The sequence below is a fragment of the Curtobacterium sp. TC1 genome, from assembly GCF_019844075.1.
Lineage (GTDB): Bacteria > Actinomycetota > Actinomycetes > Actinomycetales > Microbacteriaceae > Curtobacterium.
This window is the reverse complement of sequence record NZ_CP081962.1, coordinates 57,672-163,762: the sequence shown is the minus strand read 5'-3', so window position 1 is coordinate 163,762 and position 106,091 is coordinate 57,672. Positions and strand designations below refer to the sequence as shown.

Below are 106,091 nucleotides of genomic sequence, written 5' to 3'. Positions count from 1 at the left end.
CTGCTGCTCCGCTGCCTACGAGGGGCACTCCCCCGCTGAATGGTGACGCTGGTGTGACTGGTGAAGCCAGGTTGCGCAACTACCTGCGCATGTCCGTGCGAACGCAGCATACCTGCTTCACTGGTGAAGCCAGTCACAAGGGCGTAAATGTTGCGAGCTGCCCGGTCTCACCAGTCACACCAGTGTTCCCAGGAAGCGTTGACCGGTAGGGCCGGCGTCACCAGCCGTGACCAGTGTGACTGGCTGCGCCAGGCTTACTGGTGACACCAGTGAGCGCAACCAGGATCACCAGCGTCACCAGTGTGTGGGAATCGCCCGAGATCGGACGAACGGCTCCTTCCGTGGGTGATTGCCTCAGATCGGGGGTCTCGTCGCTCAGAGAGGCATACAGGACCTCTCGCTACGGCCTGCGCCTCGAGAGTCGTTCTGACTACCGTCGCAGGTCATCCCAGTGTGACCAGCCGTACCAGCCTCACTGGTGACACTGGTCAAACCTGTAGACCATGTGTTCGATGGGTTTGCCAGCCTGACTGGTGTCACCAGTCACACTTTTGATTCGTGGCCGGCGTCGCCAGACTCCCCAGTCGTTTGCTGCATAGGAGATGACGGGACCTCGAAGACAGCGGCCACATCATCCGGGGGAGTACTACGAACGAGCAAGAACACGACACCCTCCGCGAGCTCGGCGAGGGCTTCGCGTTCGTCGGCCGGCAGGTGCACGTCGACGTCGACGGCGACGACTTCGACGTCGACCTGCTCTTCTTCCAAGTCGAGCAGCTCCGGTACGTCGTGATCGAACTCAAGACCGGGAAGTTCAAGCCGGAGTACCTCGGCCAGCTCGGCTTCTACGTCGCCCTCGTCGACGACAAGCTCCGCCGCCCCCAGCACGCGAACACGGTTGGACTGCTGCTGGTCGCGGACAAGAACGACGCCGTCGTCCGGTACTCCCTCGCGGGGCAGCAGCACCCGATCGGTGTCGCCAGCTACGACCTCCTCCCACCAGCGGTCCGCGCTGCCCTGCCCTCGGAATCTGACCTCGCAGCCGCCCTGACGACGCAGACCGAATCGGATCCCCGAGCAGGTGAATAGGGATCACTCGCCCAGGAAGACGCGGTGGCGGTCGGTTCGCACGGCAGAGCGCCTTCGCGTTCTGATTGCGGAGCTCGAGGGTGTCACCGGGGCGCCGCGCTGTGTCTCACCGAGGGCCCGGTTGCCGCACACATCAACGGGCGGGTCTGTTGCGACACCGAGATCCCCGGATCCTCACGGGCACCCGAAACCGCCGCACGTGTGCGGTAGCCGATTGACCTCCGAGCGTGGTGGTCGAGTTCATGCCTGACCTCCGAGCCTGGACCCTCAAGTCGATCTGGAAGTAACGCAACGAACGAAGTGCGCCTGCCCCGTGATGCGGTGCAGGCGCACTTCGTCGATGCTGGCGCTAGCGAGTACTGACCGTCAGACGGTCAAGAGTGAACACGCCGTCCTGCACGAAGACACCGACGCGCCCCGCGGGGCGATCGTAGAGGCGCGCGCTCAACGCGACGGCCCCGTCGACGACGGCGACACAGACGTCCCCGTCCAAGTGCACCTCGAGGTGATGCGCGCCGGCCGCAAGCTTTACAGGGCGCTCGAGCTCGACGGCGTGCGGAACGTCGCCGAGGATCTGCCACTGCTCCCCACCGGTGCTGCCGCGCGGCCAACGGTCCAACACGAGCCGGTTCCGATCCGGCTCGAGGCGGAGTGCGTACCCCTGTTCGCCATCGTCGCTGGTGCGCAGGAGCACCCCAACCGACCTGGTGTCCGCGTCGAGCGTGAGGTCCACGGTCACCAGCGCCTCGGACGGGAGTTCCGGCCCGATCCAAGCCGCGTATCGGGTCCTTGCGCCAGCACCCACCGCTGCGGCAGGATCGTTGACCGGTTCGAGGCGCGCCGTGATGTCGACCTCGTTCGTGTACGCGGCTTTAATGCCCTCTGGAAGGTCGAACCGCAACGTCCCGTCGGCGCGCTGGTGGGCCTGCAGCGTCGCCATGGTGCCGGCCCACTGCCACGCGCCGCCATCACGCCGGTCCTCCTTCGACGCGATCCACCCGACAAAGTACCGGCGGTCGCCGAGCGCGACGGTCTTCGCGGCGTAGAAGGCTCGGCCGTCGACGGTGTCATCAGCTGGCGCGAACCATGGGCCGTCCGGTGACTTCGCGATGCGGTAGCGGGTGCAGAATGCGTCGGAGAACTCCGAGTACACCAGGTACCACCACTCACCCCACTGGAATACGTCAGGGCACTCCTGCGTGATGAAGCGGTGCGGTTCCCAGATCGGCTCGGCATCCCGCCACGTGACGAGGTCATCGGACTCGAGCCGTGCCACGACGCCGGAACGCCGATACGGCTCGTCCGGTCGCCGAGTGGCGAGGAGCATCTGCCAGGGCCGGTCGGCATTGGGACGGAAGACGAAAGGGTCTCGCCAGTCTTCGGGGGAGTAGCCAGCGAGTGCGGGGAAGTCCCACTCGGGATGCTTGGTCCAGTCGGTCAGATCACCGGATGACGTCGCGTGCGCGACAACCTGCGCGTCCTTGAAGCCGCCATCGGGTCCGGTCTTGATACGGGGATTGTGCCCCGTGTAGAACAAGTGCAGCGTTGCCTCCTCATCACGAACAACGCTGCCGGTGTAGCAGTCAAAGTCGCTCGCGTCGGGGCCACCGGAGGGCAGTACGACGCCCTTGTCGGTGAAGGTGACGAAGTCGGTTGTGGTCACGACCGCCCAGGGCATGCCCGTTGCTCGCTTGAGCGGCGGAGCGTCCGGCCGTTCGTCGAGCAGGTAGAACAACCACGCGGTGCCTTCGTGTTCAAACGGGATGACGTCGCCGACGTAGCCGTTCGGGGGCTGGAAATGGGTGCTGGACGGGAGCGTCATTCAAGTTCCTTCGGGTCGTGGGGCCGCAAGCGAGCTGCGGGCGACGTATTCGCAGGGCACGAGGTGTCGGCCGGGCTGTTCCGCCTCCGCTAGCAGCAGAGTTCCGGCTTCAAAGCCCATCTGCTGGTGCGGCAGCGCGACGGTGGTGAGCGGTGGGTGCATCTGGTCGGCGAGGTCGGGTTGGTCGTCGAAGCCGACGATGCTGATGTCCTCCGGGCATCGCATTCCCAGTGCCTGAGCCGCCATCAGCGCGCCGACCGCCATGCGGTCGTTGCCGCAGATGATCGCCGTCGGACGGATGGCCACGTCGTCGAGGGCCTCTACCGCGAGGTCATAGCCGGATCCCACCTGGAAGGTGCCGAACGTGATGCTGATCTGTGTCGACGGGATGCCCGCGTCGGCGGCGGCGCGGTCGAGTCCGCGCTTTCGTTCTTGGCAGGCGTAGTCGTCCTCAGGGCCGCCGAGGAAGGCGACGGTGGTGTGGCCGGCTGCGAAGACGGCGGCGGCGGCGTCGTACCCGCCCTGGTACTCGTCGGCGAGCACGGTGACTGCGGGTGCGTCCTCGGGTGGGAAGCAGTTGACGAAGACCGTTGGGACCGCGTCGAGTCCGGCAACCGGGGTGACGTACTCGGGCCCGGGCGCTGCGTAGACCAGGCCGGCGACTCCTTGCTGGACGAGGTTCTCGACGGCCGCTTTGCCTCCGTCGGACGTCTGCGCGGTCTCGACCACGAAGCACACGTACCCGGCCTCCTGCACGGCCTGCTGCACGCCGAGCACGATGTGACCCGCGTAGGGCTGGGAGACAAGCCGGTCGGCGATCACACCAACTGTGTAGGACCGATTCGATCGCAGCGACTGCGCCGCCCGGTTGGGCTGGAAGTTCAGCTCCTTCGCGGCCTCGAGGACACGAGTGCGCGTCTCAGCAGCGATTGAAACGTCCCGGCGATCGTTAAGGACGAACGACACCGTCGGCTGGGACACGCCAGCGTGGCGCGCGACGTCCTTCATGGTGACGCGCTGTGACTGCGTTGTGCGCTTGCGGTTCGCCATTGAGCCTCCTCCGTTGCCATCATCATGCCAGAAGCAAATACGTATTGCGTCCGCTCTGCATGCTGTGTACGCTCGCCGTGCAAATACGTATTGGCCCCGACCTAGCGGGGTCACGATCGTTCAGAGAGGAGCGACCCATGGCGAACGGATTCAGCACCCCGATCGACCGGCGCACGCTGTTCAAGTTCGGTGGCGCAGGCCTCGCGCTGGCCGGCATCGGATCGCTGGCTGCTTGCTCAACCACCGGCGGCGGAGGCAGCACCTCCGGCACGGTGAAGATGCTCTACTTCGGTGAGCAGAGCGCAGCGACGGCCCTGCAGAAAGCCATCGAGCCGAAGATCAAACAGCTCGACAAGAAGGCGAGCCTGCAGGTCACGGCGATTAACGGGACTGACTGGAACGACTTCCTCGCGAAGGTCCTCACGCAGATCGCCTCGGGTGACGTGCCAGACATCGTCAGCGTGGCAACCGAGGGGCAGCAGCTGCTGGCGTCGAAGAACCTCCTCACCCCGCTCGACGACTACGTCACGAAGAACCTCTCGGACCTGCACACCTACTTCACCGGGGCCCACCCGGCGCTGCTCGAGTCGACGATGTACCAGGGGCACCTCTACACGCTGCCCGACAGCTTCAACGCGGGCAGCATGTTCTACTCCACCGACCTGTTCGACAAGGCCGGCCTGTCCCGCCCGACGAGCAAGTGGTCGATGGACGACTTCCACTCCTCGGCTGAGAGCATCGCAAAGGTCGGCGGCGGCACCTACGCCTTCGACTGGGTCGTTCGCCTCTGGGGCAGCTGGACCTCGTTCCTCTACGCCAACGACGGGAACCTGCTCGAGGAGGGTAAGTACTCCGGCGGCGACTGGCTGTGGAACAGCAAGGCCTTCTCCGACAACCCGATCGGTGTCTCCGGACGCAAGGGCGGCTGGAAGTGGGGCGACCCCACGGCGAACTCGGATGCCGCCATCGAGGCGCTGCAGTACGTCATCGACCTGCAGAAGTCCGGTGCGTCCCCGTCGCCCGACGTTGGCGGTGGCGCCACGCTGCAGGGTCTGATGGCATCCGGACGGATCGGTATGACCATTGGTGGCGGCTTCTGGGCCGGTGGCCTCCACAACGCCGGGATGAAGAACGGCAGCTTCGATGTCGTCGAGTTCCCCACGTGGAAGAGCAACAAGTCGCTCTTCGGCGCCGGCGGCTACGGCATCTTCAACTCTTCCAAGAACAAGGAACTCGCGTTCGAGGTCATCAAGGTCATGGTGCAGCCGGAGAGCTTCGACGCCCTTTGGCCCGGCAACGTCACTACACCGGCACAGAAGTCGCTGATGACCGCCGAGCGGTACAAGACAACCGGGCCGGAGCACTGGTCGGTGTTCTACGACCAGCTCGACAACTCGGTGCCCATCTCCGCACCGCCGTACTACAACGCCCTCGCGACCGCCCTCAACCAGCGCGCCACCCAGGCGATCTCGTCCGGGAACGCCAAGAAGGCGCTCGACGGCCTCCAGGCAGACATCGAGAAGGCAGCCTCGCAGGCTTCGTGATGACAGCAGCAACAGAAACACCCATCCGGCGGGCGGCCAAGGTCGCAGCCCGCCGGCCGGCGGCCAAGCGTGCCCGCCGACGTGAGTCCACGTTCGGTTTCCTGATGATCGGGCTCGCGGTGATCTTCGTCGCCGTGTTCACCTTCATCCCCATCCTCGCTTCCCTCGGGCTCTCGTTCACCTCGTGGGACGTCATCAGCAGCCCCAAGTGGGTCGGGTTCGACAACTACAAGCGGCTCTTCACCGACGGGCCGGTCCTAGCGTCGTTCGGTGTGACCGTCGCCCTCGCGATCGCCATCGTCGTGCTGCAGATCTCGCTCGGCCTGCTCCTGGCGGTGCTGGCGAACAACCGGAAGCGCAACGCCACCCGCGTGTTCTTCCGCACGTCGTTCTACCTGCCGCTGTTGGCTTCAACCGCCGCCGTGTCGATCTTCATGGGCTACATCTTCGACACCAAGTTCGGCCTCATCAACTACTACCTCAACGAGATTGGGCTGCCCGGCGCGCACTGGCTGAACGACCCGTTCTGGGCGAAGGTCACGGTCGTGATGGTGGTGGTCTGGCAGCAGGTCGGCTTCACGTTCGTGCTCTTCGTCGCTGCACTCCTCGCGGTGCCGGTCGACGTGCAGGAAGCCGCAGCGATCGACGGCGCCGGCCCCTGGCGGACTCTGTTCCGAATCAAGATTCCGCTCATCAGCCCGACGATCCTGTTCGCCACCGTGATCGCGATGATCAACGCGATGCAGCTGTTCGATCAGCCGTTCATCATGACCAAGGGTGGACCGGGCACCGCAACGACGACCGCGACCATCTCCATGTACCAGGCCGGCTTCCAGAACCTGGAGTTCGGGTTTGCCTCGGCCATCGCGATTTTGCTGCTGGTCATCATCGGCATCATCACCGGGATCCAGTTCATCGCCGCCCGAAAGCTGGTGTTTTACCAATGACGACCACGGACACCCTCAACCCGTTGCACGCCCCGGAAACCGTCGCGCAGCCGGCCGTAAGCCACATCGTTCGGCGCCGCAAGCCCGTCGCCAAGGTGGGAAGCATCCTGGGGATGATCATCCTGATCATCGCCGCCGTGTTCGCCCTTGGGCCACTGCTCTGGACGCTGACCACCTCGCTGCGCACCCCGGCGGAGTCGTTCCAGAACCCGCCGCAGTGGATCCCGCTCTCGTGGGACTTCGGCAACTACGCGGCGGTGTTCAACCAGATCCCGATCGGGCAGTTCTTCGTCAACAGCGTTCTCGTGACGTTGCTCATCGTCGTCGGTCAGACCATCACCTGCACGCTCTCGGGGTATGCGTTCGCGATGATCAGCTTCCCGGGGAAGAACACGATCTTCGGTATCTTCCTCGCGACGATGATGGTCCCGATCCAGACGATCATCATCCCGGTGTTCGTCATCCTGAAGGACATGGGGCTGACCGGCTCCATCGCGTCCCTGATCGTCCCCGCGCTCGGCAGCGCGTTCGGGACGTTCCTCATGCGGCAGTACTTCATGCAGATGCCGAAGGAGCTTGGCGAGGCCGCCCGCATCGACGGCGCGAGCCAGTTCGGGGTGTTCTGGCACGTGTACTCGCGGATGGCCAGCCCCGCGATCGCGACCCTGGCGATCCTGAACTTCTCCGGCTTCTGGGCCGAGTACTACCGGCCGCTGATCTTCCTCAACCAGCAGGACACCTTCACGCTGCCGCTCGGGCTTGTCGGCCTGCAGGGGAACCTCGGCACCGGATCGATCTCAGTCGTCCTCGCCGGCGTCGTGCTGACCATGATTCCGAGCGTGCTGCTGTTCATCTTCGCGCAGCGGTACTTCATCGAAGGCGTCACCGCGGGGTCGTCCCGATGACCGACCTCCACGCCCTGCCACCAGCACCCCAGGAAGCCGCACCCGCCGTGACCGCAGCAGACCACCACCTTCCGCAGTTCCACGTCCGACTCCCTCGTGGGTACGTCAACGACCCGAACGGCCCCATCGACATCGGCGGGCAGGCGCACCTGTACTTCCAGTCCCGGCCGCGGGTGGACCTCGAGATCCCCGTCGAGTGGGGCCACGCCACCAGCGACGACCTCGTGCACTGGACGCTCCACCGGCCGGCGATCGTCCCCGTCCCCGGTGGCGCCGACTCCGGCGGCGCATGGTCTGGTAACACGGTCCTGCACAACGGCACCGTCCGCGCCTACTACTCCGGCAAAGTCGATCACAGTCCGTTCCAGTCGGTCCTCCTCGCGGAATCCACCGACGGTGGGATAACGTTCGGCCCTCCCGTGCAGGTCGTCGCCGACCCGTCTGCTGACGAGGCGATCACCATGTTCCGCGACCCATTCGTCTGGCAAACGGATGACGGATGGTCGATGGCGGTCGGCGCGGCGGCCAGGAATCACACCGCGTCTGTCCGCCACTACCGATCCGTCGACGGCATCAGCTGGAGCCACGCGGGCGATCTGGTGTCGATGGCACGCGACACGGTCAACGGCATCGATACCGGCGAAGGGTGGGAGTGCCCACAGATTCTCACCGTCGACGGCATCGACATCGCGATCGTGGCGTCCTGGTCCCACGCCGCCGGCCCGGGCGAGGTGGTCGCCATCCCGCTGGCCGTGTCTCCTTCGCCGTTCAAAGTCGATGAAGGGCAGCACTTCTACGCAGCTTCCGTGATGCGGACCAGCTCGTGGGGGCCGGTGCTCTTCGGATGGGTCACCGAAGGCCGAACCGAGCAGTGGACCGAGCAAGCAGGCTGGTCCGGCGCGATCTCTCTACCGCGCCGGGCGTGGATCACGAACGGTCGACTCGGCACCGAACCCCACCCCGCAATCGACGCCCTTCGCGTCGGCAGCTCGCAGGCTGCAAACGGTGCTCGCATCGGCGCGCAAGCCGAAATCGTGCTGCCCGTCGCCATCACTGGCTGCATCCGGCTGCGCTTCTCCGATGCCGAATACCTCGACATCACGGTCGACGTCGATGCAGACACCCTCACCGTCGACCGGGCGCACGCCAGCACGGATCACCGCGCTGACCCGAGCCCCGCGGTGATTCGTGCTCCCTTCGACCGGACCGCGGACCGACCCGCAGTCCGAGTGCTGCTGGACGGTTCGGTTCTCGAACTGTTCACCAGCGCAGGACGTTCCGTCACCACGCGCGTCTACCCGACGCAGGCGCCGCCGTGGAGCGTGGAAGCCCCAAACCAGGCGCTGGCGTGGCATCTCAAGCCGAGCGTCACAACTGTTTCAGCTCCCGCCGCCGACGCCACGGCTGGATCCGCCTCGATCTAGCGGAGCGGCGCCGACAGGTTCGCCGACACCACCTCGTTCCCAATCATCGAAGGAGATGACTGTGCATCGAATCACCGTTGCGGGAGAAGCGCTCGTCGACATCGTCCACGACGACGCCACACGGGAGATCCCCGGCGGAAGCCCCGCGAACGTCGCCCTCGGTCTCGGACGGCTCGGCGCGCCAGTCGAATTCGCCACGTGGCTCGGGAACGACGCTCGCGGCAACCAGGTCGCAGATCACCTCGAGGCATCAGGGGTCGAGCTGGTGCCAGGCGTCTTCGGTGCCACGAAAACCTCCGCGGCGACAGTCCGGCTTGCTCCGGACGGTCAGCCTACCTACGAGTTCGGCATCGAATGGGACCTGCCGCACCTGCAGGACACGCCTCGATGGCTGCACATCGGATCGATCGGCGCATTCCTGCAGCCCGGAGCGGGCAAAGTGCGAGAGCTCGTTCGACGCACCGCAACCGCCGGTGGCATCGTCTCGTTCGATCCGAACATCCGACCCGCGCTCCTCGGAGATGCGGTAGCAGAACGGGTTCGGTTCGAGCAGCTCGCTGCGGACACCACTGTGCTGAAACTCTCCGACGAGGACGCCGCCTGGCTCTACCCAGGCGACAGCGCCGACGTCGTCCTCGACCGGCTCCTCGAGCTCGGCGTCACGCTGGCCGCCATCACCACCGGTGCCGCCGGCGCAACGCTCACCACCGCACGAGAGCGGATCGCCGTGCCCAGCGAACGCGTCGACGTTGTCGACACGGTCGGGGCCGGCGACACGTACATGGCCACCCTCATCTGGCAACTCCAGGACACCACCATCACGCTCGACGCCCTGGACTCCAGCACTCTGACAAGACTCGGGCAGGTCAGCGCCACCGCCGCGGCGATCACCGTGAGCCGTCGTGGTGCGGACCTACCAACCGCTGATAACGTGCTCGCAGCGCGGGGAGCGCCCACCAGATGAGCGCCCCGTCCATTTCCGGAGGGACGACGCGGCAGGAGCGCCCCGCCGCCGGAACGATGTCACTCGGCCGGCACCTCAACGAGCTCCGAAAGCGGCTCTTCCGCGCGGTGCTCGCCATCGCAGTCTGCGCGGTCATCGGCTGGTTCCTCACACCGTTCGTGCTCGATCAACTCCGCGCACCCGTCACCGAGCTCGCAAACGCCGGCGGCGGTCACACCGCGGAACTGAACTTCCCCGCGATCAGCGGCGCCTTCGACCTGCGCCTCCAAATCACGATCACCATCGCGGTCGTCATCGCCAGCCCCGTCTGGCTGTACCAAGTCTGGGCGTTCGTCGTTCCTGCCCTGGTGCGGAAGGAAAAGCTCTACGCCGTCGGGTTCCTCGGATCCGCGATTCCCCTGTTCCTCGGCGGATGCTGGTTCGGCTGGTACGTCCTGCCGCACATCGTGCAGATCCTCGGCAGCTTCGTCGCCCACCAGGACACCTCGATCGTCGACGCGAAGGCGTACTACGACTTCGCCGTGAAGCTCGTCCTCGCCGTCGGTATCGCGTTCGTCCTGCCGGTGTTCCTGGTCCTGCTCAACTTCGTCGGGGTCCTCACCGCGAAAGCGATCCTCGGCGCATGGCGCATCGCCGTGCTGTGCATCCTCATCTTCACTGCACTCGTCACACCGTCCGCTGACATCGCGTCGATGTTCTTGCTCGCCATCCCGATGGGCGTGCTCTACCTCGCAGCGTGCGCGGTCGCCTGGCTACACGACCGCCGTCTCGCCCGGCGCCTCTCGGCGGCTTCCTCAACCACCACCCCGTGACGTAGCGTCCGCTGCGCCGCCTGCACACGAAGGACTCATCATGCTCGGCAACCTCACCGGCATCCACCTGCTCATCATCCTCGGCATCGTCGTACTCCTCTTCGGCGCCACCAAGCTGCCCGCCCTGGCAAAGGGGCTGGGACAGTCGCTCAACATCTTCCGCAGCGAGATCCACGCCGGCGACAACAAGAAGAGCGCAGACCCGGCCAGCACCCCGGTCACACACGACGGCACCGTGCCGTCCCACGAGTGAGTTGCTCCCCGGCGGGCTGACGAAAGGAAAGCACCGTGGACCTCGAGAAGCTGCTCGTCATCGCCGCCATCGCCGGGTTATGTCTGGGACCGGCTCGGCTAGCCGCCCACACCAAGCAGCTCACCGCTCTCTTGCGTCAACTCCGGGGATGGGCTGACACGACTAAAGCGCAGATCGAAGAGCAGACCGGGGTCGACATCGACTGGTCCGAACTCGATCCGCGCCGCTACGACCCGCGCCGCATCATCCGCGACGCTCTCACGCAACCCCAGACACCACACGAACCGGCCGTCCAACCAACGGCGCTCACCAACACCGCAGGACCAACCAACCCTCGAACCGGAGTCAACGATGACCTCTGAAATTCACCGCCGAGCCCTCTTCCAGGGCGCCGGAATCGGCGCCCTGGCGCTGTTCGCCACCGCGGCACCCGCTGAGGCCGCCCAGGCCGCCACCGCCGGATCCGCTTCAACGTCAGCCACCGCAGCGACATCATTCCGCGCGAAGTACCACATGACCCCGCCGGCTGGATGGCTGTCCGACCCGCAGCGCCCGGTGTTCACCCGGGGCGCATACCAGCTCTACTACCTGCACTCCGATGTCGACAACGGGGACGGTGGGTGGGACCACGTCTCCACCCCCGACGGCATCAACTTCACCTTCCAGGGCACCGTCATCCCCCTGCAGACCAACCTGCCCACCTGGACCGGCTGCACCCTGATCGACACGAACAACACCGCCGGCTACGGCGCCGGCGCCGTCATCGCGCTAGCTACCCGCCCCACCGGAGGCGTTCGGAAGTATCAGGAGCAGTACCTCTTCTACTCCACCGACGGCGGCTTCACCTTCACCGCCCGACCGAACCCCGTCATCGTCAACACCGACGGACGCGTCGCAACCACCGACGCGCAGATCTCCAACGCCGAGTGGTTCCGCGACCCCAAGGTTGCCTGGGACGACGCCCGCAAGGAATGGGTCTGCGTCATTGGACGGCAGCGCTACGCCGCGTTTTACACATCGAAGAACCTCATCGACTGGACGCTGCAGCACAACTTCGACTACCCGGACCACAACCTCGGTGGCATCGAGTGCCCCGACCTCTTCCAGATCACAGCAGATGACGGCACCAAACACTGGGTCCTCGCCGGCAGCATGGACGCCTACAACGAGGGGCTGCCCTGCACGTACGCGTACTGGACCGGCTCCTGGAACGGCACCACGTACACGGCGGACAACCTCACCCCGCAATGGCTCGACTGGGGGTGGGACTGGTACGCGGCAGTTACCTGGCCTGCCAACGAAGCGCCGACAACGAAGCGGTACGGCCTCGGCTGGATGAACAACTGGAAGTACGCGAACCGGCAGGTGCCCACCGACGCGTCCGATGGGTACAACGGCCAGAACTCGATCGTCCGCGAGATCACGCTGCAGAAGCAGACCGATGGTCGCTACACCCTCCTCAGTGCACCGATCGCGGCGCTCAAGGGCACCGCGAAGCGGACCGTGCCGATCGCGAACCAGACCGTGAACGGTTCGGTGGTGTTGCCCTACAACGGCCGCGCGTACGAGATCGAGCTCGACGTCACGTGGACCAATGCCACCAACGTCGGCGTTTCCGTCGGACGCTCGACGGACGGGGCGCGACACACCAACATCGGTAAGTACGGGAGCGACCTGTACGTCGACCGCGCGCCGTCCGACCGTGCAGGATTCGCGTTGGCGCCCTACACGCGGGCTGCAGCACCCATCGATCCGGCCGCCCGCGCCGTGCACCTCCGCATCCTCGTCGACACGCAAAGCGTCGAGGTGTTCGTCAACGCCGGCTACACGGTCCTGTCCAACCAGGTGAACTTCGACGCCGGCGACACAGGTATCTCGCTGTACTCCGACGGCGGTCCCGCCACCTTCTCCAACATCACCATCCGCGAATACGGAAGCTAGCACGCGCAGGGCGAAAGGCAGCAGCTGCCTTTCGCCCTGCGGCGGCTTCTGCGCTGCCCGCCAGCCGGTCGCTCACCGGACGCGTTCGAGACCGCGGGGGAGTGGATCAAGGATCCAGGAAACGCCTAGGTTCCCGAGTCTCAACAGCCTGTCCCGCGAAACTGCCCGGCGAAGGTGCGGCTGACAGTACAGTTGCCGTCGTGCTCATCGGATACGCCCGCGTCTCGACCTCCGGACAGGACCTCGCGGCGCAACGCGACGGTTTACAGGCGCTTGGGGTCGCGGATCAAGACGTTCACGTCGACCACGGAATGTCCGGCACCACTCGAGAACGCCCCGGTCTCAGATCTGCCCTCGCGGCAGTCCGAGCCGGCGACACCCTCGTCGTGACGAAGCTCGACCGACTCGCGCGATCGCTCCGTGACGCGACCGACATCGCCGACGAGCTCACCAAGAAGGGCGTCGCACTGAATCTCGGGGGATCGGTGTACGACCCCACGGACCCAGTTGGCCGGCTCCTCTTCAACGTCCTCGGCATGGTCGCCGAGTTCGAAGCCGACCTGATCCGGGCCCGCACCCGCGAGGGCATGGCGATCGCGAAGGCCGCTGGCAAACTCCGCGGCGGCAAGCCCAAGCTCAACGAGGCGCAGGAGAAGCATCTGGTTGAGCTACACCGCGCGGGTACCCACACCACTAGCGACCTCGCCGAGCTGTGCGGCGTCGCACGAGCCACCGTCTATCGAGCCGTTCACCGGGCCGATCCGAAGTGAGCACGGGCCTGATTCTCGGGTAGCCATCGGCTATCGGACAGGCTGAGATCGAACTCTCGACGTCTGGCGCTGGCTAGCGTGGTCGCATGAAGAAGGCAAGGTTCTCCGGGGGACCCCGATGCTCAGGTTGTGCGCAGCGTCGGGGCGTCAGCGCTCCGCGAACGCCTCGCTCCCCGTCCTCGTGTTCGCCGTGACCGACGGCACCTGCAGCGTGGACGCGAGCCCGGTGCCGAGGTGGACGAGGGCGGTGCCGGGCTCGATGCGGTTGGAGATCGACGAGCGCGAGATCCGGACGCCGATGAGGTCGCCGGCAAGCGTGTCCTGCGGGGAGAGCAGGGCACCGCGACGGTTCTTCTTGGCGTCGACCTGCCAGCCGCCGAAGCCGGCTGCGAGGCCGGTGGTGTTCCCGCCGAGCAGGAGCCCCTGCCGGTTGTCCGCGGCGGCTCGACCCCACTCGCGCAGCCACTTCGCGGCGGTGCAGTCGATGAGGAGCTCGCCGTCGTCGACGACGAGGACCGTTGGTCTCCCAGACGCCGTGAGGACGGGGGCCAGGTCCTCCGCGGTCACGTCGTCGCCGGAGAACACTGCGCGGACCCCGGGCAACCCGTCGAGGTCGCGGACTGCACCCTGGCGTGGCGCCAGGACCACGAGTTCCGTCCCGCCTGCGAGCAGCGACCGCGCCATCGACGCGAGCATCGTCGACCGCCCGGACCGCGACGGGCCCGCGACGATGAAGGTCCCGCCACCGGTCGACAGGTCGACGATCTGCAGCTCCATGTCGTCGCCGCCGATCCCGGTCACCGCGACCATCGGCGACAGCGACGGCGCCGACTCGAGCGCGAGTGCCCCGTCGAGGTCCAGGTCCTTCGGCAGGGCGTCGACGCGGATCGGTCGCGGAGACGGCGGCACGGCGGTACCGGCACGCAACGATGACGCGAGGTCTCGGACGGCGGCGGTCTGTCCCGCTCCGGACACGTCTGATCCGAGCGAGGCGAACTGCACCTCGATGCCGGAGTCCGCCCGGAAGCCGCGTCCCGCCGGGATCGTCGCCGGGAGCTTGCGGTGGTTGATGCCACCGAGCGAGTAGTCGAGCCGGTCGGTCAGGCGCAGCACGATCTTGTCGTCGGTGAGCGTCGACATGCGGGACGACAGGAGCGTCCGGTCGCCGGAAACGACGACGTGGATGCCGGCCGCCGCGCCGTCACGCAGCAACGCCTGCAGCGCGTCGGTGAGGGCACCGCCGTCGACCTCGCCGAGCGACGTCGTGAAGTTCTCCCACCGGTCGACGAGCACCAGCACGTGCGGCAGGCGTTCGCCCGGCTCGGCGAGGAGCCGCTGCTCGGTGATGTCCGAGGCACTCGCGGCGGCGATGACGTCGTGCCGACGGGCGGTCTCGCGGCTGAGCCGGTCGATGAGCCGCGTCGCACGCTCGACCTGCGTGCGCTGGACGACCGCGCCGCAGTGCGGCAGCGCCTGCAGTGACGCGAGCGCGCCGTTGCCGCAGTCGATCGCGTAGAGGTGCAGGTCGGTGGAGGGGATGGAGGACGCGGCGGACGCGGCGATCGTCCGGAGCGCCAGGGACCGGCCGGAACCAGGAGCTCCGACGATGAACAGGTGGTTGAAGCGGTCGAGGTCGATCTCTGCTGCGCGCTGCTCCTGGGTGTCCGGCAGGTCCTCGGTGCCGAAGGGGAAGCGGAGCGCTCCGTTGACCGCGGCGTGGGTCCGTCCGGCCCCGACGGCTGTCGTGCCGACGTCGTCGAGCGGGAGTAGTTCGGGCAGCGGCGGCAGCCACGGACTGTGCAGGTGGCCGATGCCGAGCCGGTCGCGGGCGTCGGTCATAGCGCCGACGAGGACCGATAGGTCGGTAGCGGCGGTCGCGCGGTCGCTTCGGACGGGGCGGGCGGGTGGTGCGGTCGCGAAGTCGCGCCAGTCGAGTACACGGACGAACGGGAGGCTTGTGGCTGGGTCCTCGTCGCCGGCCCACTTCCCGCCCACGCGCGCCGACTGGAACGGCACCACGGAGGAGTGCCCGAGACGCGCGAAAGCGCGCCCTGGCACGCTCTTGGGGATGCGTGCGGCGTCGGCGATGTCGATGACGTCGGTGCTCTCGCCCGAGTCCGTCATGCGGAGCGCGACACGGAGGTTCGTGTTCGCGCGGATGTCCGGCCCGACCACGCCGCCGGGGCGCTGCGTCGCGAGGATGAGGTGCACGCCGAGGGACCGACCGCGCTGCGCTATCCCGATCAGGCCGGGCACGAAGTCGGGCAGCTCGGTGACCATCGCGGCGAACTCGTCGATGACGAGCACGAGCCGGGGCATCGCCTCGCCCGGACCACCGCGTTCCAGGTGCGCCTCGTGGTCCTCGATGTCCTTGGCGCCGGACGCGGCGAGGATGTGTTCGCGGCGGGTGAGTTCGGCGCGGAGCGACCGGAGCGCGCGCTCGACGAGGTGCTGGTCGAGGTCGGTGACGAGCCCGACGGTGTGAGGCAGGTCGGACGCCACGCTGAAAGCAGCGCCACCCTTGTAGTCGACGAGCACGAAGGTCATCTGGTCCGGATGGTTCGCGAGCGCGAGCGACGCGACGAGGGTCTGCAGGAACTCGGACTTGCCCGAACCGGTCGTTCCTGCGACGAGACCGTGCGGGCCGTCCTTCACGAGGTCGAGCGCGAACGCCCCGTCGATCCCCACGCCCACAACCGCCGAGGTCGTCGCTGCGCCGCGCTGCCACCGCTCCGCGACGATCGCCCCGGACGGCTGCGGCAGGTCGACCACGTCGAGCAGCCGCGCAGCGTCGGGCACCAGGCCGTCCCCGTCCGAGCCGCTCGTGTCCCGCAGCGGGGACACGGCACGGGCGACGTCGTCGAACCAGTCGTCCTCGACGCGGTCGGCGAGCACGAGCTCCACGGGCGCGGAGAGCTGCCGCCGCAGGACCAGCTCGGTCTCGGTCCGGTGCGTGACGGTCGCGACGCACTCCTCGGGGAGCTGCCACTCCTCCTCGTCGATGCACACCAGTCGGATGCCACACGCCGGCCCGTCGCGGAGCAGTCCCACGACGCCGGGCATCGCACGCAGCCGACGGGCGCCGTCGAGCACGACGACGATCTCCGGCAAGAAGCGCGCGCGCATCGAGCCGTTCTTGGTCCGCTCGGCCCGGCGCTCGGCGAGCACCTGAGTCAACTCGGCCAGTCGACGACCGATGGTCTCGCCGTCCGCGCCGATGAGGGCGAGAGCGTCCTGCCCGCCGGTCGGCCGCAGGTGCGGGAGCCAGAGCGTCCATGCCCACTGCGGAACGTGCTGCTGCGCGGTGAGCACGACAAACTGCACCTCGCGCGGACTCTGCGTCACGGCGAGCTGCCCGAGCACCCACCGGCCGAGTTCGCGCGGCGACGCTCCGGCCCCGGCGATGCCGAGCACGCCGACCTCGGCGAGTGGCACGGTTACTGGGACGCCCCTGGTGATCCGGTCCTCGTGCGCGAGGCCGTCGAGGTCGCGGTCGTCCTGCACGGTGACCGTCGAGGGCAGGTCGCCGATGCCGATCCGGACGTGCAGGTGGTCGGCGTCCGAGGGACGCCGCTCCCAGAGTCGACGCCCCGGGGTCGTCGCGACGACCCGCAGCGACCCGGCGTCGGACGATGACGACCTGCGCTCGTCCCGCTCGGCGAGCACCGCGGCGTCGATTGCACGCTCGAGCGCCGAGACCCGCTCCCGGTGCTCTGCGGTCTGCTTCCGGTGGCTCTTCTTGCCCGTCCGTCGGGCGGTGACGGTCTGCCCGACGACCATGATCGGCGTCATCGCGGCGAACAGCAGGTAGAACGGCGAGTGGAACACCGTCGCCATGACGATGCCGAACATCGCGGGGACGAACACCATGATCCACGGGATCGCGGACCGCTGCGGCGGCACGGGCGGCTTTGGGATCCGGAACTGCGTCGTCAGGTACGGGGGCAGTAACCGGGGAGGCCGGTTGAAGTCCAGCTGTCCCGAGTCCGGCGGCCTGAGCAGCATGCGATCCACGACCTCGACCGGGCGCACCGTGAGCACGGTCGAACCGAGGCGCACGAGCGCGTCAGGGACCCATGCTACCCACTCGTCGCCGATCTCGTCCTGCTCGATCGTGACCGAACCGGCTGAACCGATTACCGGCTCGTCCGTCGGTGCCTGCCGGACCGTCACGCTCCCGTCGAAGGCGATCCGGGCCTCCAGTCCGGGGTGGTCCGCAGCGTCCGCGCCGACCGTCGGCGACCCGTCGTCAGCGACTCCGATCCGGAACGTGCCCGGCGAGAGCCGACGCGTCCGGCCTGCGTCGACACCACCGACGACCAGCAGGTGGACGACCCCTCGCTCCGTCTCGGGGCGGTCCGCGCCGCCGACGTGCAGCATTGCACCGTCGACCAACCCGCTCCTGGCGAAGGGGACGTCGCCGTCGGGTGCGTCCTGCGGCATCGCCGCGCCGCCGGTGCGGCGAGCGAGCGCGTCGACCACACTGCGCATTGGGGTCTGGCCCGGTGCATCGACGAGCACGTCGGAAGAATCGCCTGTGACGTCGTCGACGACGGTGACGACGACGCGCATCAGGCGTCCGCCTCCATCGGGAGCACTGTCGGATCGGGCTGCGTGGATGCCGACTGCGTTGATGCCGCAAGGGGCATGGACAGGCCGACGTCCATCCACCGGACCGTCCCGAGGACGTCCGAGACGTGTGTTCCGTCGCGGCGTGCCTCGACCGTCCACCGGGCGAGCGGGTGCGGCGCGGCCGCGACACAGGCCCACCGGCCACCCGGCCGCTCGAGGAGCCGGGCGAGCTCGCGACCGTCCTCCCCGGACGGCACCTTCGCCACGACCAGGAGGCCCGGGGTCGCGTCCGCCGCGACGGCCGCGATCGCGTCGCGCACCGACACGGCCACACCGAATGCGGAGCTGGTACCCACGCTGAGCACAGCGGTCCCCGTGGCCCACGGAGCGGTGCGGACCTGGTCGACCATGCGGCGGAGCACCGCGTCCCGTGCGGCCTGCTCACCCCGGAGCGCGACGATCCCGCGCACACGACGCAGGTCGACGAGGACGTTCTCGTCACCATCGGTGCCTAGGGAGACCACCGTGGCGAATTCGCTCGGGGCCGGTGCGGTGAGCGGCACGGCCTGCAGCGCCCACATCGGGGCCGACCACGAACGGCCGTCCGGGGTCGCGGCCCACGGCTGCGGCGGTGCGATAGTCGGGGAAGCGAGGTCGAGTCGCACGGTCGTGCCGACCAGGATGCGGACCGCGCCGGGGAAGACGACCGCGGCGGCTGCGCACGAGGCGTTCACCGCGCGGAGGACCCGGTCGATGCCCCACGGCGCGGCCGGGTCACGGCGGACCTGATCGGCCCACGCGAGCGCGTCGGTCGCAGTGCGCCGACGGACGGCGATGATCGTCGGGATCACGAAGGCCAGGGTCCCGAGGAACAGCACGACCGACATCGTCAGGAGCAGGTGCGACTCGGGGTGGGCGAAGGACCAGGTCACGCGGCTCCTCCGAGCTCGGCCAGACGGCGTTCGAGGGTGGTCGGTTCGGCTCCGGGGACGTCGGTCCACCGGAACGTGGTCATGATCGCGTCGAAGAGCGAGACGAGCGCATCGGTGAGCCGCTCGTCGGTGCCCGGGAGGCTGATCGCCGAGAAGGACATCACGACCCATCGGCCGGGCCGATGCGGGACCGGGATCGTGTAGACGACCTGGCGGTCGTCCACGACGGGCAGGTCCTCGCCGATGCTGGGGAGCTCGGCGCCGGGGTCGGCGCGACGGACCACCGTCTCCGTGCGAGCGGCGATGCCGCCGTCCACCTCGCGGATGCCGGGGTCGTCCTGCTCCCGACGGTCGGGCAGGGCATCGGCGAGGATCTGCGCGATCACCTGCTCCGGGGCCTCGTCGGACTCGTCGTCCACCTCGGTCTCGATGACGGACACCGGGGGCGTGAAGCTGTCGACGGGCTGCACGGGTAGGTACACCGCCGTCGCGCCGTTGTCGCCGGCCTCGACCACGGTCGCGGTCAGGCGCTTCCGCATCTCCTGCCGCAGCGGTTCGGCACGGTCGCGGGGCAGGCCGTCCGGGAGTGCGTTGGCGATCACCTGCCGGACGATCGCACCGAGTTCTTCGCGATGGGGCACGTCTGCGGGGAGCCGAGCCCACCCCGGCGGGACGACCATGAAGAAGGACGCGGTCGGTTCGGTCATGCGGCCACCTCGTTCCGGATCGCAGCGAGCAGGTCGACGACCTCTGGTCCGAACACCGGGACGACGTCGAGGTCCCTGGTGCGCCAGAGGACGCGGGTGTCGACGGCGGGGCCGTCTCTACCGCCTTCCCGCCGGACCGCACACACCGTCGCCCAGATCGCGCCGTCGTCGTCGAGGTCGTACCGGGTGACGACCGGCCCCTCGCCCCCGACGTGCTCGGGGAGCTCGTCGACCGCGGGCTGCTCCACCGGGAGCCCACCATCGGCACCGGCGAGCTCGAGGAGCGCGCGGGTGCCGCGTGCGTCGTCTCCGTCGGTGACCCCGACCGAGACCACGATGGGGAGCGGCCACCGGTTCGGGACACCGAGACCCGCGACGAGCCGGTCGCCGCCGTCGAGCGAAGCGCGGAACTCGAGCAGGGTGTCGAGTGCCGTCTGCGGGTCGACCTCCCGCCCGTCGTCGAAGATCCGCTGCTCGCCCTCGGCCTCGCGGTCCACGTGCACGATCGCCTCGAACAACCGGAGCACCTCGGCACGCCACTCGGGGGTCGCGTCGGCGACGTCCGGGATGACGAGCCACTGCGGGGACTCGACGTCGATGCTCGACGTGACGGCGGGTGCTGCTGTGGTCATTGCGCTGCTCTCAGACGGCGATCGGGTGCTTGATCGCGTTCCAGTCGTCGGTCCACGGACGCTTCTTGTCCGCGCCGTCGCCGATCGGGTTGATGACGAGCCCGGCGATGGAGTAGTTCTTGCCCCACACGGCCATCCCGCCGTTGACGTAGGTATGCCACTTCGGGGCGTTCCCGACCAGCGTGCCGAGCCCGTTGGCGCCGCCGAATTTGCCGAGGTCGTTCCGCAGTAGCTGGAAGTCGACGCCGCCGATCCGTTCCGCCCAGCTCGTGAAGCCCTGCCTGGTGAACCGGTCGGCACCGAACTGTTTCGAGATCGTGGCCCAGTCGTTCTTGATCGTCGTGCCGACCTTCGGGATGTTCCACCAGTTCGGGTTGTCCTTGAACTTGCCGGCGAAGTCGTCCAGCTTGCTCAACCCGTTCGTCCTGACCTCGTTGCCCAGCTGGTTGGCGTACCGCACCTTGGTTGCCGACCCAGCGGACGTCCAGTCCTTGATGGCGGCGTCCCGGATCTTCGAGATCTTCCCGAGGTCGACCTTCGTGGCGTTCTGGATCGCGGTCTTGCCGGCGGTGACGCCCTTGCCGACCGCCATGGAGGTGGCCTTCGTGATCCCGGCACCGACCCCGAGCGTGACCACGCCGACGACCGCCATGACCAGGTCGAACACGTTCCCCTCACCGAGCGCGGTCAACCCGATCTGCGCGACGAGGCTGACCCCGGCCGCGACGGCGCCCATGATGGCCAGCACACCGACGCCGGGGATCAGGATCGCCAGAGCGGCCAGGGCTATGCCGATGTACGTGAAGATCTTGACGATCAGCTTCAGCAGCTTCGAGAAGAACGCCTTGATCTTGTCGCCTAGGGTGTCGTGCAGGCCGTCGTCCCATGCCGCCCGGATCGTCGACGCCGCCGCCTTGCCCGCACCGTCGAGTGCCGACAACGCGTTCCGCAACTTGGTCTTCGCCGCGTCCATCGCGTCGTTCGCCCTGGTCGTCGCCGCGTGCTTCGCGTCGATCTGCCCCTGCTCGTCGTCGGTGAGCGGGGGAGCGTCGTCGGCGCGGTTCTCGGACGGGTCCGGCATCGCCGACGCACTCGCACCCGACTGCTGTGCGGTCTCCGCTGCCTGCAGTGCTGCGGCCGACTCGCTGAGCCCGTCCTCGAGCGCCGGCAGGTACCCCGTCAAGGCATCCCGGATGGCGTCGTACCGGCCGGACATCTTCTGCAGGGACTCGGCGACCTCCTTGCTCTTCTTCCGGACGGCGTCAGCGGTCTCGCCCTTGAACTTGCTGTCGTCGCCGTCGCCGATGCTCTTCAGGACCGCTGCCTCGGAGGTGATCTCCGACGCCATGTCCTTGTAGTAGGTGATGAGCTCCTGCATCACGCCGGTGTCCGCGATCACCGGGTCGGTGGATTCGCCGAGCAACCCCCAGTTGCCCTCGCGCACCGGCATCAGGCGTTCCCCGCGTCCGTCGTCTCGGTGGTGAGCTTGTCGCTGAGGTCGTGCTCGAGGTCGGTCCAGTTCTGGGTGACCTTCTGCATCTTGTCCCGCAGATCGGCGATGGCGCCCTTCATCTTGTTGCGGTGGATCTTCCAGTCGCCGGAGAAGTCGTTCATGGCCTTGTACACGTCGTGCTGGCCGTAGACCTGGTCGAGCGCGCGGTCGTCGGACTTCTGGTGCTCCAGCTCGTCCGAGATGTGCTGCAGCTTGGTGGTCGAGTCTTCGAGGACTTCCTTCGTGATGATGAGGTCTGCCATGACTGCTCCTGGTCGGTGAACGGGATCGGAACCGGATCGGCCCCGGTGCTCGTCGTCATGACGAGGACCGGGACCGATTCGCGGTCGCTACTTGATGGCGTTCGCGAGTTCCTGGTCGGTCTGCTGGAGCGCCTCGGCCGCCTTGTTCAGGTACATCGACATGCCCTCGAGGCCCTCGATCGTCTTCGTCGCACCGTCGTTGAACTCCTGGTAGGAGCTGCCGAAGGCAACCGACGACTGGTCCGTGACGTAGCCGCCCGAGATGAGGGAGTCGACGAGCGACTTCAGCTCACGCAGCTTCGAGGTGATGTCCTGCTCACCGTTCACGAGTCGGGTCGCGGCGTCCTGCATCTCGCCGTAGGTCACGTTCAAGTTGGGCATTGCCTGCTCCTGTCGTTCGTCTGCACCCCCGATCGAGGGACAGATCAGAGGTTATTTCACGATGGAACCGGTTGCCGGGGTACGTTTTCCGACGTGTTGCGGAATGCACTTCTTCACACGATTGTGCAGATTCCAGTACATCGCCGCCGGCACACGGTCGATGCCGAGCGGTATTCGTATGTCACCCGTCATGAAATTCTGGGCCATCCGGCGTGTCGGGACGCGCCGAGCGGACGTCCGGTCCCCCGATAGGAGGACTCAGAAACTGTGCACCAATGCGCCGGACGCTTCCTTGTCGCCGGGGACCCGCTCCTGGTCCGAGCCCCACCCGGTCGGTTTGACGCCCTGGCCGTAGATGAACGGGTTCGTCCAGCTGGCGACGACGCGGCCGCCGGCGACGTACTTGTGCCACGCGGGGAGCGCGGCGATGTCCGCGCCGTAGTCGCGCTTCATGGTGACTTTCATCGCGTCCATCTCGATCTGCCGGGCGGGGGAGTGGCAGTGCCGGCTCGTTGACCTTGTCTCGACCGATAGCCCTGTACACGGTGGCGCGGGCGACGTCGAACAGCTCAGCGAGCTCGCCGGTCGTGTAGTCACCGGACCGGTGCATCGACACCAGGAGCGCCTCGCGTTTGGGCGAGAGCTTGGGCTTGCCCCCCTTCAGCCGGCCCTTCGCTCGAGCGGTGGCCATGCCTTCCCGGGTACGGGCGCTGACCAGGTTCGCTTCGAACTCCGCGAACACGGACAGCATGCCGAAGATCATGCGCCCCGTTGGGTCGAGAGGGTCGTACACGGAGCCGTTGAAGCTGAGACGGACGTCCTTTGTTGCGATCTCAGCGGCGATCGTGCTGGCGTCAACGGCGGAGCGAGCGAGTCGGTCGAGCTTGGTGACGACGAGGGTGTCGCCGGCCCAGCATGCGGCGATCGCCTGTTCGAGGCCGGGGCGGGCTTGGTTCGTGCCGGAACGGCCGTGGTCGACGTAGATGCGTTCGGTCGCGACGCCGGCAGTGATCAGTGCTTCACGTTGCTCGCGGACGCCGCCGCTGCAATTTGCGGGATGCAGTACCACCAGGCTGTCATTGACGCGGCGAAGCCGCTGCGGCGGAACCTGCTTGGCCTTCCGAGTACGGCAGCGGAGGTAGCACGCATGCCTCTGGAGAGTCCGAACAAGACGCCGATGCCGACACTACGGGCGAAGTGGAGGACATCCGCCCGGCGACTTAACAGGCCAGGACCCGCCGCCTCGTGCTTAACGGCACCTAGGACGTGATCTGAGTCAAGCTCCGTTGCGGGGCCGCATCTTCGGGCGCGTCATGACGCCGATGGCGAGAGTAGCCAGCAGAAGGGCAACCGAAAGCGTTGCAGTCACCCATGCCACGGTGTGTGCGGTGTTCGCCGCCTCCCATTGACTCTTCGTCGCAACGTACGACCGGACGGGTGAATCACCGAGACCGAACACCGGCTTGGATGCACCCCGACAGCATCGCAAGCAGCGGGCCTGCTCACGCCGTGTCCGAGTAGCTCCCAGAATTGCGCCTCTCGGGCGCGCTGCTCCAGCCTGGATCCCATCTGCAACACTCCAAATCACGGTGGTGTTGCAACGACCAGCTGAACCCAAGGATCTTTCATCGGACGCTGAGCCCTGCCCGACGCTCTTGCGTTCCGCGCTGAACCTCTATCGCAGTGGGTTGTGGGACAGGCGCACGCTGGTATCCCCGCCGGTCTCGATGCCGGCGAGGAAGATGTTCAGGCCGTTGATGAACTGCTCACGGTCGTCATGCTCCACGAGGGCCGCGGCAGTCTGCTCAGAGACGGCATCAGAGTCGCTGCGGGTCAGCTCGGCCGCGAATGCCTCCAGGTATGCTTGCCTGTCGCTGTCGGAGAGCAAGTGGTGAGAGGCGGCTGCGCTCTGCGCCGCCGCTCCGAGCAGGTAGTTCATGAGCGCCGCTCCCGCATCAGCGCTGGCGCTGCCGGACACTCCCAAGCGCCCGAGGCCGGCTCCGATGCCCTTCCAAATGCGGAGGACGGCAGGCTGTCGTGGCTCCCGCGCCAGTTGCTTCCCTACCCAGTGGTGCTCAGTGAGGGCATCAAACACGGCTAGGGCGAGGTGCCGGAGCGATTCGCGAGGGCCTAGAACGTTCGCGGGGCTCTCGAGCGCCGCGCTGATGATGCCGTCCGTTGCGGCCTCGAGGAGCTCCTCCTTGCCCGTGACGTAGTGGTAGATCGCACCACGGCCGGTCGAGAGATGCTCGGTGAGCGCCCGGACGGTCAGCGCGCTCTCACCGGATGAGTCGAGCAGCCGGATCGTCGCCTGCACGATCTGCTCGCGGGAGAGGGCGTCGACGCGCTTGTGGATGCGGGGCGCCGGGTTCGTCATGTGCCCATCTTGACACAAGTGGACCGTCGGTCCACACTTCGGTTGGACCAACGGTCCAACTTCGAAGAAAGGCACACCATGACTCCTTCAGTCAGCATCGTCGGCGCCGGGCTCGGCGGCCTCACCCTTGCCCGGGTCCTGCACCTGCACGGCATCGACGTCACTGTGTTCGAGGCAGACGCCGACGCCGGCGCCCGCTCCCAGGGCGGCCAGCTGGACCTGCACGAGCACAACGGGCAGCTCGCCCTCCAGGAGGCCGGCTTGATGAACGAATACCGGTCGATCATCCATGTCGGCGGCGCAGGACAACGCGTCCTCGATCGGAACGCCACGCTTTTGGCCGACCTGCCCGACGACGGGTCGATGGCAAGTCCCGAGGCGCGACGGGGCGACATCCGCCGGATCCTCCTCGAGTCCCTCCCGGATGGCACGGTGCAGTGGGGCAAGAAGCTCCGCGATGTCGCCCCTCTCGGCGACGGCCGCCACGAGCTGACCTTCACGGACGGCTCCACCGCCCACAGCGACGTGCTCGTCGGCGCCGAGGGGACGTGGTCGAAGGTGCGAGCGTTGGTCTCCGTCGAGAAGCCGGTGTACGCGGGCATGAGCTACATCGACACGTTCCTCCACGACGTCGACGAACGGCACAGCACGACGTCCCTGGTTGCTGGCGACGGCGCCATGTACGCCCTCATCCCAGGCAAAGGATTCCTTACGCATCGCGAGGCGGGAGAGATCATCCACACTTACGTGATCTTGAGCAGACCCCTCAGCTGGTTCGACGACATCGACTTCTCCGACGCGGCAAGCACCAAGGCGCGCATCGCCGCGGAGTTCGACGGCTGGGCGCCCGAGCTCGTCGCGCTGATTGCAGATGCCGATACGCCTCCCGTGCTGCGGAGCATCTACAAGCTCCCCGACGACCACCGGTGGCCGCACACCCCAGGCGTGACCCTCATCGGCGATGCAGCGCACGTCACACTCCCCGGTGGCGAAGGCGCGAACACCGCGATGCTCGACGGCGCCGAGCTCGCCGAGGCGATCGTTGCCCACCCGGACGACATCGACGCCGCGCTCACCGCCTACGAGGAGGTCATGTTCGCCCGCGCCGAGGAAGAAGCCATCGCCGCACACGAGACCATCGACCTCATCTTCGGCGCCCGCGCACCCGAGGGACTCGCGAACCTGCTGAACGGGACCGCGGAGGACGCCGCGAGCTGACGCAACGTCTGTCTCGTAAGCCGGTCGTCCACCGGACGATCGCCGGCCACGACCGCTCCCCCCTGAGTGTGGGCTTTATCGCTTGTTGGTGGCGTTTTGTGATCGCTCAGCGGCGGGTGCGGCTCGCAAGGTGGCCTCATCGCCGAGTCTCACACGACGCGAGCGGCGGCAACGTCGCCCGACTAGCACTGATGAACATGCGAAAAAGCCGGGACATCTCGCTTCTGGCGTATACGTCTGCGACCGTGCACCCATGACACCCCCCCCGGCACGGTTGTTCTCCGCGCTCAGGGCCCCGAGGCACGGTCGCTCAGGTGGCGGTCACAACGCGTTGGCGATCTACGGGTGACGCCATGTCGGGGTGGAGGTGGACTTCGAGGGTCGAGGCGATGTTGCGCAGCTGTGCCAGCTGCTCCGCGGAAAGGGCGTCGACGAGGAATTCTCGAACGAGCCGGTCGTGACGAGGCGTGGCTGCCTTCAAGACGTCTTCGCCCTTAGGTGTCAAAGTGACGATGACAGCTCGGCCATCGGTCTTGCAGGTGGATCTCGTGATGAGCGCGTCCGCCTCGAGCCGCGCCACGATGCGGGAGGCGCGAGGCAGGGAACGCACGTCAGCACCTCGTGGCGGTGCTGACCCGAACGGGCCCGCCAACTCCACAGCGCACCGGTTACCCGATTGCTCCGTGATGCGTCTCGGCATGGCGCGATACAGCGGGTACCGGTTGATCTCGCGTGGCCGCGGGGCGTAGGGACGGTAGGTCAGCCGGAGGGATTGTCGACCGGGCGGTCGTTTTCGTCGGTGCCGTCGATTGGGTCGACGTCCTTCGGGTTGGCGACGTCGTCGGCAGGCTTGTCGTGATCGGGGTGTGCGGGGTCGATCATGATGCGTCCTGTTCCGGGGAGGTGGGTTCTCCGCCCGAGTTGGTGTCGCTGTCCTGGTTGGGATCTTCTGTGGCGTTTCCGGTAGGGGAGCCGTCGGGCAGATCGGCGGTGCGGTCCCGGTCGGCATCGGAAACGTTCGTCGAGCCATCCGGTGTTGGGGGGTTCTCGGTCATGGCTGGCAACGTACGCGGATGCGCCGGCATCCCTCATCAGGCGGCTTCACTCGCGGCCTCGAAGGGTGCCGCATCGGGTCTCTTCGCGGGATCAGGGCGGTGCGTCGCGGTGTTCCCGGATTTCCTGAGAGGTTGGGGTGTGCTGTTGACGTATGGTCGGTTTTGTTGCCCTGCGGACCCTAGCCGCGGGAGCCCGACCCCCTGTTACCGGGCTGGCCTCGTCAAGACCATCGCGTTGAACCTGACGGCGTCGTAGCGCGAGGGCGTCTGTCCCAGCCCCGAACCAGTGGCAGACGTCCTCGCAGCACCACGGCGATGGGTAAGCTGCTCGGTTCCTGTCTGGTCGTGTTGTCAGGCAATAGCGCTCGATGATGTTGCGGTGGGCCGGGAAGCGGCCCGGCCCGCGCTCACCCGAAGAGCAGCGGGACGGGCCGCCCTGACCCGTCTTGCGTGGAGCATTCGAAGCCGAGTCGTTGTCGGGTTGGTGCCCCGCACGTCCCAGGTCCGCACGTTGCGGGGCGGGACCGTTGGTGGTCGTGAACGATCAGGCACTCGAGGAAGGAAGCTCTGTCTCACGCGGGCCTGGTTCTCGTGCAGCCCACGGGATCGAAACTCCTCACGAGCGCGTGTGGTGGTTCTAGGTTTGTACCGTGTGTCTGCGGTGGGAGAGGTGCCGGCACCGTTGGGGGGACCGGTGCCGACACCTCGGTGGCGGTCCCGACCCGAACAGGCTCGCCACGACGTCTACTGTGCACCGGTTGACCAGTTCGTGGGTCATTGTTGCGGCATGGCGTCGAACTGTTGGACGACACGTGATGGCGAGCGGAGTGCCCGCGGCGCGGCGTAGGCGACAGTGCGGGACTACCTTGACTGGTGGCGCTGCTGGCCTATCGGGCCGCGCGTCCGGGCGTGCCTCACCATGTGCGCCTGGGGGCTGCCGCTCCCATCCGATCAGGGTAACCAGGGTGGTTGATGCGGCGGCCCCACCCTTCCTGTTCCCGAGCTGATGACGCCCCGATACCGCTCGTAGCGGGCACTGCGTTGCGGGGGAGTCGTGTCCGTGGCGGGTTAGAGGCGGGTGCCGTGGAGTCGCTGGAGAGCGTGCTGGCTGAGTCCAAGAGTGCGCACAAGTGCTGAGTTTTCCCGGAGTGCGCGGTCCTTCGAAGGGTTCCCCGTCAGCTGCTCTCGCTGCTGGAGCGGGTCGTGCTCACCGGGCACCGATGTCACAGCGCTGTCGATTTTCATGGGGTCCTGGACATCGTCCGGTGGGGGCGCTGTGGTTATGCCTGGCCGCCGACGGCGGGTTCGTTGTCGCTGGTGAGGGTGGTGGCGATGGTGTTGAGGTGGCGGGCGAGGAGCGCGTTGTCTGCCGGGGGAAGCTGGTCGAGGGCTTCGACGAGGACTTGGTGGAACCGGGTGTAGGCCTGGTCGATCTTCGCCGCGCTGCCGTCGATGGGGTGGAGGAGCATGGCTCGGCGGTCGGTGGGGTGGGGCTCGCGGCGGAGCTCACCTTTCCGGACGAGGTTGTCGACAATCTTGGTCACGGACGCGTTCGAGACGTTCAGCATGACTGCGAGGTCTTTCGGGCTGATCTGCCGGCCGTCGCGTTCTGCTTGCACGAGGTACCGGATCGCGGCGAACTCGTTCTTCGTCAACCCGCTGGCCCGTCGAGCGTGCTCAACTTCCTGTTCCTCGGCGCGGTGAAGGCGCAGGAGCGCGTTGACCGCGTCTTTCGCTTCCCGAGTGCGGGGTTCCCGAGCGTAGAGGTGCGTGGCTTCGTGACGGACAACAGTCAACGGCATCGGGTCAGGTGCTCTCTCGAAACGTGCGGGCGGGGTCCAGATTACTGCGCGGGTTCTGTGAAGAAGTCCGCGTATCGGGGCCCGGCCGGGCTCGCGAGCAGGGTGGGGTCGTCGATCCGGCGGATCACGTAGGAGGCGATCACGGCGGAGTCGGTCAGCCCGATGGGGAGGTGCGTGGTCACGGCGTCGGGGGAATAGGGCGGCTGGTAGGTGGTGATCATCAGTGCTGGCCTGTCTGTTCCAGGATCGGACGCATATCGATCGGCTCCGTCGCCGGCAATGCTGTTTCGATCGCATCGAACGGGTCGTCGTGAGAGCTGGGAGTCACCGTGTGAACGCGATGGCCGCAGCACCGGTTGCTGCCAGGGCGGCAGTGCCGGTGACAGTCCCTGCGATCATGAGGGCACGTGCGTGTGCTGCTTCGCGGACTTCGGTGAACTGGCTGAACAGCCTCGTGGTGCTCGGGTTAGGGGTGAGTGGCATCGCCCGCTCCCTTCCATCTGGTGTGGTGGCCCGGTTCCCCGGGGATGCGTCGACCGTCCCATACTCCCGATGGTTCGCGCAAGAAACTATCCGCAGAGTGTACTTTTCCCGCGGTGAACAATCGCGAGCATCGAGCGAAGTCCTGCATGAGCTGGCGCTGTGACGCTGATCCGCGATGTTTTGGATGCCATGAGGGGCGTCATGGGTTGGCGTCCCCATCCTGCTGGCTCAGCCGCGTCGGCCTCGGCTGGTAAATAGGAGGAGGGTCCGGGCCGGATGGCGTCGATGCTGATGGTGTGCAGTGTCAGGGTGAGTCAATGGATCAGGATATCTCCACGCAGCAGCGGATGAAGGTCGGGGCGGTGGGCCTTGGCCGGATGGGTGCTCCGATTGCGCAGGCGCTTCGGGACGCGCATCCGGTTTCGGTCTACGACGTTCACGGAGAACGGATTCGCGAAGCAGGGTTTGATGATGCACGAGTGTCTTCGCTTGAAGAGCTCGCTGGTGCTTGCGATGTCCTCGTGACGGTGCTTCCCGGAGTTGAGGAGCTCGCCAGCGTGATGCGGTCAGCGTTGCCGGTGCTCCCGTCCGGTGCCCTGTGGATTGATCTCACGTCGGGGGATCCGCGCACAACGCGTGTTCTCGGTGCTGACGCGCATCGCTACGGCATCGACGTCGTGACCGCACCGATGGGTGGGTCGGTCCCGGAAGCGATCGCGGGTGAGCTGGTGTTCTTCGTGAGCGGGACCGATGCCGCCATTGAACGAGCCACACCCGTGCTCGGTCTCTTGGCGGCCGATGATGGGATCCGGTGGTGCGGCCGCCGCGCGGAGGATGGTCAGATCGTGAAGCTCCTCGCTAATGCCTTGTGGTTCGCTCACACTCTCGCGGGTTCCGAAGCGATGCTCGTTGGCAGTGCGCATGGATTGCCGACCGAGCACCTGCATCGCCTCCTTCGCGGGAGCGCCGGTGGAAGCCGATTTCTGGACCGTGACCTCGACCGACTGTTGGATGGGAACTACCTCAAGACGTTCGCTATCGACCGGGTTGCCGAGGAGCTCGACACCGTCGCGGCCATCGGCACTGTGGCCGGCGTCGCCATGCCTGTGCTCGACGCGTCAGCGGCACTCCACCGCGACGCAAGTGACCGATTCGGCCCTGCGCTTGGGGAACTCCTCGGTGCCCGGCTCATCGAGGAACAGTCGGGCCGGCAGCTGCGCAGGTAGAGCCTGGTTTGGGACACCTCCGTCGCGGGTTCTGCGCTCTCGGACCGGAGAACGCGTGGGCTGCACCGTTGCCGGAGCGTTGGTGCCCTGTTTGTGGGTCTAGTTCGCCGCGCCTGTTCGTCATACGATCGTCTTGCAACTGTGGCACATCAGGCCATGGACGCTTCCCTCGTGTCGCCGGCGTATTCGGGTTTCGGCGGCGGCACGAGTTCCTCATGTAGAAGCCGTCCCGCATTCTCGCTCTGCGGCTCGTCAACCATCGATCATCGCCCCGCTCTCACGTCGGGAGGTTCCGTTGAACACCGCACTCCGTGCACACCGTTCGCCACACGTGGAAACGTTCCGCTCTCTGCGGACGGGCGAACCGATCCGGGTGCCCTGCGACTGCTCCGTGGCCGCAGATCACAACACCAATCCAGGCCGGGCCCGACCCGGACCGCTTCCTAGAAAGAGACCTACACCGTGAACAAGCGCATCATCGCCGCGACAGCTGCAGCAGCTGCCGTCATCGTCGGCGTCGGCATCGCCGCGCAACCCGCAACCGCCGCAACCACGCAAGACACCACGGTGACCGCAGAGGTCGCCGCTGGCGATCTCTCGATCAGCGCCCCCACCGCGCTTGATCTCGGAGCGATCACTCCCGGCTCCGCCGGTACCGCGACGCTGTCCGGGATTCAGGTCACCGACGCCCGCGCAGGAACAGCTGGCTGGGTCGCATCCGCAACCGCAACCGACGTGACATCGGCAGCTCTCGGCACGACGATCAGCGCGAGCAACATCGCCGTGACCGCAGCGGACGCCGCGGTCACCGGCACCGCCACAGTCACCGCATCCACCACGGTCGGCGGTGCAGCCAACGCAGCCGTACAGACCGCGAGCGGGGTCTCCGGCAACAACACGGCAACATGGGACGAGACAATCAGCCTCACCGTTCCGGGCGACGCTCTCGCCGCGGGCGACTACGCCACCACCATCACCCACTCCGTGCTCTAGTGCGCACCGGTGCCCGCTGGGCGGTGAAAGCCTCCGCCATGACGATCCTGACCATCACCGGCCTCCTCGCCGCAGCGCCGGCCTTCGCCGCCCAGCAGGCCACCACCCCCACACCAGCAGCGGGACTTGGAATCCGGCTCCTGGACTTTCCCGCCGAGCAAGCAAGCGACCCGCGAGCACGGGAGTACATCGTGCAAACCGCCGAGCCCGGGACAACAATCACTCGGCGCCTGCAGATCACCAACACCACCGGGAAGACGCAGCGGGTACAGATCGCCGCGACGGCCGCATCCATCCGCCACGGCCGGTTCACTGCCAACGGCGCCACACAGAACGAGCTCGCCCGCTGGATCGTCCCCAGCACCGCCGTGGTCACCATCCCCAACGGCGACCACGCGACGATCACCACGACCACCAAGATCCCCACGACGGCCACCGCCGGAGAGCGCTACGCCGCAATATGGGCACAGATGCGATCCACAAACGCGAGTTCTCACGGACGCATCGCGGTCGTCAACCGTGTCGGCATCCGCGCCTACATCAACGTCGCAACGAGGAACAGCCCCCCGGACTTCACGATCAGCAAGCTGTCCGCGACCAGAACGGACGATGGCAAACCAACCCTGACCGCGGTGGTGAAGAACACCGGCAACACGGCCGTGGACATCACCGGACAGGCCACGCTGACCGACGGCCCGGGACACACGAGCGCCGGCCCCTTCATGACCAACGCCGCCACAACTCTCGCCCCAGCACAGAGCAGCCGGATCCGCATCCCAACCGCATCGGCGATCACCCGTGGCCCCTGGACGGCAACCATCACCCTCCGCAGCGGCAACCTCACCCGCAGCAACACCACCCGGATCACCTTCCCCGCCGAGACCACTCGGAACCAGGACGCGAGCTCACCAGTGCTCATCGCCCTCATCTCGGGTGTGGTTCTCCTCGCCGTCACCGGTGGTGTTGTCGTCATCCTCCGCCGCCGACACACCAGACGACACCCATGACGGGGGCCGATGAGCACGGCCGCGTCACCGACGCTACGGTCACGGCGTTCTACAACATGCAGGTCGGGCATGCACACCTCATGCAGCACTTCGCGGCGGCGCACGACCTCAACCCGGTCGATCTCCGAGCGCTGAAGTTCCTCGGTGCGATCGACGAAGTCCGCACGCCGAAGGCGCTCGCCACATTCCTCGCGAGAGGGAGTGGGGCAGTCACCGCGCTCCTCGACCGGCTCGCCCAACGAGGGCTCCTCGAGCGACTCGGGAACCCCGAGGACCGCCGGAGCGTGCGGATCGCACTCACCGCGAATGGCTTCGCCTTGGTTGATTCCCTTCGAGCGGCCTACCGCGACGCGTTGCAACAGTCCGCTCCAGCTGAGCACATCGACGTCTTCGTCCAGCTCACCAACCACGTCGCTTGGGTGTTCCGACAAACGAACGCTGGATAGGTTGTTGTTCACCGGTCCCCGCTGAAGGCTCGAACTCGCTCACGGCATCCGTGGTGCGCTCCTCGGTCGGCGACACATGTTGGACTCCCAGATGGGGAGAGGCACGCTCCCATAGTTTGATGTCGTGGTGAACCGGCGTCAGGAACACAAGGCGGAGACTCGCAAGGCGATCCTCGCTGCCGCCGCGACAGAGTTCGCAACGAGAGGCTACGGCGGGACGAGTATCGCGAGTATCGCTGCGGCGATGGGACGGCCGAAGTCGGCAGTGGGACACCATCAGTTCGCATCGAAGCAGGACATCGCCCTCGCGGTGACTGAGCAGCAGTACGACGAGTGGCGGCTGCTGTTACAGCACGCCGAACAGGTTCCGGCTGGGCTCGTGCGCCTCTTCAGCGTCATGCTGACCATCGTCCTCGATGCCGAAGCCAATCCGTTCGCTGCTGCGACGGTCCGGTTGCTGACTGATGCTGAAGCGGTGAACCTCACGCTTCCCCGATCGGTGTTCTCCTGGCGTACCTACGGAACCGCGCAGATCCAACTGACCCTCGATGATCTTCCTGGCATCGTGGTGAGTGCCGACGAAGTGATGGACCGGATCCTCATATCCACCCTTGGCGTATGGTCTGCTGGGGTCCACGGCATCAAAGAGGTCCCAACGACTCGCCGACTCATGACAGCTTGGGGAGACACGGTCGCCGGACTCGGACTTCCCAGCTCGGACGCGATGCTCGACGAGGTGACGCAAATCCCGCGGCCCAGCACAAACTGAACTGGGTTGCTCGGTCAACATGACGGCGAGTCGGCGCGGTACACCTTCGGAACGGTAAGCGCCTGACGGGCAGACGATTACGAGTTCGTCGTACCGGGGAGCCAGGCCCCAAGAGACCCCGTGAGCGGTGCGCCGTTAGCACCGCACCACTGCTGGTAGCGGATCCACCGCCGTGTGCTCGTTGCTATTCGCCGGTGGCGATCAGCGTTCCCGGGTGGCGTTCTCGAACAGGTCATCCAGGAGCGGCTCACCCACCGCATCGGCAGCGGATTGTCCCTGGCATCGCAGTTTCCGCAGCCGGCGGATCGTCATGATTCGGACCGGGTCCGCCGTGTCATCCATCTCGTAATGGCTCATACACCCGTCATACCGGGAGTCATTGGACGATGTCGCATCGGAATTCGTACGCGGCGACGGTGACCAGGCCATCCCAGGGGCTCAGCAGCAGTCCGATGCCGAGTAGTAGCCCGACGGCTGCAGCGGGGAGCGTGAGTCGGTGCGGTCTGCGTGTCCACATCCGTGTCATGACCTGCCACCGTACCCAGCTCAGAGGCAGCATGCCCGCGGAGCTAGCAGTGGCGGGATGTTAGGTGAGGGTGCAGGTGTAGGTGCCGAGACCGATCAGGCCGGTGCTGACGCCTTGGGCGCTGTTGGTGCTGAGAGCGGTCCAGTTGCCGAGAGCGGTTTGGGACTGGATGACGAAGGAGCTCAGGGATACGACGTTGCTGAGGGCGCCAGCGGTGATCGTGGTCTGGTAGCGGTCGGCGGTGTTTGGCCCGGTGGTGCTGGTGTTGCTAGGGGTGATGATGTTCGTCAGTTGTTGCAGCACCCCGTTGGAAGCGCTCCATTGCATGTTTGTCGCGGTCAGGTTCGGGATGCTGGTGGTGGTGTAGTGCCAGGTGATGGTGATGTTCCCGGCGGTGTTGCTGCAACTGTCGAAGGTTGGGGCAGGCAAAGCCGCGGCCGTGAGCGGGGAGGAAGCGGTCTCGTTGTCGGACCACTGGGCGACGCTGGGTTGTGGGGCGAGGACGGCGGATAGGGGCAGGCCCGCGAGTGCGAGGGTGACGCTGACTGCTCGGGCAGTTCGGTTCATGGCTGTTCTCGGCGGTGTGCGCGGCGTGCGGAAGCAGCGAGGGAAACACCGAGCGTGACACTCGCAGCGGCGAGGAGGGTTGCGAGTCCGATTCGGGTGCCGGTGTAGGCGAGTTGGCTGTCCGGAGGTGGGGCTAGGGCGGTGTTGGCCGGGTGTTCTGTGGCCGGCGGGTCATCGCCGGTTGCGGAGATCGTGATGGTGATTTCCGCGCTCTGACTGGTGGTGACCGGCGACCGGCTTGGTTGGAGCACCGACGCAAGGAGGTAGGTGCGGGCTGGAATGGTGCTGGTGTCGACGACGGAACCGGAATCGGTGGCGTCGGCGAGGACGGGGAGCGGGGTGGTGGTGAGGATCTGGTGTTCCGTGGCTCGGCAGGAGGCGCCTTGCCAGGGTGCAGTGCAGCTGGCGAGGGAGATCACCAGTGCGGTCGGTGATGCGTCGGCGAGTGCCCCGGTGGCGGTGACACGGCTGAGAAGCGTCGTCGTGCTGATCGGTTGGGTGGTGATCCCGATTACCCAGTGCGCGGGGACGCCGGGGGTGAGGCGGAACGTTGCCCGGGAGCCAGCCGAAGCGTTGCGGAACCGTCGTTGCGTGGGTTTGTTGTCACGACACGGTGTGTGATCGGGAGCTGCCCGGGACGGTCGACGGTGACGACTTGCCCCACCTGGGCCTGCGCGGCGGGGATCTGCTTGACAACGGCGAGGGATCCGGTCGGGATCGCGGGCGACATTGAACCGGTGCGGAACATGATCAACGTGATGTGGAAGCCGAATGCCAGGATGACCATGACGATGCAGATTGCGCCGCCGGCCGCGGCAACGTTCAGCAGCACGCCGCGCACCACATTCAGTGGACCGCGGCGGATGCGCGGGGGAGTGGGGTCTGTGCTGGTCATGTGGTTGGGGGTGTTCCGGTGACGATCCAGTTGGCGGTGGCGGTTGCCCCCTGCACCGAGTTCGGTGCTGTCAGGGGCAGTTGGACGATGAGGCAGTAGAACACTGGATTCCCCGGTGTTGTCCCGGATGCTGCAGGCAGTGTTCGCGTGTTCGCGGGAGTCGCCGCGGTGAGGCCGGATAGATACGTGGTTGCGTTCCCAGCGACCCACGTCCCGGAGCTGCTCGGGGTGGAGGTTGGTGTGCATCCGCTGGCGGTGTCGGCGTAGATCTTGTAGTTGAGGGTTGCCAGGAACGTGGTATCCCCGGACGTTGTCGGGGACGCAAGTGACACAGCTCCACCGAGAGAGCCAGGAGCCGTACGGACGGCAAAGGGCGCGGCGAGCGTCAGGCCCGGATACATGGCCGTCGCGTTGAACGTCAATGACGCTGGCGACCCGGCCGGATGGTCCGTGAACGTCGCCCCATCTGCCGAGGATTGCAGCCCGAACGTGCCGGCCGTGAACGTGCCGGTGCCGTATTCCTGGTCGGTCCACTGCGCGTCGGTTGCTGCTGCCGCGACACCGAGTACGAGGCCTAACGCCAGAAAACCGCGGACCAGCACGGCCGGGCGTCGCCGTCTCTTGGTGGAGCTGGGCATGGTCGGTGCCGACCTATTGTGATGCCGCCTGGAACTGCCAGGTCGCTGTCCCGGACTGCCCCGTTGCCAAGTCATCTCCGGTCGTCACCACCAGGCACAAGTACTGCGGGGCGCCCGGAGCGTCCGCGGTTGCCGCGCCCAGATCGAATGCTGTATCGGCAGGGACCGTCGTGATCGCGGTGCCCTCGGGGACCACTGCTGTGCCGCCTGTGACGGCTGCCGCATCACACGTGAACGCGTCAACCGCGTAGATGCCGTACGTCAGGTCATCAACCGTCCCGGTTGTTGCCCCCGCTGTCACCGTCACCGTTGCCGGCACGGTAGTGCCCGCTGCCAACTCGACCCCATAGGGCGAGTACGACACCATGTTCGGCGCGAGAGATGACGCGTTCAAGTCGAACGAGAGCTCACCGCCAGGGCTCGTGGCGTGGTCAGTGAACCCCTCCGCGGCGTCCACCTGACCGAGCAGCTGGAAATCACCGCTCGAGGTGAACGTGCCGTGCGCGAACTCATCGTCCTGCCAAGCGGCGAGCGTGACGACCGCTCCCACCCCCAGCACCAGGCCACCAGCCAACACCGCAAGAATCGTCTTCTTCTTGTTCCGCCGCCCTGAACGCGGCACCACAGCTTCAGACATATCCACATCCCCCGAACACATAGTGGAGACATGTTCATCTCCCGATACGCGGCACCCTACGCTCGCAACCCCTGATCGACAACGCTGTACGAGGCAGATACTGCCGACATGCGCCCAGTGGATGAACTCATGAACGAGGGGTCTGCCCCGGGTGCGGTTGACGTCTTGACGTGCCCTACGGTCTGGTTACCCGTTTCGCTCTGAAGTTCAGGCGGGGATGGGTGTCGTGGTGAAGCGTAGTTCGTGCTCGATGGGTGTGGTGTATCCGAGTTTCGAGTGCCGGCGTTGCCGGTTGTAGAAGATTTCGATGTATTCGAACATCGCGTTCGCGAGCTCGGTGCGGGTGCGCCATTTCTTCCGGTTCAACAGCTCGATCTGCATGCTCGACCAGAACGACTCCATCATGGAGTTGTCGTAGCAGTCGCCGATGGTGCCGAACGAGGGCATCAGGCCCGCGTCGCGGATCTTGCTGGTGAACGCCCAGGATGTGAACTGGACGCCGTGGTCGGCGTGCACGATGCCACCGGCTCTTGGTCGCCGTGCTTTGATGGCCATGTCGAGGGCGTTGACGACGAGGTGGGTGTCCTGGCTGGAGTCGATCGACCAGCCCACGATCTTCCGTGAGAAGGTGTCCATCACCGCGCAGCAGTAGACCTTCCCTTCCCGCGTCGGATGCTCGGTGATGTCGGTGACCCACAGCTCGTTCGGCGCGAGTCGGTGGAACTTCCGGTGCACGAGATCGTTGGCGGTCGCGACGCCGGAGAGCCGCTTCACCCTGCCGGGACCCGGCAGGCCGACGATCCCGGCCTGGGACATCAGCAGCGCGACGAGCCGCTCGCTCACCGTCACACTCATCCCGAGCGTCAGCTCGGCATGCACGCGCCGGGAACCGTAGGTCTGCCGGGACGCGGCGTGCACTTCCCGGATCAGACCGGTCAGCCACTGCCGTCGCATCTGCGTGGGCGAGAGCGGCCGGTTCCGGTACTTGTAGTAGCCGGGGCTACTCACGCCCAGGAGCCGGCAGCAGACTTTGGCCCGGTGACCGTCCTCGAGGAGACGGTCGATCACCGGGTGGATCCTTTTGGGCCGGGCCGGTCTTCCCCGAGCAGTTTCGATGCCTTCTTCAGAATCGCGACTTCCTCCTTGAGCTGCCGGATCCGCTTCTTCGCCTTTGCGAGCTCGATGCTCTCCGGTGTCGTGACGCCGGGCCGTTCCCCGCGGTCGATCTGGTCCTGACGAACCCAGTTATGGATGGCTGCTGCGCTCACGCCGAGCTCGACTGCTGCGGTCGTGATCGGTTTGCCGGCGCGGACGAGCGCGACGGCCCGTCGACGGAACTCCGGTGGAAACGGTCGTGGCATGGTTGGAGCCTCTCAAAACGGGCCCGATCCGCAGAGGATTGCGGGTAACCAAACCGTGGGGCACGTCAGAGTCAACCAAACCTGCAGCAGTCCCTCTTTCTCCGGGAAACGGGAGAGCCGGGTGCGTGTCCGGGCCGTCGGATCCCCCCTCAGCAGATGCTCCGACCTCCCCGGACACCACAGCTAACCGGTCATGTGCCTAGCTGGTGCAGCCAGAAGTCCACCGCGTGCGCGCGGGGGCGAGGGGAGATTGTGGTGGTGTCGCCGAGTTCGAGGACGTGTTCTGGGGATTCCTGCATGGTGGGCCAAGGCGAGCGGCTCCCGCCGTTGGGGTCTCCGGTCTTGATGAACGCGAGCCAGTAGCCGGTCATCTCTGCCTCTAGCCGACGATCGATTGCACCGTAGCTGGCCTTTCCGTCGGCACCGAGGTTGCCGTATGCGTACATCACCTCCGCGCCGTGGTAGACGCCGAAGCGCTCGAGTGAGGGTTCGGGCGGCGTCCGTGTGAAGAAGTAGGTGTAGACGTTCGAGTTCCCGGTCGCTGCCGCGGTCGTTCCCCACACGCGCATTGCGCTGGTCATCGATCGGTCGGTTTCGGCGCGCACGCGAGATTCGAGCACCTGATCCGGATCGTGGCCTGGGTAGAGCTGGAGGTAGGTGCCCGCATCCTCACCGTAGGTATCGCGGATCTCTGCCTTGTACGCATCAGGGTCGGAGTCCATCCCGGCGATCAGGTTCAGCGATGCCTCGTCGGCGTTGCTGCCCAGCAGTAGCGGCACGTCGTTCTGCTCGCCGGCTGCATAGATCTCGGCGGGGGTGGCGGGGAGCACTGCTCCATCGATGGTGGGCCACCAGTGCATCGTGAGCGACTTGGCAGCTGTTTGGATGCGCTCGGCGGGCATGGCGCGCATCTCGGCGAGGCTTGCGCCGCCGAGAGCTTTACTGAGCGCGGTGGCAGCATCGCGGGCGTTCTCCATGGTGTCGTAGAGATCGCCAGCGTCTCGATCGCCGGCCGTCCCGAGGCAGCCCCCGCTCTCGCCGATGATGCCGTGCACGAGCCCCGCCGCGAGCGGTGATGCCCCCAGGATGCAGGCGCTCCCCGATCCCGCCGATTGGCCGGCGACTGTGACCCGGTCGGGATCACCGCCAAAAGCGGCGATGTTGTCCTGCAACCACTGCAGCGCAGCGATCTGATCACGGAGGCCTTGGTTGCCGACCGTGTCTTCCAGCTCGTCGTCAGCGAGGAAGCCGAACACGCCGAGGCGGTAGTTGATGGTGACGATGATGGCTTCGCCACGTGCGGCCAGAGCGGTGCCGTCGTAGGCTGGCAACGCCCCCGACCCGCTTGTGAACGCGCCGCCGTGCACGTAGACGAGCACGGGAAACTTCTGTGCAGGAGGCAGTGAGCTGCTCCGCCAGATGTTGAGTCGCAGCGCGTCCTCGTCCGTGGGATAGGGGTTGAGCAAGGTGTGCTCGAGCGGCATATCCAGTAGGCGGGTCGCCGCACGGGTGGCGAAGCTCGACTCGGACTGGACGGCAGCAGGACCGAAGTCATCCGCGACCAGCGTCGCGTCCCGCTGTAACGCAGGGTGGGGTGCTGCCCAGCGCAGATCGCCGACAGGTGGCGCCGCGTAGGGGATGCCAGCGAATACGTCGACCGTCTTGCTCTCGTCGCGAATGCCGACCACGTCGCCCTGCTCGGTCCGCACGGCCGCAGTGTGCGCACCGTCAATTGTTCGCGTTGTCAGCGGTGGGCCGGCGGCGATCGCGACCCCTCCGATGAGGCAGGCGGAAAGGATCCACGCTGGAACCTGTACGAACCACCGTCGGCGGCCCCACACCTGCGCTACCGCCCCAAGTGTTGCCGCGGTGGCACCGACGATGAGCCACGCCCACCAGCGCCCTTGATTGAGCCAGACGAGCACTCCGCCGGATGCAGCTACGAGCACGAGCGGAACCCAGCACCGTGCTCGCCGCCACCGTGCTCGCTGCCAACCTGCTCGCTGCGTCGCCATGGCCACCCGCCTCCTTCATGCAGTTCGATGCGATGTGTATTAAAATCGAAGGATCCTGGGAATGAGCTGCATAGACCCCTTCGGCCCTACATTTGGAGGATGAGCAATGTCCAGCAGCGGCCGTTGCGTCGTCGTTTCGAGACGCGGCGACGGCTCCTCTCGGCCGCCGCCGAGCTCTTCGACGAGCAAGGCACAATTCGCCAGAGCGTCGAGACCATCTGCACGCGTGCTGGCTACACGCGTGGTGCGTTTTATTCGAACTTCGGCAGCGTCGACGACCTCTACCTCGCCCTGCACCACGAGCAGGCCGCGGGCGTCTGGGAGCGGCTGCTGATCGCCCTCGACAGCCAGATCGACAATGCAACCCGCGGGGACGCCCTCGAAGACGGGGTGGAGCGGCTCCTCGAGGCGCTGCCGCCTGAGCGCAAGTGGTACGCCCTCCGGGCGGTGCTCCTCGCACGAGCTTCCGCGGATTCCGCTTTCGCGCAGAGCCTGCAACTCGACGAGAACCCCTTTGTCGCTGAGCTAGGTGGGCGCTTCGAGGACTTGGTAGCCGCCTACGGTCGCAAGCCGATCGTCGACGTCGCCCTTTTCGCGAAAGCGATTGTCGCCGCGCATACCGGAGCCGTCAGTGAGGCGGCGATCGATGGCCAAGCCTCACGAACACAGCTCGTGGTCGTCACTGGCATCATCCGAGGACTCACCGTGGAGGTTGGAACGACCTGAGCAAGCGGGGCGTGAAGCGACGGCGGTTCGGGGCGTACAACACCTAGGGCGTGTCTTGCGTCGGGGATGCTTGTGGGGTGTCTCGGTTTCAGTTGCATACGGATGCGCAGTGGGCGTTGATCGCTGAGCTGCCGCTTGGTCGGACGGATCGGAAGGGTCGGCCTTTCTCGGACGCGCGGAGCATGGTCGAGGGCATCATCTTCCGGTATCGGACCGGGATCGCGAGGCCGGACCTACCCGAGGTGTTCGCTCCGTGGCAGACGGTGTGGGCGTGGCATCGCCAGCTCGCGGGCGATAGCACCTCGAATGGTCCCCTCGCCGACGTGGACCCATTTCGGTTGTTCAGCTGCTGGGTGTTCGCATGAGGAACAGGGTCAGGGTCCCGCCGATGCAGGCGACGAGGATGAGGATCCAGGCGGCGATGGTGACCAGGCCATCCCAGGGGCTCAGGAGTAATCCGATGCCGAGCAGCAGGCAGGCGGCAGCGGCGGGAAGCACGAGTCGATGCGGCCGCCGTGTCCACATACGTCCCATGATGGCCATGCTACTCAGCCGTGTCCAACGGAAGACGCGTTAGCCCCGGCTGGTGGAGTTCCTTGCGGGTACGGGGTCAGGGTCGGTGCTTCCCGCTGCCGAGGGGTCCCGCGGACGCGGCGGTGTCCGGGGTGGGGATGGTGATGGTGCGGGCGATGACGTCGCGGGCGGTGTCGGCGATTCGGGCTTGGTGTGTGCGGGCGTAGGAGCGCAGCAGGGTGAACGCGGTGTCCATGTCGACCTGGTGGGTGTGAGCGAGGAATCCTTTGGCTTGCTCGATCGCGACGCGGCTGTTGAGTGCGTGCTGGAGCTGCGTCTCGACGAGGTTCGCGTGTTCGGTGGTGCGTTGTTGCAGGATGCTGATCGTTGCGACGTCGGTGAGTGCCCGTGCCGCGATCGCGTCGTCTTCGTTGAGTGCGCCGGGTGTCTCGCGGAACAGGTTCATCGATCCGAGGACGGTGTCGCGCAGCCGCAGCGGGATGGAGTGCACGGAGGTGTAGCCGGCTTCCTGCGACGCTGCCGCGAACTGTGGCCACCGTCGACGCATCTCGTCGGCGTCCTGCACGGACACCGGTGACCCCGTCGTGAACGCCTCCACACACGGCCCCTCCCCGGCTTCGAGCTGCAGCAACCCGACGAGCGCGCTGCGCTCACTGGTGGAGACCACCACTTCCAGGTCCTGCGACTGGTTGACGAGCAAGATCCCGGCCGCAGTCGCGTCGAACAGCTCGGCTGCGTTGTCGACGAGGGACTGCAACAGTTCGACGATGTCGTAGTCGGCGACGAGTGTGTCGGTGAGGGTGACGAACGTTTCGACGAGTTGCTGTTCTCGGGTTCTGACCATGGCTGCTTCCTTCCTCAGAAGCCGGAGCCGTCGCGGTCGGTGAAGTCGACCGTGCGGTGGATCACGTCGTTTGCGAGGTCACGGACGGTGCGGCCGGCGGTGTACGCGGACGCGCGGAGGAGCAGCAGGGCGTCGTTCACGTCCGCGCCGGTCTGCGCGGCGACCATGCCCGAGGCCTGGTAGATCTCGCGCCGGGAGTAACGGCTGACATCGTGGGCGCCGGCACCGGTGTCTTCGCGGCGGGCGAGAGCACGATGCAGCACCTGCCGGCTGACGGCTTCAGTGAGCGCGGCCGCATCTGCGACGACGTCTCCGGCAAGGGCAGTAGCGGCTCGGTTGTACAGGTCAACAGTGCCGATGTTGAGCGTGCCGACATGCATCGGGAACGCGAACACCGCGCCGAGGTGAATGACCTGGAGCGCCATCAACGTGACCGGCCAATGCTCCGACGTCGATGCCTGCAGATCCGGCTCGAGCACCGGCAGCCGAGACCGCATCGCGTCCCAGGACGGACCTTCCCCCAGGTCGAACTGGATCTCATCCAACCGGACTGCCGTCGAGTCGCTCGCACACACGGTCTCAGGCCCGAAGGGCTCACCAAGCGTCGAGATAGCAACGCCGGTCACCGGCAACGCCGACAGGAACGGTGCGCACAGGTCATCCTGATCGCCGGCGCCGTACAGCGCAGCGACCGCGTCGATGAACCCCTCGTCGCTCATCGCCCGAACCCGCAGCCGCAGGTCGCGCTCCAACCGGACGGTGACACAGCCATCACGAACCTCCCCTGCTCAGAGCTCAGTGCTAGGTCCGGGCAAACGACTCAATACGCACGCTATCTCGGACGTCAGCCCTGGGGACCGAAGCGCCGCCGTCCGAGCTCAAGTTGTCTCGGTAACCGATCCCTGACCGGGCGGCGTGGTGCGAGAGCATGAGTTATGACCTACTCGCCGGTGACGAACAGTCTGTGAGCAGCTTCGTCTGGTGTCGTCGTTCTCGCCGCGCTCCGTGTCGTGATCTCGTTCCGGTAGCCGATCGATCACCGGGCGCCCAGCACGGTGGCGAGCTAACTCGTTGTCTCGAGCGCCTGCCTTTGGTCGCCGCAGGGAGAGATCCTGCGGAGGTGTTCCGAGCATTTTCCGAGCGAGTTTTTGGCACTCTCAAGGGTCGAGTGCTAGAACGTTGGCAGTTGAGTCGAGGGGACTCAACAGCAGACACGAAGGAGTTGATTTCCATGACGATGAACCTCGACCCGTTCCGCGAGCTCGACCGTCTCGCTGGTGCCCTCCTCGGGTCCACGGGGCCGCGCTCGATGCCGTTGGACCTGTACCGCACGGGGGACCACTACGTCCTCGACGTCGACCTGCCCGGCATCGACCCGGGCTCTGTCGACATCGACGTGGACGGTTCTGTCCTGACCATCCGTGCAGAGCGCACCCTCGGCGCACCGGAGGGGTCGCAGTGGCTCACGAGGGAGCGGCAGCCGGGCACCTACGTCCGCCAGCTCACCCTCGGTGACGGGCTGGATTCCGAGCGCATCGAGGCCGGCTACGACAATGGTGTGCTGAGCGTCACCATCCCGGTGAAGGAGTCTGCGAAGCCGCGCAAGGTCGCGGTGACCACGGGTGGCGGTCGCGAGCAGCTCGCCGTCGGCACCGGGGAGTAGGAGCCGCAGCGGTGTTCGACATGGTCAACGCCTTCGCAGCGATGGCCACGGTGACGATCGCGCTCACGCTGTCCAGCCTCGCCCGGCGCACGGCGGCGCTGCTCGGCGCGACCGGGAGCCTTACGGGGAACTTCCTGCTGTGGCTCGCTGCTCCCTCGCTCTGGGAGTGTTCGCCCGTCCTGCCCTGGGTCGCGGCGGTCGTCGGCACCGTTCTGCTCATCGCGGGCTGGAGCGCCGTCCGTGCCTACTGGAACCTGTTCAACCCGCCGCGCGCGGATGACACGGATACCGGGACGGTGATGATGGTCGGTGCGGCTGGCCATCGCCTCGGGTGATCGGCAGCAGATGGACGGGGCCCGGTGCACGTCGTGCACCGGGCCCCGTCCGTCTGCGGTGGTCGCCACTCCTTGTTGCGTTCGAGGTTGATGAAGTCGACCGGGATGCTGCCACGGCCGCCCGTGTCGAGGGCGTCCATCGCGGCGAGGTCGTCCACGGTGAGCTGGAACGGTGCCGGCGGCCCGCGGCATGGGACAGAGTGGGCGCATGGACGAAGCGCGAGCGGCAACGAGCTTGGGGCGGATCGGGGTTGTCGGTGTCGGGCGAATGGGTGCGCCGATCGCACGTGCATTGCAGCGCTCGTTTTCGATCGCGGTCCACGACATCGATCGCGGCCGGATGCGCGCGTTCGATGGCAACGGCGTCGAGTGGGCCGACTCTATCGAGGACCTGGCGGTCTCGTGCGAGGTCCTCGTCACCGTGCTTCCAGGCCCTCGAGAACTCAACGACGTCGCCCGTTTGGCGCTTCCATCGCTCGCGCCGGGGTCGTTGTGGATCGACTGCACCTCCGGGTCGCCGGAGACGACGCTGTCGCTCGCGCAGGAGGCGGCCGTTTGGGGCGTGCAGGTGGTGAATGCGCCGATGGGCGGCTCGCCTGCGGAAGCAGCAGCTGCGGAGTTGGGGTTCTTCGTCAGTGGCACCGGCGCCGCGGTCGAGCGAGCACTCCCGATCTTGGCGCGCCTTGCCGCTCCCAATGGGATTTGCCGTGTTGGCGATCGCGTCGAGGACGGCCAGATCGTGAAGCTCCTCGCTAACGCATTGTGGTTCGCGAACGCCGCCGCCGCATCCGAGGCGATGCTGATCGGCACCAAGCTGGGGCTCCCGACCGAGCACCTGCATCGGCTGCTGCGCGGCAGTGCCGGCTCGAGCCAGTTCCTCGAACACGACGCCGGCCGGCTCTTGGACGGGGACTACCTCACCACCTTCGGGATCGACCGTGTCGTCGAGGAACTCGACATCGTCGCGTCCCTCCGGGCGGATAGTGGTGTCGACAGCCCGGTGCTCGATGCCTCAGCGGTGCTTCACCGGGAAGCGCTGGACCGGTACGGTGACCGGCTCGGCGAGCTCCTTGCCGTGCGGCTGCTCGAAGAGCGCGCGGACCAGCAGCTCCGCCGGTGACGAGCACAGGCGCACCGGATTACCGTCGCGACTGCGCGGCCTCGATACGTGTTGCGGACTGCCGGCCGTGCCGGAGGGTCTCTCGGGGCTGTTCCCCGAATCGTTCGCTGTATGCGGCGGCGAAACGGCCAAGGTGCCGGAACCCACACGCCACCGCCACGCTTGTCACCGTCGCGTCCGCGTCCGCCCCGGCGAGTGCGTCGCGTGCGAGGTCGAGTCGGGCCGCGCGGACGTACTCCGTGGGGGTCTGATCGAGTTGTTCTTGGAACGCTTGCTGCAAGGTACGAAGGCTGATCTCGGCCGCTGCAGCGAGTTCCGCCGGCGCAACCGGCGCCGGCAACTGTCGCCGAATCAAGGAGTCAGCGGTCGCGACATGACCGAACAGTCCGGAAGGGGCGGCAGTGGTGTCGGCCGTCAGCACCGACAGCACCTGGTTGGCGATGGTGTTGTGGAGGCGGATCCTCGCGGGGACGCTGATACTCGGACCGCCGATCACGTGACCGGCGTCGCGGATCAGCGCGAGCAGTGACCGGCAGTCCTCCTCGGTTCGTGGCTGCGACAACATCACCCGATCCGGCCGTGCACCACGTGCGGAGGTGCCGGCGGCCTGCAACAGCTGGTCGGAGATTTGCAGTAACGCCAGCCGCGTTCCGGTGACGACGTAGGAGTACCGGGTTCCCGCACGCAGCAGAACAGGGACCTCAGGAGACGCCGTGAACACCTCACCGTCATCAGCGGTGAACGTGACGTCACCGTCCCCAACGGCGACAAGGAGGTGGTGTGTTGGCTGCTCCAGGCTCCCCGCCCGGCCGGCATCACACAACACCCGTGTGATCGACACGTCATCGTCCCCAGCACGTCGCAGCTCAAGCCGATGCGTGCCACCATCCGGTACCCGCCCGAACACGGTTGCGAGTCGAGCCTCGAACTCGTCAACACGACCCGACATCGCTTCCCGATGCTCCTCCACCGCCATACCCTCCACAATGCCAAAGGTTTCGGGCGATCATCCGGACTGCGCAGTTCAGTTCTGTCACGCGGGCTTGCTCCCGTCCGCGACCACCGTGGCGCGAGAGGCGCGGTGTCTGTGTTCAGCGCGCGGCCGACGGGATATGCTCAGAACTTCAGCGGCCCCGGACTTCGGCCTTCCATCCGCAGTCCGTCGAACCTTCCCCGGCCCCTGCTGCAAGCGAAGAGCCCAACGTGCAATACGTCTTCCACGACACTCAGATGATGCTCACCAGCGACGCGGCAGCGCGAGCGCTGCTGGCGTACTTCGCATCCTTGGAGCTGGCGTGGTGCGCCGACGAAGTCGAGCTGCCAGCGGTCGACGAGGACGGCGCCCTCATGTGGGAGCGACTCTTCGTCGGGCCGGCTACCCGGCTCCGGTCGATGCGAGCAGACGACGACCTGCTCGAAAGCCCGGACGCGTCGTTCGTTGCCGACCTGAGCCGCCGAACACGCGCACTCCACACACGGTAAGCACCGAGCCGAGCCGAGCGAAGCCGTTGCGGCCTATCCGACGGCTTCCGGAGACACGTCCCGGAAGAAGTTTTCGTCATCGATCGCGAAGTTCGTGGTCCCGGCACGCTTCCACTGCTTCCGGGCCCGCGCGATCGTTCGGATGCGAGCCGGTTCGGCAGCAGGATCGGTCTCGTACAAGCTCATGTCATCTCCCATCAACGTAGTAGCGAGGATCGGGTTCGACCGTATCCAGGGCCCCAGCAGCTGTCCGAGAACTGCGCTCAGAGGCCCAACGCCCGCCTTCGGTGTTGCTTCAGCTGGAGACAGATGCGCACAATGAGGCATGCGGTGGAGTGCGGGCTACATGCCGGGCGATGACGCCGAACCAGCGGTTGCTGGTGTGGAAGCAGCCTCAGCGATCGAGGCGGTGACCCGACTGCGGGACGTAGTCGGCACCCACACCGACGTGCTCTACATCGTCCCCGACCCCATCATCGGGATGCCACAGGACGCAACGTATGAGACATTCCTCCACGACCCTGACACTCCCTCACCGATCTGACGCTCAACCAGCACAGCGTGACCCCGATGAGCGCCATGAGCAGTGAGATGACCAGCGACCAACAGTGCAGCCACCCTCGCTCTGTCCTGCCTGAACACTGCGCTTCGCCCGTGCGGGCGCTCAGCGTCGTCGGTCACAGTGCCGGTTGAGCGCCAGACTGCCACCGTGCGAACGCGTCAAGCTGCGCCTGCGCACTTTCGAAACTGGTGTGGCTCCCGATCAGGTCACCCTCCGCGAGCTGAACGGCGTACCCGGCGGCATACGCCGACGTGCGCCGCACGTTCCCAACGTGCTGAAGTCCGGCATGCGCTTCCCATGTGTCCGCATCGAGGACGCTCCAACGCAGATCCGCGTCACTCATGGATGGGCCGCCATCGTGCGAGTAGCGGTTTGCTGCTGAGGGTCATGTCTGTCTCCGGCCGGCATCGGACAATGCGATCGTTCCGGCGGCCAGGGGCATCGGTCACCTGCCGCCCACGATAGGCCGTCCGTGGCGCGGCCGCACCGTCTTAATGCACCCGGACCGAGGCGCCGAGGCATCGAGGCTGTGGAAGCCGCCCTCCCGATCCGCTCGTGCGCGTGGAATGTCCCTACTACGCCTACCAGGTCTCCTACGACGCCTACGGCGCCGAGACTGTCACTGCGGGCAAGACCCCCGCCAGGTCGAGACGCCGGCGTGAGACACATTTTCGCGTTGACGATGCCAGCAGTTGGGCGGGGTTGGTCTGTCTCGGTAAGTCGTCTCGACCTGGCGGGGGTCCTGCCGCGTGATCATGGCAATTTGTGAGACGCGATGTGCTGCAGGGGCTTGAGGGAAGCTGCCGCCGAACGCGCGCTGTTGCTCTCTCCCTGGGAACGGCGAGGGGCCCGTAAGAGGATCGGCTACCGGCCGGGCATGCCCCGAGCCGGCGGCGTTCCGATTCAAGCATCGCTCAGCGGGTGCGTGGTGGGTGCTGCCGAATGCACCCACCACTCGCTGGTCACCCTGCGATCTGGTCGAGTTCGGCGAGGTCGTCGCTGGACAGGGTGAGCCCGGCACCGGCGATGTTTTCTCGCAGGTGTGCTGCGGAGGATGTGCCGGGGATCAGCAGGATGTTTGGTGAGCGGTGCAGGAGCCACGCCAGCGCGACCGACATCGGTGTCGCGTCAAGCCGTCCTGCGACGGCCGAGAGTACGCCGGATTGAAGCGGGGTGAATCCCCCGAGGGGGAAGAACGGGATGTAGGCCACCCCCTCGTTGGCGAGTCGCTCGATGAGTGCGTCGTCCCACCGGTTGGCGAGGTTGTACATGTTCTGTACTGACACGATCGGCGCGATCGACTGCGCTTGTGCAACCTGCTCGGCGGTGGCGTTGCTGACGCCGAGGTGTCGGATGAGTCCCTGCTGTTGCAGGTCGACGAGCGTTTCGAATGCTTCGTCGATCCGTTCAGGGACCGGACCGTTCGCGTCGCCCAGGCGCAAGTGGACCAGATCGAGGACGTCGACGCCGAGTGTGTCGAGGTTGTCGTCGATCTGCGCCCGGAGGTCATCGGGTTTGCGTGCAGCAGGCCAACCGCCCTGCGCGTCCCGACGTCCGCCGGCCTTCGTCGCGATGAACAGTCCCGGGGCGTACGGGTGCAGGGCCTCGTGGATGAGTTCGTTGACGACGCGGGGCCCGTAGGTTTCGGCGGTGTCGATGTGGGTGATGCCGCGCGCCACTGCCTCGCGGAGGACGGCGATCGCGGCATCGTGGTCTCTCGGCGGGCCGACGACCCAGGGGCCGGCGAGCTGCATCCCGCCGTACCCGAAACGCGAGACGGTGCGGTCGCCGAGGGTCCAGGTGCCGCCGGGCAGTTCGGTGGTGGTGCTCATGGTGTGCCTTCCAGTGCTTGCGGATCAACGTGCCGTGCTCCACCCTGGACGCGGGGATTCCCATTCGGAAGTAGTTACCCAGAAGTGCGTTGATACCCAGGAGGAAAGCTTGGCGACTATCACGGCGGCGGAGAAGAAGGCAGCAGCGAAGGTGCAGTACAACGCGTTCCTCGCCGCATGCCCGAGCCAGCAGTTGCTCGCGCAGGTGTCCGGCAAGTGGGTGACTCTGGTGTTGTCGGCTCTGGGGAGTGGGCCGGACTGCGACGGCGAACCACGTCCCATGCGGTACTCCGAACTGGCGAGGGTCCTGGCGGGTGTGAGTCCGAAGATGCTGTCGCAGACGCTGAAGTCGCTCGAACGTGACGGCCTGGTCGACCGGACAGCAACCGCGACTGTCCCCGTATCCGTGACGTACGAACTCACCGCCCTCGGGATCTCCCTGCACCAGACGGTCCGGCAGCTCAAGACATGGTCCGAAACCCACCGCGATGACGTCTCAGCACATCAAGCGCGGTTCGACGCCGCCCGATAGTCGGTCGTTCACCGCTACACGCCAACTGTCGCCCTCAGAGCGCTCCGTTGTCTTCTGCTGTCTGACCAGGGGGTTCCCGTATGCCTGTCCCGCAAAAAAGCCCGGTGAAGGCACGGCGGATTCTGATGGTCGACGCAACAGTTGGTCGATTTGGGGCTGGTTTCGGGGTAGCTGGAGGGCTGTGTTGCGGCGCTTCTCGGCGTTGAATCGTTGGGTTGGAGTGTCGTAGTCGAGGCGCTTTCGCGGGCGGTTGTTGAGATCGTTCATGACGGTGGTGACGTGGCTGGGGCTGTGGATGGCGAGGTTGGTGCCCTTGGGGAAGTACTGCCGGAGGAGCCCGTTGAAGTTCTCGTTCGCGCCGCGCTGCCATGGGCTGGAACGGTCGGCGAAGAACACGGGGACGCCGGTCGTGGCGGTGAGCTGTTCGTGGGCGGCCATCTCGACGCCCTGATCCCAGGTCAGCGACCGTTTAGGTGGTTGGGGATCGCGGCGAACGCTTCCGTGATCGCAGCGTTGACGCTGCGCGCGGTGTGATCGTTCGGGAGGTTCAGGACGATGCCGTAGTGGGTGGTGCGTTCACGGAGGGTGGCCATCGCGGACACGGAACCGACACCGACGATGAGGTCGCCTTCCCAGTGGCCGGCGGTCTGCTTGTCGGCTGCGTCGGCGGGACGCTCGGTGATGCTGGCCATGTTCCGGATCCGGGATCCTCGACCGATGGGGTTGTTCCACCTGGTGCGTCGGACTCGACGTCCGGTGCGGAGTTTGCCCGTGTAGCGCTTGTGCAGGCCAGCATCTTCCCGGAGGAGCAGGGCTCGGTAGATGGTCTCGTGGCAGATGCGCATGGCCGGGTTGGTGGGGTAGGTCTTTCGTAGCCAGTCGCTGATCTCTTCCGGTGACCAGAACCGGTTCAGCTTCCGCTGCACCAGCCGCCGAAGCGCGGCATCGGCGACGAGGCGGTGCGGTTTCGGACGAGCGCGTTGGCGCCTGGCGTCATCGTCAGCAAGATGCGGCAAGTAGTCCCCGCTTCCCGTCCGGTGCCGTCGGAGCTCGCGACTGATCGTCGAGGGGTGCCGGCCCAGACGGACGCTGATCTGGCGTATCGAGAGTCCCAGTCGGCGCAGGTCGGCGATCTCGAGCCGTTACCGCAGCGCCAAGTAACGTCCCGACGACGCCGGCTCGATAGGGCTCGCTGGCGGGATGCGGTAGCCGGCTCGTTGGCGAATCAGGGTGCCGGAGCGTCGAGACATGCCAAGCAGTCTGCAGGCGTCGGTGTTGCTCATGCCCTGCCGCATCAGCTGCCAGTACTCGTCCTCAACGTCGCGGGCCTTTCGCCCTCGCCGCGTCGTCGTCAGTGACAGCTCAGCAACGCGCGCCGACGCTGCCAACGCCTTGCGCAGCGCCGCCGCGGCGGCGCTCTGGTCGCGGCGGAGTCTGCTCTGCCGTTCCCGTTCGAGCAGGTCAGCGCGCTTCCCGCTCAGCCGAAGCGTGACGGCGACAGACGCGACGGAGCTTCCCTCCCGGAGCTCGTCGAATCGGCGTCGGACGAGCCGGTAGCCGGTCGCGCGGCCCAGCCCGGCTCCGGCCGCGGCAGCTTCGACAGATGCACCCGCGTGAAACGCCGACCAGAACCGCTCCTCGACGCTCAGCTCGACGCGCAGATGATGCCTGCCGTCGAGGTTCAGACGCGCTTCCCACGAGGCCACGCGACTGCTCGTCACACCGACGACGGTCAACGCTGCTGCAGGGTCAGAACCGGAACGGCGCAGCTGCAGATACCGCTCGCGAAGGAACCGGTACCCGGTCTCCTTGCCGACGCCAGCGATTCGGGCGGAAGGTTTGAGACCGCGCCCCTCCCGGATCAGGGCGAGGAACCGGACAGCTTGCGGAGACGACAGGGACAAGTACAAGGGCAACACCTCGGAGGAAGGTGTTGCGTCGATCAAGTGAATCCGGGGGGGCGCCAAACGCTACACGGTTTCGCGCTTCCCCTCGGGGTGCTCAGCAGTGGGCGTCGCGGGGGAGAGTGCGGTGGAGGTAGCGAGCATCCGATAGAGCGTCGTGCGGTCGACGCTGAGCTGACGGGCGACAGTGGTCTTGGGGACACCGGTGCTGATGAGTCGGCGTGCTTCGGTGATTTGGCCGTCGGTGAGTTTTCGCGAGCGGCCCTTGTACTTGCCGGCGGCCTTGGCGATACGAATCCCTTCGCGTTGGCGTTCGCGGATGAGGGTGCGTTCGAACTCGGCGAAGGCGCCGAGGGTTGAGCATGAGCCGGCCGATGGCGTCGTCGGTGTCGCGGCTGTAGGTCTGCTGCTCTTTGACGAACTCGACCGATGCGCCCTTGGCGGTGATCTCGTCGACGATGTTCCGCAGGTCACCGAGGGAGCGGGCGAGCCGGTCCATCGATGCGAATCGGACGGGGTCGCCGTCGCGGACGTATCCGATGCAGTCGAGCAGCGCGGTTCGGTCGGTGCGGGAGCCGCCGGAGATCTTCTCTTCGAACAGTCGGTCGACGTCGCCGATGGCCTAGAGCTGTCGGTCGAGGTTCTGATCGATTGAGCTCACCCGAACGTAGGCGACGGTCTGCGTCTTGCGTTGCACCACTCCTAGACCCTCGCACACTCCTGTGGCAAAAGAGCGGAACGGCACCCTAGAACTACGCGAAACGAACAGCAGCGTGGCCGTAGCGCTGGGGTATACCCCAGAGAGGCAGCGATCACGCTGACAGTACCGCCGTATCCGATCTCGGCGACCTAGAGAGGGATGCGTGCTTCTGCCGCTCGTTGCTAGTTGCGCGGCTGGTCGTTGGACGGCTTCGGAGGAACGTAAACCCCGGAGGGTGTCTGTGGGGCCCGGGTGGGCGCCGGGCGGTTGCCTGTGGGAGCGGCGCCCCTGGTGATGGCACCCTCGGTGACGTGATCGTGATTCGGCTGTCGGTCGTTCATGCGGATTCGTCCTCACTGTTGGGGTAGAGCCATTCAACTATCGCCCCGTCGGGGATGCTGAGCCAGACACCCGCCGTGTTCTCCAGACGTTCGCCAATGGTGCCGCTCTCGTCGACGGCGAACTGCTCTTGAATGTAGATGTCGCGAGAGTGCGGGTAGGTCGACACGAAGCTCTCACCACTGACCCAGCCAGCGACACGTTCACCGCTGGGCAAGAGCACTTTCACCCAAACGTCCGTCTTGCGAGGCGCCGCCTTGTCCCAAGCTGTTGGCGTGCTCTCGTGCGCGGTTCGACGCCGAGGAAACCGGATCCAAGACGGCCACCAGTGCCACCGCAACGGGCGCCAGGCCACATCCGCGTGCCATCCGAGCGCTAGGGCCGCTGGAATGATGACGCCGAGTAGCGTGGCCAAGAACCCCGCTTGAGCAGGGTGAGCAGCGAGTTCAGGCCTAGGGTTCGCGAGGAAGGGCACGAGCAGCTTCCCGAAGAGCCACAGATAGACAGCATCGAGGACGACGCTCACCAAGAGCGCGTCGAGGATTCTCGTCGAGGCCGTCTGATCGGACCATTTGAAGCCGCGGAGCCAGGATCGCACTCCGGCGAACACGACGCCCGGAATCACCAGGGCGACCAAGGCCACAACGCCAAACATGGACTCAGGTAGCGTCACTCGCATCTCCTTCTGAGCAGTCCTGCTCGTCGAGCATAGGCCTCCGATGTCGGGTCTTGTCGGTAGACTCGTGATCAAACCCACCTCGGAGCAAAGGAGCCCCAAATGACCAGTACGAAGACCGTATTTGTAGCGTTCGCGATCGAGGACGAGCGCCAGCGTGACTTCCTCAAGGGGCAGTCGCTGTCCCCTCGAGCCCCTTACGAGTTCATTGACATGTCAGTCAAGGAGGCTTACGACTCCGACTGGCAGAGCAAGGTGCGGACGCGCATCCGTCGCTCGGATGGTGTGATCGTTCTTGTGAGCAAGAACTCCGCTGCTTCGACAGGGCAGAAGTGGGAAATCGCCTGCGCCAAGGAGGAAGGTAAGCCGATTCTGGGCATCTGGGCGTACACGGATGACCGGGCGACGATTGCGGGCGTCTCCACCAAGACTTGGAGCGACAAGAATATCAGCGACTTCATCGATTCGCTCTGATGGGCATGCGGAAGGCTCTAGTCGTTGGAGTCGATCACTACGAGCATCTACAGAGCCTTCGCGGATGCGTCAACGACGCGCATGACGTTGAAGGCGTTCTCGAGCATCACGCTGATGGCACGAAGAACTTCACAAACCCTCGGCTCATAACGGCCACTAACGCAGAGACGGCGATCAGTCGAGGGGATCTGAAGGATGCGGTCCGTCAACTCTTCGAGGACGACGCAGAAATCGCGCTCTTCTACTTTTCAGGCCACGGTTTCCTTGAGGACACAGGTGGATATCTCTGCACCAGCGACGCCGCATCCGGTGACGACGGCGTGGCTCTCGCGGACGTGGTGACCTTCGCAAGCAGGTCTCCGGCGACCAACAAGGTGATCGTCCTCGACAGCTGCCACAGTGGGGCGGCGGCGGCGAACACCGCAGCAGCCGGGCAAGCGCAGATTCACAATGGCGTCACGATCCTGGCTGCATCAACCGCGGAGCAGTACGCAATGGAGTTGGGCGGGTCCGGTGTGTTCACAGGCCTCCTCATCGACGCTCTGAACGGTGCGGCAGCGAACCTGGTTGGGGACATCACCCCAGGAAGTGTTTACGCGCACATCGATCAATCTCTAGGCCCCTGGCAACAACGACCGGTCTTCAAGACAAATGTAAAAACCTTCGTTTCATTGAGGAAGGCGACGCCACCGATCTCCCTCGGCGAGCTTCACCGTCTGGTCGAGATATTCCCGGAGCCGGATTACCAGCTACCGCTGGATCCGTCGTACGAACCTGACCGGTCCGCCGAACAAGCTGCTGATCCAGCGATTCCCGAGCCCGACCCGGTCAACAATGCGACCTTCAGGGTGCTACAGAACTATGTGAAGGTGAATCTAGTCCGCCCGGTAAATGCTTCGGCAATGTATTTCGCCGCAATGAATAGTACTGCTTGTGAACTTACAGTCCTTGGCGAGCACTACTGGAACCTCGTGCATAAGGGGTTAATCTGATGACGGGTTCGACAGACCAATTCTTGCAGACGACAGCTGCGTTAGAGGCCATTGCCGCAGTGGAGCACGAACGATGGGCGCATTGGCAGGAATATCTACACAGTCAGTGCGATCAGCTCGATGACGGGAGCCTGCGTATCCCCGCTCACCTAGTCGACCGATGGAGAAACCAGGCCACGACAGCGTACGCCGACCTCACCGAGCAAGAGCGCGATAGCGATCGCGAACAAGCTCGAGAGTACGTGTTGGCCCTGCGCCGCGCCAACGCACTGGCTTAGGTTCAAGGAGCGCAGAGCTTCCGCGGCCGAGTGGTCCTGAAATAAGGCGCCATCATCGGCGCAAACACCAGCGGCCGGGCACCCGAGGGGTGACCGGCCGTTGCTGCGTGTGGGGGAGTGGATCTTGGCGAGTTTATCGGAGTTGCCACGCTTCGGGGCGCTGCCAGAGGATGCGCGGCCGCTGCGGTTGCCGGTCTTGCGAGCTGCGGCGATGCAGTCGGAGAACGCTTCGCGGAGCTGCTAGGCGTTGTCGGACAGGTCAATCTCGTAGTGACTGCCGTCGAACGAGAAGTGAACCGTTTCCACCGCCGCGGGCCCGCTGATTCCGAACTAGTCCATCAGGCCGAGCTTTTTTGAAATCACCCCGGCGTGTTGTAAAGCCTGGGGGAGTGCTTCCTTATCAGGATCAAAGTCGAGACCGCCCCTGTCTCGCGTGGAGTCGAATGGGCTTGCCGCAACCCGCGTGGACCAAACAGGGATTACTTGCCCTTCATCAATTCGACTTTTGTAATTGCTCGCCTCGAATAGCGTCCATCGCTTGCGCCCGTACATTTCGCCGAGTACCACAACCACATACCTTGAATTTGAGGCGTAAATGGGCGCAAGGAAGGCTTCAATGTCTTCCCCGAGGAAGCGGTGCTGCTCGGCCATATCGTAAAAGACTGTATGTCCGAGATCCTCCAAGCCGTCGCGTAGAGCATCAGCGTAAGCGCGATCTTCTCCGGCAAACGACAAGGCGATGTCGTACGTCTCTTCGTAGTCGACTTTAGCGAAACCGACTTCGCGCACAAAGTCTGGCCATGATATGGATCGCAGGTAAAAGGTCAGCATTGGGTCCTCGACGGACAGAATGGAACCATGCTCGTTGAAGTGGAGAAGCCTGCTGATCTCTGGTGAGCTGACCTGGCTAGCAAGGTATCCGCGATCGAGGACGAGGAAGACGCTGGCTTTTTCGGTTGGGTGATGCCTCATTTCGTCTTCGATCGAAATGCTCCACGCATCCGACTCCGCAAGCCATCGGAGAATGTGCAGGTATGGTGCCCGCCCGCCGGGGCGGAACCGTGTGCCGCGGGCGAAGCTTCGAACCGCGTCCCCAAATCGGTCCCTCTGACGTTCCACAACCTGTCGTTGCACCGCCGCATAAGGCGTGTTTACGGCTTTACGTGAAACCGGACGTTCGAGCACATTGGCTTGAATGCAGGCGTTCATGCACAAAAGCTGAGCGATGTAGAAACTGCCGCGAGAGCGTTCCACAATTAGGGATTTGGCGGCGAGGGTAATATTTAGAGCACCCTCCCCTGCCTCTACAAGCTCCTGAATTTTTTGAGGAAGTTCGATTTCGAATCGGACCACTTCAAGTCGATTTGTCAGATCTGGGGCAGTGTCAATGAGGGATTTTCCAGCGTCATTGATACCGATAATGACGAGCTTACGCTGCTCGTCCTCGGCGTCCGCTGTCACCTTCAGTAGGTCGGCAATGCGCCCCTTGACCGATTCCTCTAGGCGGTGAAAGTCGTCGATTACCACGGTACCAAACTTGCCGAGGTCGGGCAGGGCCTCTAGATACTCAACGTCAGTGGGCTCGCGTGCTGAGAGACGTGTGACATTCGCGTCCATCTCAAGCTCTCGAAGGGCCTTGTCGATCGCGGTCGACTTCCCGATTCCGGATGGCCCCTCGACGATGACACCCCGTCCCGGGGTGCGAAGTGCAACTTTGAGCCTCGGGAAGGCCGCCGGGGGGACGAAGGTATGGGTTGGGATGCCGGAAGTCTTGAACACTTCCTCAACGCGAGTACGGCTCATGTGGTCATCGTAGGGCGCGGGGACTCCTTGCGGCGCTCACTGGAGGGAATGCCAGCTGTGTGGGGGAAGTCGACCGGCACGGGCTGCTCGTGCAGGCCGTCGCTGCTGTGCAGGTGTTCGAGCCACCGGTCGCACTTGCGGAACGGTCCGCGGCTGGAGTCGAACAGGACCGCCGCGCGACGGTCCCAGTGCGACAACGACCAGTCAGACGGCGCTGACAGGTCGTCGGCAGCATCCGCTTCGGCCTGCTCCTGGGCTTGCCAGAGCGCTCAGAGTCGGGACACCACCTCGGGGCGCTTCCACCACTCCGGGCAACAGGGAGCCCGCTCGTCGGTGTGCACGTACTCGACGCCGGCGAAGTGCGCCGTTACCCAATCGAGGAGCACCGCACGCATACTCACCTGCCCCACGTCCTCGTCGTCCTCGCCGGCGAGTTCCGGGTCCGTGAGCTCGGGATCGGTGAGCTCCGCGGCCGCGTCGTCCATTCTCGCGGGGTCGAAGCCCTCGATGTCAGCCACGAGCGCCCGCCTGCACCTCGTGCGGAGCCGCGGTCGGCGCCGGGTCGTCCTGCTCGATCAGCGTTCGCAGCGCGACTGGAAGTACGTGTTGATCGGCATGCCGAGCGAGCTGTAGAACGAGTACCCGGACGGCAGCTCCGGCCACCGTACGATGTTCGCGCATTTGTCCAGCTCGGTCACGACGGGCACTGTCAGCCGGCCGCGCGCGGTGCGCTGCGCCTGTTGTTCCCGGACTTGCAGATGGCACCGATGAGCGTGGTCAGCAGCGCGCCGGCGGAGCCCACGTCGTCCTTCGACAGCAGCTCGAGCAGATTATTTGACTGCACGAATGCATCGACGTCGAACCGGCGCACGCCGGGTGCGCTCGCTCCTTCGAGCAATTCGAGCACTGAGGCGGCCCTTGAGTCCTTAGAACCTTAAACTGACATAAGAGCGCGGTATCGGCTGGTCTCCCGGAGCCGTCGGACGCTCTAGAGCTGCCGGAGTTCGCTGCCTCGCGATCGCTATTCGGCTCCGTGCGGAAGGGCGAGGGTGTCCCGCGGTGCGTCACGCCAGAAGCCGGTCTTTGCGAGAGCCTCTGGGTGCAGGCGAGGTCTCACCTGTACCCAGGGCAGCTGCTACTCGCAGCGTTCGCAGCGGCGCCAGCCGTTTGTTCCGGGCTCCCTGTTGTAGGACGGGATTTGTCGGCCTACAGGGCAGTCATTGTCCACGTGGTGGACGTCAGGATCCGACTCGTTCGTCGAGTGGTACGCGGCAACTCGCATGATTGGCTCCTTTGCCATCAGCGCTCACAAGCGTGAGCTTGCTCGAATGCTACGGCTGGCTCCCGATGGCGGCGGCGGGAGCCCGTGGCCTGTTTCGTTTTGCGGATCGGCGTGGGAGCGTGTTCCGTCGAGATTCGAATCACTTGTAGAACTGGGCGACGCCGCCATGGTGCGAGCATGCGCCCTGGTGGTGTGCAGCGTACGAGAGAGACCCGTCAACACAGAGAGCGGTTGCGCCGCCCCCGTCGGGCACGGCCGGCGCCGGCGCCGGGGCTGGTGCGACGTATGTGCCGACGCTCGTGACCTGCGCCACTGGTGGGGTGGTGACTTCCAGGCGAACCTGTTGGCGTCCGGTCTCTTTACCGTCGGTGATCGTGACGCGGTAGGTCGTGGTCTGGACACCACGGACGCCTTCGGTCGTCACGGTGGTCGTGCCCTGCGCGAGAGTGTCGTCCTCGACGGTCGTGGACTCGAACGGGATTCTGGCGGTTTCGGTGACGAGCTTCGTCGTTACCGTCGGTGTCGGTGTCGGTGTCGGTGTCGGTGTGTTGGTCGTCGCTGCAGCGTGTGGTGTCCTGGTGGGGGCGGGGGAGGCTGCGATCGCCGCCGGCTGATCGGCTGCGGGACTCGACGGGTGCGCGGCACCGAAGGCTGATCCGGAGCCGAGGAGTACAACGAAAGCGAGCCCTGCCCCGAGCGCCGCTGCGGAACGCTTCCGGGGGAGCCTGAGCCAGGTGGTGCGCCGGAACAACAGGCCGTAGACGGCAGTGATCAGCACCACCAAGGCGGTCATCAGCAGCATCGACCACACACCGCCCGAAGCAAGGGCGATCAGCGCCAGGATCGAAGTGCCAATGATCCCGACCCACGTCGTGGTGGGGAGCTTCCTGCGGCTGGTGCCGATCGGGCGGTGGCTGCTCGGATGGTGTGAAGGCATTGCGGCTCCCTGGAGATGAGGACCGCACAAGTCTGCGGGGCTGCCCAGCTCAACGCTTTCCCCCAGATCGGGGGTGAGCGGTGCGCCAACGACGTCGGAACATGCTCGAGCACTCGCGTCGTGAGCTCTCGGCACTGCATCATGAGCGAGACCCAAAGGAGGGGCACATGGGGATCTCGATCCGCACGAGTGTGAAAGCTGGGCCGCTGCGGTTCAACCTGTCGAAGTCAGGTATCGGTGTTAGCGCGGGGGTGCCAGGGCTTCGCATCGGCGCAGGGCCCCGCGGGAACTACGTACGGGTCGGTTCCAGCGGCGTGATGTATCTCTCATCGAAGCCCGCGCGAAGCAGACCCAGTGTCCAGACACCGCCAGTGGCGTCCGTGCCGTGGAACCCAGCTGAAGTCCTCATGGATGACACCAGCGGCTTATCTGCGCTCGAGCTCCGGCCGACCGGCGGCGACGACATCGTGCAGCAGCTCAACGATGCTGCACGACGACCGCGCTGGGGCTGGATCGCTGCGATTGCCGCCTTCGGGATCGGGGCAGTGCTCATGCCGTGGGGACTCATCGTCTGGGCACTCGCTATCCCGGGCTGCTGGTGGCTGTTCCTTCGTGACGGGCTCCGGAAGAACGTCGTTCTCTTCTACGATCTCGAGGACAACGCAGCTCGTTGGTTCGACCGGTTCGTCACCTCATGGGATGCCACTTCGAGCAGCGCCAAGCTCTGGCGAACCGTCCAGTCGGGCCAAGTCCAGACCACGTACCAACACAAGGTGAACGCTGGCGTCGGCTCCATCGTCCAACGAGTCTCCGCTGAGGCACGCATTCAGCAGCCGAGGTATCTCGCCACGAACATCGACATCCCGACCGTCCGGGCGGGGAGCGAGACGCTCTACTTCCTGCCGGACCGGCTTCTCGTGGGCACCGGCAAGCGCTACTCGGACGTGGCCTACCGGCATCTGACCGTACGGCGGTCAGTGACCCGCTTCGTTGAACAGCCGGGACACGTGCCGAAAGACACACAGCTCATCGGCGAGACCTGGCAGTACGTCAACGTCAAGGGCGGCCCGGACCGGCGCTTCAAGAACAACCCCGCCCTTCCCGTCGTGCAATACGGTCGGCTGGAGATCAGCACAGCGCAAGGCTTGTTCTGGAGCGTGCAATCCTCACGCGTGACCGCCCTCGACGAAGCGGGCTCGCTCCTCGGGATGGCGCCACGCTGATGCCGTTACCGAGCGGGATCGCCACTTGACATAAAACCGCCGTATCGGCCTCGATGAGAAGAGCCGGCTGCCCTCGAGGGCAGCCGGCTCTTCTCGTGGGGGAGTCGCGTCAGTGTGCGGCGTCGTACGCCTCGCGGACGGCCTGGCTGATGCGGCCGCGGGAGGAGACCTCGTGGCCGTTCGCGTTGGCCCACTCGCGGATCTTCGCGAGCTCTTCCGAGTTCCCACGCTTCGATGCGCCCCCGGAACTGGTACGCCCGGCGCGGCCGCTGACCTTCCGCGCGGCAGCGACGTAGTCAGAGAGCGTTTCGCGGAGCGCGTCAGCGTTGTCGTCGGTGAGATCGATCTCGTAGTGCCCGCCGTCGAAGGAGAAGGACACCGTGCGCCCCTTGCCTTCCTCGATGGTGTCGCCGGTGAGGTCATCGACCAGGTGAGTGGTGACTTTCTGCGCCATGGAATTTACCTTTCGATTGGGAGCTGCCTCTACTGTGACAGATATCTCGTCGGGCGCGCGTCTTTGCAGATTCAGAGCAAAGTCAGATTTGGATGAGCCGGGGACAGGCCTGCTAGGCTCCGGGCGCCTAACCCATGCTCGTTATCGGGCTGTCTGCAGTTGGGTGAGACCGGTCGATCGTCCAGGCACGGTAGCCGAGACCGCGTCGGATGCCGAGGTTGTCGTCGTTGTACGTGCCGAGGTTCAATCGTCGGAGTTCAGCGCCGATCGACGCTGCAAAGCGCTCGTTCATGCGTCGCGCTGCCAGATTGTCATTCTGGGTGGCAAGGGCAATGTTGCGGTCCGGGGCCTGCTCCGCGACGGCGTGCATCAGCGCAAGGCCGATGCCGCGGCCACGTGCGGTTCCCACGACCCCCACGGTCTGGATGAACATCGGGTCCGATGCCGCGGTGTCGGTCATCGAGACGCAGAACCCGACAGGTGTTTGCCCGACCATCGCGAAGAGCACCAACTGTCCGGCGATCGTTTTGTCGTTTTCGGACTCTGGTTGGGGGTCGATCGGTTCGCAGGCACCCTGCATGTATCTCAGCCAACGAGCGTCAGCGGAGCCTGCTGTTGCCTCCCGGATCGTGAACTCGGATGAGGTGAGTTCCTCCAGCGAAGTGAGCCATGCCGCGAGGCTAGGGTCGAAGGCTGGATGCAACGGGTAGCGGTCAGATCGGATCTCGTCCACGGGTTCACGCTACGGCTGCCGTGCTTGAACGTGGGTCGCTGTGGTTCTTGGAGGTTTCGATGATCCCAAGGGCGGCCACGTTACGCTGGGCGTCGCTCGGCAGCTAGCTCGGCGGGGGACTTCCGCTCTGCAGCGAAGTCCAGGGCGCCGTTGAGGACGCTGCCGTGCCTGATGACCTGGTCGATCATGCTCGCTATGTCTCGCGTAGCTCTCCCCAGCCGGGCACGTCACCGGGCGGGTCTGATGCGACATCTGCGTCCGCGGACTTCCAAGGGCACCGACACGGGCGCCGGGCCGTGCGGTAGCCGATCGGCTATCGAGACATCGCGCCGGCGTGGTACAGCACGCCCGAGCCGTTCCGGGTCCGGGCTTGAAGGTTGCAAGAATGGGGCCGTGCCAGGACTTGATCGCCTCATCTACGTCGACGACTCGGGGCGGCCGCAGTCGGGATTGGTCGTCTACGGGTGGATCGAGTTCGCTCCAGACCGATGGGCAGGGATTCTGCGGGACTGGCTCGAGCTGCGGAAACGGCTGTGGCGTGAGTCGGGGATCCCGGTCACCCAAGAGCTACACACGGTCGACTACGTCAACGGCCGTGGCAGGATCTCGCGCAAGTTCCCAGAGCGACACAGGCACAACGGCGTGGACTACTGGAAAGATTTTGGGCGCGAGGTCGCGGAAGAGTGTCTCGAGACCCTGCGCTGCGCGCAGGGCTTGCGCGTCGGCGCCGTCTACCGGAACGGTCTCCCGGAAGAGTTCGCGCAGACACGGCAGCAGGCGTACACGGCTTTAGTTTCCCGTGTGGAGCATGAGCTCGAGCAGTCGAACTCGTTGGCGATGATCTTCATGGATGGCGATGGGTCGGACTCCACATACCGATCGACGCACCGAGCGCTCAAGCTGGACAAGCGTCGCGTCATCGAGGACGCCATCCACCTTGACTCGCAACAGTCGCAGCTGGAGCAGATGGCCGATCTGGTCGCATGGAGCGCGAACGCGTACCTCGATCAGCACGACAGCAACCAGTTTGCCCAGCAGTGGTACGAGAAGTACCTTGCCGAGCGTGATCCCGCTCGCGGGCCGCAGCAGATCTGACTCCGGACACAGCTAGACCCCCTTGGCCCGCGTGCGCGGAGGGGGTCTGCGAGGTCAACTATAGCGCCTACCTCCTACTATCGGCAGGTCCGGCCGCAAAGTGCTTGGAGCGACGTGTTCGTGCGTCGACGTTGGAAAAAACGTGTGCGGGGCTCGAAAGAGGTGACCCAACCTGAAACTGCCGTTCATCAGAGCATCGCTCGATGATGTCCGACAGCCGATCGCTCACCGCAGACGTCGACACCGGTGGTGAGCTTGCTCGCGGCAGTGACCGTGGTCTTCGGAGCATCGGCGGTCGCTGCGCACGTGGTTGATCGCACACGTGTGCAGCGCAGGGAGGAGCATGGCTGCCTGGTCGTGCGCCGGGCCTGAGAGGCCTGCGACTCGCAGGTGTACCGGTTTCGCGGCCATCTCAACGAGACCTTCGGGGTCAGGCCGTGCGCGAGGGCTCCTGCGGGCGCCCTGTGATCGCCCGATGGCCAGAGATCGTTCTCAGTCAGGTCCAGGTGATCCCCGAGTAAGCGACCTCGAGTTGGTAGCTGGCGAGTGGGTCATGCAGTGCGACCAGCTGAACCCAACACCGGCTATCGGACACCGATACCAGCGCTCCTGTAGCCGACGACGACGCTATCCACTTCGCACTCGGGAGCCGCTTCGGTCCTGTCTCGTAACCGACCACCACGACGCGAGAGCCACCGAGCTCTTGCGAGACATGGCTGCGAGATGGTCAACGCTGGGTCTGCTCTGGGGGAGTGGGTCGCACTGCGAGACGTCTCGCAGCCGTAAACTTTCGAGACTTGAGCTGTCGCGCTTCAGGCGACTGACCTTCGTCAATCAATCGCATGTCGGTCAAATGCCTCTTGACAACGTCAGATCGCCTGGACGATGCTGGCCCAAAACCAGTAACCAAGGGGGTCTCATGTTCAAGAAGTTCGCGCTGACCGCAGCAACGGTGGCACTCGCGTTGGGGGCAACGGCGGTCACTGCCGTCCCGGCATCCGCAACGACGCCACCGGCAGCGTCCAGCAGTACTGTCCGAGCCGTCGCTTCGTCGGCTTCTTACTCGGACGTCGACGTGATTGGGTTCCTGGCGACGGGGACCGGGGCCATCGCCCGCGAGTTCCCAAACCTCGTTCCCTACATCCCTGTGGCGGACGGGCAAGCACCGACTCGGGCTCAGATCACCCAACTGACCACGCTCCTGAAGGGTGTGGATCCCAAGCTGCACTCGCGGATCACCGTCAAACTGCAGAGCGGAGATCCGTACGTGACCGCAGCGGCACTTCAGGCCTACCGCAGTGACGTCAACGCGCTCGCGAGGACTGACGCCAGCACCGTCGATGGCACCTTCACTGGTGACTGCCTCGTCGTGCTCGCCGCCGGCGTCCTCCTGTACCTCGCGGTCGCGACGAAGGTCTGGTACGCGGGCTCTTCGACGGGAACCGATGGAACCCAGGAGTTCGCGGCCGCGCTCGCCACAAGCTTCCAGCAGTGACAGCACGGTCGGACCGTCGGCCGCCGTGGGTGTTCCTCATCACGCTCGTCGTGCTCTTCCTCTGGACGGCCGTATGTGTGCTCGAGTCACTGGCGCCGAGCGCATTGACCCAGCACACGAAAGTCGCTGCCGCGTTTCGGGGTGCGATCGTCGCGATCGCACCCCAGCGGTGGGAGTTCTTCACCGCCAGCCCGGAGAAGCCGGTGCTCATCGCGTACAGGCAGGATTCGCTCGACAGCCTGATGCAACTGCCACAGTCGAAGGCGGAGAACCTGTTCGGGTTGAGTCGCACCCAGCGAGCGCAGGGTCCAGAACTTGCCCTGCTGGCGCCTCAGGTGAAGACGTGGAATAAGTGCGATAGTCCCGGTGATCCGAGTGCGTGTCTCTCTGTCGCGCGTGGGTCGTCTGCCCAAACCGTCAAGAACGACGCTGCACACCAGACACTCTGCGGTGCAGTGGTGTTAGCGGAGGTGAAACCTGTGCCGTTCGCCTTCAGAGGCTTTGGGTATGAGTCAAGCTCGATCACTCGGACCGCAACGCTGGACCTGGCATGCAGCTGATCTTCGGCGAGCTCAGGCCCCCGGTCTTGCGGCGGACCATCGATGCCTTCGAGATTCGGACAAGGCAAGTCTGGTTGGGCCGATCACTCATAGCGGCCGCTCAGCTGTCGGTGATCTTGCTAACGCCCTACTCCGCGCTGATGCAGACCCTCCTTGGGCAGGCTCAAGCACCGACCTGCCCAGGGATCAAGCAGGCGTCGATCTACTGCATCACAAAGAGCGCGCCCCATTGGGTGCCGACGACGCTGATGACTGTGGTGCTCCTCGCAGTGATCTTCGGGGTGCTTCCGCCGCTGTTGTCTGTTTTCCATGCATGGGTCTCGTTCTCCATCGCGGTTTCCATCGCGCTGCCAGACGGAGGGGACTCAGCGGCAGTCGTCTTCGCCATACTGATCATCGCAATCAGTGTCGGAGACAACCGGCGGTGGATCGGTCAACGACAACCTGCACCCTTGCCATCCTGGCGGCGACAAGTCGCCTTGGCCGGCCTAATGATGCTCCGAGTTCAGGTTGCAGCGCTCTACCTCGACAGCGCCGTCGGAAAGGTGTGGGCAACGCACTGGGCTAACGGAACCGAGGAGTACTACGTCCTTCGCGACCCATACTTTGGCGCCAGCGGCTTCGTCGGCCAGGCCGCCGAATGGATGACACGATCCGCACTGGTCACCGTCAGCATGAGCTGGGGGGCGATGATCATCGAGATCACCGTTGCTGTTCTCATTTTGTGTGGACCGCGCGCGCGTTCGTTCGCGGTCCTCGCTGACCTCTTCCTCCACGGATTCATCATCCTGACCATTGGGCTCTGGAGCTTCGGCCTCATCATGATCGGTGCGGTCGTCGTTGCGGCAACACCGGTCACTCAGCGAGAACGATCGAAAGAGTTCTGGGCTCGCGGGATCAACCGGCTTCAGTCGCCCCGTCGTAGCGCGCCCCAAGCCGCAACAGCAACGGCGGGACCAACCCGAACGCCGCACCTACCGGCAGCACCACCCACGCCGCGGGAGGAGGAGACGGTAGCGCGGCGACCGTGATCATCACCCAGACAGCGGGGACTACGCCAGCGAACGCTGCGAGAATTCCGCCACCAACCGGAACTTTTTCGGGCGACCCACGCAGTATTGCAAGAAGAGCAGCAGCGAGGAAAGCGACCGCTAAGATTCCAACGCCGACAGCCAGCCCAGAGGGGGAGTCATATCCATTTGCGCGCCCGTCGGGGGACCAGTGCACGGCGACCTGATCTGGTAAGTGGCGCCAGACCACCACCCCTTCAGCACCGGCCGCGGTAAATGGCAGCGCTACGACTGCGGATCCTATTATCCGACTTCTCATACTCAGCCGGACCGTTCCCCCTGCCCGCTTTTCCATGTAATCCCTCCAGGTTAAATCTGGCCACTGGTTGACTTTGAAACAGTGTAATGCTTTGGTGTTCTTGATGTGCGGTTCCGCGCATCGCAACCAGCATGAATAGGGGAATTTTATGCGTAAATCAATTGCCTTGACCGCTGCCCTCGCAACAGCGATAGCGGCGGTGACGACCTTCGCAGCCACGGCACCCGCGTCGGCGACTCCAACGCCTGTGAAGACGTCGGTGGTGACGACCTCGAGCAGCAAGCTGACCTACTCGGACAAGGACGTTCTGTCGTTCCTTGCCACCGGCCGTGGGCCGCTCGCCGAGCAGGTACCGGAGCTGCAGCAGTACGTTCCGTCCACCGAATCCGAGCTGACGTCGGCGCAGTTGGACAAGCTCCTCGCGCTGTTCACGAAGGCCGACCCGCAGTTCCACAAGAACGTGACCATCCCGCTGCAGAGCGGCGACCCGTACAAGACCCTCGCCGCCGTGAAGGCTGTCGAGAAGGACACCAGCGCCGTGTCGCGGGCCAACACTGTTCGGACGGGCGGCACCTACACGGGCGACTGCGCCACGGTGCTCGCAGTGGCCCTCGCGTTCTACGTCGTTCTCGGCGTGGTCCTCTGGGTGCCGGCTGCTGTGACTCCGAAGTCGTCGGATCCGCTGACGGACGAGGCGTTCGCGGCGAAGATTGCTGCCGGGTTCGACCAGTAGCTCGAGTCACGACGAGGAGGCGGGGAAACGATTCCCGCCTCCTCGTCGCATCCCGCGCGTCGTGAGGACGAGTGCGCTCACGAAGGCTCCGAGAACGATCCACGTGACCCACCCCAGCGGGCTAACGGCGACGGGATCAGGGTTCGTACCAGCGGCGACCACAAGTGACGCCATGCCGGCGGACGCGTTGAGGGCACCATGCGCTACGGCAGCGGGCCAGATTGAATCGGAGGCGGATCTGACCCAAGCGAGGAGCATCCCAACCAGCACGCAGCCGATGATCATGACTCCGACACCGAGCGCGTTCGGTCGCGCGAAGTTGTAGCCCAGCAAGATCACGGGACTGTGCCAAAGGCCCCACAGTGCGCCAGTGAGCGCTGCCGCTGGCCATCTTCCGATCGGCTGGAGTTCCGCGAGTAGCCATCCGCGCCACCCGATCTCTTCCCCCACCGCCACGAAGGTGTTGAACACCGCACCGAGCGGAATCGAGACAAGCTGCAGCAGCACCAACATCCGCACGGAGATGCCGAGGTCGGTTTCGCCGGTCACCGATCGCAGCTGCGCGGCGAAACCGGAGAAGGATTGCAGATCCGGTTCCAGTTGCCCGAGCACCACCGCAAGACCGACGCCGGCGGCAACCACGAGGACAATCCCGACCAGGCCCCCTGCCGCGAATGACAGCACCCGACGCCAGCTTCGCACGGGCCAGACACCGACGTCTGCCCACAACGACCGCCATGAGCGGCGTTGCCACAGTCGGCCGACGATGATCGCTGCGGCCGTCGGCGTGAACATCATTACCGCCATCCAAACAGTCGCGCCCGGCGTCGCCATGCCGGCTCCTAGCCACATCGGGAGGGCAAGCAACCAAGCGAGCCCACACGCAACGACGTAGAACATCACGACGGCTCCCCACCGTACGCCCGTCCCAGCTAATTGCTCAGTTCCGGTTGCGGCTGGCCCAATCCGTGCTGTCATGACGGCACCTGTTATGCCGTGCCAGGCGGAAGGATGAACAATCCGCCGATCATGCCATCGTCACGGAAGGAGATCCGCGCAACGAACTCGCCCGCCTCGAACGCCAATGTTGTGTTCGTGACCGTCAAGTCAGCAGCCCGCGTGACCTCAGGCTCTCCACGCGACTCGAAGGCACCAACGGTCGCGATGACTTGCGCCCACGCAGCTGCAAGGCCATCCGGTCCAAGACGCGCACGCACTGAAGGATCGAACCGAGCCACGACGTCATCCCAGTCCGCTCGTACGAGTTCATCGATCACGGTCCGAGCAAGCTCCCCTGCTTCCGCGAAGGGTTCCATGAGCATCGCCTCTCCTGTTCGTGGGTCAATGGGACGTCCGAAACGTTGGAACGCGGCCTGCCGACTCACACCGAGAACCTCGCCGATCTCCTGCCATGTGCGGCCTTCCGCACGCGCACTCTCCACCACCGCCGCGACCAGGGTGGTTGCTTGCGTCTGCGCGATGGTGGCCGACCGGAGTAGCAGCAAGACGTCATTGTCGGACGCCAACACGGGAGCAGCGAGGATCGCTCCAACCTGCTGATGCAGCGCTGCGGCGGCATCACGCAACCTATCCGACATATGTAAAGCCTACCTTTACTGGGCGCACTTCTGTCAAGGGTTTCGTCGCGGTCCTTCGCAACGACGGCTAAGTCCAGCACACGGTCATCGAGTGAGCGCACTAACTCTGCGATTCGGCAGTGCCGCACCGGCCACCGGGCCCGGGCCTCATTACGACGCTGAGTGCCGCGATGACGACGACGCGCGCGGTGCTGTCCACGACCGTGATTCCCCCAGGAGCTGAGATTCTGTTCACATGAGTTTGCCTGTTGGTTGGTTTCCCGATCCCTCCGACCCGGAGCGCGAGATGCTGTGGGATGGGGACCAGTGGACCGGCCTCACGCGCCCTCGCCGAACGGACGCCCCTGTCGAGGGAGTCGGCGGCCCTGAGGGTGTGGAGCAAGCCCGAGAGCCGTCTCGGCGCCGGCGGAAGCGTCGTCGTCCCGTTGTTCTGGCGCTCGTCATCGCCGCTGTGCTGCTCATCGCTGGTGGCGGTACGGCGGTAGCTGTGGTCCACGCGCGGCAGGTGGCGGCTGCTGAGGAGAAGGCGGAACAGAAGCAGGAAGCGGCCGCACGCACTCGTGCTGAACAACGTGAAGCACAACAAGCGGCTCAGGAGGCGGCTGACGATGCGGAACGTTCGACTCGAGCGGAAACCGTGAAGCAGGTTGAGGCGTCCGTGAAGACCATGGCGGAAGAGGATGCAACGGAGGGCATCATCGATGGTCCGATCATGTCCGTATCGTGCAACCCAGTCAGCGGCTCCACTGACGACCTGACCGACACCACCACCTCGTTCGACTGCTTCGCGGCAAACAAGGACAACGCGGACGGAACACAGTCGGGTTACTTCTTCAACGCCACAGTCAATTGGGTCTCCGGCAAGTACACCTACGGTCTCGGTAAGTCAGGAGCTTGACGAGCTCCGCCACCGCGGCAGCAGCGTGGCGACCCAGTCGTGGGTCGGGCAGGTAGGACGCGCGGCAGCGGGGAGTCAGCCTGAGGGGTTGTCGACCGGGCGGTCGTTTTCGTCGGTGCCGTCGATCGGGTCGACGTCTTTAGGGTCGGCGACGTCATCGGTGTCGGGCTTGTCGTAGTTCGAGTCTTCAGGGTTGCTCATGATGCCTCCTGTTCTGGGGAAGTGGGCTCTCCGCCCGAGTTGGTGCCGCTGTCCTGACCGGGGTCCTCGGAGATGGTCGTCGAGCCGTCCGGTGTGGTGCTGTCCTCGGTCATATCCGGCACCGTACGCGGATGTCCCGTCCCACCTCACATGGCACGGAAACGGTCGCCCTCGAGGGTGTCGCATCGGGTGTAGACCCGCGGGCACATCTGCTGCACCAGCTGCAGCACCGACCCCAACCCCACGCCAATTCGACCAGCCGATCCCGCGGCGCTGGGGTATACCCGGCGCAACACGAGCTGGTGGGCACTGGTGGTGCTGTCTGACCTCGCACGGGTTGTCGGATCTGAGGGATACTCTGTGGACATGACAAGCAAAGTCTTCGTCGTTCATGGTCGCAACGCCGCGGCCCGAGACGCCATGTTCTCTTTCCTCCGGTCCCTCGGTTTGAAGCCGATCGAGTGGGACCAGGCGGTCGCTCTTACGGGCCAGGGCTCTCCTTACATCGGGGAAGTCCTTGACGTCGCCTTCAGCGAAGGGCAGGCGGTCGTCGTTCTCCTCACGCCGGATGATGTCGCTTACATTCGCACTGATTACGCCAATGGCGACGGTGACCCTGAATTAGCCCCGGCAGGACAAGCGCGCCCCAACGTTCTTTTCGAGGCAGGGATGGCTATGGGGCGAGATCCGAAGCACACAATTTTGGTAGAACTCGGGGACCTACGGCCATTCAGCGACGTGGGAGGCCGCCATGCGGTCAGGATCTCTAATGAAGGACGTTTGCGGAAGTCTCTTGCTGATCGGCTAATCACGGCGGGATGCGAGGTCGACCTTACGGGGGGCGACTGGCTTCACGAGGGAGATTTCACGCCGCCTCCTGCTTTAGGAGATGGACTTCCTGTCGGAAAGAGAATTCCGAGCCAGGAACGTCGAGGTCCGCACGTCGATGGGCGATGGAGGGCGTCGGGTAGCACCAAGCTTGATCTAGTGCAGATCACGAACAATGGTGCTGTGGATCTTTTCAACGTCGAACTCATTGTTCCGGAGGAGCTGTCCAGACACGTCACGCTGCACGACAGTGGTCCGGTCGTGAAGCTTCCCGCCGGGAAGACGCTTACCGCGCGGGGCTGGACAACTCAAAAGACAATGGGTCCGTCCGGGCCTGCCCAGTTCGAACTTACTCTAACTGCACAGCTTGACGACGGAACCCCGTTTAGTCAAAACGTCTATTTTGATACGGTGGGTTGATTATGGAGATACCAGTCGAGTTCCCGCTTGACGCGGACGGTTTCCTTCGCCGTGAGTGCCCTCACTGTGAACAAGAATTCAAATGGCACAACGGACCGACCGGCACAGCGCCGGAGGACTTTGTCTATGGGGATACCTACTTCTGCCCTCGGTGCGGCCGGGCCGCGGGTCCTGACCAGTGGTTCACGCAGGAGCAAATCTCGTACCAAGAAGCTGTGGTCGCAGCAGCTGCTCCAGGGATCATTGCGGACGCCCTCGAGCAGGAATTTAAGTCGAGCAGGAACAGCGGTCTGACACTCAAGCGGGGCAAGGTAGACGGCCCAGCCGAGCCGAATCCTCTGGTGGAGCCTGACGACATGGCCATGCTCGCTCCGCCTTGTCATTCCTGGGAGCCAGTCAAGGTCCCCGATGACGCTGCTATGCCGGTGCACTGCCTTTTGTGCGGGCAGGCTTTCACGGTCTGAACACGATCTCCGGCGAGAAGAGAACGGGCAGCTACGTTCCGAGGTGCCCGGTTGTTCTGTGCGCGACAGTGACGTCAGTATGCCGCGTGCTCAAAAGGCTCTGCTCGCACCACCTAAGCGGTACGGGGGAACGACTATCCAGATGGCCGGCGGGCCCGCCTGGCGTCCGCGGTTCAGCTCGTGCCGCCGATGGTCGGCTTTAGGCGGGCCGTCAGCCCTCGGGCGTGAGGCCGTGCCCCTCGAGGAGCGAAGCGATTCGAGCGGGGTCGTTCCAGCCATCCGCAGCGAGGCCACTTGCCAGATGACGGACAGACGCCACGAGTTCCCCGAGAACCTGGTGATCGATGACGCGCATCCCATGGGGAGCGGTCGCGTCCTTCCAGAGCTTCCGCTCCGGGTGGATCATGACGGGTAGTGCTGACTGGTCCGGCGCGTACTTGTTGCCGAACCACAGCATTGACTGGCCGAGTTGAGCAACGTCCTTCTTCGCGACGAAGCTACTCGTTGCACCTGTTTTTGCCTCAACCACCCAGTACCGACCGGGCTCCAGGGCCCAGAGGTTGTCTGGTCCTTGACCGAGCTGACGCTCCGGTCGCTGCGATCCCAGCCCGAGGAAGTGGCCGAGTTCGAGCCACCCTTCTTCGAAGTCATCGGTTGCCAGAGGATCAAACTTGAGCTTCTCGAGCATCGCCTCCACTCCCACACGCATTGCTTGCGGGGTGCCGTACACCGAGGTCAAACGCGTGGCCGTGATGTTGGCCTGTGCGCCCTCGTGCACGAGCGGTGTGAACGCGATGCCGCTGAGCGGCTTCAGCACGTAGTCGTTCTTGCTCCTAGCCTGAGCGAGTAGCTCCTGGGCCTGGACCGGTTGGTGCGGGTCGGCATACACCGCTGCTTGCTCGAGCAGGGCCCCAGAACGTCGAGGGTCGGTTGATCCTTCTGCAGCGGTCACGAGCAGCAGGACAGCGCTTGCGTGGTCACCGGCCATCACGGTGTCGAACGCGTTCCTCATCGCGATCGCGGTTGTGTCAATCTGCGCAGTTTCGGGAAGCACTCCCTGTAGCTGCAGACGTGCGAATCGCACCCAGCCCGGATCTCGATCGAGTAGTTGCTGAACCGTCTCAAGCACCTTTGCCAACGGAGTGTTGGACATCCGCCTGGCTACGTTGCGTGAGGCTTCGAGCTGCTTCCGCGTGGCCGGGCTGAATCGGTCGAGCGTCCTCGGGTCGACGGTGAGATGAGCCAGGCGCCTGCCGAGTAGGAACACTGCGCAATAGTCCTCGGTGCTGCGAACTCCGCGGCCCATGCCCTGCTCGATGCGCTGCACCTGACGATCGTCAATCCCGCCGACCGACCGTTGCATTAGTGCTTGAAGTCGATCGTCGCCGTCAAAGGACTCCGGAAGGCCGTCGATTACCAAGATCCGGCAGGCGTTCTGCGGGAGGTCGATCCCGTCATACTTGTTGGCGACGACGACCAAACCGACATGCTCACCGCTGCGCATCCGCTCAACGGTGTCCTTGAGGTTGCGGGCGGTGGCCTGGGTTGTGGTTGGTCCGCTCCACCGCTCCACCGCTCCATTGCACGATCACTCGGCACGATTACCAAAGTGTTGTGTTGCAGGCTCATCTCTTTGACCGCCGAGCGGACGTCCTCGTCGGAGATTTGCGGATTGATCTCCTCGGGGGCAAGGATGAGGCGCTCTCCGATGTCGCCCGCGGTAAGTGGCTGAATAGGAGTGGTAACCAGGGCTGGGTCCGCATCGAAGTCCGTGACCAGCACACTGTCGTTCGCCAGTGTCGCCGTAAGGAATACGCGATGCTTTGCCTCGACGAAGCTTGTCACTCGGGACACAGGGGGACAGGGCGGGACAATGGTGACCTCGCGGTGCGTGAAGACGACGCGGGACAACGCGATCACGTCACGGATCGCGTCGTAGCGGAAGTCCATCGGGTCCGATTTGTACTTTCGCAGTATGACTCGAAGCTCGTCCGCCTTGCCGTTCACTGACCAGAACGGGACGCGGGCGAAAGTCGACCCGGTCAGTTCGATGATGTCGAGAAGGGTGTCCGGAGATTGTGTCTTCAGGTCTTCAGTGAATAGGTCGAGGAGCTCTTGGTAGCTCGCGCTATCCCTTGGCACCGTGATCGAAAACTTTTGACGAAGCCGGGCAAGCACGGCGTGAGCATCGTCGATGACGACAGCTCCGATTGGCACACGAGCGGCCGTCGGACGGTGATCGGAGAAGATCGTGTGCCCGTTGAAGAGTCGGTCAGCAGTGACGACGGCGATCGACTCGCCGGCCAGGTACGCACCGGACTCAGGGTCGGTCACAACCTTGAGGCCGATGTTACGAGCGTCGTCCACGGCCTGCTGTACGAGGTACTTATCCGGCGCGACGTAGAGCGCGGGCTTGATGCCCTCGTTGAGATAACTCTGCAGCATGATCAGACCGTCGATGGTCTTTCCGCCACCCGTATTGACCTTGACAATGACGTCGCGATCCGTTCGGCGTGCATGCCAGGCGGTCAGGATTTGTGCCTGGACGTCGCGAAGGTAGCCATATCCCTGAGCTTTGCCGGGGAGTGAGTCAAAGACAGCACGAGGTTCCGTCGGAAGCGCTGTCCCAACCTCGTTCGCCAGCTGGTCGAAGTCCATGGGGTATCTATATCAGCGCAAACAGCCGAGTCGAACTCAACTACGGCAAGTCGTTAGGCCGCACGGCAGACCCTCAGGTTCACGAAGGACGCGCCTATCTGACATAACACCGCCGTATCGGCGTGAACGAGAAGAGCCGGCCACCTCGAGGGGTGACCGGCTGCTTTCGTTGGGGGAGTGGTGTCAGTGCGCGGCGTCGTACGCGTCGCGGACGGCCTGGCTGATGCGTCCGCGCGAGGAGACTTCGTGGCCGTTTGCGTTGGCCCACTCGCGGATCTTCGCGAGCTCTTCTGAGTTTCCACGCTTCGGTGCTGCGCCGACTCGACCGGAGCGGCCGCTAACCTTCCTGGCGGCGGCGATGTAGTCGGAGAACGCTTCGCGGAGTGCGTCGGCGTTGTCGTCGGTGAGGTCGATCTCGTAGTGCGCACCGTCGAAGCCGAACGTTACGCTGTGGCCTCTTCCGTCTTCGATGGTGTCGCCGGTGAGGTCGTCGACGAGATGCGTGATGACTTTCTGCGCCATGGTAGGTCGCCTTTCACTCGGAGGTCATCTCCAGCCTGGCATAGCTGATCCAGTAAGGCGCTTACCTGGTTCTTCTCGCGCCGGATCGTCAGGCGAACTCGGCGGAAGTGTTTGATCCGTCATGGGTCGTATCCGGGGGCATGGCGCTGCTCTAGCTGAGCTGGACTATTGGGTGCGCGCTGCCCGGGCTGCTCCACGGGTGTCCCGTGAGTACGGAAGTTCTCCGTCGCTGCTGGGGGATCGCTGGGGCTGTCTCGAGGTGTCGCGCGATGGCTGGGCCGCTGACGCCAAGGGCCCCTTGCGGCGGCTTGGGCGGGGGTAGCGGCTTCTGCAACAGGCTGTTGCACAACTGCTCGCCGGGGTGTGGGGGAAGCCCGTCGGGAGTGATGCGACGCTCCTATGGCACGAGGGGGCGAAGGGTGTAAGACTGGTGGCATGACGGTAGCAACCGAGGTGCAGCACGGTCGAGTCACGCGGCTTGACATCCACGAGCTCGTCCGGGAGCTCAATGGTGCGCTCGGTCCGACTCTGGTGGCGGCCGCGACTGGAAGCAAGGATCGCAAGCTTCCGATCAAGTGGGCCAAGGACGATGGGCCTCGTCCCGGCGCGGACTTCGAACGCCGTCTGCGTCTGATGTCGAGGACGTGGGGTGTCGTCGCCGAGCACGAAGGAGCCCACGTTGCTCGGGCGTGGTTCATTGGCGCGAATCCCTTCCTCGGGGAGCGCACGCCCTTGACCGCGATCCGTGACGACGATGCCGCTCAGCTCGGCCGTGCCGCGCAGGCCTTCATCGACGGCACTGTCGACGCGTGACCGTCCGTGCACCGCGGACATGCACCGCGACCGGGCTGCGGTTGCTTCCTTGCACTGGTGACGTCGGGCACCGCATTGCGAAGAACACCTACGCCCCGATATCAGCGCCGGCTCGTCACGACGCCGGTGACAACCACACTGAGCGCTCCAGCTGGGGTCGTTATGACGCAGTGGGTACCGAGACGCTCTACACCGCCGGCTCTCGCGCCGGAGCGCTGGCCGAAGTCCTCTCGAGCTTCAAGCTGCCGCTCGGGACCGGAAGCGCTCTCGAGGTCGACGCTCGCGCGTTAGGACTCACCCTCGAAGAGTTCCTTGTCGACGTCGCGGCTGACTGGGAGGAGCGCTCCTTCATGCAGACCGGTGCACTGCCCCGATCCTGGCGAGACGACCGCGCCGCATTGCTGATCCGCCAGCCCGCGGCGGGCTGGCTGGTCGACGTCGAGCATCCCGAATCGATCAGCGCACTCGAGCCGATTCTCACAACGCACCTCCTTGTCGGCGGCTACGCCACCTTCACGACCGCCGCGCTGCGCAGCGACGATCGAGCCCTCACCACCGCGATCGCCGACATCGTCCACGACGCCACCCTCGATGATGGCTCCCAGCCGATGGGCATCCACTTCGGAAGCAAGTTCGGCGGCTCGTGGTGCCGAGCGTTCTGGCTCGACCGCGCCGCAGGCGACCTCACGGTCACCGGCACCGCGTCGATCACGCTAGACAACCCCGACTTCCTCACCGCGACCCGCCACTTCGGCATCCGCGCGTTCTAGAACTGCCGGCGCCGGAACGACGTCCCCCGGCCGTCACAGCGAGGTGGCCGCGGGGCCGCGTTCCCGCGCCGTTGCGATGATCTGTTATGAAACGAGCGATTCATAACGATGCTTGCGCGGCACGGCAGCTCGGACACCAGTCCACGTGCTCGGCTGAGCAATCCCAACCGTACGACTCCGCGTGACTGCGCGCACCGCGGTAGCTCACGGCGTTCGGGCCGATCAACGCAAGCTTCTCGCCGCACTGATACCCATCACAGGTGAGAACGATCGCGGGATGAATAGCCACGCCGCTATCGTCCCTCACGGCCGCCGACATCGGCGGACACCCCTACCCTCAACCGCATGCAACTCGCACCCCACAGCACACGTCGTCGCAGGCGTGCCGGGCTGTCAGAGATGCTTGATGCAGCGGGAAAGTGATGGCGCGGCGTCGTTCTGACCGGTGGCGGCCACCGGAGGGAGTGTCGCTTCCCGTTGAAGCACGCCGCGGGCCAGCGGTCGATGTGGATCCACCGCGACCGGTGTGGGCATGGATCCGAACGCTCCACGGTCGCGACATCCGGGTGCGGTGCGCTGCGATCGCAGCCACCGACGACGCGGTGCTGATCGAGTGGGGAAGCGGCCAAGCGAAGACCGCCGCGTGGGTCTGGCGTGCGGCGGTGAAGCATCGCGTGGACGCCGCGGCAACCCCCGTGAGCTGACAGCGAAATCCAACACCTGTCGCACATTTTGGACCTATCGTTGGTTTGCTCGGGTCGTTCCCCCCAACGCACTCGAGCACCATGCGCGTGATGGTCTCCCGAGACCTCCGTGCAGTCGGCCTCGGTCTGTTCCCCCAACAGGCCGAGGCCTTCTTCGTACCCGTCGCGCGCGAGCTCCACGCAGGCGGGCAGCGGACGTGGGTCGCCGGTGGCCGGCGGTTGCGTCTGACGGGCCCGGACTCCGGCGCACTTGTCGAGCCTTCCTGGGGTTGGTTGTCTTGCCCAGAAGCATCGCTGGTGAACATGTATCGAGTGATTCACTCGATACATGTTCCTCATCCTCGGATCCCGCGCAGTCAACGCGATCCTGTTCGTGGTGTCGTTCGTATGCGGCCACTGCGGAGTAGCGGCCGCGCAGCGAGTCATGCGTGTGCAGCAGAAGGTGACGCTGTTCTTCGTTCCGCTGTTCTCACTCAAGACGTCCTACTTCGTCGAGTGCGGCCACTGCGGCACGACGACGCGCCTGTCCCGCCAGCAGGTGGACCACTCAGCCCAGTGGGTTAACGCCCAGGACGGACGTGTCCGCGTATAGCGGCCGCCTGCGGTTGTCTGAGTTGAGCCGGCAAGGCGGGCAGTGCTTGTCGAACCCCCAGGGTTCGTTGTTTGCCCGGGAAGCCTTTGGCGATTGTACGGACGAGGTTCCGGGCTGAAAGCCGTCGCCACCGCCGCACGCGAGAACTTTCGGCACTTCCTTCTGAGTAGGTGAACCGGCGTCGGCGTCGCAGCCAGCGGCTCCCACGCCCACCCGGCACCGGTTCGTGTCCCCTCCCGGCCCGCAGGTGTCCCATCGGGCCGTCCTGGTGTCCGTGGGCTGCCGCGACGGCTCCGCCGCCGCGGCAATGGGCTCCGCCCCCTCCCTGACCCCGGCGCTGCTCGACGGAGCTCGCAGCGCGACGACACCGCAGAGCGGCGCCGCGATCAAGAGCGCTCAGGGGGAGACGAGATCCCCGGTGGTCGACGTCGTCTCACGGGGACGAGTGATCCAGGCGAGCTGATGCTCGTCGCAGAACCGGCCCGGCAGCTCGTCGCCGGTGTCGAGGTCGACCGGTTCCCATGCTTCCGGTTCCGCCGGATCGGTGCACCCGTCGACGTCGCAGGGCACCAGGTCCGCGGGCTGCACCCAGAACGAGTGCACCACCTCGATCGACCGACCAAGGATGTGGTCGACGTCGGCGGATGCGGATGCCGGGGGAGTGGTGTCCTCGTGCTCGAGCAGGACGTCGATCGGGTTGCCCTGGTTCCTGGGCCGGCCCTTCCGGGCGCCGCGTCGAGATCTCATGCACCGGATGCTGCCAGCAGCACCGGGCCTCGCCGTGCCGGACCCGCCGGGACGGTACGTACCCGCCCGTGCCGGCCGCCGGTAGTCGAGACGGTGCGAAGCCGCTTTGCGGCAAGCCGGGACGACACAGTTAGAGAATGTGCGGCCTGTTGTTACTGTCGGGTGAAAGTAACAGCAGCACGGCGTTAATGCTCCTGGGGATTCCCAGCCCTCCCGCTGTTATCGCTACCCCAGCCGCACCTTCGTAAACGTCACGCTCGGGCGCCAAACAATGTAGAAGCATAGGTTGGAAACAGGTGTGCCGCCCGACAGAAACGGGTCACAGAATGTGCGGAAAAGGGTACCCACTTAGGCCCGCGCGTTATAGAATAGAAGCATGCAACGGGGGAGGGGCCTCCACCGCATCACAATCTTTTGGAAGGTGATTTCGATGAGCATCACGGTTTACACCAAGTCTGGGTTCTGCGGCATGTGCAAGGCCACCGAGCGCGCTCTCAACTCCGCCGGCATCGAGTACACCGAGGTGACCCTCGACGACGTCGACCAGGCGCAGATCGACGAGTGGAAGACCACCCTCGGCACGAACGCCCCCATCGTCGTCACCGACACGGAGACCGGCTCCTGGAGCGGGTTCCGCCCCGACAAGATCGGCGAACTCGCCGCCGCCCTCACCTCGAGCACGGCCGCGTGATGACGATGACACTCGAGCGGGATGATCAGCGCCGATTCACCTTCGCACGCGACATCCGGGCCTCGGCGACGGCAGGCGAGCCGGTAGCTGATGTGTTCGCGGCGCCTGCGAACCTCGACGAGCTCGCTGCGCCACCGGCCGACCACCGCGAGGTCGAGATCCCAATGGGAGAGTTCACCGCCCGAGAGTGGGCGATCTTCCGGCAAGGGCAGCGATGGGGGTACGAATCCCGCCAAGCCGAAGTCGACGCGGCCTGGAACGCGTACAACGCCGCCGACTTCGACGCCGACCGTTACTACCGAGCCGCATACGACCACGACAACCACGACTGCGCCATCCACGCGAACAAAGGCCGATACCAAGGCGCCGCGACCAAACTGTTGCACTGGGTGGACGCCGACCAGCCCGATTCCCTCGATCCCTGACCAGGTTCTGGACGTATCATCCAAATGGCAGGCGCGACTATGAGATTCAGTGCATCTGCCGCTCGACCGGTCGCTGATCGGGAAACTCAACTCCGTCCTGCGTTAGGTTGTTGAGGGGGAGGCGGACATGAGCAATCCAGGTTGGTTCGCGGCAATCGCGTGCGCTGTCCTCATTTTGGCCGTCAACGCTGCAATCTGGGGAGTGGTCTCAGTAGCAGCCGACGGATTAGACCGCAACCACGTCGCGGGGGTGCGTCTCCCAGTGGTCATGCGAAGTGACGAGACGTGGGTTGCCGGTCATGAAGCGGCTCGGAAGGCTATGCGGCCGTTCTTGCTCGTGGCAACTATCGTCATTGTCATATCAATTCCGGCCCAGCTGGTGCCGGTCCTCTACATGGTCCTGATCGGGCTCTCGCTCGCGTGCACCTTGGGCGCTCTTGTCGCGGCCGCGGTGTCCGCCTCACGCGCTGCTCGACGCGTAACCTCAGCTCGCTAAGCCAGGCCGGGCGGCGTAACGGTCGCCAGCTTGGACGCCCGCGCCGATATTGGGGTGGTCGCGGTGGGACGGCCGGCGTCGGGTCGCCCAGCTCGAAGCCTCCCGAATCGGCACGGTTGCGCAGGCATCCGGGGGTGCAGGAGCACGTGCACTGAGATCACCATTCGGAGGACAGTCGGACGGTCGCGCATCGCGCCTCTACTGACATAATCTATATTATCGGCGCAATGCCGGACTAGTCATCTTCGACGTCGTCGAGGTCGTTCTGACGGCGGATGAACGCGTCCATGTTCGGCACGGTGAAGCTGACGTACCCGCGGCGCTCGGCGAAGATGATGCCCTTCTCGATCAGCGATTGGCGCACAGGGCTGAGCGATGTGGCGGGCTTCCCGAGCGCATCAGCGATGGCGGATGTGCTCGCGGTGCTACCGCTGACGGCGACGATCGCACGCAGGTACTGACGCTCAAGGGGCGTGGTCCGATCCCAGCGAGCGGGGAAGAAGCCCTGATCGAGGTCCGCATTGCCTTCCTCGATCCCAGCAATTGCGGTGGTCCCGTCGATCAGGCGGTCGGTGGAGAGCTCCCACACCGCCTTCCCGTAGGTCTGCAGGAAGAAGGGGTAGCCGTTCGCTGCGCCGAGGATCTCGGCAAGGGCCTCGTCGGTGAAGCGGGCTCCGAACTCCTCGGCAGGCTTTGCCAGAGCAGTAGCAGCCGCGTCAGCAGCCAAGGGGCCCACTTCCCGGATGGTGAAGCGTTCGGAGTAGGAGCGTGCTTCGGCGAGGGTTCGGCGAAGTGTCGACAGGCCCGCCCCGATGATGTAAAACGGCCAGTCCTGCTGGCCCGCGCGGTGTTGGACCGCAAGCAGTGCGGTCAAAAGGTCCCGGTCGAGGTCCTGCATCTCATCGACGAAGATTGCGAACGCGCTCTGGTTCTTTTGCAGCGGGGCTGCGAGATCAGCGACGAGCTCCTCGAGATCCACTTCGATCAGCCCGGAATTCGCCCGATGCGGGGAAGGATCCACGCCGAGTGACACCCCGGTACCGCCGATGGTCGCAGAGAAGGACGTGACGCTTGCAAGTGCCTCACGTACTTCACCGAGGGCATGTTGGAAACGGTTCATCTTCCGCCCAGCCATCGCGACACCCCGAGCGAGCGACTGACGGGCGATGAGCTTCCCGGACTCGCCCGGTCGAGCTTCTAGCTGAACCGTGACCCAACCGGCGTTCTCGACGATCTGCCGCAGCCGTGACAACAGCACCGTCTTACCGACGCCGCGCAGGCCATACAGAATCAGGCCCCCGTCATTCCGCTGTCGACGGCTGTGCGCAACCATGAGGTCGACAAGATCGATCTCAGCTTGCCGCCCGACCAGCTCGGGCGGCCGGATGCCGGCGCCAGGCCGGAACGGGTTCAGAAGCGGATCCACACCCGAACTCTACCAGATTATTGGCAATTATAGCAGAATTCTAATAAAAGGTTCCGTTTGCCCACCGCGTCTGCGTTCGAGACAGGAGCAAACGGCTGCTCATCGGTCGTCGCGCACTGCACGCGGCGACGCATGTGTGGGCCTCGTCGGCTGGGCCGTCCAGGCCCACACATGCGTGCGGAGGTCAAAGGGTCAGCCTCGGGGAAGCCGGTGGTGGATGTCTTCGCTCATCCGGACGATCGACAGGTATAGCTCCAAGGTCATGCGGATCAGGGCCAGGTAGACGATGACGCCGATGGCACCGATGATCAGGAACACCAGGCCGATGCCGACGTTCTGGGCAAAGCCGGTGATAACGGCGATCAGCCAGCCAATCACGAGCGCGACAAGCACGAGGATGTAAACGATCTTGACGATGATCGGCGTGACGAAGTGGTTGAAGGAGAAGTCGAACAGAGCGCCGAAGAACCCTTTTGCCTTCGGGTCACCCAGCGGCGGCGGTGACTGCCAGCCGTCTGGGCCTTGCAGCGGCCCACCCGCGCCGTAGGGCGGCTGCCCACCGCCTGCGGGCGGGGTGCTTCCACCCGGGTTCTGCGGTGTTGGCTGGCCAGTCCAAGGAGTGTGGCTACCGGGGTTCCGTGGGGAGGGCTGCCCGTCGGACGATGTGTGGTCGCCGGGATTCCGAGGTGTGTCAGTCATTGCGTGCTCCTGCTTTCATGCCTGCCCCCATGGCAGTGCTCTGCAGCCATGCTGTCAGCAACCCCGCTCCAGGAACAGGGACCTCTCTCACTGTTGCGGACCGCGTCCCCTCAGGCCAGCCGCCGCGAAAGGACTGTCGGCGCGGTCGGCTCCGACGGGGGTGGCAGCAAATTGGGCTCTTGAAGGGGCGCAGTGGTAGACGTGGAACTCACTGGTCGGGCATGGTTGCTGGTGCCGGTTTCCCTCCCCTGGGGCCGGCGCCAGGGCGGGAACTCTTTCCGAGTGATCGTGCGTACCGCCCCGGCCTCACCCCACACCACTACTGCCACAATTGGTGGGGCCGGCATGCGTGGAGCTGGCAGCGTCGGGTGCTTGGGATCACGACGCGGCGGCCGCAAGGCAGGTCATCATCCTGCCTTGGCGAATCAGTGGCAGAGGCCGCGGCGCTGCTGTTCCTGCTCCCGTTGCGCGTCCGCGGCCGCCTGCTGACGCCGAACCTGTTCGGCACGTTCCTGCGCCTCCACGTCCGAGGCGGCGCGCTGAGCTGCCTCGTCCGGCCGGGCGGCACGACCCGCCCGCAGGTCGGTGGCCATGCGCGCGGCGTCATCGGCCCCAGCAGGGTCACGGGGGCCGGTCCGGCGGACGTCAGCGGCGTACTGCTGCACCAGGTCAGCGGCGCTCGGCACCCGGTTCCCGACCTGCTCGGCGGATTCCTCGCGGTGTGCTGCAGCACGCGCCGCGACCTCGTCCGGGAGGTACTGGTGCCGAGGCAGCAACTGCCTATTCGGGTAGGTGCTCTCCAGCAGTTCCCTGCCTTGGTCCGCAGTCGTGAGGCCCGCAGCGTTGAAGAGGGTCGCTGCGTCGTCAAGGTCGCGATCATCACGCGCGGCGTGCATCTTCATCGCCAGCAGGTACTCCGGCGGCGGCACCTGCACGAGGAGATTCTCCGACTCGAACACGACACGGGTGTCGTGCACGTCGCCAGGGAGGAAGCCCTTCACCGCGTCGTTCAGCCAGTCCGGTTCGAGGCCATGCGGTCCGCTCATCTCAGCGGCGACCTGGCGGACCGCGCCGGTGGGTTCGAACAGCGCGTCGACGTCGCGGGTGACGCGGCTGCCGTCGTAGGCAAGCGCCATCGCGGCACCACCGACCACGAACAGCTGTGCGTGCTCCCCGACGTTCGCGAGGCGATCGGAGAGCTCCTGGAACAGCCCGCCAAGCCGGTCGGCATCGAGCTCGTCCCCGTGCGGGTCGCTCATGCGCGGGACAGGGCGTATCGGGTGATGAAGATTCCGCGCTTGCGGAACGCCGGCGGGCTGTCGGATACAGCCTCGTCGCGGAACAGGTCCGGCGTCGTAGCGAACCACGCTCCGGGCAGAGACCGGGCAGGTTGGGCGGCCCATTCGGGAGGCGTCCAGCCGTCGGTCGCGGCGAGGTGGTCGGCGAGTGCTGCGAACGCGGCGTCAAGCTCCTGCGACCCGGTGAGAGCGGGCTCGTCAGCGAAGACACCCGCGGCGGCCGTCGCGCCGCCGCGGCGGAGGGTGGAGCGGTAGTCGTCGAGGGTCTGGAGGATTCCGAATCGCCAGGCGGCCGCGGCGGGCTCACCCGCGCGCAGCAAGTCGGTGATGCGGGCGGCGTTGGCCGCCGCGGTGTGGCGCACGCCGGCATCAGTCGGGACGACGTGCGACTGCGCGTCCGAGCGGCGCATGAGCTCGCTGACGGATAACACCTCACCTTGGAACGCCATGGCCGTACCTCCTTCGTGTCCAGTGTCCTCGTGATCGGCAACGATCACCATGCCTTGTGCGTCAAAGGCGTGGGCCGCGGCGCTGTTCCTGCTGCCGCTGCCGGTCAGCGGCTTCCTGCTGCCGCCGGATCTGCTCGGCCCGCTGTTGCGCCTCGGCCGCGGCCACGTCGCCCTGTGCCGCACTCTGACCGGCCTGCTGGGCGGCAACTTCACGGGCACGCAGCTCCGCCGCGAGGCGCGCAACTTCGGCAGCAGCGGTCGGCGGCGCCGGGATGACCGGTGCGGCTTCCGTCGGAAGCTCCGTGATCGTGGGTTGGGCCTCAGGATCGGCCCCGCTCCGGCGGCCGGCGAGGGGGTCAGCGGCTTCGGTGAGGGCAGCCACGGCCTCCGGCTGGTTCGCCGCATCGGGGGCTGTCGGCACCGCCGTTTGGGCGTTCCGTTCGGCACCGTCGCGATCGCGCATCCACCCGGTGCGGCGGAGGTTCTCATGGGCCTGCTCCGCGGCCGCGAACGCGTGCCGAGTGTCCCGGTCAACCATGCCCGGGTCAGTGAGACGGTAGGCGTCGTCTGGGACGCCCTGCACGTCGCGGTGGGCCGCGACGGTGGCAATCTGCTCGCGCCAGGTGTCGCGTGCGTCGCCGTCTGCGGGCTGCACGCCGTACTGCGCCACCCACGCCGGCTTCTGCTCGAGGAGCCGGTCCACGTCGACTACAGCGGCGGTCTCGGGCAGCGTGGCCGTCGACGTCGCGACGGTGCGCGCGGTCGGGTCGATGCCCATCCGCTCGAGGACGGCCGCGGACGCCTGCTCACGCGCGAGGCGTTCCTGCTGGGTGCGGAGGTCGAGCCCTGCGGCGCGGGCGTCCTGCCATGCATGGACGGCGTGGGAGCCGCGGGGTTCCTCGCTGAGGACCGCTTCGCTCGCTGGCACCTCGAATGCTTCCCGGTACGCGACGATGCGGCCCATGTTCTCCCGCCACTGCTCCGCTTGCGCGGGGTCCGTGGGGATCCGGCCGAACGGTTCCGCCCACGCCGGCGGCTCAGCGACGACCTGGTCGACGAGGGAGATGATGCGGTCGCGCATCAGCTCCTGCTGGCCGTGGAGCCAGGTCCGGACCTCCGGGTCGCCGATCCGGTCGTTGAACGGTGTGACCCACTTCGGCAGGCCGTCGACCGGCTCGAGGTCGGTGCCGATGGTGGTCGCTGGGCCGAGCCGCCACCAGTAGACGCGGGCCGGGGACTCGATCGGGTCGATGGTGTCGAGGTCGCGCGGCCGGACGAGGCCCTGCAGGCGGTCCTGGAGGGCGGTGCCGGCGAGATCGTGGTCGACCAGGCGTGCGGCGAACGTCGACCATGCTTCGTCGTCGACGATGCGGCTCGCGAGATCCGCGGGCAGCGCGTCGCGGACGGCCTGCTCGGCGCGCTCGATCGCCTTCGGGTCGAGGACGGTGACGCGGCCGTGGTCGTACTGCGGCAGCAGCGTCGCGAGCGAGTGCGCGTTGTCCTGCTCGGCCCGCAGGGCCTCCGTGGCGCTCTTGGTCGCGCCCTCGCGGCCGAGGATCTGCTCGAGGGCACCGCGGATGGAGTCCTCACGCTCGTCGTCGGTGTGGCCGGAGGAGTCCAGCGGCTTGTCGATGACGACGTAGAGGCGGTTCTCCTCCTTCGCGCGGGTGCTGTCGACGTAGAGCTCTTCGCGGGTGGTGCGCTCCGGGTCGATGACGGCGCCGCCGGTGGAGACGGTGTCGCCCTGGGTGCCGTGACTGGTGCGGGCGTAGCCGAGCTGCACGTGCTCGTTGACGTACTCGAGCGGGAGGGTGACGGTGCCGCCGTGCAGGTGCGACTTCGCCATGACGCCGTACGGGCCGACCGCCGTGACGGTCCACATGGCGTTGTTGGTGACCCAGTCCTTGCCCTGGTTCATCCGCAGCGACCGGTCCGTGTTGCGGGTCAGGATCACGTCTCCGGTGCCGAGAGTGTTCCCGTCCGCGAGCAGCCGTCCGTCCTCCTGCACCTGGCCCTGGGCGACGCGGTCGGCGCGGGCCCGGGCGTTCAGGGCGGACACTTCCTCGTTGGTGCCGGCGATCATCAGCGACGACTTCCCGGCGGTCGTGTCGGCGTGCCAGTCGGTGTAGATCCGGTCCATGACTTCGTCGCGGGTGCCGGCGAACACACGGCCCCGCTGGATGTAGAAGTCGAGCCCGGTGGCGTCCCCGGTGCGGAGCTTCAAGGAGGCCGCGGCTTCGGCGGTGGCGTGCTCGCCGGTGAAGCGGTGCACCTCTTCCAGGCGGGTGACGGTGGTCTCGCGCTCGAGGAGGCGGAGGACGCCGCCGGCGCCGATGGAGCCGTGCTGTGCGGGGTCGCCGAGGGGTCGGAGGGCGGCACCGTGCTCGTCAGCGAGGGCGAGGAGACGTCCCATGAGCGGCGTGCCCGCCATGGACGCTTCGTCGACGAGGAGGAGCGTGTTCGCGTCGATGCGGTGCTGCTCTGCCACCGGCTGCCCGCTGCGCTTCGCGTTCGCGTGCGCCTGCAGGAGCATGTCGGCCGTGCCCGCCGCCGTGCCGAGCTCGCGGCCGAGAACTTCCGCCGCCTTACCGGTGGTGCCAAGCGCGAGCATCCGACCACCGCCAGCCTCGACGGCGTAGATCGTGGCGCGCATGGCGGTGGTCTTCCCGGTGCCGGCCGGTCCGATGCCGGTCTCGATCCGGTGGCCACCGGTCGCAAACCGGCGTGCCAGCTCGACCTGGCCAGCGTTGAGCTCGTGGTGCCCGTCGGCGATCGCACGGTCGTTGAACCGACGCATCGCGTCGTCGAACGCCCGCTGCTCCATCGCGAAACCGCCCCGGGTGCGGGCGGCGTCGAGGATCGCTTCTTCGGTGCGAAGGGTCTTCTCGGAGGTGAACTCCTCGGCACGGTGGATCCGGAAGACGCTCTCACCGTTGCTGCGCTGCAGCTGCGCCGGCGTGGGGTTCAGCTCCGGCGGGGTGAGCGAGATCGACCGCTGCACCGCCGCGGCGGTGATGTCGCGAGTGAGGGCCTGGACGTCCTGCCCGGTGGCCTGCGCGACACGACGCGCGACGCGCTCTGCCTCGGCCTGCAGATGCGAGTCCTTCCACGTCGACCGGTCCTGCTCGACCCGCGTAACGACGAGATTCCCGAGCTGCTGCACGCCCAGCCCAGCAAGCAGATCCTGCGCAGGCATCGCCTTCGACTGCGCGACGATGCCCGCCGCCCAGCCGTCGACACGCACCCTCTCGGAGGCAGCACGACGCCACTCGGCAACCTGGTCCTGCTCCGACGACGGCGGTGCTTTGTGGTCGCGGGTGGAGAGGTTCGCCTGCTCGTAGAGGCGGTGCTGGATGTTCTTCGGCGGGGTGTGGCCGTGGGAGGCCACGTACTCGTCGACGAGCTCGGCGTACGCCTGCTCGATCCCGACGCGGCGGGACGAGAAGCCCTCGCGGAGGCCGCGATCGACGCCCATGATCTCGCGCACGTCACGCTTGCCGGCACCCCGGGACTCTTCGACGAACTGCACGCCGAGACGGCTCCGGAGTTCTTCCTCGACGAGGGAGTTGTACCGCTCGGAGGCAGCGACACCGAGGCGGTGCAGCATGCGCCCGTCGAGCGATCGCCACTTCCCATCGACGCCCTCGACCTTGGTCGAGACGGCGACGTGGGTGTGCAGGTCCGGGTCGCCGGTGCGGGAATCGCGGTGCTCGAACGCAGCGACGATGAGGCCCTTCGTCTCGACCTGCGCGACGCCGCCGGCACCGGTCCGGGTGAACGCTGCTTCCTCCTGCAGGAACGTCATCGCACCCTGCCACGCAGCCTCGTGGGCGGCGTGCACCTCACGTGCGATGTGCGCCTCACGGGGGTCGTTGCGGTCCGCCAATGCCCACAGCAAGGAGACCGACTTGACCGGGCTGAACACCAGGTCGTAGCCCGCGACGGGCTGACGCGGCGGGGTGCCGCGCTCGGTCAGGAAGCGTGCAACCTCACCGGTGGTGGCGTCACGGCCGAGCGATGCGCGGAGGTGATCGGCGGCGAGGTTGTACTTCACCAGGTCGCGTTCCGGACCGGTCTCGGGGTTCCGGCCAACCTCGTCACGGAACCCCTGGTAGCCGCGGGAGACCTGCTGCTTCCAGTCCGGAACACGGAGCGCGACGAACCAGGAGACCTCGTCCGACGTGGCGGGTCGACGCAGCGACTTCTGCAGCATGGTGGCCGCGACGTCGGCCTTGATGCCGGACAGTTCGGCATCCGCGGGGGCGCGCTGGTGGCCCCGTTCGAACGCGACGGACGCGGCGTGGATCTGCACCTGCCACTCGGTGTCGGGGTCGTTCGTGGTCATGAACCGACGCCCCAGCCGGGCAGCGTCGATCGCCTCAGAAGCGGAGGCGCCGGCGGCGATCTGCTCCTGGATGAACGCGGTCGCGTCCGGCCGCAGCCCCTCGCCGAAGAGAGCCTGCATCTGCTCTGCGGACACCTGCCCGGACACCCCCAGGGAGACTAGCCCGTTGCCCCACCACTGGCCGGGCTTGGCGCCCTCGGCGGTGTAGTAGTCCGTGAGCTCTTCGCTCCGCCGGACCTGCTGATCGCCCGCCACAACCTGGTTCGTCAGATATGAGTATCCGTCACCTGCGTGCAGGACGTGCACCGTCATCACGAGCGATCACCTCCTCCCACACCCCCACCGTAGCGGCTTTTGGAGGGCCACATACTGTTAGTGCAAGAGGTGTGTAAGTTCGATAGTGTGATGTCGGGCGGTCGGTCAGACTGCGTCAGCACCTACCAAAGCTGTCGTTGCGATCGTCGGAACTCGTTGAGGGGACCAGCGAGAGGGAACCAACCATGGCTCGAACCAGCACGAAGAAGGACAACCGAGAACGAGCACGTCAGCGCCGGGCAGAACTCGACGCGGAACGAGCCCGACGTGACGCCGCGATCGAAGAAGCCGCCTCGACGTTCTTCGACGCCAACGACGACCGGGAAGAACTCATCGCCAAGCTCGACGCGATCGACGTGGACCGCGCCCTCGCGGTCCAGTCGCTCGTGGAACTGAAGGAAACCAACCCGCGCATCGCGCAGCTGCTCGACATTCCGGCAGCGGAAGTGCGCCGGCTGCGCGAGCTCGGAGCGGGCGAGACACCGGTACCAGCCGCGGAGACCAACGGGAACGAGGCCGCCACGACTGACGACATCGAGCGAGACGATCGTGACAAGGAGGCAGCATGAGTACCGCACGGTTCGTGCAGGACCCGGCTATCGAACGACTGATCGGCGAAGAGACTCGTGCTTCGCTGGAACGGACCGTCGAACCGGTCGGCGACTGCCTCATGTGCGGCAACCAGCTCGGCGCTGGGCCCCTTCGACTGAGTGCGCAGGAGTCAGAACTGAATCCGGTCGTCGCCGCGATCCACGCGACATGCGGTGGCGGGGTGCTCCCCGACACGGGCGTGCTCATCGTCCCGCCGGCGACCTGGCTGGCGGGCGCGTTCGTTATCGACGGCCGCCCACCGGGCCTCCTGAACAAGCTCTTCAACCGACGCGCCTACCTACCGGTCATCGTCGTGAAGCCGAGCTGCGACGTCTTCTCACTGAGCCGGGTCGGTGGCGGTTGGGGTGACTCACTCGCGTATTACGAGACCCGCGGGTTCCGCCCATTCGACGACGCGATCGCTGGGGCCGACACTGCTGACGAGAAGGCGCTACCGGTGACCGTGCGGCTAGCGCGGGACGAGGTGTCTGCGACGATCCTCGTCGACACCTTCACTTCCGATGCCAACCCGCGGCTCGGCGCCGGTATCGACGCCGCCGGCGGAGCATTCGTCGCCCTCACTGCGGAGCCATTCCCGTCGTTCGGGCACCCCGGCCGTGTCGACGGAGTCATGACCGGACGCACCGTCTTCCGGTGGATCCCGAGCGCTGAGATCGAACGCGTGTGACGCGGGGCAGACCGCGTCCGATAGAAGTACGAAACGAGGGGGACACATGGCGAAAATGAGCGCCGGCGACACAGTGGTCGCGGTCAAGGACATCGGCGGGCTACTGCGCGAGCACGTCCCGAAGGGCTCGAAGGGTGTTGTTACGAAGGCGTCGTGGGGCGAGTACAAGGTGCTCTTCACCATCGAGCGATGGCACGGCGACAAGAAGGTCGAAGTCAGAGTCGAGCCCGACGAGGTCGCGTGACAACCAAGGCGAGGACTGCTTGCTGGCCGTTAGCAGTACTCAGTGATGTAGAAGAGTGAGTATGGGTGCACGAGCCGCGATGGTCATCACCTGCGACGTCGCTGGCTGCGACCAAGTCATCGTCCCGGTAGCCGGACCCGACGACAACAGCAGCCGCACCGAAGCACGCGCCTACGCCCGCGCCAACGGGTGGACGACCGCCGACCGCTCCCCCAGCTGGACCGACACCTGTCCCGCCCATGCCGGCGGCGCCGGCGCTCGGACCGCTGGCCAGGTTGGGGCCTCTGGCCGTTAGGTGTCGGTGGTCACCAGAGCGTCGGGGTGTCCGGCGCGATCCCTGTGCGGCACGCACGGATCGCTGCCTGGTCCCACCCGTGATCGCGGAACGCTTCGCGGAGCTCACGCGACAGCGCCACACGCTCGCTGCGCTGCAGGCCGGCCATCCGAACCGCGGTCGCCCCGTTGCGGTGACGGCCGCGCTGCACACGCTCGAGCATGTTCCCCCGATGCGTGCCCGGTGCCAGGTGCGACACCGAGTCGTCGACGTCGACGTGGACGCACAACGGGATATCGCACGCATGCAGCAGCAGCACCGTCGGGTGCAGCGCCGTGCCGGTGAGGTGTTCGTACAGCCACCGCTGCGGCCGCATCGCGCGCTGGCCCCCGTCGGGTTGTGGAACCCAGAAGCGGCCGTAGCCGTCGTCGCCAATGGCACCGGTCCAGATCCAGCAGTCACTGAGCGCTGGCCCCCGCACGACGTGCGAGAAGAAGCGTTCCTCCGCGGGGGTCGGCTGCCGTCCGGGCATCAGTCGCTCAGTGCACAACGAACGAGCATGCTGAGGATGGTGCCGGGCCCCTCACTCATTCCGGCGGCGTTCATCAACGAATCCAAGCGTCTCGGCTAGTCGCGGTCGCTACGACGTTCCCCGCCACCGCGGCCGCAGTCTCTCGGCGATAGACCGGCCCGTCGAGGCGTACTGGGGTGAGTGTGTAGAGGTATCTCGCGCGAGCACCCTTCACGTTGCCGTTGACGTGATGTCGAGACGGCGGCTCGGCGAACAGGTAGACCGCTTGCTGCGAGCGAGTGAACGGGCGATCGGATCGGAACATGCGGGCGCTCCGTCGGCACCGAGCCTGCTCGAGCGTGACCATGTCACCGACGGCCCAGTCCTGCGCGGTGGCGTGCCACACCGATCCGGACATCAACGACGCCGTATCTCTCGCCCCGAGGAGTCGGTACCCGCCGCACACCCACGGAACCAGCGCTACCCCGATGAGAAGCAGGGGCAACACACTCAGCACGAGGATCAGCGAGCCGACACCAGGGGCAACAACCGACCACACCATTGCGCCGAGATAGACGAGCAGGAGCACAACAACCGTCCCGGCGAGTGCTCTCCCTGCTCCGCCGCCAAAGGCTGTGCCGGCCCGAACTGAGGCGGCTGACGGCTGCCCGGCAGTTGTTTGGTTCCGCTCCCAGTTCATCGTTTCAGTTTCCTCCGGTCAGGCGCGGGCGCTGGCGTACTGGGGGAACATGCGGTCCATCGTCGCTTCGTGGCGGGCGGCGCGGTTGTCCTCGCCGCGGGCGCGGGAGATCTCCGCGAACGTGTGACGGTCCGGCTCGGTCGGGGCGGGTCGGCGGCACATCTCGGCGTAGTACCGGTCTGCGTCGTGCTCGGCCTGCTCGAGGCGGGCCCGCAGTTCGAGGACCTCGGCCAGGAGCTCCGGGGCGGCCATCTGGAACCCGACCATGAACCCAGCCTCGTAGACCTGGCGCTGCTCGTCGGTGAGTTCCCACTCGCGGACGTGCTCGGTCGGGTCGGCGGTGGCGGCGTCGATGGCTCGGAACGCTGCGACGGTGTCGCCGGCGTAGAGCTTGTCGACGGCGTCGCGGGTGGACTGCTGCACGACGTCGGGGCGGATGGTGGTCGGACGCTCGAGGGTCATCGTCATCACGCGGCCGCGCTCGAGGCGAGTTCGCCGATCTTGTCGGGGCGGAACCCGCTCCACGATCCGGTCTCCGTGTCGGTGACGACGATCGGGGCGTTCATGCCGAGGGTGGTTTTCCACTCCTCGATCTGCGCCTGGTCGACGTCGTCGAGGATCGCCTCGGTGTACTCGATGCCGGCGGAGTCGAGGGCACGCTCGGTGGCCAGGCACATGCCGCAGAAACCAGACTTGGTGTAAACCGTGATGCTCATCGAAATCACCTTCCGAAAGATTGTGATGCGGTGGGGGCCCCTCCCCCGTTGCATGCTTCTATTCTATAACGCGCGGGCCTATATGGGTAGTCGTTTCCGCACATTCTTTGAACCTTTTTCTGCCGGTCGGCACACCTGTTGCCAGCCTATGCATCTGCATTGTTTGGCACCAGGGCATGACGTTTACGAACGTACGGCTGGGGCATCGATAACAGCGGGAGGGCCGGGAATCCCCAGGAGCTTTAAACCGGTAATGCAATCACCGGAAGCCGTTAGGGATAGTGGGCTGCGCATTCTCTAACTGTGTCATCCCGGCGCTTTTCACCATGTCGCCGACTGCCACCGCCCCGGCGGGTCAGCCCGTGACGGGGTGCGGGGTGCTGGTCGCGGTGGTGGCCACGGTGACGTCGTCGTGGTCGCACTCCCAGAACACGGAGCGGATCTCGTCGGCGATCGCGTCGGGCAGCTGCTCGTTCGTCCATGCCGTCGACGGGAACGACACGGTGACGGTGACCGTGGTCATGGGGTCGGTGGAGGACGGGCCGTGGCCGGCTCCGCCCCACTCGTACTGCCACGCGAACGCGACCTGTCCGACGGGGCCACCGTGGTACCGGTCGAACACGGCCCGGTGCTCATCGTCGGTGTGCTGCGGCCGCCGGGTGCAGGTCCACCGGGTGCCGTCGACGTCGTAGGTCGTCGCACCGCACACGGGCACGCGGGGATCGACGTCCGCGCCGGGTGCCATATCCGCGGGCGGCGCGGCGGGGTCGGTCTGGTCGTCATCGAGCGTCTCGGGGCGTTCGTAGGTGATGAACATGGGGTGCGCTTCTCTCTAGGCTGGTTGGGGCGGCGGGGATGCACGTATGGGTACGGGACATCCCCGCCGCTGCTGTCTGGGCCGCGTCACTTCCTCCTCGAAGTGGCGCGGCCCTCCTGGCTACTGGTGGGCCGGGGTGGGGGTGAGGTCGACGCGTTCGAGCACGAACCGGACCGCGGACCACGCCGACAGGTTCGGGTACGGCCAGCAGCGGCCGCCGGCGCTGAAGTCCTCGGCTCGGCCGTCGGTGAGATCGTGGTGGCCGTTAAGGGTGCCGTGCTCGTCGCAGAGGACCAGGTGCCGCATGCTGCTGTCCTCGCGGATCATCCGCTGCGCGGCGAGGTGTCCCGCAGGCGAGTAGCCCCGGGTGATGATGATGCCGTCACAGGAGTACCGAACCGCGGTCGGCATCTCGTCACCGTCACCCGCAACGAGGGTCGTGCCGTTGTCGTCGTAGGAGTCGGTCTGCCCGTTGAACGAACGCCCCTCGAACCGGCCGGTGATGGCCTGGACCTGCAGGTGGGTGGGGCCGTCGTCGTAGGAGACGTCGATCCACGCAGCCGCAGTGCCGGTGGAACAGCGCACGGAGAACTTCACGCCCGGAAACCGGGTGCGCAGTTCCTTGCGGAGCAAGGCCGCGACGGCCTTCGTGGGGACGATGGTGGTAGTCATAGTGGTACCGGTTCCTTCGGGATCGGTTGTGGGAAGAGTGATTAGGGGCGGCCGGGACCAAATTGGTGTTGGTCCCGGCCGCTTTCTCACTCCCCGCGGTCGTGCGTGAAGGTGTCGACGAACGTGGTGAAGTGCGGACCTGCCACCGATGCGGTATGGGTCAGCTGGTAGCCCTGACAGGCGCGGACCCGGAGGTCTTCGTCCCGCTCGGCGATCTTCGCCAACTGCCGCGGAATGTCGTTCTCGTCCACGACCGGGACGATGGTGGTAACCGTGTCGATGTGCTGCATGTGCTTTTTCCTTCCCTCTCGTTGTTTTGCCGTGAAGGCGACTTGTCGCCGCTAGGACGAGCGCCCGGAATGCAACCGGTCGTGGAATATATGGAGGGGACCCGCGTGCGGGGAGGGGCCGTTTATGCCGCGAAAGCCGGTTGCATTCCGGGTGATCGTCCGTACGCTGCCGAAGGCTTCACGGCAAACCAACGGGCCACAGGCCCAAACAGTGCCGGCGCAGCCGGTTCCGCCCGGAGCGCAGCGACTCCCGGCCCTGGCCGGAAGCCCTGGGCTAGTCACCCCATGAACGAGCACGCAGGACGCCCAGTCACGCGGCCATGCCGGTGCCTGTTCCGCGCGTTCGGCATGCTCGAAGCCGAGACTTTGTGCAAGACCGCACGAAGTGAGGCACAATCATGCGAGCGCATCGACGATGCGAGCTCAGCGCTCTGAGGGGGCGCATCGTCGATGCTGCCGTTTCCGACCCGAGGGGAGCCGGCCTATGTTGCTGCAGAAGCATGCTGAAGAGATGCGTGACATGTACGCGAACGAGATCGCTGCTGCTGTCCACAGCGGCGAGCCGCCGTCGCCGCTGCAGGTGGAGTCATGGGCGCGGTACGACGCCGTCGCCCGGGGCGGGGATCCCGCGGCCGGGTTCCCGCCATCCTGATCCGGGCGGACCTGGCTACTGCCGGAGGCGGGCAGGGTCACGCTCACGGGTATGCGTGATCGCGACGACCCGGACCTGGATGACCTTGAGTGGGTGTTCGAGGACTTCATTGAGGACCGCGACACCATCGAGCGGAGCACCCCGCCGGCATCGCCGTGGTGGCCGCTCAGCCGCCGGAGGCTGTGACAGCCGCGAGCTCCGTCGAGCGGCTCCGGGGTGCTTCGAGGGGGCGAAGCCCCTTCGAGTCACGGCGCAGCCGGGACGCAGCCCACGGACACCAGAACGGCCCGATGGGACATTTCCGGCCCGCGACGGGACACACGAACCGGTGCCGGGTGGGCGTGAGGGCCACTGGCTGCGACCCCCACACCGGTTCACCTACTCGGCTGCCGCGTCCTCGCCGTCCACCTGGTCGGGGTCGGGCTGGATGCCTGCGGCCAACTGCTCGACGGGGCTGAGCGGGTACCCCCACGCGGCCAACTGGTTCAGGTAGCCGCGGGACTCCGCGTCGGGGGTGCGCCACCATTCACGGTTCGCCGTGTTCTCGAACCCGGCGAACACGACCGCAAGGGACAGGTGCAGCCCCTTCGTGGGGTGTTCCTCGACCCACTGGGAGAGCGTGTCACCGTCCCACCCGGTGGTCTCGATGCCGAGCAGGCCGCGGGCGGTCACCAGACCGGACGTGTACCGGGTGGTGGCGTGGCGGGTGAGCGCGACCGCGAGGAACCGGGCGGCGTCCTTCGGTGCGTTCTTCCGCTGCAACAGGCCCGCGATCCACTCGCGGCGGACATCGTCGGCGGCGTCCCACGCCTAATGGGTGTGCAACGTCGGCGGAGGAAGCCTTTCCCACGCTCGAGTCGACCAGACCTCTCAACAAGACGGGCTGCTCCGCCGACGTTGCGGTAGAACGTTCGTGGTTGAGCCCGCTGCAGATGACACCGCTCGAATAACGCGCGAGTGCGAACTCTTCACTAGGACAGCGACATCTGCAGTCAGCTGGATCACGAACGGCTAGTGGAAGGTCGGGCCCAGAGCCCTGCCATTAGGGTGCACGCGTGATCCTCCCGGTCTCGATCCCCGATGACCGAAGAAGGGACACCACTTGAATCAACTCACTACAACCACGCCTTCGGTACGGTTCTGCGGAATCGACTGGGCTGATGACCACCACGACGTCGCGGTCATCGATGAAGCCGGCACCGTTCTGGTGACCAAACGCATCGATGACACCGCAGCCGGCCTCGCAGACCTACTCGACGTGCTCGCAACCTACGGGGACACACCTCAAAACCCGATCCCGGTTGCGATCGAGACGAGCCGCGGACTGCTCGTTGCCTGCCTTCGAGAAACAGGACGCCCCATCTACGCCATCAACCCGATGGCCGTAGCTCGCTACCGCGACCGGTCCTCCGTCGCCGGCCGCAAGTCCGACGCATTCGATGCCCGCACGCTGGCGAACATCCTTCGGACGGATCGGCATGAGCATCGTGCGCTACCGGAAGACACCACTCTGGTGCAGTCGATCCGTGTGCTGGCCAGAGCTCAGCAGGATGCGGTCTGGGACCGGGTGCAGCTGCAGAACAGGCTTCGAGCGCATCTGCGTCAGTACTTCCCCGGCTTCCTCGACGCCTACGAGAAGGCATCAGGCGGTCTCTCCAGACCGGACGCTCGAGCCGTGTTGGCGATTGCCTCCACTCCTGCTGCGGCGTCCCGCGTGACGAAGGCCCAACTCCGTGCCGCTCTTCGCCGAGCTGGACGACAGCGCGGAATCGAAGCTGAAGTCGACCGCGTCCAACGCACGTTCCGGGAACAGCAGATGCGGCAAGCGAGCGACATCGAACTGGCTATGGGACACCAGTGCTTGGCTCTCCTGCGACAGCTTGATGCCGCCGCAGTCAGTGCGAGAGAGCTCGAGCAGGCGCTCCTCGCCGCGTTCGACACTCACCCCGACGCCGAGATCCTCACGAGCTTCCCGGGCATGGCTGGCATCAGTGCGGCACGAGTTCTCGGCGAGATCGGGGACGACCGAACACGCTTTATCGATGCTCGCGGCCTCAAGGCCTACGCCGGCAGTGCGCCAATCACGCGAGCAAGCGGCAAGAGCTCATTCGTCAGTAGACGCCGAGTAAAGAACCATCGACTCGCAGACGCTGGCTACAACTGGACCCTCGCATCGCTCCGTAACTCCCCTGGCGCACGGAGCCACTACGACCGCCGCAGAGCCCTCGGCGACCGCCACAGCGCAGCACAACGCAACCTCTACAACCGCTTCCTCGGCATGCTGTTCCACTGCATCCAAACTCGAACGCACTTCGACGAAGAAGCAGCATTCGGCCATGCAGCTACCGCTCCTCTCCCCGCGGTGGAAGCGGCCGCATAGCCTCGTGCATCGTCGATCAACCAGCTATCGAGAAGGCTCGTTTTCCGCTCCGCCAACAAGACATGCCCTAGCTGCCGCAGACGAGCTGCTCGCCGTGGAAGGATCGTGTGGGTGTGCCGTCGCGAGGCTCTAACTACCTCGTAGCGCTGCATCGTGAGTGTGCGATACGTGACCCCGCTCCACCGCGCGTCATGTCCCTCCTCTGACGCAGATCCAGCCTCGGGGTCATCAACTCAGCAGTAAGCGCTGCATACGCCTTGACCGGATCAGGATGAACTGAAGGGCCGCCGCGGCATGCGACGACCCTTCAGATCGACTGTTTCAGATCACCCAAACGAGAAGTCCGGCCCGTCTGAATAGCAGATAGTTCCATCCTCCAGAACACTACGAGCGGCAGAATTGAGCGCCGGTACAAGCGCGGTGCCGGGCCCCACCGCCTTGATGGAACTGCTTTTGCGCCAGTAACCGTCCCCGGCACCACCGTGCCAGTTTTTCGTACCTCCGGTGATGAACCCGTTGGCCTGGACCCGCCAGTTAAACTCCTGGTAGGGCAGTCGGACGGTGAATCCTGTCTTGAAGTTCACCATGTCGTTCGCGCCCTTACTGCCGGTGAGCACACTGATTCCGCAGTTGCCAGGTTTTGTGCCTTGGGGTGTAACTGCGTCTGCGCTTGCGCCGAGCGCTTTGGCAGCGGCGGTTGCGTCGAAAGCCTTTGCCTTCGCGGCCTCTGCCTTTGCGGCCGCGGTGATCGGCACGCTCGATTGCGAGCCGTCTGCTGCGGTGACGATCTTGAAACCGTGTGCTTCCGCCACCGCTGGGTCGTAGCCCGCTACCGTCATAGTGCCGACGCTCGTCGTTGTTTCCGGCGTCGGTGTGGGCGTCACGGTATCGGCGTTTGCCGCCGGCACGAAAACTAGCGACGCTATCGCCCCGATCCCCGCCGCCATGATGAGTGTGTTCCGCTTGCGCATACTTCTCCCCTACTCACTCAGCCTCGGACCCCTACCCCGATTGGACCTGAGCCCTTGTGCCAGACCGTAAGCAGCCTGTCGCACCCCAGTCAAGGGACGGAACGAATCTGGCAGAACCCTCAGTCCCGAAGGGAACAGCTGTTTCGACTAGACGATCAACCAGCGCAGCGCTTCGGGCCAGTCCTCGACTTCGTAGGGGTCGGCATTCGAAGAGGAGCGGGTCGCGATGTAGCGAGGGCGCACTTGCGCCGAAGGAGCCGTCACCTCTCGCAACACTCCCGTGCGCTCCCCGTCGACGGCTACGACCCATCCCTTCTCGCCATCGAAAGAGAGCCTGAGGTCGTGCCCGTCGAGCCGCAGTGCTTGATCTTCGTAGGTGAGTTCATGCATGGGGACAAGCTACGCAGATGAGCACATTGAGACAAGGGCGTCCAACGATCGCCAGGCCCGATTACAAGACACGCCCTAGTCGCCCAGGACTAGTTGATGAAGAGGGACGCCGCCACAAGCGTCAGCACCAGCACGATGAAGCCCTCCACGAACCACGGGACTTCAGGCGGCGCCCATCGTTGCTGGCCCCACCCGTGGTACCGAACGGTCTTGAGCACGGCAACGACTAAGAGCCCTGTGCCGACGGCGGCGCCGACGATCAGGATCAGCAAGAACGAGTCAACTGGCCCATGAGCCCGATGCTAGAGCACCACCGTAAGAGCGGTACACCGAGAGTGGCTCCTTCGGAAGTCGCCCGATGCGAGTATCCGGACCGGACTAGCGCGCGGCCAGGGGTCGAGGGCTTGACACGTTAGCAACGTGGAAGGTCTTGTTGTTGGCGACCAGGATCCGGCGCGCGGCCTTGCGTTCCGCAGCCTCGGCTGCGCGGTCCTCGTCGGACTTCTCCGCCTCCGGCGTTCCGCCGACCGGGATGGCCTGGCGGAACGACTGGTAGCGGGCATGGTGGGCGTCCGGCGTGGTGCACACCTGCACCGGCTCCGGCGTCCCCCACTCGCGGACGTGCCACGCAGCCCCCGCGCACTCCGCGTGCGCCTCCGGGTCGAGGCCGTGCCGCTCCTGGTAATCGGTCACGTCATCGGCGGCATCGGTGAGGCGATCCAACGACTCGTAGTCGTCGTCCTCCCCCACCACCCGGCGACCGGCCTTCACGAGGTCCGCGCGCACTTGCACGCGGGCCTGGCGGCGCTCGGCGTCCTGGCGGAGCCGGGCGGCGGTGTGGGTCAGTTCGTCGTCGCCGTACCCCTCCGCAATGCACTCGGTCAGTTCGGTGACGGCGTCGGCGTCACCGTCGAACTCGGCCAGCAGCAACGCCTGCGTGAACGTCGCCTGACCACTGGACACGGCGGCGGACGCCGTGTCCGACTTCGCCACGGTCAGGGTCTGCTTCACCGTGTCCCGCTTCGTCCCGGTCTCGCGAGCGATCGCGGTGACCGACAAGCCCTCGATCTCCAACTGCCGGTACGCGGCGAGGCGGTCACCGTCCGTCAGGGCGGTGCGGCGCTCGTTCGCGACCAACTGTTCTGCGATCCGCGCCGCGGCGCTGTCGCCACGCTCGGTGACGAACACCGGCACGTCGCGTCCGGCCTCGCGGGCGGCGAGGACGCGCATCTGCCCGTCACGGACCACCACGGCCCCATCCGCGTTGCGGTAGCCGATGGTCGGCAGGAGCACCCCGTGGCGCTTCACGGACGCGAGGAACGCGGGGTCGAGGTCGGCGGCGGTGCGGACGTTGTCCTCGATCACGACGTCCGCGGCGGGGACGTGTACCAGGTCCACGCCGGTCGCGGCGGGAGCCGCGTCGGCCGGGGCCTTTGTGGTGCTGTCCTCGGTGATCGTGTCGGGCTGGGGCTCGTCCGTCAGGTGGGTGACGGCGATGTGTTCTGCAATGCTCATTGGTTTGCTACGCTTTCCGGTAGTGACCGGGTGCGGGTCCTGGCAAGTACGAATTGTCGGGAATTCCGCACCCGGTCTGTTTCATTTCGTGGGTGCTGCTGCGGGTGTTACTGGTGGAGCGCCGCGGTGAGCGCTTCGGCCCGGGTGAGCGCCGCACGGGCGTGCTGGAATGCGGTCATGACGGCCGTGTACTGATCCGGCGACAGGGACCGGGTATCCCCGGCGTCGTCGTAGGTCAGGAACAGGACCGTGCCGAACAGCGGCGACGCCGCCCGCGACCGGCCCAGGGCAACCGCTGCGACGGTGGCGAGGTCGTTGCGGTCCCCCGCGTACATGCCCTCGTCATCGATCCACGCGTCGATCCGGCCGTCGAGGCGGACCACGTCCACCATCCGGCAACCGATCTGCTCCCTGGTGCCCTGCAGGGTGGACTGCGCCGCGTTCACGACGACGCCCTCGACCGCACCATCTGCGGTCGCTCGGATACCCATCATCTTCATTTCCTTCTTCCTCTCCCTTTCGTTGTTTGCCCGGGAAGGCACGTAGTGCCGATAGGACGAGGAGCCGGGGTGCAAGCCCAAAGCGGCGACGCTCCGAGAAGTTTCGACCGGCCCCGTCCCGCCGACGTAGGAGATCCAGCTGACGGGGCCGGTCGAAAGTTCTCGCGTGCGGCGGTGGCGACGGCTTGCGGCCCGGAACCTCGTCCGTACAATCGCCGAAGGCTTCCCGGGCAAACAACGAACCCGGCAGGGTTCAACAAGCACTGGCCGGCTTGCCGGCTCACATCAGTCAGGACAGGCCGCCGCAGGCGGGGCAGCTCAGACCAGAACAGCCGGCACGGCGGCCCGCTCACGTCTCTTACCGCGAGCTGCAGCAACACCGGGCCGCTCCCCCGTCAAGCCGTGCTGATTGCACGGTATGAGCGAGTTCGTGCGGACCAGCCCGGGACGGAACCCCGACAATCGCGACGCGCACGGCGTCGACCTCGTCGTCGACGACACCCGGCCAGCGACCCGGCTGCTGATCCGCGGCGCGCTGCCCCACACGCTCGAGCAGGGCGGCCGCGTCTGGGCCACCACCGCCGAGGCACACGACGGCGCCGGCGGGCCGCCGATCGCGGTGTACCGACCACAGACGTGAAGCGGCCCCGGCCTGCAAGGGGGGACAGCAGGACCGGGGCCGGTGCTGCTCGGACCAAATTGGGGGCAGATCCGAACGGCCGCGCTCGAACGTGTTGGGGGGAACAGCCCGAACGCAACTCCACGGTATCGCTAGAGCGCCTAGCGAGTCACCCCGACACGTTATGAGGCTGCTGAGACTCCGCTCGATGCTTCACCGCAGTCCGCCACACCCACGCAGCCGTCGCCGCCTGACCGCTCCCCCACTCGACCAGGACCGCGTCACCAGTCGCCGCGATCGCCTTCGCCTCCACCCGCCGGTCGACACCGCAGTAGGTGCGGATCCATGCCCACACCGGCGCTGCCAGCCGGACGTCGCCCGCAGGTCAGTCTGTACATCACAGTCGATACCTGGCCTTGGCAGCACGGTGCTGTTACTTGGCGCTCTGGAGGATCTTTCGCCGGGTAGCCGCAGTACCGAATGGCGACACCGGCTGGTGCCCCATCGAGACGGTCAGCGCCTGGCTGAAAGCGCTGGAGCGTCCCCGTACCGAGGATCGATCAAGCTGTTCGCTGGCGTGTTTGAGCTTGCCCCTTCGACGCTCGCTGCGCCTGATTTTCGGTAGGGAGGTGTCTCCAGAGGCGTTCCTGGTCCATCCATGCCTGCCGCCGGCCAGCACGGATCCCGAGCACCGCCCGGGAGACAAGTATCAGGGCGAGACCTGCGCCATAGGAGATCCAAGCCCAAGCCGCCCATCGATCAATGAATGCACCAGCGACCCACACTAGGAGGGAGAATGACCCCATGCAGAACAATGCGACGCCTACTGCGCGCGCACGAGCCTCGGTTGGGGCGCGGCGCTCGAGGACCCATCGGGTTGCACGCTGGTCCCGTTCGTCCTCAATGAGTTGACGGACGGTCTCGGAGCGGACATTGGTCGCGATGGTGGTGAGTCGTTCCACCATCGCGAGTGGGTGGCGATCGCGGCTGACCGTCCAAGTGACCGTGGCGATCGCTGCGGCACCGGCGAGAGCTGTCGCGAGTGGCTGCGGCCAATCAGTCACGAAGCCCACTCCCACGATGAGCTCGCCGGGCTGCTCAACGCTTGTGCTCCTCGCCCCCGCCGTCCGCGGTGTACGTGTCGTCTTCGCTGGCGCTTGCCGTCAGGAAGCCCGTGCCGTCGTCGCCCTCTTGTACGTACCCAATGAGTCCGGCGTCGGTGCCGTCGTCCCCATTGCCGCCTGGTGCGCTTTCGTCGAAGCCTGGTCGTCCCATCGTCACCCTCCCAGAGTCTGAGTTGCGAACACGATCGTAAGTGCAGCAACCGACAGCAGCAGCGCAGCTGACCCGGCTGCTACCCACTGTGCCCGAGCGATCAAGTCGGCCTCACGCGTACTGATGACATCAGCCTTCTGTCGCACCAACTGCGTCTCGATGGAGGCTGCGTACAGCTCCGAGTCCAGGTAGAGATCGGCAAGTCGCTGCGCAACGAGCCCGATTCGACGTCCCGGTCGAAGCGCCACTGTGGCGCACAACAACCCAACGCACGCGAAGCCCAACGCGAGGACACCAATCCAAGGAAGAACAGTCCACAGCTGCGCAACGGATGCGGCAATGATCACGCCAGCCGCAACAGCCAAGAACGAAGCCTTGTTCAAGACGCTGGCGACTCGCTGGTCGACGTCAGCTGTCAGCCGGTCCATCTCCTCGTTCAACAGCCGAACCCGGTCGAACTTCCGACGACGGGCGGCTGTCGCATCCTGCTCAGGTTCCGCATCCACGGGAGGTTCCCCTTTCCGACCCTCATCATGACAGCAGCTCACGACACTCCTCGGTCCGTGTGGAGCGACATCCACCACGCGAGCAGGAACGGGCTAAGTCGAGACGTCGGCGAAGACCACGTCCGACAGGTATGGGCATCTTTGGGTCGGTGCGGGTTCGTCTCGGCGACACCGTCCTGTCACCCATATCGTTGTCACATGGCACGTACGGGAACCAAGGCTGCGGCAGCGTCGACAGCTGCATATCGGCCGGATGCCACCACAGAGATGCTCACCTCGCTGCGGTCATGGTGGGCGCACCGGGCAGCACACGCGGGCCTGTCTGGTCGGTGGCTCGACCCGGAGCACGCCGTCAGCGGCATCGCGCCAGCGTTTGACGAAGCGCCGGGTGCAGCAGATCTCCACGATCGGTCCGGGCATGAGCTCGGACAGGCATACGTGCAGACCCTTTCCCCTTCTAGCCGTGCACAGCATGGCCAGCACTACACCCCTGCCGATCTGGCGGATCACCTGTGGGCTCAGACGCGAGCGGCGTTGGGGTGGAACAGCGAGGACCACCGGCTGCCTGGACTGCTTCGCGACCCCGCGGCCGGATCCGGGGCGCTGCTGCTGCCACCGCTGCGTGAGCATCTGCGCGCCGCCGCCGCCGATGACTCGGCACTGACGCTCGCTGCGCTGCCGCAACTAATCGAAGGCATCGATCAGGACGGCCATGCCGCATGGGTAGGAAGCGTGATCCTCGCAGCGGAAATGCTGCCAACGCTCGCCCGGGTCCCGGACAAGCACCGACGGCCGTTGCCCGCTCTCATCCGCCAAGGCGACGGCCTAGACCCTGCCCTCACGCCGGCGGCGATTGCGATCATGAACCCGCCCTACGGCCGGGTGTCCCTGGACGCTACGACCCGTGAGCAGTACGCGCACGTGCTCTACGGGCACGCCAACATCTACGGCCTGTTCATGGCCGAAGGAGCCCGCAATCTCACCGTCGACGGCGTGCTCAGTGCACTCGTTCCGACAAGCTTCGCCGCAGGGCTCTACCAGCACCGGCTCCGGGGCTACCTGTCCGAGCAAGCACCACTGCGGAGCGTGGCGTTTGTTCTGGACCGCAGCGGATCCTTCACCGGCGTACTCCAGGAGACCTGCTTAGCGGTGTTCCATCGGCAGCGGCACCGCAAGACCACCGTGTCACGAGTCAACGGGCACATCGAGCCCGTTGCATCCATCGCTCCGCCAAAGGGGGAAGGCCCGTGGCTCATCCCTCGGGATCCAGCCGACGCAGTGACCGCGGCAGCCGCGGCCCAGCTCCCACTCACATTGAGTGCCGCCGGCTACCGCGCTTCGACGGGGCCGCTGGTGTGGAATCGGCGCCGCGAACATATCCATGCCCGCCCAGGAAAAGCACGACGAGTGATCCTGTGGGGTGCAGACATCGACGGCGGTGCAGTGCGCTGCGCTCCCGCACGAAACCCGCAACGTTACCTCGCGCTGCAGAACGACCGCGACATCGAGGTGATGACACTCACCGCACCTGCTGTGTTGGTGCAACGCACCACAGCGCCCGAGCAGATACGTCGTCTCGTCCCCGCGGAACTCACATCCGAGACATTGAAGGAGCTCGGCGGCAGCGTTGTCATCGAAAACCACGTGAACGTCCTCCTTCCCACGACGCCGAACCCGCTACTGTCCCGAGGTGCGGTCGCACGGATCCTCGCTACACGGACCCTGGACCGCGTGATGCGGTGCCTCAGTGGCACCGTCGCCGTGTCTAGCTACGAACTCGCCGCGCTACCACTGCCTGACGCCGAAGTGCTCGCCACGTGGGAAGACCTCACCGGAGACGAGTTGGAGGCCGCCGTGGCGAAGGCCTACAGGCTCAACTGATGCCAACGCTTCGCCCCATCATCAGCCGAGAGCTGGCCGCCGAACGGCTTCTGAAAATCTTCCCCCGAGAGGCATTCGACACAAACCTTTCCAGCCCCATCTCTGCCGCAGGCGTCGCCGCGCTCATCTACGTCGGAGCCGTCGGCCCCGGCACAGACACCGTGTGGGCACGGCCCTCCACCGCACTGTGGATGCAAGAAGACGTCCTCCTCCACGCGGCCGCAGATGAACGCCGGCTCGCATGGGGGAAAGCCGCGATGCGCGGACGAGAGAAAGTCGCCGAGCTCCTGGGCTCGTGGGGCATCACGTTCCAGCAGTGGTACGCGCAAGACTCACGCGAGTCCCTCCGCGACGACTCGTGGAACCTTCTCCGCGCCAACAACGCGATGGTGACTCGACCAGGGGTGAAAACCAACTCGTCAGCAGCGCGATGGGCGCTCGCTGACCACTTCGCGGACCTCTTCGACCCGGCACTCGAAGATGATCAACTCGACACCGCGATCACGACGTGGATCGAAACCCACATGACCACAAGCGCCCGGGCCAAGGCCATGGCCGTTCGCGACCATGCGCGCGCAGCCGACGCAGTGAAAGTCACGCTCCCTGACGGCTCGGTCCGGCTCCTCGAGCCGGGCCACGCCTCACTGATTCTCAAGGGCGTTGTCGAGGAGTGGGCGCCGCGGAAGCTGCACACTCCCATGGTCCTTGCGATCTCGGAACCCGGAGACAAACAAGCGTACGTCGACGAGCAACGACTCCAGACGCTTGGTGTCTCCATCTCTGTCAGCAAGCTCCTGCCCGATGCGCTGCTCTTCGATGCCGGACCAGACGGCACATTCTGGGTCGTCGAAGCCGTCTACACGGACGGACCCATCGACGCCGAGCGGAAAGCGCAGCTCCTTCAATGGGCGGCCGCGCAACAGATCCCGCCAACCGAGGTCGCGTTCCTCACCGCATTCGAGAGTAGGAACGCCAGCCCAGCCAAACGCCGGCTGAAAGACCTTGCACCAGGCACGTTCGCTTGGTTCCGCGACGAGCCAGAGTTCGAACTCGGATGGGATGCGATCAGCGGCGCCGGGAGTCAGCTCGCCCCCGTCACTCTCCTGAAGCCCAAGGCCCCCTGACACACTGGGCTGCAACCAACCGTTAGGAGCATCCCGTGGCGCAGAAAGTCACCACCCATCTCATCGACGACCTCACCGGTGACACCATCGAACTCGGCACCGGCAAGACCGTGCAGTTCTCCTTCGACGGTGGCCACTACGAAATCGACCTCACCGACGACAACGCGGATGCCCTGCGGGAAACCTTCTCCGACTACGTCGCCGCGGCACGCAAGGTGACGGGTCGTGGTGGGCGTGGCAGCTCGAGCAGCAAGCCGCGCAGCA

114 protein-coding genes and 9 pseudogenes (1 of these 123 only partly in view) are annotated in these 106,091 nt (G+C 65.9%); 53 read left to right on the top strand and 70 right to left on the bottom strand.

All coding sequences use genetic code 11. The features are described 5' to 3' along the window. Nucleotides 1-666 precede the first annotated feature (666 nt). Nucleotides 667-1,089: pseudogene (locus KZI27_RS00830) on the top strand (PDDEXK nuclease domain-containing protein); the annotation flags it as partial. A gap of 349 nt (nucleotides 1,090-1,438) precedes the next feature. Here KZI27_RS00830 and KZI27_RS00825 read toward each other — a convergent pair. After that, nucleotides 1,439-2,911, bottom strand: coding sequence for a GH32 C-terminal domain-containing protein (locus tag KZI27_RS00825; protein WP_222657471.1), 1,473 nt, complete (start codon nucleotides 2,909-2,911; stop codon nucleotides 1,439-1,441). Next, nucleotides 2,912-3,961, bottom strand: a complete 1,050-nt coding sequence (locus KZI27_RS00820) for a LacI family DNA-binding transcriptional regulator (protein WP_222657470.1) — start codon at nucleotides 3,959-3,961, stop codon at nucleotides 2,912-2,914. A gap of 137 nt (nucleotides 3,962-4,098) precedes the next feature. Here KZI27_RS00820 and KZI27_RS00815 point away from each other — a divergent pair, with 137 nt between their 5' ends. The 10 genes from KZI27_RS00815 (at nucleotide 4,099) to KZI27_RS00770 (ending at nucleotide 13,521) form a co-directional block, all read left to right on the top strand. Next, nucleotides 4,099-5,505, top strand: coding sequence for an ABC transporter substrate-binding protein (locus tag KZI27_RS00815; RefSeq protein ID WP_222657469.1), 1,407 nt, complete (start codon nucleotides 4,099-4,101; stop codon nucleotides 5,503-5,505). Further along, nucleotides 5,505-6,452 carry a carbohydrate ABC transporter permease gene (locus tag KZI27_RS00810; RefSeq protein ID WP_222657468.1) on the top strand — a complete coding sequence of 316 codons (948 nt, stop codon included), beginning with the start codon at nucleotides 5,505-5,507 and terminating at the stop codon, nucleotides 6,450-6,452. Before KZI27_RS00815 ends, KZI27_RS00810 begins: the two co-directional genes overlap by 1 nt. Beyond that, entirely contained in the window at nucleotides 6,449-7,357 is a 909-nt protein-coding gene (locus tag KZI27_RS00805) for a carbohydrate ABC transporter permease (protein WP_222657467.1), read from the top strand. The genes KZI27_RS00810 and KZI27_RS00805 overlap by 4 nt, the downstream gene beginning before the upstream one ends. Before the next feature lie 47 nt (nucleotides 7,358-7,404). After that, nucleotides 7,405-8,781, top strand: a complete 1,377-nt coding sequence (locus KZI27_RS00800) for a glycoside hydrolase family 32 protein (RefSeq protein WP_222657466.1) — start codon at nucleotides 7,405-7,407, stop codon at nucleotides 8,779-8,781. A 61-nt stretch (nucleotides 8,782-8,842) separates the two neighbouring features. After that, nucleotides 8,843-9,745, top strand: coding sequence for a carbohydrate kinase family protein (locus KZI27_RS00795; RefSeq protein WP_261783842.1), 903 nt, complete (start codon nucleotides 8,843-8,845; stop codon nucleotides 9,743-9,745). Continuing rightward, a complete protein-coding gene (tatC, locus tag KZI27_RS00790; protein ID WP_315971189.1) occupies nucleotides 9,742-10,557 on the top strand; it encodes a twin-arginine translocase subunit TatC in 816 nt (271 codons plus the stop codon). Before KZI27_RS00795 ends, tatC begins: the two co-directional genes overlap by 4 nt. A 40-nt stretch (nucleotides 10,558-10,597) precedes the next feature. Further along, nucleotides 10,598-10,810 (top strand): twin-arginine translocase TatA/TatE family subunit, encoded by a 213-nt coding sequence (locus KZI27_RS00785; protein ID WP_131847216.1) that lies wholly within the window; start codon nucleotides 10,598-10,600, stop codon nucleotides 10,808-10,810. A 35-nt stretch (nucleotides 10,811-10,845) separates the two neighbouring features. Then, complete coding sequence (locus KZI27_RS00780; RefSeq protein WP_222657464.1) at nucleotides 10,846-11,172, top strand: hypothetical protein; 327 nt, start codon at nucleotides 10,846-10,848, stop codon at nucleotides 11,170-11,172. Next, nucleotides 11,162-12,751, top strand: a complete 1,590-nt coding sequence (locus KZI27_RS00775) for a glycoside hydrolase family 32 protein (protein WP_222657463.1) — start codon at nucleotides 11,162-11,164, stop codon at nucleotides 12,749-12,751. The genes KZI27_RS00780 and KZI27_RS00775 overlap by 11 nt, the downstream gene beginning before the upstream one ends. A 200-nt stretch (nucleotides 12,752-12,951) precedes the next feature. Further along, nucleotides 12,952-13,521 (top strand): recombinase family protein, encoded by a 570-nt coding sequence (locus KZI27_RS00770; protein ID WP_222657462.1) that lies wholly within the window; start codon nucleotides 12,952-12,954, stop codon nucleotides 13,519-13,521. A gap of 147 nt (nucleotides 13,522-13,668) precedes the next feature. On the opposite strand, the gene KZI27_RS00765 is transcribed toward KZI27_RS00770, so the two are convergent. From KZI27_RS00765 to KZI27_RS00725, 10 genes and pseudogenes are all read right to left on the bottom strand, one after another. Further along, nucleotides 13,669-18,093 carry an FtsK/SpoIIIE domain-containing protein gene (locus KZI27_RS00765; protein ID WP_222657461.1) on the bottom strand — a complete coding sequence of 1,475 codons (4,425 nt, stop codon included), beginning with the start codon at nucleotides 18,091-18,093 and terminating at the stop codon, nucleotides 13,669-13,671. Continuing rightward, complete coding sequence (locus tag KZI27_RS00760; protein ID WP_222657460.1) at nucleotides 18,093-19,025, bottom strand: hypothetical protein; 933 nt, start codon at nucleotides 19,023-19,025, stop codon at nucleotides 18,093-18,095. Before KZI27_RS00760 ends, KZI27_RS00765 begins: the two co-directional genes overlap by 1 nt. After that, a complete protein-coding gene (locus KZI27_RS00755) occupies nucleotides 19,022-19,732 on the bottom strand; it encodes a hypothetical protein (protein WP_222657459.1) in 711 nt (236 codons plus the stop codon). Before KZI27_RS00755 ends, KZI27_RS00760 begins: the two co-directional genes overlap by 4 nt. Then, the gene (locus KZI27_RS00750) at nucleotides 19,729-20,364 is read right to left on the bottom strand and encodes a hypothetical protein (protein WP_222657458.1); all 636 of its coding nucleotides are present in this window, start codon (nucleotides 20,362-20,364) and stop codon (nucleotides 19,729-19,731) included. The genes KZI27_RS00755 and KZI27_RS00750 overlap by 4 nt, the downstream gene beginning before the upstream one ends. A 10-nt stretch (nucleotides 20,365-20,374) precedes the next feature. Next, nucleotides 20,375-21,814: a hypothetical protein gene (locus KZI27_RS00745; RefSeq protein WP_222657457.1), complete on the bottom strand. Its 1,440-nt coding sequence runs from the start codon at nucleotides 21,812-21,814 to the stop codon at nucleotides 20,375-20,377. After that, entirely contained in the window at nucleotides 21,814-22,119 is a 306-nt protein-coding gene (locus KZI27_RS00740; RefSeq protein WP_222657456.1) for a hypothetical protein, read from the bottom strand. The genes KZI27_RS00745 and KZI27_RS00740 overlap by 1 nt, the downstream gene beginning before the upstream one ends. A gap of 87 nt (nucleotides 22,120-22,206) precedes the next feature. After that, nucleotides 22,207-22,500 (bottom strand): WXG100 family type VII secretion target, encoded by a 294-nt coding sequence (locus KZI27_RS00735; RefSeq protein ID WP_126889958.1) that lies wholly within the window; start codon nucleotides 22,498-22,500, stop codon nucleotides 22,207-22,209. A gap of 258 nt (nucleotides 22,501-22,758) precedes the next feature. Continuing rightward, entirely contained in the window at nucleotides 22,759-22,965 is a 207-nt protein-coding gene (locus KZI27_RS20150; RefSeq protein ID WP_261783841.1) for a hypothetical protein, read from the bottom strand. Between the two features lie 124 nt (nucleotides 22,966-23,089). Next, a pseudogene (locus tag KZI27_RS20145) lies at nucleotides 23,090-23,569 on the bottom strand (recombinase family protein); the annotation flags it as partial. 606 nt (nucleotides 23,570-24,175) lie between these two features. After that, nucleotides 24,176-24,877: a TetR/AcrR family transcriptional regulator gene (locus KZI27_RS00725; protein WP_222657455.1), complete on the bottom strand. Its 702-nt coding sequence runs from the start codon at nucleotides 24,875-24,877 to the stop codon at nucleotides 24,176-24,178. A 78-nt stretch (nucleotides 24,878-24,955) separates the two neighbouring features. On the opposite strand from KZI27_RS00725, the gene KZI27_RS00720 reads away from it, so the two are divergent. Next, complete coding sequence (locus KZI27_RS00720) at nucleotides 24,956-26,095, top strand: FAD-dependent oxidoreductase (RefSeq protein ID WP_111085062.1); 1,140 nt, start codon at nucleotides 24,956-24,958, stop codon at nucleotides 26,093-26,095. 310 nt (nucleotides 26,096-26,405) lie between these two features. Here the strand turns inward: KZI27_RS00720 and KZI27_RS00715 are convergent, their stop codons facing one another. From KZI27_RS00715 to KZI27_RS00695, 6 genes are all read right to left on the bottom strand, one after another. After that, entirely contained in the window at nucleotides 26,406-26,705 is a 300-nt protein-coding gene (locus KZI27_RS00715; protein WP_222657454.1) for a MarR family winged helix-turn-helix transcriptional regulator, read from the bottom strand. Between the two features lie 149 nt (nucleotides 26,706-26,854). Then, entirely contained in the window at nucleotides 26,855-26,977 is a 123-nt protein-coding gene (locus tag KZI27_RS20140; protein ID WP_261783840.1) for a hypothetical protein, read from the bottom strand. Next, nucleotides 26,974-27,150: a hypothetical protein gene (locus KZI27_RS00710; protein ID WP_222657453.1), complete on the bottom strand. Its 177-nt coding sequence runs from the start codon at nucleotides 27,148-27,150 to the stop codon at nucleotides 26,974-26,976. Before KZI27_RS00710 ends, KZI27_RS20140 begins: the two co-directional genes overlap by 4 nt. A 1,280-nt stretch (nucleotides 27,151-28,430) precedes the next feature. Beyond that, nucleotides 28,431-28,805 carry a MarR family transcriptional regulator gene (locus KZI27_RS00705; RefSeq protein WP_181437493.1) on the bottom strand — a complete coding sequence of 125 codons (375 nt, stop codon included), beginning with the start codon at nucleotides 28,803-28,805 and terminating at the stop codon, nucleotides 28,431-28,433. Between the two features lie 188 nt (nucleotides 28,806-28,993). Further along, complete coding sequence (locus KZI27_RS00700; protein ID WP_181437492.1) at nucleotides 28,994-29,173, bottom strand: hypothetical protein; 180 nt, start codon at nucleotides 29,171-29,173, stop codon at nucleotides 28,994-28,996. A gap of 103 nt (nucleotides 29,174-29,276) precedes the next feature. Continuing rightward, entirely contained in the window at nucleotides 29,277-29,435 is a 159-nt protein-coding gene (locus KZI27_RS00695; RefSeq protein ID WP_181437491.1) for a hypothetical protein, read from the bottom strand. 317 nt (nucleotides 29,436-29,752) lie between these two features. Here KZI27_RS00695 and KZI27_RS00690 point away from each other — a divergent pair, with 317 nt between their 5' ends. The 5 genes from KZI27_RS00690 to KZI27_RS00670 all read left to right on the top strand — a co-directional run bounded on the left by KZI27_RS00690 (nucleotide 29,753) and on the right by KZI27_RS00670 (nucleotide 33,876). Beyond that, on the top strand, nucleotides 29,753-30,661 hold the full coding sequence (locus KZI27_RS00690; RefSeq protein WP_222657452.1) for an NAD(P)-dependent oxidoreductase: 909 nt from the start codon (nucleotides 29,753-29,755) through the stop codon (nucleotides 30,659-30,661). Nucleotides 30,662-31,123: 462 nt separating this feature from the next. Beyond that, nucleotides 31,124-31,654, top strand: coding sequence for a WxL domain-containing protein (locus KZI27_RS00685; protein WP_222657451.1), 531 nt, complete (start codon nucleotides 31,124-31,126; stop codon nucleotides 31,652-31,654). A 38-nt stretch (nucleotides 31,655-31,692) separates the two neighbouring features. Next, nucleotides 31,693-32,661 (top strand): hypothetical protein, encoded by a 969-nt coding sequence (locus tag KZI27_RS00680; RefSeq protein ID WP_222657450.1) that lies wholly within the window; start codon nucleotides 31,693-31,695, stop codon nucleotides 32,659-32,661. Continuing rightward, the gene (locus KZI27_RS00675) at nucleotides 32,658-33,107 is read left to right on the top strand and encodes a MarR family transcriptional regulator (protein WP_222657449.1); all 450 of its coding nucleotides are present in this window, start codon (nucleotides 32,658-32,660) and stop codon (nucleotides 33,105-33,107) included. The genes KZI27_RS00680 and KZI27_RS00675 overlap by 4 nt, the downstream gene beginning before the upstream one ends. 124 nt (nucleotides 33,108-33,231) lie before the next feature. After that, nucleotides 33,232-33,876, top strand: a complete 645-nt coding sequence (locus KZI27_RS00670; RefSeq protein WP_222657448.1) for a TetR/AcrR family transcriptional regulator — start codon at nucleotides 33,232-33,234, stop codon at nucleotides 33,874-33,876. A 201-nt stretch (nucleotides 33,877-34,077) separates the two neighbouring features. On the opposite strand, the gene KZI27_RS00665 is transcribed toward KZI27_RS00670, so the two are convergent. From KZI27_RS00665 to KZI27_RS00635, 7 genes and pseudogenes are all read right to left on the bottom strand, one after another. After that, entirely contained in the window at nucleotides 34,078-34,233 is a 156-nt protein-coding gene (locus KZI27_RS00665; protein WP_222657447.1) for a hypothetical protein, read from the bottom strand. Nucleotides 34,234-34,462: 229 nt separating this feature from the next. Next, nucleotides 34,463-34,969 carry a hypothetical protein gene (locus KZI27_RS00660; RefSeq protein ID WP_222657446.1) on the bottom strand — a complete coding sequence of 169 codons (507 nt, stop codon included), beginning with the start codon at nucleotides 34,967-34,969 and terminating at the stop codon, nucleotides 34,463-34,465. 511 nt (nucleotides 34,970-35,480) lie between these two features. After that, a complete protein-coding gene (locus KZI27_RS00655; protein WP_222657445.1) occupies nucleotides 35,481-35,864 on the bottom strand; it encodes a hypothetical protein in 384 nt (127 codons plus the stop codon). Further along, complete coding sequence (locus tag KZI27_RS00650; RefSeq protein ID WP_222657444.1) at nucleotides 35,861-36,502, bottom strand: hypothetical protein; 642 nt, start codon at nucleotides 36,500-36,502, stop codon at nucleotides 35,861-35,863. Before KZI27_RS00650 ends, KZI27_RS00655 begins: the two co-directional genes overlap by 4 nt. Before the next feature lie 13 nt (nucleotides 36,503-36,515). After that, nucleotides 36,516-37,139 (bottom strand): SipW-dependent-type signal peptide-containing protein, encoded by a 624-nt coding sequence (locus tag KZI27_RS00645; RefSeq protein WP_222657443.1) that lies wholly within the window; start codon nucleotides 37,137-37,139, stop codon nucleotides 36,516-36,518. Between the two features lie 207 nt (nucleotides 37,140-37,346). Beyond that, nucleotides 37,347-38,500, bottom strand: a pseudogene (locus KZI27_RS00640) (IS3 family transposase). Between the two features lie 191 nt (nucleotides 38,501-38,691). After that, on the bottom strand, nucleotides 38,692-40,209 hold the full coding sequence (locus tag KZI27_RS00635; protein WP_222657442.1) for a carboxylesterase/lipase family protein: 1,518 nt from the start codon (nucleotides 40,207-40,209) through the stop codon (nucleotides 38,692-38,694). Nucleotides 40,210-40,614: 405 nt separating this feature from the next. Here KZI27_RS00635 and KZI27_RS00630 point away from each other — a divergent pair, with 405 nt between their 5' ends. Further along, nucleotides 40,615-41,241 carry a TetR/AcrR family transcriptional regulator gene (locus KZI27_RS00630; protein ID WP_222657441.1) on the top strand — a complete coding sequence of 209 codons (627 nt, stop codon included), beginning with the start codon at nucleotides 40,615-40,617 and terminating at the stop codon, nucleotides 41,239-41,241. Between the two features lie 77 nt (nucleotides 41,242-41,318). Next, nucleotides 41,319-41,561: pseudogene (locus tag KZI27_RS20135) on the top strand (transposase); the annotation flags it as partial. A gap of 22 nt (nucleotides 41,562-41,583) precedes the next feature. Here the strand turns inward: KZI27_RS20135 and KZI27_RS00620 are convergent. The 3 genes from KZI27_RS00620 to KZI27_RS00610 form a co-directional block, all read right to left on the bottom strand. Beyond that, nucleotides 41,584-41,775: a hypothetical protein gene (locus tag KZI27_RS00620; protein ID WP_181437489.1), complete on the bottom strand. Its 192-nt coding sequence runs from the start codon at nucleotides 41,773-41,775 to the stop codon at nucleotides 41,584-41,586. Between the two features lie 76 nt (nucleotides 41,776-41,851). Further along, on the bottom strand, nucleotides 41,852-42,619 hold the full coding sequence (locus tag KZI27_RS00615; RefSeq protein ID WP_222657440.1) for a GAF and ANTAR domain-containing protein: 768 nt from the start codon (nucleotides 42,617-42,619) through the stop codon (nucleotides 41,852-41,854). Between the two features lie 14 nt (nucleotides 42,620-42,633). Then, nucleotides 42,634-43,371: an ANTAR domain-containing protein gene (locus tag KZI27_RS00610; RefSeq protein ID WP_261783839.1), complete on the bottom strand. Its 738-nt coding sequence runs from the start codon at nucleotides 43,369-43,371 to the stop codon at nucleotides 42,634-42,636. A 479-nt stretch (nucleotides 43,372-43,850) separates the two neighbouring features. Between KZI27_RS00610 and KZI27_RS00605 the strand changes: the two genes are divergently transcribed. The 3 genes from KZI27_RS00605 to KZI27_RS00595 all read left to right on the top strand — a co-directional run bounded on the left by KZI27_RS00605 (nucleotide 43,851) and on the right by KZI27_RS00595 (nucleotide 45,737). Continuing rightward, on the top strand, nucleotides 43,851-44,282 hold the full coding sequence (locus tag KZI27_RS00605) for an Hsp20/alpha crystallin family protein (protein WP_222657439.1): 432 nt from the start codon (nucleotides 43,851-43,853) through the stop codon (nucleotides 44,280-44,282). Nucleotides 44,283-44,293: 11 nt separating this feature from the next. Next, nucleotides 44,294-44,617: a hypothetical protein gene (locus KZI27_RS00600; RefSeq protein WP_222657438.1), complete on the top strand. Its 324-nt coding sequence runs from the start codon at nucleotides 44,294-44,296 to the stop codon at nucleotides 44,615-44,617. A gap of 208 nt (nucleotides 44,618-44,825) precedes the next feature. Then, complete coding sequence (locus KZI27_RS00595; protein ID WP_222657437.1) at nucleotides 44,826-45,737, top strand: NAD(P)-dependent oxidoreductase; 912 nt, start codon at nucleotides 44,826-44,828, stop codon at nucleotides 45,735-45,737. A gap of 19 nt (nucleotides 45,738-45,756) precedes the next feature. Here KZI27_RS00595 and KZI27_RS00590 read toward each other — a convergent pair whose 3' ends face one another. Beyond that, nucleotides 45,757-46,713, bottom strand: coding sequence for a helix-turn-helix domain-containing protein (locus tag KZI27_RS00590; protein WP_222657436.1), 957 nt, complete (start codon nucleotides 46,711-46,713; stop codon nucleotides 45,757-45,759). Nucleotides 46,714-46,940: 227 nt separating this feature from the next. Here KZI27_RS00590 and KZI27_RS00585 point away from each other — a divergent pair, with 227 nt between their 5' ends. Continuing rightward, nucleotides 46,941-47,219: a hypothetical protein gene (locus KZI27_RS00585; protein ID WP_222657435.1), complete on the top strand. Its 279-nt coding sequence runs from the start codon at nucleotides 46,941-46,943 to the stop codon at nucleotides 47,217-47,219. Nucleotides 47,220-47,252: 33 nt separating this feature from the next. On the opposite strand, the gene KZI27_RS00580 is transcribed toward KZI27_RS00585, so the two are convergent. Further along, entirely contained in the window at nucleotides 47,253-47,405 is a 153-nt protein-coding gene (locus KZI27_RS00580) for a hypothetical protein (protein WP_222657434.1), read from the bottom strand. A 139-nt stretch (nucleotides 47,406-47,544) separates the two neighbouring features. Here KZI27_RS00580 and KZI27_RS00575 point away from each other — a divergent pair, with 139 nt between their 5' ends. Beyond that, complete coding sequence (locus tag KZI27_RS00575) at nucleotides 47,545-47,763, top strand: hypothetical protein (protein ID WP_222657433.1); 219 nt, start codon at nucleotides 47,545-47,547, stop codon at nucleotides 47,761-47,763. A 980-nt stretch (nucleotides 47,764-48,743) separates the two neighbouring features. Here KZI27_RS00575 and KZI27_RS00570 read toward each other — a convergent pair. After that, nucleotides 48,744-49,613 (bottom strand): oxidoreductase, encoded by an 870-nt coding sequence (locus KZI27_RS00570; protein ID WP_315971188.1) that lies wholly within the window; start codon nucleotides 49,611-49,613, stop codon nucleotides 48,744-48,746. Nucleotides 49,614-49,722: 109 nt separating this feature from the next. On the opposite strand from KZI27_RS00570, the gene KZI27_RS00565 reads away from it, so the two are divergent. Beyond that, nucleotides 49,723-50,145 (top strand): winged helix-turn-helix transcriptional regulator, encoded by a 423-nt coding sequence (locus KZI27_RS00565; RefSeq protein ID WP_222657432.1) that lies wholly within the window; start codon nucleotides 49,723-49,725, stop codon nucleotides 50,143-50,145. Here the strand turns inward: KZI27_RS00565 and KZI27_RS20130 are convergent. The 5 genes and pseudogenes from KZI27_RS20130 to KZI27_RS00550 all read right to left on the bottom strand — a co-directional run bounded on the left by KZI27_RS20130 (nucleotide 50,110) and on the right by KZI27_RS00550 (nucleotide 53,761). Then, nucleotides 50,110-51,239: pseudogene (locus KZI27_RS20130) on the bottom strand (IS30 family transposase). The gene KZI27_RS00565 and the pseudogene KZI27_RS20130 overlap by 36 nt on opposite strands. A gap of 48 nt (nucleotides 51,240-51,287) precedes the next feature. Further along, entirely contained in the window at nucleotides 51,288-52,091 is an 804-nt protein-coding gene (locus KZI27_RS20125) for a hypothetical protein (protein ID WP_261783838.1), read from the bottom strand. Nucleotides 52,092-52,115: 24 nt separating this feature from the next. Beyond that, on the bottom strand, nucleotides 52,116-52,262 hold the full coding sequence (locus KZI27_RS20340) for a hypothetical protein (protein ID WP_315971192.1): 147 nt from the start codon (nucleotides 52,260-52,262) through the stop codon (nucleotides 52,116-52,118). Between the two features lie 114 nt (nucleotides 52,263-52,376). After that, nucleotides 52,377-52,602: pseudogene (locus KZI27_RS20335) on the bottom strand (recombinase family protein); the annotation flags it as partial. A 484-nt stretch (nucleotides 52,603-53,086) separates the two neighbouring features. Then, nucleotides 53,087-53,761 (bottom strand): DUF6338 family protein, encoded by a 675-nt coding sequence (locus KZI27_RS00550; protein ID WP_222657431.1) that lies wholly within the window; start codon nucleotides 53,759-53,761, stop codon nucleotides 53,087-53,089. Between the two features lie 105 nt (nucleotides 53,762-53,866). On the opposite strand from KZI27_RS00550, the gene KZI27_RS00545 reads away from it, so the two are divergent. Together KZI27_RS00545 and KZI27_RS00540 are read left to right on the top strand one after the other, a co-directional pair. Then, a complete protein-coding gene (locus tag KZI27_RS00545) occupies nucleotides 53,867-54,238 on the top strand; it encodes a TIR domain-containing protein (protein WP_222657430.1) in 372 nt (123 codons plus the stop codon). 5 nt (nucleotides 54,239-54,243) lie between these two features. Next, nucleotides 54,244-55,230 (top strand): caspase domain-containing protein, encoded by a 987-nt coding sequence (locus KZI27_RS00540; protein WP_222657546.1) that lies wholly within the window; start codon nucleotides 54,244-54,246, stop codon nucleotides 55,228-55,230. Between the two features lie 608 nt (nucleotides 55,231-55,838). On the opposite strand, the gene KZI27_RS00535 is transcribed toward KZI27_RS00540, so the two are convergent. The 3 genes and pseudogenes from KZI27_RS00535 to KZI27_RS00530 all read right to left on the bottom strand — a co-directional run bounded on the left by KZI27_RS00535 (nucleotide 55,839) and on the right by KZI27_RS00530 (nucleotide 57,829). Then, complete coding sequence (locus KZI27_RS00535) at nucleotides 55,839-57,311, bottom strand: TIR domain-containing protein (RefSeq protein WP_222657429.1); 1,473 nt, start codon at nucleotides 57,309-57,311, stop codon at nucleotides 55,839-55,841. Then, a pseudogene (locus tag KZI27_RS20425) lies at nucleotides 57,308-57,568 on the bottom strand (hypothetical protein); the annotation flags it as partial. The gene KZI27_RS00535 and the pseudogene KZI27_RS20425, both read right to left, overlap by 4 nt. A 12-nt stretch (nucleotides 57,569-57,580) precedes the next feature. After that, nucleotides 57,581-57,829, bottom strand: coding sequence for a DUF4913 domain-containing protein (locus KZI27_RS00530; protein ID WP_222657428.1), 249 nt, complete (start codon nucleotides 57,827-57,829; stop codon nucleotides 57,581-57,583). Here KZI27_RS00530 and KZI27_RS20115 point away from each other — a divergent pair. Beyond that, on the top strand, nucleotides 57,819-57,944 hold the full coding sequence (locus tag KZI27_RS20115) for a hypothetical protein (protein ID WP_261783836.1): 126 nt from the start codon (nucleotides 57,819-57,821) through the stop codon (nucleotides 57,942-57,944). The two genes, KZI27_RS00530 and KZI27_RS20115, sit on opposite strands and share 11 nt — an antisense overlap. 76 nt (nucleotides 57,945-58,020) lie before the next feature. On the opposite strand, the gene KZI27_RS00525 is transcribed toward KZI27_RS20115, so the two are convergent. Continuing rightward, nucleotides 58,021-58,218: a hypothetical protein gene (locus tag KZI27_RS00525; RefSeq protein ID WP_222657427.1), complete on the bottom strand. Its 198-nt coding sequence runs from the start codon at nucleotides 58,216-58,218 to the stop codon at nucleotides 58,021-58,023. Nucleotides 58,219-58,732: 514 nt separating this feature from the next. Then, nucleotides 58,733-59,530 (bottom strand): G5 domain-containing protein, encoded by a 798-nt coding sequence (locus tag KZI27_RS00520; protein ID WP_261783835.1) that lies wholly within the window; start codon nucleotides 59,528-59,530, stop codon nucleotides 58,733-58,735. Between the two features lie 101 nt (nucleotides 59,531-59,631). On the opposite strand from KZI27_RS00520, the pseudogene KZI27_RS20420 reads away from it, so the two are divergent. Further along, nucleotides 59,632-59,784 (top strand): annotated as a pseudogene (locus KZI27_RS20420) (DUF4236 domain-containing protein); the annotation flags it as partial. Nucleotides 59,785-59,937: 153 nt separating this feature from the next. Continuing rightward, nucleotides 59,938-60,753 (top strand): hypothetical protein, encoded by an 816-nt coding sequence (locus KZI27_RS00515; protein WP_261783834.1) that lies wholly within the window; start codon nucleotides 59,938-59,940, stop codon nucleotides 60,751-60,753. Nucleotides 60,754-60,862: 109 nt separating this feature from the next. On the opposite strand, the gene KZI27_RS00510 is transcribed toward KZI27_RS00515, so the two are convergent. Together KZI27_RS00510 and KZI27_RS00505 are read right to left on the bottom strand one after the other, a co-directional pair. Continuing rightward, a complete protein-coding gene (locus tag KZI27_RS00510; RefSeq protein WP_222657425.1) occupies nucleotides 60,863-61,207 on the bottom strand; it encodes a histone-like nucleoid-structuring protein Lsr2 in 345 nt (114 codons plus the stop codon). A gap of 127 nt (nucleotides 61,208-61,334) precedes the next feature. Further along, the gene (locus KZI27_RS00505; RefSeq protein WP_222657424.1) at nucleotides 61,335-61,940 is read right to left on the bottom strand and encodes a GNAT family N-acetyltransferase; all 606 of its coding nucleotides are present in this window, start codon (nucleotides 61,938-61,940) and stop codon (nucleotides 61,335-61,337) included. 393 nt (nucleotides 61,941-62,333) lie between these two features. Here KZI27_RS00505 and KZI27_RS00500 point away from each other — a divergent pair, with 393 nt between their 5' ends. From KZI27_RS00500 to KZI27_RS20110, 4 genes are all read left to right on the top strand, one after another. Next, nucleotides 62,334-63,035, top strand: a complete 702-nt coding sequence (locus KZI27_RS00500; protein WP_222657423.1) for a DUF3800 domain-containing protein — start codon at nucleotides 62,334-62,336, stop codon at nucleotides 63,033-63,035. A 919-nt stretch (nucleotides 63,036-63,954) separates the two neighbouring features. After that, nucleotides 63,955-64,530 (top strand): hypothetical protein, encoded by a 576-nt coding sequence (locus tag KZI27_RS00495; RefSeq protein WP_222657422.1) that lies wholly within the window; start codon nucleotides 63,955-63,957, stop codon nucleotides 64,528-64,530. Nucleotides 64,531-64,559: 29 nt separating this feature from the next. After that, nucleotides 64,560-65,090, top strand: a complete 531-nt coding sequence (locus tag KZI27_RS00490) for an SdpA family antimicrobial peptide system protein (RefSeq protein WP_222657421.1) — start codon at nucleotides 64,560-64,562, stop codon at nucleotides 65,088-65,090. Next, nucleotides 65,081-66,121: a sporulation-delaying protein SdpB family protein gene (locus KZI27_RS20110; RefSeq protein WP_261783833.1), complete on the top strand. Its 1,041-nt coding sequence runs from the start codon at nucleotides 65,081-65,083 to the stop codon at nucleotides 66,119-66,121. Before KZI27_RS00490 ends, KZI27_RS20110 begins: the two co-directional genes overlap by 10 nt. Nucleotides 66,122-66,269: 148 nt before the next feature. On the opposite strand, the pseudogene KZI27_RS20105 reads toward KZI27_RS20110, so the two are convergent. Beyond that, nucleotides 66,270-66,419, bottom strand: a pseudogene (locus tag KZI27_RS20105) (DUF1648 domain-containing protein); the annotation flags it as partial. A gap of 262 nt (nucleotides 66,420-66,681) precedes the next feature. Here KZI27_RS20105 and KZI27_RS00480 point away from each other — a divergent pair. Further along, entirely contained in the window at nucleotides 66,682-67,152 is a 471-nt protein-coding gene (locus KZI27_RS00480) for a hypothetical protein (RefSeq protein WP_222657420.1), read from the top strand. Nucleotides 67,153-67,158: 6 nt separating this feature from the next. On the opposite strand, the gene KZI27_RS00475 is transcribed toward KZI27_RS00480, so the two are convergent. After that, nucleotides 67,159-67,986, bottom strand: a complete 828-nt coding sequence (locus tag KZI27_RS00475) for a CPBP family intramembrane glutamic endopeptidase (RefSeq protein WP_222657419.1) — start codon at nucleotides 67,984-67,986, stop codon at nucleotides 67,159-67,161. A gap of 155 nt (nucleotides 67,987-68,141) precedes the next feature. Next, nucleotides 68,142-68,750, bottom strand: a complete 609-nt coding sequence (locus KZI27_RS00470; protein WP_222657418.1) for a DUF3887 domain-containing protein — start codon at nucleotides 68,748-68,750, stop codon at nucleotides 68,142-68,144. Between the two features lie 235 nt (nucleotides 68,751-68,985). Between KZI27_RS00470 and KZI27_RS00465 the strand changes: the two genes are divergently transcribed. Continuing rightward, entirely contained in the window at nucleotides 68,986-69,648 is a 663-nt protein-coding gene (locus tag KZI27_RS00465) for a DUF2510 domain-containing protein (protein WP_222657417.1), read from the top strand. Nucleotides 69,649-69,723: 75 nt separating this feature from the next. On the opposite strand, the gene KZI27_RS20100 is transcribed toward KZI27_RS00465, so the two are convergent. Further along, entirely contained in the window at nucleotides 69,724-69,849 is a 126-nt protein-coding gene (locus KZI27_RS20100) for a hypothetical protein (RefSeq protein ID WP_261783832.1), read from the bottom strand. 366 nt (nucleotides 69,850-70,215) lie between these two features. On the opposite strand from KZI27_RS20100, the gene KZI27_RS00460 reads away from it, so the two are divergent. Then, nucleotides 70,216-71,097, top strand: coding sequence for a TIR domain-containing protein (locus tag KZI27_RS00460; RefSeq protein WP_222657416.1), 882 nt, complete (start codon nucleotides 70,216-70,218; stop codon nucleotides 71,095-71,097). A gap of 675 nt (nucleotides 71,098-71,772) precedes the next feature. Here the strand turns inward: KZI27_RS00460 and KZI27_RS00455 are convergent. From KZI27_RS00455 to KZI27_RS00445, 3 genes are all read right to left on the bottom strand, one after another. Continuing rightward, on the bottom strand, nucleotides 71,773-73,065 hold the full coding sequence (locus KZI27_RS00455; protein ID WP_222657415.1) for a helicase C-terminal domain-containing protein: 1,293 nt from the start codon (nucleotides 73,063-73,065) through the stop codon (nucleotides 71,773-71,775). Then, a complete protein-coding gene (locus KZI27_RS00450; protein ID WP_222657414.1) occupies nucleotides 72,975-74,219 on the bottom strand; it encodes a DEAD/DEAH box helicase in 1,245 nt (414 codons plus the stop codon). The genes KZI27_RS00455 and KZI27_RS00450 overlap by 91 nt, the downstream gene beginning before the upstream one ends. A 183-nt stretch (nucleotides 74,220-74,402) precedes the next feature. Further along, entirely contained in the window at nucleotides 74,403-74,741 is a 339-nt protein-coding gene (locus tag KZI27_RS00445) for a histone-like nucleoid-structuring protein Lsr2 (protein ID WP_222657413.1), read from the bottom strand. Between the two features lie 435 nt (nucleotides 74,742-75,176). Between KZI27_RS00445 and KZI27_RS00440 the strand changes: the two genes are divergently transcribed. From KZI27_RS00440 to KZI27_RS00430, 3 genes are all read left to right on the top strand, one after another. Next, nucleotides 75,177-75,554: a hypothetical protein gene (locus KZI27_RS00440; protein ID WP_111095729.1), complete on the top strand. Its 378-nt coding sequence runs from the start codon at nucleotides 75,177-75,179 to the stop codon at nucleotides 75,552-75,554. Then, the gene (locus KZI27_RS00435; protein ID WP_222657412.1) at nucleotides 75,551-76,324 is read left to right on the top strand and encodes an RES family NAD+ phosphorylase; all 774 of its coding nucleotides are present in this window, start codon (nucleotides 75,551-75,553) and stop codon (nucleotides 76,322-76,324) included. Before KZI27_RS00440 ends, KZI27_RS00435 begins: the two co-directional genes overlap by 4 nt. Before the next feature lie 1,032 nt (nucleotides 76,325-77,356). Then, nucleotides 77,357-77,620, top strand: coding sequence for a zinc-ribbon domain-containing protein (locus KZI27_RS00430; RefSeq protein ID WP_222657411.1), 264 nt, complete (start codon nucleotides 77,357-77,359; stop codon nucleotides 77,618-77,620). Nucleotides 77,621-78,016: 396 nt separating this feature from the next. On the opposite strand, the gene KZI27_RS00425 is transcribed toward KZI27_RS00430, so the two are convergent. Next, nucleotides 78,017-78,367, bottom strand: coding sequence for a hypothetical protein (locus tag KZI27_RS00425; protein WP_222657410.1), 351 nt, complete (start codon nucleotides 78,365-78,367; stop codon nucleotides 78,017-78,019). A gap of 430 nt (nucleotides 78,368-78,797) precedes the next feature. Between KZI27_RS00425 and KZI27_RS00420 the strand changes: the two genes are divergently transcribed. From KZI27_RS00420 to KZI27_RS20415, 3 genes are all read left to right on the top strand, one after another. Next, nucleotides 78,798-79,058 carry a glutaredoxin domain-containing protein gene (locus tag KZI27_RS00420; protein ID WP_222657409.1) on the top strand — a complete coding sequence of 87 codons (261 nt, stop codon included), beginning with the start codon at nucleotides 78,798-78,800 and terminating at the stop codon, nucleotides 79,056-79,058. Further along, the gene (locus tag KZI27_RS00415; RefSeq protein ID WP_222657408.1) at nucleotides 79,058-79,483 is read left to right on the top strand and encodes a hypothetical protein; all 426 of its coding nucleotides are present in this window, start codon (nucleotides 79,058-79,060) and stop codon (nucleotides 79,481-79,483) included. The genes KZI27_RS00420 and KZI27_RS00415 overlap by 1 nt, the downstream gene beginning before the upstream one ends. A gap of 127 nt (nucleotides 79,484-79,610) precedes the next feature. Further along, a complete protein-coding gene (locus tag KZI27_RS20415; RefSeq protein WP_222657407.1) occupies nucleotides 79,611-79,979 on the top strand; it encodes an SdpI family protein in 369 nt (122 codons plus the stop codon). Between the two features lie 235 nt (nucleotides 79,980-80,214). Here the strand turns inward: KZI27_RS20415 and KZI27_RS00405 are convergent, their stop codons facing one another. From KZI27_RS00405 to mobF, 5 genes are all read right to left on the bottom strand, one after another. Then, nucleotides 80,215-81,405 carry an ATP-binding protein gene (locus KZI27_RS00405; protein ID WP_222657406.1) on the bottom strand — a complete coding sequence of 397 codons (1,191 nt, stop codon included), beginning with the start codon at nucleotides 81,403-81,405 and terminating at the stop codon, nucleotides 80,215-80,217. 192 nt (nucleotides 81,406-81,597) lie between these two features. Next, nucleotides 81,598-82,104, bottom strand: coding sequence for a DUF4282 domain-containing protein (locus KZI27_RS00400; protein WP_222657539.1), 507 nt, complete (start codon nucleotides 82,102-82,104; stop codon nucleotides 81,598-81,600). A gap of 425 nt (nucleotides 82,105-82,529) precedes the next feature. Beyond that, the gene (locus KZI27_RS00395; RefSeq protein WP_222657543.1) at nucleotides 82,530-83,363 is read right to left on the bottom strand and encodes a DUF6036 family nucleotidyltransferase; all 834 of its coding nucleotides are present in this window, start codon (nucleotides 83,361-83,363) and stop codon (nucleotides 82,530-82,532) included. Further along, nucleotides 83,360-83,902 carry a hypothetical protein gene (locus tag KZI27_RS00390; RefSeq protein ID WP_261783852.1) on the bottom strand — a complete coding sequence of 181 codons (543 nt, stop codon included), beginning with the start codon at nucleotides 83,900-83,902 and terminating at the stop codon, nucleotides 83,360-83,362. Before KZI27_RS00390 ends, KZI27_RS00395 begins: the two co-directional genes overlap by 4 nt. Nucleotides 83,903-83,912: 10 nt before the next feature. Then, nucleotides 83,913-88,508 (bottom strand): MobF family relaxase, encoded by a 4,596-nt coding sequence (mobF, locus tag KZI27_RS00385; RefSeq protein WP_222657538.1) that lies wholly within the window; start codon nucleotides 88,506-88,508, stop codon nucleotides 83,913-83,915. Between the two features lie 188 nt (nucleotides 88,509-88,696). Here mobF and KZI27_RS00380 point away from each other — a divergent pair, with 188 nt between their 5' ends. Genes KZI27_RS00380 through KZI27_RS00370 form a run of 3 tightly spaced genes read left to right on the top strand, consistent with a single transcriptional unit; the run spans nucleotide 88,697 to nucleotide 90,034 of the window. Beyond that, complete coding sequence (locus KZI27_RS00380; RefSeq protein WP_222657537.1) at nucleotides 88,697-89,080, top strand: hypothetical protein; 384 nt, start codon at nucleotides 88,697-88,699, stop codon at nucleotides 89,078-89,080. Next, complete coding sequence (locus KZI27_RS00375; RefSeq protein WP_222657536.1) at nucleotides 89,077-89,790, top strand: hypothetical protein; 714 nt, start codon at nucleotides 89,077-89,079, stop codon at nucleotides 89,788-89,790. Before KZI27_RS00380 ends, KZI27_RS00375 begins: the two co-directional genes overlap by 4 nt. Nucleotides 89,791-89,836: 46 nt before the next feature. After that, nucleotides 89,837-90,034, top strand: coding sequence for a hypothetical protein (locus KZI27_RS00370; RefSeq protein ID WP_132100867.1), 198 nt, complete (start codon nucleotides 89,837-89,839; stop codon nucleotides 90,032-90,034). A gap of 305 nt (nucleotides 90,035-90,339) precedes the next feature. On the opposite strand, the gene KZI27_RS00365 is transcribed toward KZI27_RS00370, so the two are convergent. From KZI27_RS00365 to KZI27_RS00340, 6 genes are all read right to left on the bottom strand, one after another. Continuing rightward, a complete protein-coding gene (locus KZI27_RS00365; RefSeq protein ID WP_222657535.1) occupies nucleotides 90,340-90,840 on the bottom strand; it encodes a hypothetical protein in 501 nt (166 codons plus the stop codon). 697 nt (nucleotides 90,841-91,537) lie between these two features. Then, nucleotides 91,538-91,987, bottom strand: coding sequence for a hypothetical protein (locus tag KZI27_RS00360; protein WP_222657534.1), 450 nt, complete (start codon nucleotides 91,985-91,987; stop codon nucleotides 91,538-91,540). After that, nucleotides 91,987-92,235 carry a glutaredoxin domain-containing protein gene (locus KZI27_RS00355; protein WP_132100870.1) on the bottom strand — a complete coding sequence of 83 codons (249 nt, stop codon included), beginning with the start codon at nucleotides 92,233-92,235 and terminating at the stop codon, nucleotides 91,987-91,989. Before KZI27_RS00355 ends, KZI27_RS00360 begins: the two co-directional genes overlap by 1 nt. Nucleotides 92,236-92,590: 355 nt before the next feature. After that, nucleotides 92,591-93,052: a hypothetical protein gene (locus KZI27_RS00350; protein WP_222657533.1), complete on the bottom strand. Its 462-nt coding sequence runs from the start codon at nucleotides 93,050-93,052 to the stop codon at nucleotides 92,591-92,593. A gap of 120 nt (nucleotides 93,053-93,172) precedes the next feature. Next, nucleotides 93,173-93,724 (bottom strand): LPD29 domain-containing protein, encoded by a 552-nt coding sequence (locus tag KZI27_RS00345; protein ID WP_222657532.1) that lies wholly within the window; start codon nucleotides 93,722-93,724, stop codon nucleotides 93,173-93,175. Between the two features lie 86 nt (nucleotides 93,725-93,810). After that, nucleotides 93,811-94,014, bottom strand: a complete 204-nt coding sequence (locus KZI27_RS00340) for a hypothetical protein (protein WP_222657531.1) — start codon at nucleotides 94,012-94,014, stop codon at nucleotides 93,811-93,813. A 511-nt stretch (nucleotides 94,015-94,525) separates the two neighbouring features. Here KZI27_RS00340 and KZI27_RS00335 point away from each other — a divergent pair. Beyond that, nucleotides 94,526-94,666 (top strand): hypothetical protein, encoded by a 141-nt coding sequence (locus KZI27_RS00335; RefSeq protein ID WP_222657530.1) that lies wholly within the window; start codon nucleotides 94,526-94,528, stop codon nucleotides 94,664-94,666. A gap of 51 nt (nucleotides 94,667-94,717) precedes the next feature. Continuing rightward, nucleotides 94,718-94,852 carry a hypothetical protein gene (locus tag KZI27_RS20095; RefSeq protein ID WP_261783851.1) on the top strand — a complete coding sequence of 45 codons (135 nt, stop codon included), beginning with the start codon at nucleotides 94,718-94,720 and terminating at the stop codon, nucleotides 94,850-94,852. A gap of 192 nt (nucleotides 94,853-95,044) precedes the next feature. On the opposite strand, the gene KZI27_RS00330 is transcribed toward KZI27_RS20095, so the two are convergent. Beyond that, nucleotides 95,045-95,428 carry a hypothetical protein gene (locus KZI27_RS00330; protein ID WP_222657529.1) on the bottom strand — a complete coding sequence of 128 codons (384 nt, stop codon included), beginning with the start codon at nucleotides 95,426-95,428 and terminating at the stop codon, nucleotides 95,045-95,047. 340 nt (nucleotides 95,429-95,768) lie between these two features. Here KZI27_RS00330 and KZI27_RS00325 point away from each other — a divergent pair, with 340 nt between their 5' ends. After that, complete coding sequence (locus KZI27_RS00325) at nucleotides 95,769-97,046, top strand: IS110 family transposase (protein ID WP_222657528.1); 1,278 nt, start codon at nucleotides 95,769-95,771, stop codon at nucleotides 97,044-97,046. Nucleotides 97,047-97,372: 326 nt separating this feature from the next. Here the strand turns inward: KZI27_RS00325 and KZI27_RS00320 are convergent, their stop codons facing one another. From KZI27_RS00320 to KZI27_RS00300, 5 genes are all read right to left on the bottom strand, one after another. After that, nucleotides 97,373-98,017 carry a hypothetical protein gene (locus KZI27_RS00320; RefSeq protein WP_222657527.1) on the bottom strand — a complete coding sequence of 215 codons (645 nt, stop codon included), beginning with the start codon at nucleotides 98,015-98,017 and terminating at the stop codon, nucleotides 97,373-97,375. Between the two features lie 147 nt (nucleotides 98,018-98,164). After that, complete coding sequence (locus KZI27_RS00315) at nucleotides 98,165-98,407, bottom strand: hypothetical protein (RefSeq protein ID WP_222657526.1); 243 nt, start codon at nucleotides 98,405-98,407, stop codon at nucleotides 98,165-98,167. Between the two features lie 89 nt (nucleotides 98,408-98,496). Further along, complete coding sequence (locus tag KZI27_RS00310; protein WP_222657525.1) at nucleotides 98,497-98,679, bottom strand: hypothetical protein; 183 nt, start codon at nucleotides 98,677-98,679, stop codon at nucleotides 98,497-98,499. A gap of 106 nt (nucleotides 98,680-98,785) precedes the next feature. Further along, nucleotides 98,786-99,922: a ParB/RepB/Spo0J family partition protein gene (locus tag KZI27_RS00305; RefSeq protein ID WP_222657524.1), complete on the bottom strand. Its 1,137-nt coding sequence runs from the start codon at nucleotides 99,920-99,922 to the stop codon at nucleotides 98,786-98,788. A gap of 107 nt (nucleotides 99,923-100,029) precedes the next feature. Further along, nucleotides 100,030-100,416 carry a DUF3846 domain-containing protein gene (locus tag KZI27_RS00300; protein WP_222657523.1) on the bottom strand — a complete coding sequence of 129 codons (387 nt, stop codon included), beginning with the start codon at nucleotides 100,414-100,416 and terminating at the stop codon, nucleotides 100,030-100,032. A 424-nt stretch (nucleotides 100,417-100,840) separates the two neighbouring features. Here KZI27_RS00300 and KZI27_RS00295 point away from each other — a divergent pair, with 424 nt between their 5' ends. After that, on the top strand, nucleotides 100,841-101,062 hold the full coding sequence (locus KZI27_RS00295) for a hypothetical protein (protein WP_222657522.1): 222 nt from the start codon (nucleotides 100,841-100,843) through the stop codon (nucleotides 101,060-101,062). Nucleotides 101,063-102,139: 1,077 nt separating this feature from the next. Here the strand turns inward: KZI27_RS00295 and KZI27_RS00290 are convergent. Both KZI27_RS00290 and KZI27_RS00285 read right to left on the bottom strand, forming a co-directional pair. Then, nucleotides 102,140-102,322, bottom strand: coding sequence for a hypothetical protein (locus KZI27_RS00290; protein ID WP_222657521.1), 183 nt, complete (start codon nucleotides 102,320-102,322; stop codon nucleotides 102,140-102,142). Continuing rightward, complete coding sequence (locus KZI27_RS00285; protein WP_222657520.1) at nucleotides 102,319-102,822, bottom strand: hypothetical protein; 504 nt, start codon at nucleotides 102,820-102,822, stop codon at nucleotides 102,319-102,321. The genes KZI27_RS00290 and KZI27_RS00285 overlap by 4 nt, the downstream gene beginning before the upstream one ends. A 198-nt stretch (nucleotides 102,823-103,020) precedes the next feature. Between KZI27_RS00285 and KZI27_RS00280 the strand changes: the two genes are divergently transcribed. The 3 genes in view from KZI27_RS00280 to KZI27_RS00270 are tightly spaced (at most 35 nt apart) and all read left to right on the top strand, a layout consistent with a single transcriptional unit that may run on beyond the window. Next, complete coding sequence (locus KZI27_RS00280) at nucleotides 103,021-104,703, top strand: Eco57I restriction-modification methylase domain-containing protein (RefSeq protein WP_222657519.1); 1,683 nt, start codon at nucleotides 103,021-103,023, stop codon at nucleotides 104,701-104,703. Beyond that, a complete protein-coding gene (locus tag KZI27_RS00275; RefSeq protein WP_222657518.1) occupies nucleotides 104,703-105,827 on the top strand; it encodes a BsuBI/PstI family type II restriction endonuclease in 1,125 nt (374 codons plus the stop codon). Before KZI27_RS00280 ends, KZI27_RS00275 begins: the two co-directional genes overlap by 1 nt. 35 nt (nucleotides 105,828-105,862) lie before the next feature. Next, a protein-coding gene (locus KZI27_RS00270) for a histone-like nucleoid-structuring protein Lsr2 (protein WP_222657517.1) crosses the window boundary here: on the top strand, nucleotides 105,863-106,091 show its 5' portion. 113 nt of this gene lie beyond the right edge of the window; the window shows 229 of its 342 coding nt (coding positions 1-229); its start codon is at nucleotides 105,863-105,865; its stop codon lies beyond the right edge, outside the window.

Coding starts and splice junctions, on each gene's coding strand:
- KZI27_RS00825 (WP_222657471.1), bottom strand. CDS start 2,911: ATGACGCTCCCGTCCAGCACCCATTTCCAGCCCCCGAACGGCTACGTC.
- KZI27_RS00820 (WP_222657470.1), bottom strand. CDS start 3,961: ATGGCGAACCGCAAGCGCACAACGCAGTCACAGCGCGTCACCATGAAG.
- KZI27_RS00815 (WP_222657469.1), top strand. CDS start 4,099: ATGGCGAACGGATTCAGCACCCCGATCGACCGGCGCACGCTGTTCAAG.
- KZI27_RS00810 (WP_222657468.1), top strand. CDS start 5,505: ATGACAGCAGCAACAGAAACACCCATCCGGCGGGCGGCCAAGGTCGCA.
- KZI27_RS00805 (WP_222657467.1), top strand. CDS start 6,449: ATGACGACCACGGACACCCTCAACCCGTTGCACGCCCCGGAAACCGTC.
- tatC (WP_315971189.1), top strand. CDS start 9,742: ATGAGCGCCCCGTCCATTTCCGGAGGGACGACGCGGCAGGAGCGCCCC.
- KZI27_RS00785 (WP_131847216.1), top strand. CDS start 10,598: ATGCTCGGCAACCTCACCGGCATCCACCTGCTCATCATCCTCGGCATC.
- KZI27_RS00775 (WP_222657463.1), top strand. CDS start 11,162: ATGACCTCTGAAATTCACCGCCGAGCCCTCTTCCAGGGCGCCGGAATC.
- KZI27_RS00765 (WP_222657461.1), bottom strand. CDS start 18,093: ATGCGCGTCGTCGTCACCGTCGTCGACGACGTCACAGGCGATTCTTCC.
- KZI27_RS00755 (WP_222657459.1), bottom strand. CDS start 19,732: ATGACCGAACCGACCGCGTCCTTCTTCATGGTCGTCCCGCCGGGGTGG.
- KZI27_RS00750 (WP_222657458.1), bottom strand. CDS start 20,364: ATGACCACAGCAGCACCCGCCGTCACGTCGAGCATCGACGTCGAGTCC.
- KZI27_RS00745 (WP_222657457.1), bottom strand. CDS start 21,814: ATGCCGGTGCGCGAGGGCAACTGGGGGTTGCTCGGCGAATCCACCGAC.
- KZI27_RS00740 (WP_222657456.1), bottom strand. CDS start 22,119: ATGGCAGACCTCATCATCACGAAGGAAGTCCTCGAAGACTCGACCACC.
- KZI27_RS00735 (WP_126889958.1), bottom strand. CDS start 22,500: ATGCCCAACTTGAACGTGACCTACGGCGAGATGCAGGACGCCGCGACC.
- KZI27_RS20150 (WP_261783841.1), bottom strand. CDS start 22,965: ATGAAAGTCACCATGAAGCGCGACTACGGCGCGGACATCGCCGCGCTC.
- KZI27_RS00725 (WP_222657455.1), bottom strand. CDS start 24,877: ATGACGAACCCGGCGCCCCGCATCCACAAGCGCGTCGACGCCCTCTCC.
- KZI27_RS00720 (WP_111085062.1), top strand. CDS start 24,956: ATGACTCCTTCAGTCAGCATCGTCGGCGCCGGGCTCGGCGGCCTCACC.
- KZI27_RS20140 (WP_261783840.1), bottom strand. CDS start 26,977: ATGATCGACCCCGCACACCCCGATCACGACAAGCCTGCCGACGACGTC.
- KZI27_RS00710 (WP_222657453.1), bottom strand. CDS start 27,150: ATGACCGAGAACCCCCCAACACCGGATGGCTCGACGAACGTTTCCGAT.
- KZI27_RS00700 (WP_181437492.1), bottom strand. CDS start 29,173: ATGATCACCACCTACCAGCCGCCCTATTCCCCCGACGCCGTGACCACG.
- KZI27_RS00695 (WP_181437491.1), bottom strand. CDS start 29,435: ATGCCACTCACCCCTAACCCGAGCACCACGAGGCTGTTCAGCCAGTTC.
- KZI27_RS00690 (WP_222657452.1), top strand. CDS start 29,753: ATGGATCAGGATATCTCCACGCAGCAGCGGATGAAGGTCGGGGCGGTG.
- KZI27_RS00680 (WP_222657450.1), top strand. CDS start 31,693: ATGACGATCCTGACCATCACCGGCCTCCTCGCCGCAGCGCCGGCCTTC.
- KZI27_RS00675 (WP_222657449.1), top strand. CDS start 32,658: ATGACGGGGGCCGATGAGCACGGCCGCGTCACCGACGCTACGGTCACG.
- KZI27_RS00665 (WP_222657447.1), bottom strand. CDS start 34,233: ATGAGCCATTACGAGATGGATGACACGGCGGACCCGGTCCGAATCATG.
- KZI27_RS00660 (WP_222657446.1), bottom strand. CDS start 34,969: ATGAACCGAACTGCCCGAGCAGTCAGCGTCACCCTCGCACTCGCGGGC.
- KZI27_RS00655 (WP_222657445.1), bottom strand. CDS start 35,864: ATGACCAGCACAGACCCCACTCCCCCGCGCATCCGCCGCGGTCCACTG.
- KZI27_RS00650 (WP_222657444.1), bottom strand. CDS start 36,502: ATGCCCAGCTCCACCAAGAGACGGCGACGCCCGGCCGTGCTGGTCCGC.
- KZI27_RS00645 (WP_222657443.1), bottom strand. CDS start 37,139: ATGTCTGAAGCTGTGGTGCCGCGTTCAGGGCGGCGGAACAAGAAGAAG.
- KZI27_RS00630 (WP_222657441.1), top strand. CDS start 40,615: ATGAGCAATGTCCAGCAGCGGCCGTTGCGTCGTCGTTTCGAGACGCGG.
- KZI27_RS00620 (WP_181437489.1), bottom strand. CDS start 41,775: ATGGGACGTATGTGGACACGGCGGCCGCATCGACTCGTGCTTCCCGCC.
- KZI27_RS00615 (WP_222657440.1), bottom strand. CDS start 42,619: ATGGTCAGAACCCGAGAACAGCAACTCGTCGAAACGTTCGTCACCCTC.
- KZI27_RS00605 (WP_222657439.1), top strand. CDS start 43,851: ATGACGATGAACCTCGACCCGTTCCGCGAGCTCGACCGTCTCGCTGGT.
- KZI27_RS00595 (WP_222657437.1), top strand. CDS start 44,826: ATGGACGAAGCGCGAGCGGCAACGAGCTTGGGGCGGATCGGGGTTGTC.
- KZI27_RS00590 (WP_222657436.1), bottom strand. CDS start 46,713: ATGGCGGTGGAGGAGCATCGGGAAGCGATGTCGGGTCGTGTTGACGAG.
- KZI27_RS00580 (WP_222657434.1), bottom strand. CDS start 47,405: ATGAGCTTGTACGAGACCGATCCTGCTGCCGAACCGGCTCGCATCCGA.
- KZI27_RS00575 (WP_222657433.1), top strand. CDS start 47,545: ATGCGGTGGAGTGCGGGCTACATGCCGGGCGATGACGCCGAACCAGCG.
- KZI27_RS00570 (WP_315971188.1), bottom strand. CDS start 49,613: ATGAGCACCACCACCGAACTGCCCGGCGGCACCTGGACCCTCGGCGAC.
- KZI27_RS00545 (WP_222657430.1), top strand. CDS start 53,867: ATGACCAGTACGAAGACCGTATTTGTAGCGTTCGCGATCGAGGACGAG.
- KZI27_RS00540 (WP_222657546.1), top strand. CDS start 54,244: ATGCGGAAGGCTCTAGTCGTTGGAGTCGATCACTACGAGCATCTACAG.
- KZI27_RS00535 (WP_222657429.1), bottom strand. CDS start 57,311: ATGAGCCGTACTCGCGTTGAGGAAGTGTTCAAGACTTCCGGCATCCCA.
- KZI27_RS20115 (WP_261783836.1), top strand. CDS start 57,819: ATGTCAGCCACGAGCGCCCGCCTGCACCTCGTGCGGAGCCGCGGTCGG.
- KZI27_RS00520 (WP_261783835.1), bottom strand. CDS start 59,530: ATGCCTTCACACCATCCGAGCAGCCACCGCCCGATCGGCACCAGCCGC.
- KZI27_RS00515 (WP_261783834.1), top strand. CDS start 59,938: ATGGATGACACCAGCGGCTTATCTGCGCTCGAGCTCCGGCCGACCGGC.
- KZI27_RS00510 (WP_222657425.1), bottom strand. CDS start 61,207: ATGGCGCAGAAAGTCACCACTCACCTGGTCGATGACCTCACCGGCGAC.
- KZI27_RS00495 (WP_222657422.1), top strand. CDS start 63,955: ATGTTCAAGAAGTTCGCGCTGACCGCAGCAACGGTGGCACTCGCGTTG.
- KZI27_RS20110 (WP_261783833.1), top strand. CDS start 65,081: ATGCAGCTGATCTTCGGCGAGCTCAGGCCCCCGGTCTTGCGGCGGACC.
- KZI27_RS00475 (WP_222657419.1), bottom strand. CDS start 67,986: ATGGCGACGCCGGGCGCGACTGTTTGGATGGCGGTAATGATGTTCACG.
- KZI27_RS00470 (WP_222657418.1), bottom strand. CDS start 68,750: ATGTCGGATAGGTTGCGTGATGCCGCCGCAGCGCTGCATCAGCAGGTT.
- KZI27_RS00465 (WP_222657417.1), top strand. CDS start 68,986: ATGAGTTTGCCTGTTGGTTGGTTTCCCGATCCCTCCGACCCGGAGCGC.
- KZI27_RS20100 (WP_261783832.1), bottom strand. CDS start 69,849: ATGAGCAACCCTGAAGACTCGAACTACGACAAGCCCGACACCGATGAC.
- KZI27_RS00460 (WP_222657416.1), top strand. CDS start 70,216: ATGACAAGCAAAGTCTTCGTCGTTCATGGTCGCAACGCCGCGGCCCGA.
- KZI27_RS00455 (WP_222657415.1), bottom strand. CDS start 73,065: ATGCGCAGCGGTGAGCATGTCGGTTTGGTCGTCGTCGCCAACAAGTAT.
- KZI27_RS00450 (WP_222657414.1), bottom strand. CDS start 74,219: ATGGACTTCGACCAGCTGGCGAACGAGGTTGGGACAGCGCTTCCGACG.
- KZI27_RS00445 (WP_222657413.1), bottom strand. CDS start 74,741: ATGGCGCAGAAAGTCATCACGCATCTCGTCGACGACCTCACCGGCGAC.
- KZI27_RS00440 (WP_111095729.1), top strand. CDS start 75,177: ATGACGGTAGCAACCGAGGTGCAGCACGGTCGAGTCACGCGGCTTGAC.
- KZI27_RS00430 (WP_222657411.1), top strand. CDS start 77,357: ATGTTCCTCATCCTCGGATCCCGCGCAGTCAACGCGATCCTGTTCGTG.
- KZI27_RS00425 (WP_222657410.1), bottom strand. CDS start 78,367: ATGAGATCTCGACGCGGCGCCCGGAAGGGCCGGCCCAGGAACCAGGGC.
- KZI27_RS00420 (WP_222657409.1), top strand. CDS start 78,798: ATGAGCATCACGGTTTACACCAAGTCTGGGTTCTGCGGCATGTGCAAG.
- KZI27_RS00415 (WP_222657408.1), top strand. CDS start 79,058: ATGACGATGACACTCGAGCGGGATGATCAGCGCCGATTCACCTTCGCA.
- KZI27_RS20415 (WP_222657407.1), top strand. CDS start 79,611: ATGAGCAATCCAGGTTGGTTCGCGGCAATCGCGTGCGCTGTCCTCATT.
- KZI27_RS00400 (WP_222657539.1), bottom strand. CDS start 82,104: ATGACTGACACACCTCGGAATCCCGGCGACCACACATCGTCCGACGGG.
- KZI27_RS00395 (WP_222657543.1), bottom strand. CDS start 83,363: ATGAGCGACCCGCACGGGGACGAGCTCGATGCCGACCGGCTTGGCGGG.
- KZI27_RS00390 (WP_261783852.1), bottom strand. CDS start 83,902: ATGGTGATCGTTGCCGATCACGAGGACACTGGACACGAAGGAGGTACG.
- mobF (WP_222657538.1), bottom strand. CDS start 88,508: ATGACGGTGCACGTCCTGCACGCAGGTGACGGATACTCATATCTGACG.
- KZI27_RS00380 (WP_222657537.1), top strand. CDS start 88,697: ATGGCTCGAACCAGCACGAAGAAGGACAACCGAGAACGAGCACGTCAG.
- KZI27_RS00375 (WP_222657536.1), top strand. CDS start 89,077: ATGAGTACCGCACGGTTCGTGCAGGACCCGGCTATCGAACGACTGATC.
- KZI27_RS00370 (WP_132100867.1), top strand. CDS start 89,837: ATGGCGAAAATGAGCGCCGGCGACACAGTGGTCGCGGTCAAGGACATC.
- KZI27_RS00365 (WP_222657535.1), bottom strand. CDS start 90,840: ATGCCCGGACGGCAGCCGACCCCCGCGGAGGAACGCTTCTTCTCGCAC.
- KZI27_RS00360 (WP_222657534.1), bottom strand. CDS start 91,987: ATGACGATGACCCTCGAGCGTCCGACCACCATCCGCCCCGACGTCGTG.
- KZI27_RS00355 (WP_132100870.1), bottom strand. CDS start 92,235: ATGAGCATCACGGTTTACACCAAGTCTGGTTTCTGCGGCATGTGCCTG.
- KZI27_RS00350 (WP_222657533.1), bottom strand. CDS start 93,052: ATGTTCATCACCTACGAACGCCCCGAGACGCTCGATGACGACCAGACC.
- KZI27_RS00345 (WP_222657532.1), bottom strand. CDS start 93,724: ATGACTACCACCATCGTCCCCACGAAGGCCGTCGCGGCCTTGCTCCGC.
- KZI27_RS00340 (WP_222657531.1), bottom strand. CDS start 94,014: ATGCAGCACATCGACACGGTTACCACCATCGTCCCGGTCGTGGACGAG.
- KZI27_RS00335 (WP_222657530.1), top strand. CDS start 94,526: ATGCGTGACATGTACGCGAACGAGATCGCTGCTGCTGTCCACAGCGGC.
- KZI27_RS20095 (WP_261783851.1), top strand. CDS start 94,718: ATGCGTGATCGCGACGACCCGGACCTGGATGACCTTGAGTGGGTGTTC.
- KZI27_RS00320 (WP_222657527.1), bottom strand. CDS start 98,017: ATGCGCAAGCGGAACACACTCATCATGGCGGCGGGGATCGGGGCGATA.
- KZI27_RS00315 (WP_222657526.1), bottom strand. CDS start 98,407: ATGCATGAACTCACCTACGAAGATCAAGCACTGCGGCTCGACGGGCAC.
- KZI27_RS00305 (WP_222657524.1), bottom strand. CDS start 99,922: ATGAGCATTGCAGAACACATCGCCGTCACCCACCTGACGGACGAGCCC.
- KZI27_RS00300 (WP_222657523.1), bottom strand. CDS start 100,416: ATGATGGGTATCCGAGCGACCGCAGATGGTGCGGTCGAGGGCGTCGTC.
- KZI27_RS00295 (WP_222657522.1), top strand. CDS start 100,841: ATGAGCGAGTTCGTGCGGACCAGCCCGGGACGGAACCCCGACAATCGC.
- KZI27_RS00280 (WP_222657519.1), top strand. CDS start 103,021: ATGGCACGTACGGGAACCAAGGCTGCGGCAGCGTCGACAGCTGCATAT.
- KZI27_RS00275 (WP_222657518.1), top strand. CDS start 104,703: ATGCCAACGCTTCGCCCCATCATCAGCCGAGAGCTGGCCGCCGAACGG.